The following is a 107,107-nucleotide window of genomic DNA, read 5'->3' as shown; positions in this document are numbered from 1 at the left end:
GAGGCACCGATCTTCAGTGTGGCCGACTATGGGCTGGAAGCGGATCTGTTCACGGCTGTGCCTGAACTGGTCAAGGCCCTGTAAGAACGCCCCTGTGCACACAAAGGCATCGCTCGCGATGCCTTTTTTTTGACGAAATTTTGCTTTCCCGGAGACACCCATGAGCTACACCGCCCCCGTCAAGGACATGCTGTTCGCCATCGAGCACCTGGCCAACATTGAACAGATCGCGCAGATTCCCGGTTTTGAAGACGCCGGACTGGACACGGCCTCTGCCGTGCTGGAAGAGTGCGCCAAGTTCAATGAGGGCGTGCTGGCTCCGCTCAACTGGGAAGGCGACAAGAACCCATCGAGCTGGAAAGACGGCGTGGTCACCACCACCCCGGGCTTCAAGGAAGCCTTCCGCCAGTACGCCGACGGCGGCTGGCAAGGCCTGCAGCACCCAGCCGACTTCGGCGGCCAGGGCCTGCCCAAGACGATTGGCGCCGCCTGCATCGAGATGACCAACAGCGCCAACATGAGCTTCGCGCTGTGCCCGCTGCTGACCGATGGCGCCATCGAGGCCCTGCTGACAGCAGGCAGCGATGAGCTCAAGGCCACCTATCTGGAGAAGCTGGTGACCGGCCAATGGACCGGCACCATGAACCTGACCGAACCCCAGGCGGGCTCGGACCTGGCCTTGGTGCGCACCCGCGCCGAGCCGCAGCCCGATGGCACCTACAAGATCTTCGGCACCAAGATCTTCATCACCTACGGTGAGCACGACATGGCCGAAAACATCGTGCACCTGGTGCTGGCCCGCGTGCAAGGAGCGCCCGAGGGCGTGAAGGGCATCAGCTTGTTCGTAGTGCCCAAGTTCATGGTCAACAAGGATGGCACGCTGGGTGCACGCAACGACGCGCACTGCGTGAGCATCGAGCACAAGCTGGGTATCAAGGCATCGCCCACGGCCGTGCTGCAGTTTGGCGACCACGGCGGTGCCGTGGGCTACCTGGTGGGCGAAGAAAACCGTGGCCTCGAATACATGTTCATCATGATGAACGCGGCTCGCTACGCCGTGGGCATGCAGGGCATTGCGATCTCCGAGCGCGCCTACCAAAAGGCCGTGCAGTACGCCAAAGACCGTGTGCAAAGCCGCCCCGTGGACGGCAGCATTGCCGCCAGCGCGCCCATCATTCACCACCCCGATGTGAAGCGCATGCTGATGACGATGCGCGCCACCGTCGAAGGTTGCCGCGCCATGGCCACGGTGGCGGCTGCGGCGTTTGATGCTGCGCACCACCACCCCGATGCCGACACGCGCAAGCAGAACCAGGCGTTCTATGAATTCATGGTGCCGCTGGTCAAGGGCTACAGCACCGAGACCAGCCTGGAGGTGACCAGCCTGGGCGTGCAGGTGCACGGCGGCATGGGTTTCATTGAAGAAACTGGCGCGGCCCAGTACTACCGCGACGCCAAGATCCTGACCATCTACGAAGGCACTACCGCCATTCAGGCCAACGACCTCGTGGGCCGCAAAACAGCCCGCGATGGCGGCCAAGTGGCCAAGGGCATTGCTGCGCAGATCGAGAAGACCGAGGCCGATCTGCTGGCCAGCGGCACCCCTGCCGCGCTGGCCGTGGCCAAACGCCTCACAGCCGCGCGCAAGGCGCTGCTCGACGTGATCGACTTCGTGGCCGGTGGCACCAAGGCCCAGCCCAACGCCGTGTTTGCAGGTAGCGTGCCTTACCTGATGCTGGCAGGCAATGTGGTGGCGGGCTGGCAACTGGCCCGCAGCCTGCTGGTGGCGCAAGACCTGTTGCAAAAGGGACAGGACGAAGCGTTCATGCGCGCAAAAATCACCACGGCCCAGTTCTATGCCGACCACATTCTGGTGAAGGCCCCAGGCCTGCGCGACAGCATTGTGGAAGGCGCAGCCAGCGTGACCGAGCTGGCGCTGGAAGCCTTCTGAAGGACTGGCGTGCTGTGAGGAGACAGGCCACCTGCAGGGCAGGGGCCTTGATATAAAAATGATAGCTACGGGCGCATGATTCACCAGCGCGTCCGGTCTATTTCATCCCTATTCTTGTTCTGGAAGTTGTAGCCATGTCCAAACTGCCTCCCGTGTTGCAAAACCTGTCGCTGCCCGTCATCGGGTCGCCGCTGTTCATCATCAGCAACCCCAAGCTCGTGATCGAGCAGTGCAAGGCCGGTGTGGTGGGCTCCATGCCTGCCCTGAACGCCCGCCCCGCAGAGCTGCTGGACGAATGGTTGGCCGAGATCACCGAAACCTTGGCGGCCTACAACAAGGCCAACCCCGACAAGCCCGCCGCACCCTTCGCCATCAACCAGATCGTGCACAAGAGCAACGACCGCCTGGAGCACGACATGCAGGTCTGCGCCAAGTACAAGGTGCCGATCATCATCACGTCCTTGGGCGCGCGCGAGGATGTGAACCAGGCCGTACATGCATGGGGCGGCGTGGTGCTGCACGACATCATCAACAACAAGTTTGCGCACAAGGCCATTGAGAAGGGCGCTGACGGCCTGATCGCCGTGGCGGCCGGTGCGGGTGGCCATGCGGGTACCAAGAGCCCGTTTGCGCTGATCCAGGAAATCCGCCAGTGGTTCGACGGCCCGCTGGCGCTCAGCGGCTCTATCGCCAGTGGCGGCGCGGTGCTGGCTGCACAGGCCATGGGGGCGGACTTTGGCTACATCGGCTCGGCCTTCATCGCCACGCATGAGGCACGTGCCAGCGAGGCCTACAAGCAGGCCATCGTGGACGGCAACTCGGACGACATCGTCTACAGCAACTTGTTCACGGGTGTGCACGGCAACTACCTGGCACCCTCGATCCGTGCGGCAGGCATGGACCCGGACAACCTGCCCGAGTCCGACCCCAGCAAGATGAACTTTGGTGGTGACGCCAAGAAGGCCTGGAAGGACATCTGGGGCTGCGGCCAGGGCATCGGTGCCATCAACGCCGTGACCAGCACTGCCGAGCTGGTCGCCAAGCTGCGAAGCGAATACGAGGCAGCCCGCGCCCGCCTCAAGCTCTGACGCTCTGCGCTCTGCGCTCTGCGCTCTGCGTGAGGGGCGCGGGGGCTTCTTGCCTCCGGCGCCCTGCGGTCATTTCCGTACCTCACTCTGACACCCGTTTCGCCCGCCATGTGTGCCGACACGTGGCGGGCGATTGTCTTTGTGGGGTGGGACTTCTGCCCCTGTTTCCGCGGCGATGTACCCAAGGGGAAACCCGGATGGGGAGGATCAGGTCTCTACTGATAATGGTGATGAAAAATAATCAATCAAGGTCGGTGCAGTGTTTACCGGCCTTGTCACCATGTTGCGAGGGAGATGCCCGATGTTCCGTGCTTTTGTGTGCCTGCTGGCCGTGTGCGCCACCGCCCTGGTTCATGCCCGCAATGAAGGTGTGACGGCCGATGAAATTCGGCTGGGTGCGTCGGTGGTGCTGTCGGGGCCGCTGGGGCCGCAGACGGCACAGTACGGGGAGGGCTCGCGACTGCTGTTCGACGCGGTGAACGCGCAGGGCGGGGTGCATGGCCGCATGATCCGTTACACCACGCTCGACGATGCTTTCAACCCGCAAAAGGCCGTCGAGAACACCCGTCAGCTGCTGGAAAACGACAAGGTGTTCATGATCTTCCACAGCACCGGCACGGCGCAGACGGCGGCCATCCTGCCGCTGATCAAGGAGCAGCGCACCCTGTTGTTTGGCCCCGTCACGGGCGCCTCGGTGTTCCGTGAGGCGTTCAATCCCTATGTGTTCCATGTGCGCGCGGGTTATGCGAACGAGGCCAGCAAGATCGTGTCGCAACTGCGCCAGCAAGGCATCACCCGTGTAGCCGTGTTCTTTCAGGACGACGGCCTGGGCAAGACACTGGCGGGCGAGCTCAAGAAAGCATCGGAAGAGGAGAAGCTGCCCTTCCTGGCCGAGATCAAGGTGGACCCCAAGCAGCCCGACTTTGCCGCTGCCGCGCAAGCCACCGAGAAAGCCCAGCCCCAGGCGGTGATCGTGGCCTCGGGCGGCACCACCTTCACCAGCTACATCAAGGCCGTGCAGGCCACGGCAGCGCGGCCTGCCTACTACGGGTTCTCGGTGGCCAGCATGGACGTGATCCAGCGCGAACTCAAGGACAAGGCGCGGGGCATCATCCTGGCGCAAATCATGCCGTCGCTGCGCAACACCACCATCCCTGTGGTGGCCGAATATCTGAACCTGTTGCGCGCCAAGTCGCCTGGCGCCCAACCGTCGGCCTCCCAGTTCGAGGGCTTTGTCCACGCACGCTTGCTGGTGGAGGGGCTGCGCCGCACGGGGCGTAACCTGACCACCGAGTCGTTCTCCAAAACGATGGAAGACGCGGGGGAAATTGCCTTTGGCCGCTTCAACGTGAAGTATTCGCCGCGCAACCACAATGGCTCGACCTACGTCGAGCTGGCCATAGTGGATGCCGAGGGCAGCCTGCGCTATTGACGGCTGTTCGCGCCGATCAGAGGGTTGGATTTGCGGTCGGGTGACCCACGCTGTGTAGGGGCGACCCCGGCGCGACAGCAGGTTGGTGCAAAAAATCCTCTAACCGAGGACAATAGAGGGTTTTGTTGCTCCGCCCCTTGTTCCGTTCGTCTCGCTGCCTGGCAGGGTAGATAACGCGGTAGGGGTGGCTACGGATGTCTGGCGGTGTTCTGTCCGCTGGAGTTCACGAACACCCCCTATGTCCTCGTCCACATCCCGAACGCCGTTGATCGACATGATCAAGGGCATGGCTTGCGCCACCATCGTGTGGCACCACCTGGCCTTCTATGGCCCGATGTCCGACATCGCCCACCCTTTGGCTCCAGCCCTCATGGCCTGGCTGTACGACTACGGACGCATGGCGGTGCAGGTGTTTCTGGTGCTGGGCGGGTATCTGGCTGCTGCGAGTCTTGCACCCCAGGGCGTGGCCCGTTTTGAACACGCTGGCACCGCCATTGCCAAGCGGTTTGTGCGTCTGGTAGTGCCTTACGCCGTGGCGCTGGTGCTGGCGGTGCTGGTGTCTGCCCTGGTTCGGCCTTGGATGGACCACCACTCCGTGCCCGACCAGCCCACTTTCTCGCAGCTGCTGGCGAACGCATTGCTGCTGCAGGACATCGTGGGCGCAGGCGCTCTATCGGCTGGCGTCTGGTACGTGGCCATCGACTTCCAGCTCTTTGCCCTGACCGTGCTCATGCTCGCCGGGGTGCGTGCGCTGCCAATGCGCCAGTTACGGCGCCAAGCGGCGGCCGTGTCGCAAGGATTGGTGTTGCTGATGGCGGGCGCCTCATTGTGGCTGTTCAACCGCATGGCGGGGCTGGACATGTGGGCGCTGTACTTTTTTGGTGCTTACGGCCTTGGCATGCTGGCCTATTGGGCGACCCGTGCCCCCCAGGCGCAGGGGTGGATGACGATGATGGCGTTGTTGGCAGGCGTGGCACTGGCCGTGGACTTCCGCGCGCGCATTGCCGTGGCTGCGGTCACGGCGCTGTGCCTGGTGGTGGCCATGCGCTCCGATCGCGTCCGCAGCTTTTCCGGCGTATCTCCGCTCATAAAGCTCGGTCAGATGTCGTATTCGGTCTTCCTGGTGCACTTTGCTGTGTGCTTGCTGGTCAACGCGGTGGTCAGCCACCTTTGGCCCACTTCGCCCGTGTTGAACGCCTTGGGTATGCTGCTGGCCTTCGCACTGTCGCTAGTCGCCGGCCGCCTCCTGTATCTGCGGGTGGAGCGCCACGTACCTTCGTGGTCCACGGCGCTGCGCTGGCAGCTGGGCCTGGTAGGGGCGGGCATGCTGGTGGTCATTACCAGCAACTGGGCGTAGCCTCTGGGCTAAAACCGTATGGGCGAGCTGGCGGGGCCGCCTTTTTGAGCACTACCTGCCCTTTCGCCGCGTGCAGTGCTATCGCAAAAGCTTGCGCTCCCGCCGCTTGCGCTGTTTGTCCAGAAACCAGGCCATGAAGGGCAGCAACAGCATCGAGCCCGGGATCACCCAGATGAAAAGATACGGGCTGACCGATGAAGCGGACCGCATCACATCTCGCAGGTGGGCCCGCTCCTCTGCACTCCAGGTGCCCTGTCGGCGTTGCTGGACCAGCCAGACCACCGAGCCTTTCATCGTGGCCATCTCTCTGCGTAAACGGCTCTTTTCCCGGCTGTTGCCAGCCAAAAAGGAACAGAACCATTCTGGGGCACGCTCCATGCGTCGCTGGAATGCCGAAGTCGAATCGGGGTCAAACGCGTCGTCGGAGCCAGAGGTTTGGGAAGGATTGCGAGTGTCCATGATAAACGCCATTTTGTTTGAGATACAAAGAATGCCAAACAGGTTCTGCGTTAGGTGGATACCAAAAATCGTAGGGCGCAGGGCTTGACGGCGCAGGGGACCTGCCCTTGCTTGTCGATAGATGACTTGGCAAAAGCGAACACCCTATTCCTGCAAGTCGCGGTGGGCATCTGTGCCGCGATTGAGCACGAATGGTGACAAGGCGTAGTGTCCGTCCTCTAGGCCCAATTCAGGCAAAAAAAAGCGCTCGGAATCCAAGCGCTTGGTAAAGAAGTGATTGCAGAAGCCGTTTAAGGTTCGTGCGGATTTAGTAGTGGCAGCGTCTATTTGTTCCAGCACTCCTCGGCTGTTGTACCACTTGAATAATTCAGCGCACCACGCACTCCAGTGTTTGTAAGCGTGAAATCGCCGCATTTATCCTTGGCTTGGCCTCCTCCTACCTTACGAGTAGCAACTAATGTAAAAGCCGAGTTGGTGTTGCCTGCAGCAAACCCAATGGTGTACCGCTTTGTGCTATCTGCAGCCCAAGTTAAATTGGCAGGAAGTGCTGTTGGATATACGCCGGTAGCTGTCGCTGCACGCTCTAGCCACTGTTGAGCCTGTAACAGTCCAGCGCGCGCATCTGCCCGATGGCCGCGTGCAACGTATTCTGCGTAGCTAGGATATGCAATGGCCGAAAGAATGCCCACTATGACCACCACAATCATCACTTCGATGAGTGTGAAGCCGCGTTGTGCTCGCTGTGATTGTCCAATCATGGTTTGTCTTTCACTTCAGTTGGCGCCAGCTGGGACGCATGGATTGCTCGGGCATGCGGTTCAACGTGTCACGTGCGCCGCCACCACCTGTCAAATCCTGAATGCGGTCACGCTTAGTGATCAGAACTGGTGTGCCTGTTTTCACAGCAACCCGGGCCACTTTTTTGTCAGCGGTCGCGTTGTAAATGCCGTTGTTGTCGGTGTCCACCAGCTGGACCGTCGGAATTTTGCCATCCATGATGTTGACAAAGGTACGGAACTGGCTGCCTGCGCTGGTATCAACTTTCACAGGCACACAGCTTTCGTTGATGTTGTCGCTCTCGCTGTTCTTGGTGCCTGAGGGTGATTCGCTGTAAACCGCAAGAATATTGCTGCCATCAAAGAATTGCATGGGCTTGAGCAGACGCTCACCGCTGAACGGCAAGTCCAAGTACCAGCCTTTGTAATCCTTCCAGGTTTCCTTTTTCAGTTCTTGGGTTGCGGTCACGGTAGCGTCATCACCAGATACGGTCGTGATAGATTGTTTGGCCAGGGGGGCCCCACTATTCGCAATGGTGCCGACCTGCTCGGGAGCTGGCACGCAGGTTGTGGGTGCCGCCACACAGTCGCCTGCGCCCGGGTGTACTTCGAGTGAACTCTTGTCTGACTTCATGCGGTAGCGCGTGTTATCCAACACCGAATACAGCGTTTGTACGGGTTGTGTGATGTCAGTTCGGCGGTCGTTGGCCGTAAGGTTACGTCCTGTGCCAAAGGCGACCATCATTCCTCCAATAGGCACTGTTTTTGCGCTCGGACCCGAGCCTACCGTCATGCTGCGATCATTTGGGCGCACGATAGGTGGAGCGGTGATCGGTTGGACTTGGTCGCGCGTGGTACTGGATAGTGTGACCGGACCGCGCGCAGTGAACAGCGGCTTGTTGTCGCCGAAGGCCACCTTCCAATCGCTATCGGTGGCGCTAGTAAGGTCGAACTTCCAGAGATTACCCAAGTTGTCACCGGCATAGACAATATCGGTCTTGCCATCACCATCCAGGTCCACCAGTGTGGGCGATGCTAAGCCGTTGTCGTTGGCGTTCCCTGTGCCTGTGGCAACTGTCGCTGGGACGGCCTGAATACGTTTGAGCGCTCTATCACCATCCAGGTACTGCACGAGCAGAACTGGGCGCTGGTTGGTACTGTTGTAACCGTTGCCCATCACTACAGCCCACCGCCCGTTGTTTAGGCGCGTGATTTGCGTAGCTTCCTGCTTGTTGGCTGGGTTACGCCCTGGCACAGCGGTAATGTTGCCAATATCCCTCATATCGGCTACGCCCTTTTCGCAATCGCTTTTTGCCGACCCTGAAAGTGCGCTGCAGTTAGGCTCGGCCTCGTTTTGGGCACGGGTTTTATCCAGCATCACTAGGTCAGCTGCGTTGGCCGTGCCAAAGCTGCCAGGGTTGGTGACATCCAGCACAAAGTAGCCTTTGCCACCTGCACCCAGTGCACCCACCAGCAGGGTCTTCCAGTTGCTACCGTCCTTGATGTCGCCGGTCATGGGTGAGCCGTCAACATAATAACGGTGCTGATAATCCTTGTCGGTTAGGTCTTTCAGCCCGCCGACCACTCCACGGGGCACATAGGCAATCAGTTCTTTGCCGTCGGTTGCCGAAAATCCATGCAGCATGCCGTCGTTGCCACCCACGTAGAGAACAGGCGTCCGGTTTTTCTGAGCGGCGACAAAGGTCGAGTAACCCATTGAGTAGTTGCTGATCGGGCGCCCGGTATACCAGATTTCAGAATTGACCACATCACCCTGACGGCTGAAACGTTCACGCAATGGTTTGGCGGTGGTTGTGCCCTCCAGTCTACGGTCGCCTCGGATGTAATTAACGATATTGATTCCGTTGGTCTTCAACGGGTCGATCGTGGTGTCACCGGACGTAACGCCCAGCAATGCCCACTTCTGCTCTGTGCTGTAGCCAATAGGAGTGCCAGAAGACCATTTGAATGGAATACCACCACTGGTTGAGTCACTCCAGCTTAAAACAAGACGGCTATCCACGGCACCATCCACAGGCCATGCTTCGTCAAGCCGGTCCGCCGTGGATTTGCCTTGCCAACCAGAAACCGTGTCTGGAAAGCGAATGCATTTCAGGCCGGGATCTGCCTCAGTGGGGCACGCATATTCTTCAGGTTCAATGGCGCGCGTAGCAGTAATAGATCCACTCCAGCCTCTTTTCGGGCTGTAGGTAGACGCAAAAATTCCCGCGTTGCTTTGAGAAACATTATATCCGCTCGTACTGCCGCCGCCGGCGATTTCATCAGGCAGTGGTGCACTCTCTTCGTTGATCTTGCCGATAATTTCGGTAAATGCTTTGGCGAGGTCTTGAGCTTCTGATACAGAATAATAGCGGCCACGCCCATTGATAGCGGCGTGCCATAAATCCAGTGCACGCTTGTCTTCACTATCCATCGCCGGCCAGGTTTGGAACCCCGTTACGATATCGATGAAACTGTTATCGTAACCAAAAGGAACCTTGTCTGTTGGTCCAATAATATTGCTTGCACCAGGCCACGTAGTTGCATCATCGCTGAAGCCGATGGTATACGTGACCATATGTGGCCACGTCGCTGGGTTGTATTTTGGATTCCAGTATTTTTGTAAATCAACCGATTTGGTTTCGGTTCCATCGGGCACTCGACAGTTATTACTTGTTCCAGTTAGATAAACGCCAGAGAGGGCTTCGCATGCCGCTCTTCGTTGTGAACCGGTGCTCCCAGAGACGGTTATAATTTTGGTTTTAGTGATTGTTCGAGTAAAAAACTCCGTGGCGGGGGCTTCGTCATAAATTTTCGAGGGTTTAAGCTTGTCAGAGTCTTTCAAAAGAGAAGCCGTCTGCAAAGGCTCCATCCAGCTTTTGAATGCCCAGTCGGAGATCGTATCCGAATAGTTATCGTAATAAACCTTGGTCTGATCTGAGGTGGTACTGTACGCCTTGCGGTCACCTAAGGAGGCCCAATCCACACCGTCCTGCGTGCCTCCAGAAACCGCGCCATTCCAGCGACCGTCTGTCATCAAGATGTGGTAGTTGCGACGGCACCCCAAATACTCAGTGGCCTTGCTGCCGGTGCCACCAGGATCGGTCGCCCACGGACTACTGCTGTTCAGCGTGCGCCGCATGTAGGCATCTGCTTGGCTCGGGAGCCGGTGCAACGGGGTCGTACTGCCAGGCGATATCCCATTGACAAAGGAAAGGAAGTTGTCGCGATGTACCTTTCCGCTCCCCACGGAAGCATCAATCGGGCGCATCGAGTTGACTACCATGCCAGCGGCGTTGACGTTCTTTTGGGTGCCGTTATTCATGGACTGCCAAGCGATCCGCAGTTTGTTTTCTGGTATTAGGTCCTTATCATTAAAGACCTTTTTCAATGCATATTGCAGAACCTTTACACGGCGTGCGTCATCCTTCCACTTGCCACTGCTATCCGGTTCCGTGTAGCCTGGGCCTGTAGCTGTTGAGCCATCGCTGCTTGTTTTGACGCCATAATTCATACTCCCCGAATCATCGATGGAGATAATTACATTTGGGGCGACGAAAGCCGATTTGGAGGTGGGAAGAGGCGGTTCCTGTACCAGATTCAGCGCCCAGGCAGGTGTCAACACTGCACCAATCGCAATGGCCAGTAAGTTTTTCCGAAAGGGTATGTGGTTGGTTCGGGGCATGGCGTGCTCCTTCAGGTATATGGGTCGGCAAAAGAAATAGTACAGGCGTGCAGCGCTTGCTACATGGTGTTGACTGCTGTTGGATTTGTAGTTGTTGAGTCCATGGCTTCAATCTTTTGTCCGTTGTCGTGCATATGTTTCCTGCAACACAACAGCAGTCTCGGGCTTGCGCCCTTTTGCGAGAGCGGTAATCCGGAAGACTACATAAACGTCGAGGTTCAGCGGCAATTGGCTGGTACTGGTATCGACAATTAGATTGGCACTTTTGGCAGCATCGCTGTATCGCATGATTTCGATCCAGTACCAGCCTCCCAAGCCTGCTGCAGTTTCTGTCAGTATCGGGTTGAGTTGACCTGCAGTTGTTTTGTTAATGGCGCCGGTAAATTGGCCGTAGCGGGCGCCGACGGCAGTAAGGTCCGACAGCGGTACCTCTCCCAAGGTTGTGTCGGCGGCGGGTGTGATCGGGGTCGTGGCTGTAGCGTAATTCCAGAAGTCTTGACGTCCTACGCGGCGCGCACACAGTCCATCTTTGCAGCGCTTGCTTTCTCCCTCCAATGACGTGATGAGAGGGTTGATTTCATTGGTATCACCCGGGAATTGCATCGCGCCACTTGTGTAGCCGCGGCAAGGAGGTCCTGCACATAGGCTGCCATCGGCCATTTCGCCACGAATGTCCAGCTCCGCGTCTTGCAGTAGCGCTTGCGCCGCTTCTAGCGCTCGTTGGTAATCTGCGTCATTCCCGACTACCATTTCATTAAAGAGCGAGGTGCGAGAGGCCCACAGCGCCAGCAGCATGGATAGCATGACGAAAACGATGACCACGAATAGCGCCACGCCACGCTGGCGACTGGCAATAACTTTGCCGGGCTGCCTATGGCTATTTTGAGCAACTGGATGGCAGGAGGCGACAGGGTGCAGTGGGCTTGACATGATGGCTGATTTGCGATGTTCTATAGGGGCGCGTCAGATCAGCCCTTGGCTGCGCAGCTGGAAGGTGTTGCGGAACACTAGGTGCATGCGATTCTTGCGATTACCTGTCAGCGTGGTTATGTCAACACTGTTGCCTGAGCAGTCGGTGTAAGTGCTGCCTGCGGGCATATCAATGGACTCACTGCCGTAGAGCACTAAGCAGATTTGTATGCCTTGCACGCGTCTCCACGTTGGGTCGGTTGCGGCCGTTGGCATGTCGCTTCCTTTGGTGTACTGCACTTTGGACCCAGCGGCATCGGTAGTCTGGACCGCGTAGAGGGCCTGGAATTGCGCAACATTTTGCACAATGGGCTGGGGCGTAATCACACTGTTGCCTCGGCATTGCAATTCGTTTTTGGCGCTGTCAAAAGTAAAAATACTCTCGATCAACTGATCGGTACTGCTATTGCCCGGGGCGCCAACGCAGTTGCGAGCCAGATAATCGGTGCCAAATATCGCAGCGGACGCACCGCTGGCTGGTGTCCCGGCGACCATGAACACATTGTCCGCGTAACGCCGGAAGCCGGTGGTCACCGTATCGCTCGCGCCTGCAAGGGTGCTTTCTTGTGCAAAGCTGTTCCCGCCGCTAACTGCATCTGCTTTGATCTCAAAAGCCACAGGGCTCAACACATCTGTGTTGCTGCCCCCGGTGGGGTTTGGGTTCAGGTAAAGGGAGCCGGTTTGGCGCAGCTGCTGACCGATAACCCGCATCACGTATGCCCCTTGCTGTTGTATGCCGCTGGCGTCGCTCACTGAGCCGGAGATTCCTCGTGACACCATCAATGCTCCCATGGCTACCGCTACGACGAGCAGCCCGATGACTATGCCGACCATCAACTCAATCAGTGTCACGCCGCGCTGGTGAAGGGGGATTTGAAAGGTTTTCATGGGTTAGGGCTTGTCAGGTAAGCGCCAGAAGCTATGGTTTTTATAGAATGCGAGGCTTGCTTTACGAGCAATAAAGCGTCTTGGTGCCGCTGCCGTCGTCATAAGGGGCGCAGCGCGCCGCGACAGTGATGTATTGCAAGTGACAGGTTTTATCGGCGGGACAGGCATTGGCCGCATCGGTTCCAGAACTCAGCGCGCCTGCGGTGCCGTCATTTGTTGTGGCTCGGAATTTGGTCGCATCGATATCGTCCTTGTAAGCGGCAGCAGTGTCACGCTCGTTCTCACGCCACGCAATCATGATTCCCAGTTGACGACGGTTGGCTTCGACGGTTTCTCCAGGGGCCAAAAAAATACTGGCTTGCCCTCCTGGAAGCGACTGCTCCACGGTCGTTTTCCATTGTTTCAAGTCATAAGCTGCTTGCTCCACGGGGGTGCAAGTCGCACTACCGCAGTCGGACGCAGTCAGATCGCCAGCCTTTTTGCTGTAACCCGATTCATAGCTTTTGATAGTCAGCAATGCATTGGGGCTGACCTTCATTCGCTCACTCAGGTCCTCAATCAATCGGATGGCTTGGGCGCGTCGCACCGTAGTGGATGTGTCTGTCAAAGTCCGCATCTGAACGCCCAGTATCCCCAAGATTCCGAGTGCCATTACTACGATGGCAACCATAGACTCGATCAGACTGATGCCGCGCTGGCTGAATCGGTATGCGACAGGATTGATAGATGTCAATTGGTACATGGAATGGCCTCTGGGGGAATGGTGCGCACGCGTCCACCCGAACTCATGCAAACGCCTCGAGCGCCAGGGTGGGTGGTGGATTTATCTAGGGGAACCAAACTAAAGCCAAGCCACGTTCCATCCACCAGGCCCCAGCGGTTTAGCTTGATGGCGGCGCCACCGCCCGTTCGGGTGACTTGCACCCTGGAAGGCGTGTCCACACGTTGAAGCACAGGTTCGCTGGCGTTACAGGTTCCGTTGCCATTGGTGTCGTAGCAGATGATCCATCCGCAGTCCCAGTCGCGAGCGCTTGTAGCTGTCGTGCATCCGTTGGTGTTGTTTGGCAGCTTTTGTATCGCCACAAGCCCGCCGCGCTTGATAGCTTCAGAGCGAGCCATCTGGAGTGATGAGCGGAGCGCCTCAGTAGCGTTACGCACCCGCCAGCTTTCAATCATTAGGGCGAAAGAGGGACTAACGAGACCTGCCAGTACTGCCAGAATGCTAATTACCACCATCAACTCAATGGCAGTAAATCCCTCGGCATGGTGGCTGGGTCTTTGTAATTGTGAACAGCTATCAAACTTCATGGCTGGATCCACGAGTTATGTCGGACAGGCAGCACCGTGCTGCATTTGGACGATACGACCACCCATGCTGGCGCAAAGCCGTATGGCTGCGTTATCGGTTTGAGATTTGCCTGCAGGGTAGAGCAAAAAACTCATCGCAGTGGCTGCACCTCCGCTGCTTTCTGTCAGCATGCCCCAGCGGTCTACGTAGAGCGCTGTTTTGCCGCTACTGTGGGAGATAGAAACTCTTGAAGGAGCGGCATTGACTTTGATGTCTGTGCTGACTCCATTTTGGGTATGGGTCAATTTCCAACCAGTATTCCAGCCGCCCGTGGCATCGATGGTCACACCGCCACCACGTTTGATGGCTTCTGAGCGGGCTAAATACAAGCTGGAGGTCAGGGCTTCGGCCGTGTCGCGCACACGCCACCGCTCGATCAAGAGGGTGAAACTGGGACCAGCCAGCGCTGCAAGAACAGCAATAATTGCCACGACGACAAGCAGCTCAATGGCGGTAAAGCCATTAGGCTCCGCAAGTAGGAGCGGCGACGATGAATTATTGTTCGCGTGGCTGGAGGTCGATGCATGCATAGTGGAATCCTACAAAAGGCAACATTGTCTTGCCAAGAAGCCCGCGACAGATGGTTTGAGCGCCGCGACAAGCGGTGGCAATCTGCGGCCAGATCTCAAAAGGAAACCAACTTTTACCGGTATTTCCGCTTCTGTCCGTAGAGTAGCGGCGGTTTGCCCGTATTGTTTCTGGGGCGGGTTTTTACTATGGGGCACTCCGCAGTATGCTGGCGGAAGCAAGCTTAAAACCGCTTTGGCATTCTTGGAAACCTTTGGGTCTTTGGGAATGTAGCTGCTCGACCTCTATAGCTGATACTCCCGCCGTCGATGAATGACGGCGCTTTGAGTTGTATAGTATTTCGGTGTAGTTGAAGGCATCAGCTCGCGCATCATCATGGGTGAATCGCCTGTGGTTTGAGGAGGCTCAACACTCTGAGAGGATTGAGTCATGAGCAAGTCGAACAAGTTCTCACCCGAGGTGCGTGAGCGGGTGGTGAGGATGGTGCAGGAGCGCCTTGGGGGGGCGCCCGTCGTTGTGTGCCGCCATCGAGTCCATCGCTCCCAAGATTGGCTGTGTGTCGCAGAGCTTGAGCGAATGGGTCAAGCGCGGAGGTTGATTCCGGCGTGCGTGAACGCGTCGCGACCGGCGAGGCCCAGCGGGTCAAGGCCTTGGAGCGCGAGGTCAAGGAGCTGCGTCGGGTCAACGAGATATTGAAGCTCGCCAGCGCGTTTTTCGCCCAGGCGGAGCTCGACCGCAGGCTCAAGTCCTGAAGAACTTCATTGACAAGCGTCGCGATATTTTCGGGGTCGAGCCGCTCTGCAAGGTCTTGCAGATTGCCCCGTCGGCTTGTCGAAGGCATGCTGCGCTGCTGCGCGAGCCCCGCAGGTGCTGTGAGTGGGCTCTGTGTGATCAGAAGTTGATGCCGCAGATTCAACGCGTTTGGAGGGCCAATATGCGAGTCTACGGCGCTGACAAGGTGTGGCGCTGGGGCGCGAAGGCGTGAGCGTGGCTCGCTGTACGGTCGAGCGCTTGGTGTGCAAGCTGGGGCTGTGCGGCGTGATGTGTGGCAAGGTCGTGCGCACGACTGTCGGTGACGCCAAGGCGCCATGCCCGCTGGACCCGGTCAGCCGGCAGCTCCGCGCTGAGCGGCCGAACCAGCTACGGGTCAGCGAATTCACCTATGCCTCGACTTGGTAGGGCTGGCTGTACGTGGCCTTGGTTGTTGACGTGTTTTCCCGTCGCATCGTCGGTTGGCGCGTGAGCAGCTCAATGCGCACTGACTTCGTGCTCGATGTCCTGGAGCAGGCCCTGTACGCCAGATAGCCCAAACGCGACGGCAGTCTAATTTGTCGCTCCGACAGGGTGCCCAGTACGTCAGTATTCGCTGCACGGAACGGCTGGCTGAGGTCGGCATCAAGCCGTCCATGGGCGTCAGGGGCGACTGCTACGACAACGCTTTGGCCGAGACTGTTGATTTCCGCGCAGAAGTGACCCACTAACCTCCGGGATTTCCATCCAAACCTGACGCGCGTACTAACCTAAGCTTGCTGCTTTGCTGAGCAGCAGGAGACCAAGAGTGATAGACGTGGCAACACCGAGTGTCATCAGGCGCTGGGCCCCGCGAGAGCGGGTGTCCATCAGGGAGATGCCCGCCGCATAGACCTTAATCCACTTGTACAGGCTTTGCTGGCTTGCGCCTATTCCAGTGGACACATCGGCCACTTGGTGGCCTCGGTCCGTCATGTGCTTGTCTGCTTCGATCTTGAATTTTCCAGGATATGGCCATTTTTTCATGACAATTCCTGGTATGTTTTGGTATCTGTTTGCATTTTGATTTATCTACTTGCATATACTTTTATCTCCTGTTGTGGCATCAGGCTTGAGACTAAATGGAGTCAAATTCAGCCTGGGGCGATTCAGCAGATATGGAATTTCGATTCAACTGAGGTGCTTTATTGAGGGATGTCAATTTGTCCCCTTTGCACTGCCTTGAAATCAGGCACCCTTACCTCATGTTCAGTGCAATTCGGAGGACTTAGACCATGCGTCTCGACAAATTCACCACCAAGTTTCAAGAAGCTCTGAGCGACGCCCAGAGCATTGCGCTGGGTAACGACCACGCCTACATCGAGCCCGTGCATGTGCTGCAGGCCATGCTGCAGCAGGATGACGGCCCCAAGGCATTGCTGCAACGTGCAGGCGCCAATGTGCCCGGGCTGCTGGCAGCGGCTGAGGTCGCCGTCAAACGGCTGCCTCAGGTGCAAGGCAACGACCAAGTACAGGGCGGGCCCGAGTTGGGCCGTGTGCTGCAAGCCACTGAAAAAGAAGCCATCAAGCGCGGTGACCAGTTCATCGCCAGTGAGCTGTTTCTGCTGGCTGTGATCGACAGCAAGGGCGAGGCTGCCAAGATTGCCAAGGACAACGGCCTCACGCGCAAGAGCCTGGAGGCTGCGATTGAAGCCGTGCGCGGCGGCCAGAAGATGGACAGCGCCGAGGCGGAGGGGCAGCGTGGCGCCTTGGCCAAGTACTGCCTGGACCTCACCGAACGCGCTCGCCTGGGCAAACTCGACCCGGTGATTGGCCGTGACGACGAGATCCGTCGCGCCATTCAGGTGCTGCAGCGGCGTACCAAGAACAACCCCGTGCTGATCGGTGAGCCCGGTGTGGGCAAGACCGCTATCGTTGAGGGCTTGGCCCAGCGCATCGTGGCGGGCGAGGTGCCCGAGAGCCTGAAGAACAAGCGCGTGCTCAGTCTCGACATGGCGGCGCTCCTCGCCGGTGCCAAGTACCGTGGCGAGTTTGAAGAGCGCCTGAAAAGTGTCCTCAACGAGCTGGCCAAGGATGAAGGCCAGACCATTGTCTTTATCGATGAGTTGCACACCATGGTGGGCGCCGGCAAGGGCGAGGGCGCGATGGATGCGGGCAACATGCTCAAGCCCGCGCTGGCGCGTGGCGAGCTGCACTGCGTGGGGGCCACCACCCTCGACGAATATCGCAAGTACATCGAAAAGGACGCGGCGCTGGAGCGTCGCTTCCAGAAAATCCTCGTGGGCGAACCCACCGTCGAGGCGACCATTGCCATCCTGCGCGGCCTGCAGGAGAAGTACGAGGTGCACCATGGCGTGGACATCACCGACCCGGCAATCGTCGCAGCGGCCGAGCTGAGCAATCGCTACATCACGGATCGCTTCTTGCCGGACAAGGCGATCGATTTGATCGACGAGGCTGCCTCCAAGATCAAGATCGAGATGGACTCCAAGCCTGAGGTGATGGACAAGCTCGACCGCCGCCTGATCCAATTGCAGATCGAGCGCGAAGCCGTCCGCAAGGAAAAAGACGAGTCCTCTCAAAAGCGCTTTGCGCTGATCGAGGAAGAGATCACCCGGCTGCAAAAGGAAATCGCCGATTACGACGAGATCTGGCAGTCCGAAAAAGCCCAGGCACAGGGCAGTGCGCATGTGCGCGAGGCGATCGACAAGCTCAAGTTCCAGATCGAAGAGTTCACCCGCAAGGGCGACTTCAACAAGGTGGCAGAGCTGCAATACGGCAAGCTGCCCGAGTTGGAAAATCAGCTCAACGAAGCCCAGGCGCAAGAGGCCGGCAAGGACGGTGCGCCCGCCGCGCGCCGCCTGTTGCGCACGCAGGTGGGCGCCGAAGAAATCGCTGAGGTGGTGAGCCGTGCCACGGGCATTCCGGTCGCCAAGATGATGCAGGGCGAGAAGGACAAGCTCTTGCAGATGGAAGCCAAGCTGCACGAACGTGTGGTGGGGCAAAACGAGGCGATTGCTGCGGTGGCCAACGCCATCCGTCGTTCGCGCTCGGGCCTGAGCGATCCCAACCGTCCCACAGGCTCGTTCCTGTTTCTGGGCCCCACGGGCGTGGGTAAGACCGAGCTGTGCAAGGCATTGGCCGGCTTCTTGTTCGACAGCGAGGATCACCTGATCCGCATCGACATGAGCGAGTTCATGGAGAAGCATTCGGTGGCCCGCCTGATCGGCGCACCACCCGGCTACGTGGGTTACGAGGAGGGCGGCTATCTGACCGAAGCGGTGCGTCGCAAGCCCTACAGCGTGCTGCTGCTCGACGAGGTGGAAAAGGCCCACCCCGATGTGTTCAACGTGCTGCTGCAGGTGCTGGACGACGGCCGCCTGACGGATGGCCAGGGCCGCACCGTGGACTTCAAGAACACGGTGATCGTGATGACCAGCAACATCGGCTCGCACCTGATCCAGGCCATGGTGGGACAGGACTCGGACGACATCAAAGAAGCAGTGTGGGGCGAACTCAAAAACCACTTCCGGCCGGAGTTCCTGAACCGCATTGATGAGACGGTGGTGTTCCACGCGCTGGATGCACAGCACATTGCGTCCATCGCCAAGATCCAGCTGCAGTTGCTGCAATCCCGGTTGGCCAAGATGGATTTGGAATTGCAGGTGTCCGACGCTGCCTTGGCAGAATTGGCCAAGGTGGGTTTTGACCCGGTGTTTGGTGCGCGGCCGCTCAAGCGGGCGATTCAGCAGCGCATCGAGAACCCGCTGTCCAAGCTGTTGCTAGAAGGGCGATTCGCGCCCAAGAGTGTGATTCCGGTCACCGTGAACCCTGTGCTGGAGCCTGGTGTGTTCCAGTTCGGAGTGGCTCCGCAAGAGTGATGCGGTGTCGGTATGCGATTGCGGTGTGATTCGGCACCGCAATCGCATCCCAAGTTGTGAAGGAGAGGTGTCGTTTGAATGATTTTGTTGCGGGTGTCGTCAGCCTGCTGCTGCGTGTGATCGTGATTGCCATGGGGCTGGTCTTGTTTGCCAGCCTTCTGGTCGCGGCCATGTTGCTGGCGCTGGTGTGGGTGCTGCGTGCAGGTTGGGCCCGCCTGACCGGTCGGCCAGTGACGCCGTGGGTGATGGGTGTGGACCCGCGCACAGGCTTCAGCAAAGTCTTTCGGTCCACGGAGCGGTGGTCTGCGGGCCGCCGTGGCAGCAGGGCGCCGGAAGCTACCGGTGAGGACGCTGCAGCGTCGCGCCGGGGTGGCATCCTGCCAGGGTCGGCGCAGGTCACAGACGTGGAAGCGCGCGAAGTGCGTTGATAGGGTGGTGGCGGCCGCTGCACTACGGTGGCAACCAGCTTCCTTTCGTCAGGGCCCATGGCACGGGCGCAAGCCAACGGGCATCAACCCTAACGCGCATGCCTTTTTGTGACGTGCCCATCTGGGTGTCTCCTATCATCCGACCATGACACCCACCGATATCCGCGCCCATTTCGATCTTCAGTTCCAGGCCAGCCGTGCGCATGTGGATGTGCCGCTGCTCGTGCGCCGGGAGCGATTGCTGCGCCTTCGCAAACTGCTCGATGAGAATGGGCCTGTGCTGGCGGCGGCCGTGCAGGCCGACTTTGGCATGCGGTCCCCCCGCCTCACGGAGGTGGCCGACTTCTTTGTGTTGCGCACCCTGCTGTCGCACACGCTGCGCCACTTGGCCAAGTGGGTCAAGCCTCGCAAGGTACACACGCCGATTTACCTGCAGCCGGCCCACGCCTTCATCCAGCGCCAGCCCATGGGGGTGGTGGGCGTGATTGCGCCGTGGAACTACCCGGTGCAACTGGCCTTGGCGCCCGCCATCACGGCACTGGCGGCAGGCAACCGCGTGATGCTCAAGCCCAGTGAGCTGACACCCCACACATCGGCCCAGCTAGCGCTGCTGGTGGCGCAGTTTTTCGCTCCCGACGAATTCTGTGTGGTCCAGGGTGATGCCAACCTGTCCGCCTTGTTCGCCTCGTTGCCTTTCGATCACTTGGTGTTCACGGGCTCCACGGCGGTGGGCCGCAAGGTGGCGCAGGCAGCGGCGCAGAACCTGACGCCCACCACGCTGGAACTGGGGGGCAAGTCGCCCTGCATCATCGACGGCCATTGCGACATGCAGGACGCAGCACTCAAGATTGCACACGGCAAGCTGCTCAACGCAGGGCAGACCTGCATCGCTCCCGACTACGTGCTGTTGCCGCGGGGCCGTGAGGGCGAATTTGCACAGGCTTACCGGGCTGCGGTGGTGCGCCTGTTTCCCACCATCGAGGGCAACGCCGACTACGCCTCCATCATCACGCCACGCCACCATGCCCGCCTGCGCACGATGCTGCAGCAGGCGCAAACACAAGGGGCAGAGGTGCACACCATTGACCCTACCGATGGCAAGCAGGTGGCTCCCACGGTAGGTACGCTGGGTGACGGTGCCAGCCGCCAGATGCTGCCCACACTGGTGTTTGGCGCCACGTCGCAGATGCAGCTCATGCAGGAAGAGATATTCGGCCCCATCCTGCCGGTGATCTCGTACGAGCGGCTGGACGACGCCATCGCCCACATCAATAGCGGGCCCCGCCCGCTGGCGCTGTACTGGTTTGGCCAGAGCGAGGCCGTGCGCGACGATGTGCTGCGCCGTACCGTCAGCGGCGGTGTGACGGTGAACGACACGCTGATGCACATTGCGCACGACAACCTGCCGTTTGGCGGCGTGGGCGACAGTGGCTGGGGCGCCTACCACGGCGAGCAGGGATTCCTGCGCTTTTGCCACCAGAAGTCGGTGCTGGTGCAGTCGCGCTGGGCCATGGGCTCGCTGTTCTATCCGCCCTATGGCGCCAAGTTCGATCAGGTCATGGGGCTGCTGCGCCGCTGGTTGTAGTGGCTTGTGTGAGTTGTCCGGGTGTTGTCTGACTGTCTTCCGGTTCGTCGTCCACCATGGCCGCAGGGAGCGGCGGCTGGGTGATGAGCTGCACCATCGCATCGCGCAGCTGGCCGGTGGAAACCGGCTTGTGCAGCAGCAACGCGGAGGTGGACTGAGCGTCCCGCAGGCGCTGGGGCGAGGTGTCACCCGTCATGATGATCGCGGGCACGTTGGTTCCCAGGTAGGCACGCAGCGCCTGCAGCACCTGTTTGCCGGTTTCTTCATGGCGCAGGCGGAAGTCGGTGATGATGATGTCAGGCGTCACGTCCTCCAGGACTTCCAGGGCATCCGCGCTGGATTCTGCGGTCATGCACTGACAGCCCCAGCTTTGCAGCAATGACTGCATGCCCAGGCGCACGGCCTCGTCATCGTCTATGGCCAGCACCTTCAGGCCCATCAGGCTGCGGCCGTCCTGGGGTGTGGTGGCATCGTCTTCCAGCGCACCCTGCCAGCGGTCCAGCCACAGCCTGAAGACCGATCCTTTGCCAGGCTGCGAGCGCAACTCCACAGACGTGCGCATTTCACGCGCCAGGCGCTGCACGATGGCAAGTCCCAGGCCCAGCCCCTTGCGGCGGTCGCGCTCTGGGTTGCCGAGCTGGTGGAACTCCTTGAAGATGTTTTCCCACTGGTGCTCGGGGATGCCGGCTCCGGTGTCCCACACCTCCAGCGCCAGCCGTTTGCCGCGCGTGCGGCAGGCGATCAGCACACCGCCGTGGGCGGTATAGCGCAGGGCGTTGGAGATGAAGTTGTGCATCACCAGGCCGACCAGAGAGCGGTCGGCAAACGCAGCGGCTGAGGTCTCCCGGGTGCGATACACCAGCCCGGCCGTGTCGGCCTGCACGCCAAACTCCTGCTCCAGCGCGGTGAGCAGGGGCTGCACCGCAAAAGCGGCCGGCCGTACCTTGACCACGCCCGCTTCCAGCCGGGAGTAGTCGAGCAAAGTGGTGAGCATCTCAGCGGCAGCGCCTGACGCGGCATGGGCGTGCTTGAGCACGGTGCGCTGGTGGTCGTTGAGCGGGCTGCGGTGCAGTGATTCCAGAAACAGGCCCATGGCATGCAAGGGCTGACGCAGGTCATGGCTGGCCGCTGCCAGAAAGCGGGATTTGTCGCGATCGGCCTGTTCGGCGGCCTCTTGCGCCGCCAGGGCCCGCTGCGACTCGGCCCGCAGCTGGTTGACCAGGCGCTCGTTTTCCAGCTTGAGCGCAATGCTGCGCCGCGTGGCCCGGTCGGCCGTGCGTGCCTGCAGGCAGGTCAGCGCGTAGTACACCCCCGTGAGGAACAGCGCAGGCCACATCACGGGCCCCCCGGCCAGTGCCACCGACATCATCACACCGCCGATGGCGCTGGTGAGGTAGGTGACGTAGGCGCGGTACAGCGGTGCGCCCAGCCCTAGCGCCCCTGAAGAGACCGTGCTGATGATGCCGATGGCGTAGATGACGCTGTCGGAGTTGCCCCAGTACAGCACCACGTAGCCCAGGCTGCCCCAGCTCAGGCCCATGGCCGCCATGCAGGCGATGAGCTTGCGCGCAGCCTGCGGCGCCGGGTCTACAAAGGGTGCAATGCTGCGCAGCGTGAGGTACACCCCAGCCACCACCAGCGTGTGCGAGACCAGCCACACCGTGATGGCCTGTGTGTCTGCCACCCGGGCCATGACCCAGAGCGTGCCCAGGGCCGTAGCCAGCGACGCCAGAAGCGTCATCGGAAAGTTCTGCCGCAGCAGGGCCACCTGTTCGCGCAGCACCTCGTCGCGCTCCCACACCGGCCAGCCCCAGCGCGTGGGCGGAATCACCGGTTCGAGGGTCTGCGGACTGGTCTCAGAGGGGGTCATGGAGCTGCGGGGTGGACAGACCCAGGCGCTGGGCCGCCAGCAGCGCAGCGCTGCGGCTGTTGACGCCCAGTTGCGCAAAGATGGCCGCCACATGCACACGCACCGTGTTCTCGCTCAGCCCCAGGTCGCGGGCGATCACCTTGTTGGGCCGGCCGGTGCACAGCAGCGACAGCACATCCAGCTGCCGCGCCGTGAGCGACGGCGTGTCGGGTCCGCGCACCGTGGCGCTGTTGCCGCTGTTGATCGGAAAACACGGCTGGCCAGACAGCGCACAGCTGATGGCCTCCAGGATGTCCTCGGCGCTTGCAGACTTGGGCAGAAAGCCATCTGCACCACGCGCACGCGCTTCGTGAATCGCATCGGGCGCCACGCTGGCGGACACCAGCACGATGCGCGCCTTGGGGCAGGCCTGCCGCAGCAGCCGCAGCCCGTCCAGTCCGCTCATGCCTGGCAACTGGATGTCCAGCAGCACCAGATCCGTGTCGGCCTGCTGCAGTGCGCAAGCATCGGCGATCGAGCCGGCCTCGGCAATGCTGCCCACGCTGGGATGGTCTTGCACGATCAGGCGCAGCCCCGTGCGGAACAAGGTGTGGTCATCCACGAGCAAAAGACGGGCAGTCATACAGGCAAGTATTGCGCACAACCGGGTGTTGCGGGCTAGTCCATTTGTGCGATGGACGCCTCTATGTGCACTTTCTAGACTTTCCGTCAAGCATTGAAAAGCACTTTGGGTGCGCACCAATGCGCAAACCTTCGTAACCACATTCCGTTTTCAAAGGGTTCCCATGACGATCAATGCACACACCCATGGCGCCGGCACCTCCGAAGCAGGCCTGCACCGCAGCGAACGACGACCGGCCGCCGACGCTGGCACAGGCCTGGGGGGCAACAGCGTGGCCCACATCGTGCAGGAGCATTGCCCCGACATGCTGGCCGCCGCAGGTGTGGTGATCGAGCACCTCGACGCCCAGGCGGGCACGTGGCAATTCTCGGCCGATGCGGGGCAGACCTGGCGCGCCATCCGCACCGACCTCATCAATCGCCCCGGCAATCTGGGCTTGGCGCTGGACCGCGATGCACGCCTGCGGGTGCTGCCCTTCGGCGGGCACCGTGTGACGGGCGCCCGGGTGGCATTCCACACGGTGCAGCGCAGCCACGGCCAGGGCAACGGCAGCTACCGTGCCTATGCCAGCGAGGACCGCGACGGTGGCTCGCGCACCGTCACCCTGGTGCTCAGCCTGGCGGCCATCAATGGGGCCCCGCCCGCCGTGCATGTGCCCCGCCCACGCAACAAACGCGCGATGGTGCAACGCGCGGCTGCGGCTGCGGCCACTGCCGCCGCGGGCAGCGCCCTGTCGGGCGCCCTGGCCATGGCCTGAGGGCGTTGCCAGGGCCCTCGTTGGGAGGGGCTGAATGGGGCGAAAAGCGGGGTGGGAAAGCATGGCCTTCAGCGCCGTACTAACCGCCTGTCAGGGTGGAAAAACCGTTTGCGGCGACAATGCCGGTCCTTTTGTTTTTTCATTCCCCGTTTTCGTTCGGTTTTTTCATGTCAAGTATCCAGGTTCGTCCCGCTACGCTTCGCGATGCCAAAGCCATTGCCCAGATCCACACTGTCTCTGCCCAAGAGGCTTACAAAGGACTGGTGCCAGACGAGCAGTTGAAATCCATGTCTTCGGTCGAAAAGCGCCAGGCCTACTGGCGCGAGGCCATTGAATATTGCGAGCCCCAGGTCCAGGTGGCGGTCGACGGCGAGAAGATCGTCGGCTTTGTCGGCTACGACCGCTCGCGCGATGAAAAGTCCCGCCCCACCACCGGTGAGATCTGGGCCATCTACGCCGCCCCCACGCATTGGAACCAGGGCGTAGGCCTGGCCCTGTGGGACGCCGCCCGCGACGGCCTGCAAGAAGAAGGCTGCACCAACGTCACCGCCTGGGTGCCGTTGCGCAACGAGCGCGCCCTGCGCTTTCACGAGCTGGCCGGCTTCAAGCGCGAGCTTTCCACAGCCAAGACGGCCGTGATCGGTGGCGTAAAGATTGAAGAAGTCCGCCTGAAGCGCCCGATCAACGCATAAGGTGCCACGACACCCCGCCGCGTCGCCGCGCCCCTTTCCAACCCTTCGGACTGTGCGCGGCACTGTCAGACGCTGATGCCCACAACTCCTTCCACCATCCACTGGACCCACCAGGGCCAGCCCGAGCAAGCCCTGTGGCGCTCCGAGAGTGGCGCTGCGGCGCCGCGCAGGGTGGAGACGGCCGACGACACGTTGGCCGCCGATACCGCTTACCGCATGGCCTGCGAGGGCACGGGGTTGTTGTGGCAGGGCGATTTTCAGAACGCGCGGCACCTGCTGCAGGCGCTGATGCGCCGGGCTGACAAGAAGCCGCGCAAGGCGGCGGCAAAAGCGTCCCAGAAGCTCGCGGCGGCGACCCCGGCCGAGGCGTTTCACCTGCACCGCCAGGCGCAGGCGCAGCGCGCGCGGGTGCTGGCGTCGGTGCTGATCCCGCTCGAAGGCGACTACAGCATTGCGCTGCGCCGCGCCCCGGACTGGCGCCAGGCCTGCACCGAGGCCTGGGGGCCAGCGACCGGCGAGCGCTCGGTAGCCACGCTGCGTGAGCTGCTGGGGCTGGTGGGCGCGCACGAGTGGCGCAAGAAAGGGGTCGAAATCCCTGCGCTGGGTGCCCCGCCGCTCAACCGCATCCACCCGCACTATGGGGTGTTCTCGCCGGTGCGGGGCGAATACGTGGGCTTGGTGGCCGCAGCCCCACTGCCTAGCAAAGTGCTGGCGTTCGACATTGGCGTGGGCACGGGGGTGTTGTCTGCCGTATTGGCACGCCGGGGTGTGCAGCGTGTGGTCGCAACCGACCAGGACCCGCGCGCGCTGGCCTGTGCGTGCGACAACCTGCAACGGCTGCAGCTGCTGGACCGTGTGGAGCTGCAGCAAGTAGACCTGTTTCCACCGGGCCGTGCGCCGCTCGTGGTGTGTAACCCTCCCTGGGTGCCAGCGCGCGCCAACTCCCCCATCGAACACGCCGTGTACGACGAAGGCAGCCGCATGCTCAAGGGCTTTCTGGCAGGTTTGTCGGCCCACCTGGAGCCCGGCGGCGAGGGCTGGTTGATCCTGTCGGACCTGGCAGAACACCTGGGCCTGCGCCCGCGCGAGCAACTGCTGGCGTGGATTGCCGAGGCGGGCCTGGTGGTGCGTGGTCGCCACGATGTCAAGCCGGTGCACGCCAAGGCCGCCGACGCGCAGGATGCGCTGCACGCTGCGCGTGCGGCCGAGGTCACGTCCCTGTGGCGGCTGGCTGCGGCCTGAATCCGCACTGAACGGCTCAATCCAGCAGCGCAGGCTGCGTAGCGGCAAAGCTTTCAGCCACCGGGCTGGCGGGCAGCAACTGGTCCAGCCGCTCGCGCAGGCTGGCGGCGCGTTCGGCACCTGCTGCGAGTGCGACTTCCTCGAACATGGCCTCGCCCACATCCAGCATGCTGGTGCGGTCCTTGGCGGCGCGCAGCGCCTCGCGAAAGTGCTGCGCCAGCACCGGGTCGCGGCGCGCAAACAGGCGCTCGCAGGTGTCAAACAGGTACATGCGGGCCCCGGCCAGTGATCGCAATGATTCTCCGGGTGCGGGGCGCTCGATGGACGGTGTGGATGTGGGTGTGGTGGGCTCTGGGGGGGGCGGCAGGTCTGCCGGCCCGGTCAGGTAGCCCTGGCGCATCAGGTTCTCGACGATCTGCGCGCCGATGCCGTTGTACATGGCTTGCAGGTCTGACAGCGGCTTGCCGTCGGCCAGCAACAGCAAAGAGCGTTCGCGCAGGCTGAGGGTGCGCACACCGGGCGAGAGTTCCAGGCGGGCTTTCTCGGTTTTTTGCAGCAGCATGGGTGGCTCCGTGGCAGTCTGAGGCGGGCATTGCACCAGCCGGGCGTGACGCCGTGATGACCCCTTGGGTGTCCTGCATCACAATCACGGGCGGACCGGCGCTGCGTTGGGCGCCACGTGTCCGTACATTTGCTCCTTATTTGATAGCTGCCAGCGCATATTGCACTAGCGCTTGGAGCTGTTTTTGTTTGATTTTTGCTGCTGAGTGCCTGTGGAGGCCCTCTTTCCGAGAGGGCCCATCGAGCCAGCAGCCCCCTGAGATGACCTTGCTGCTCGCCCCGATGGAGGGGCTTCTGGATTTTGTGCTGCGTGATGTGCTGACCCGCGTGGGGGGCGTGGACCGCTGCGTGTCCGAGTTCATCCGCATCACCGGCACCCTGCTGCCCGACAAGGTGTTCCTGCGCTACGTGCCTGAGCTGCGCAATGGCAGCCGCACCCTGGCCGGTGTGCCCGTGCGGGCGCAGTTGCTGGGCTCCGACCCGGTCAGCATGGCCGAGAACGCGGCGCGCCTGGCAGCACTGGGCCCGGAGGGTATCGACCTGAACTTTGGCTGCCCGGCCAAGGTGGTCAACCGCCATGGTGGTGGCGCTGCGCTGTTGCAGGAGCCCGAGCGCATCGCGGCTGTGGTGGGGGCCGTGCGCCGTGCCGTGCCCGCGCATCTGCCGGTGTCGGCCAAGATGCGCCTGGGCTTTAACGATACGGGGTTGATGCGCGAATGTGCCCAGGCCATGCAGGCGGGCGGCGCGGCTGAGTTGGTGGTGCACGCGCGCACCAAGGCCGACGGCTACCGCCCGCCGGCGTATTGGGAACACATCCCCACCATCCGCGCGGCGGTCTCCATTCCGGTGGTGGCCAATGGCGAGATCTGGACGGTGGCCGACGCGCAGCGCTGCCGCGAGGTGTCAGGCTGCGACGCGCTGATGCTCGGGCGCGGCATTGTGGCGGACCCCGGCCTGGCACGCGCCATTCGGGCGGCCGATGCAGGGCGTCCGGACTCGGACACCGTGGTGTGGGCCGATCTGGTGCCACACCTGGCCGCCTTTTGGCAGCTGGTGTGTGACGACCTGGAGCCGCGCCAGCGCGCAGGGCGTCTCAAGCAATGGCTCAACCTGCTGCGCCGCCGGTTTGCCGAGGCAGAGGTGGCCTACCAGCATGTGCGCACCATGACGGACCAGCGGGCCATCACCGTGTGGGTGGCAGAGCTGCAGGCCCGAGCGGGCTGCGCCCAAGGGGCTTAAACCGGCTACAGCAAGTGGTCCGGGGCCAGCGGTCCCAGCAGCTGCAGCATCAGCCGCAGGGGGGCGCTGGCGTCGGGCTCGGTGGTGGCGTCGGGCAGCCCGCTGCCCTCGGGGGCGCGCCAGCGCAGGCCCTGGTCGGTGGTCTGCACCTGCCAGGCGGATTCTTTCAGTGCCGTGTCAATCTGCGTGGTGGCCCGGCGGGACAGCTCCGTGCTGCGAATCAGCAGCGCCACCTCGGTGTTCTGCCGCTGTGAACGCATGTCCAGATTCATTGACCCCACCGCCAGCAAGCGGCCGTCCACGATCAGCAGCTTGGAGTGCAGCATGGCGCGCGATCCGCCTTGCGAACCCACGACGCCCGCGCTGTGGTTGCCCATGCTGCCCGACACGCCCAGCGCCCCCCGCAGCACGCCGGGCAACTCGCTGTGCATCTCGTACAGCTCCACCCCCATGGCCAGCAGCTGCGGCCGGTGGCGAGCGTAGCCGGCGTGTGCAATGGGCGCGTCGTTGGAGGCCAGCGAGTTGGTCAGCACCCGCACCCGCACGCCGCGTGCGCGCGCAGCGGCGAAGGCGGCCTCCATGTCCGGCCCGGGCACGAAGTAGGGCGAGATGATGAGCAGGTCGCGCCGCGCCTGGGCCATGAGCTGCAGAAGGCCATCCACCACCGTATCGGTCTGAGCCTCGTTGGTCTCCGTGCCGGCGCGGGGCAGGGGGCTCGGTGGACTGTCTGCCGCCGCTACTTTGCGAGAGCCCGACACCAGCGCGGCGGCAGCGGCCTTAGGACTGCTGGGGCTGCTCAGGTTGCCGGGTACCCCTGCCGGGGTGCTCGCGGCAGGACTGGGTGGCGCTGGGGACACTGCAGGGGCGGCCCCATTGGGCACGCTGCCCGCCGCTGCGCTGTCGGCCGGAATCTTGGCGGGCTGGTCTACCAGGACCGCTGCTGCTGCCCAGACAAAGGGCGTGCGCTCCAGGTCCATGGGCTCGTAGTTCCAGATGCGCGCCCGCTGCGCAGCGGTGGTGCCGGGCCCCATGTCGGGCGGTGAGCGGTCGGGCGCCGTGGTGCCACCCTGGCCTGCGACACGGCGCCTCCGCCCTTCGTCGGCCACTCGGATGCTGTCGCGCAAGTGGTCGAGTTCGCTCTGGGTGATAAGCGACTGCACGGGGTAGGCGCGTTCGTTGTTCCAGTAGCTGTCAAAGCTGCGCGAGAGGTCCTGCACGATGGGGCCTGCGGCCAGGACATCCAGGTCGACAAAGTTGCCCGAATCGGCGTTGCCGAAGTAGGCATCGCCCAGGTTGCGTCCCCCGGTGACGGCCATGGCGTTGTCGGCAATGAACAGCTTGTTGTGCATGCGCTGCTGCACGCGCGAGAAGTCGCCCAGCAGGCTCAGCATGCGGCCGATGGGCGACCCCCGGGCACCCGTCACGGGGTTGAACATGCGCATCTCGATGTTGGGCACGAACGCCAGCCGCATCACCTGCGCGTCGCGCCCGGTGCTGTGAAAGTCGTCCAGCAACACGCGCACCCGCACACCACGCTGGGCTGCGGCCATCACGCTGAGCAGCAGGCGCTCGCTGCTCGCGTCTGCGTGGATGGCGTAGTACTGCAGGTCCAGGGTTTTCTGGGCGGAGTCGACCAGGGCCAGGCGGCTGCTGTAGGCAGCCTGTGGGCCGCTGAGCAGTGCAAACCCTGAGGCATGCCGTGCCCCCTCGGCGGCCCTGCGTGCTGCGACGAGCTGCCCCAGCGGGGTATCGCCGGGGGCAGCCAGAGCAACCGACACCGGGCGGTCCACCTCCTTGGGCAGGCCCGCGCAGCCCGCGAGGGCCATGGCGACCAGCAGCACGACCCAGCGCGGCCAGCCGGGGCGGGTTGACTGGGGCGGGGTGAGGGACAAGGGGGGCGAAGACAGCATGGCGCGATTGTGACCGTGGAGCCGCTGGGGCGCAGGGCTCAGGTATAGCTGCGCGCCGGTCCATCCGCTGTCAGACAGCGCGCCAAGGCGAAGGCTTGGGCCCGCATCTGGCCCTGCACCGGGTCCCTCGCCGGTCCGAGGCCGTCGCCAGGTGTTGGGTTACCAGCTCACTTCGCGGTCGGGTGTGGCGCTGATCTTGTGGATGCTCAGGTCGGCGCCGTCGAACTCTTCTTCCTGCGTCAGCCGGATGCCCACCGTCTGCTTGAGGATGCCGTATACCACCACGCCGCCGATCAGGGCCCACACCACGCCCAGGCCCGTGCCGATGAGCTGGGCCGACAGGCTCACCCCGCCCAGACCGCCCAATGCCTTGCTGCCAAAGAGGCCCGCAGCCAGCCCGCCCCAGGTGCCGCACAAGCCGTGCAGCGGCCACACGCCCAGCACGTCGTCGATCTTCCATTTGTTCTGGGTCAGGGTGAACATCAGCACAAAGATGGCCCCGGCCACTGCGCCCACCACCAGCGCACCCAGCGGGTGCATGAGGTCCGAGCCCGCACACACGGCCACCAGACCTGCGAGCGGGCCGTTGTGCACAAAGCCGGGGTCGTTCTTGCCCAGCACCAGGGCGGCGAGCGTACCGCCCACCATCGCCATCAGCGAGTTCACGGCGACCAGTCCCGAGAGCTTGTCCACGGACTGCGCGCTCATTACATTGAAGCCGAACCAGCCCACCACCAAGATCCAGGCGCCCAGCGCCAGGAAGGGAATGTTCGATGGCGGGTGGGCCGAGATCGCGCCGTCCTTGCGGTAGCGGTTGGCGCGGGAGCCCAGCAGGATCACCGCTGGCAGGGCAATCCAGCCGCCCATGGCGTGCACCACCACTGAGCCGGCAAAGTCGTGAAACTCCTCCCCCGTCACGGCCTTGATCCAGCCCTGCACACCAAAATGCTGGTTCCAGGCGATGCCCTCAAAAAACGGGTACACAAAACCGACGATGACTGCCGTTGCCATCAGTTGCGGCCAGAACTTGGCGCGTTCTGCAATGCCGCCCGACACGATGGCCGGAATCGCGGCTGCGAACGTGAGCAGGAAGAAGAACTTGACCAGCGCATACCCGCTGAGCTGCACCAGCGACTCTGCGCCGACGAAAAAATGCGTGCCGTAGGCCACGGTGTAGCCGACCACGAAATAGACCACCGTGGACACCGAAAAGTCCACCAGGATCTTGACCAGCGCATTCACCTGGTTCTTTTTGCGGACCGTGCCCAGCTCCAGAAACGCAAACCCGGCGTGCATTGCCAACACCATGATCGCCCCGAGCAAGATGAACAAGGCATCTGTGCCCTGTTTGAGTGCTTCCATAACGTCCTCGCGATAGTGATTGATCGACTCTGGTGCGTTTTCGGGATACGCCACAGATTTGCACCAAGTTGAAGCAAGAAGCGCGCCAAGAGTTGGTGCAAGGTTTTGCACTCATTTGGGGCTTGATGGCGTGAGGAAAAAATGGGTGTTCAAAATACTGTATAAACGAACAGTTTTTTGACGCCAAATCCATCCCTGCTCGCTATGGGCCTACTACCCACTCCTGAAGACGACCTGCCCGAAGAGCCGCAGGAAATCCCCGTTCCGCCGCAAGCCATTCGCGGTCGAGGGGCGGCGACGGCCATGGCGCACCGGTTTGCCAAAGACCAGCGCGAGCCCGCAGATGACGGGTGGAGCCCTGTTCGGGCACCTGGCAATGCGGAGGGCTTGGCCCCGGGCCATGGATGCCAGGAGGGCGAAGATGAATGGGACACAGGGGCGCCGGGCGGGCTTGCTGCGTGCGATGAAGGGGAGGGCGACATCCGTCCTTCGCCCGCCACCCGCGTGCATTTCGAGACTGCGCGCAGTGCCCTGTGCGCCAACGACTCGCCCGACATCTTCTTTGAGCTATCGGTCAATCCCTATCGGGGCTGCGAGCATGGCTGCATCTACTGCTACGCGCGGCCCACGCACAGCTACCTCAATTTTTCCCCCGGGCTCGACTTTGAGACGCAGATCGTGGCCAAGCACAACATTGCGCAGGTGTTGCGCCAGGAGCTTGCACAGCCACGCTATGTGCCGCGCCTGCTCAATATTGGCTCGGCCACCGACTGCTACCAGCCTGTAGAGCGCGACCTGAAGCTCACGCGCAGCGTGATCGAAGTGATGCGCGAGGCGCACCACCCGTTTTCGCTGATCACCAAATCCAGCGGAGTGGAGCGCGACCTGGACCTGCTAGCACCGTTGGCCGCACAGCGCCTGGCGGCGGTGTACGTCACCATCACCACGCTAGACGCCACACTGGCCCGCCGCATGGAGCCCCGTGCTGCCGCGCCCCACCGGCGGCTGCGCACCATACGTGCCTTGGCCGAGGCGGGAGTGCCGGTGGGCGTGAGTGTGGCGCCGCAGATTCCCTTCATTACCGAAGACATGGAGCAGGTACTGGAGGCCGCGCGCGACGCCGGTGCGCGCACCGCCTTCTACACCGTGCTGCGCCTGCCCTGGGAGCTGGATGCGCTGTTTCGGGAATGGCTCACGGTGCACTACCCGCAGCGCGCGGCGCGCGTCATGGCGCGGGTGCAAGACCTGCACCACCTCACCGATGCGCAGCGCGCTGCCGGTAAGACCTATGACAGCGACTTCGCCACCCGCATGAAGGGCTGTGGGCTGTGGGCCGATTTGCTGCGCCAGCGCTTTGCCAACACCTGCCGTCACCTGGGGCTCAACCGCGAGCGTGAGGGCCTGGACCTGGGCCAGTTCAGGCCTGGGTTGTTGCGCGGGCAGGGCAGCTTGTTCTGAAGGGCGCGTCGAGTGCGCTGTGGCTGCATACACTGCCCGGTCTGTCTGCACGCCTCTCTTTCGTTGCCGGTCGCTGCAAGCGGATGCCTGCTGAAGCGTGCTGCGACAGTGGTCCCCTCCTGACTGACTTGTGTGCAGCGATGGGCGCGGCATGGGGGCGTCGTGAGGCGGCGGCCCAAGGTATCCGGCGGTTGGGCAGGCAAGCTTCATGGAAAAATGCGCTGACAAAAATATGATGAGCGTAATAATTGTTTGCTACAATGCGCTTGTGCGAAATTCCACCCCTTCCCGCAAAGAGCTGAGCCATGAGCGCATCGTTGCAGCGGCAGCGCGTGCGATTCGCCGCAATGGCTTTGGCGGAGCGGGGGTTGCAGAGATCATGAAAGACGCCGGTCTCACGCATGGCGGCTTTTACGCACACTTTCCGTCCCGGGAGGCGATGCTCGCAGAAGCCGCTGACAGGGCCGGCGCAGAAACAGTGGACCTGGCCGAGTCTGCGGCCGCGTCGGCCCCCGCCGAGCAAGCGCTGGAAGCCATGCTGGGCGCCTATTTGTCCGAGCAGCACATCAAGAACCCGGAAGCTGGCTGCCCCCTGGCGGCCCTGAGTTCGGAGCTCTCCCGCCAAGCGCCTGAGGTCCGGCATGCAGCCACCCGGCGCATGAAGGAAATGATCGACGTGGTCGCGCGGCAACTGCCGGGCTGGGGTACCCCGGATGCCCACGAGCGCGCGCTTTTTCTAGTTGCCACCATGGTGGGGGCGGTTTCGCTGGCTCGCGCGGTGGACGATCCTTCGCTGGCCGAGAGACTTTGCAAGGCGGCTTTCAAGTACGCCCGTACCGGCGGCGACGAGCCTTCCAAATAGCTTTTTTTGGGTATTTTTATGATGAATGTCATATTTTTGATGAGCGCAGCAAGCACCGATCATTCGAATCCCCGCCGAGGGCCACAGGGGACTCGTGCATCAGATTTTTGTGTGGGGTTTGAATATGATGATCATCATTTTTCGGTGGCGAATCAGGCGGCAGAAGTTTCTTTTGAAGGCAATGACCACCAGGTCTTCTGCCTTCGATCCTCGCTGAGTGTTTCGCCCCAAGGCGTGACATCCGGCATTTTTCGAGGCGCTTGAGCCTCATTTCTTTGGAGATATTCACCATGACCACTTTCACACGCCTTTTTTCTGCAGCTGCCCTGGTCACAGTGGCGGCGACTGGTGCCCACGCCGCCGACCTGGATCCGGCGCAATTTGCGACCAAGTTCGAAGGCAATCGCACCTGCGCCGAAGTGGCCGCAGAAGCCGCGCAAGTGCCCATGACCCGAAGCCAGATTCCGTCCGGCTCCAAGCCAGAGGCGTACAAGTCTGTGGCTGACCGTGCGCTGATCCGCTCCCAGGCCGCCGACGCGGTACGCATGGGCCAGATCTCCTCGGGCGAGACCGGCACGCGCTGAGGTGGATTTTCAGGAAGCGGCTGCCGGTTTGATTGGAAATATGACAAAAATCATATATCCAAAGAAAGTTGGCGGACCTGCGGTGCTCTTAGGCCCGCCGGGCCTCCCAACGGCCTCCACGGATGCCCTATGGCCCGGCGCTCCCAGCGCAAAGGCAAGGTCCATCACCACCCCTTCCACCACTGGGCAGGTGGCAAGGGTGCTCGCGTTCGGCGCGCGGGGTGCATCGGCGTGCCCGCGCGGCACCGTGTGCAGACCCTGGAAACCCCAGGAATAAGGAAAGAAGCATGAAGGCATTTGTTCTGGATCGATACGGGAAGAAAGCGCCTCTGCGGATGGCGGAGTTGCCAACCCCGGAGCTGCGCGATGACGAGGTGCTGGTCCAGGTCCACGCTGCAGGCGTGAACCTGCTGGACGCCAAGGTGCGGGACGGTGAGTTCAAGCTCATCCTGCCCTATCGCTTGCCCCTGGTCCTCGGCCACGATGTGGCGGGCGTGGTCACCCAGGTCGGCCCTCGCGTGCGGCAGTTCCAGGTGGGCGATGAGGTCTACGCGCGGCCCGACGACTTCCGCATTGGTACGTTCGCCGAATTCGTTCCGGTGAAGGAAGCCTCCTTGGCACACAAGCCGAAGAACATCACTATGGAAGAGGCAGCGTCCCTGCCCCTGGTGGCGCTGACCGCCTGGCAGGCATTGGTCGAGAAAGCCCAGCTCAGAAAAGGCCAGAAGCTTTTTGTTCAGGCCGGCTCTGGCGGCGTGGGGACCTTTGCCATCCAGCTGGCCAAACACCTGGGTGCGACCGTGGCAACCACCACCAGCGCCACCAACACGGCGCTGGTGAAGGGCCTCGGGGCGGACGTGGTGGTTGACTACAGGACACAGGCTTTTGAAGACGTCTTGCGCGACTACGACGTGGTGCTGCACAGCCAGGACAGCAAGGCCCTCGAAAAATCGCTGCAGGTGCTCAAAGCTGGCGGAAAGCTCGTGTCCATCTCTGGCCCGCCCGCTCCGGACTTCGCCAGGCAGATCAACGCACCGTGGTTCCTGCATGCGGTGATGCGGCTGCTGAGTGCGGGTGTCCGGCGCCGGGCACGTGCCCTGCAGGTCGGCTTCTCGTTCCTCTTCATGCGGGCCAGCGGGAGCCAGCTCCGCGAGGTCACCCGGCTGGTAGAGGCCGGCGCGATCCGCCCGGTGGTGGACCGGGTGTTCTCCTTCGAGTCCACCAATGACGCACTCGCCTATGTCGAGTCCGGGCGTGCCAAAGGCAAGGTCGTCATCAAGGTGCGATAGCCCCCTGACAACGCGAATCCCAACGAACCACCGCAGGGCACAACACGAGGCGAGTGGCGTGGCCGCAAACCAGCCGAAGCCCGCCCTTCGCAGCCCTGCACAGACACCCCTTTTTTACTGGAGCCCTTATGAAAATCGAAAACTCTGTAGCCCTTGTCACGGGCGCCAACCGTGGCATTGGCCTTGCCTTTGCGCGTGAACTCTTGAACCGCGGCGCGCGCAAGGTCTATACCGCAGCCAGAGACCCTGCGTCGATCACCCTGCCGGGGGTCCATGCGCTGCGTCTGGACGTGAATCGGCCTGAGGAGGTCGCGAGCGCCGTGGCGCAGGCCGGGGATGTGACCCTGCTCATCAACAACGCCGGAATTGCCCAGCCCGGCGGATTTCTGGCAGACGACAGCGAAGAGGTGGCGCGCCGCATTTTCGAGACCAACTTCTTCTCGATGCTGCGCATGAGCAAGGCGTTTGCGCCGGTTCTGAAGGGCAACGGCGGTGGTGCGCTACTGAATGTTCTGTCGGTCGCGTCGTGGGTGAACGGCGGAGAGTTGGCGGCCTATTCCGCCAGCAAATCTGCCGCATGGTCGCTCACCAATTCGCTGCGCAATGAGTTGCTGGCCCAGCAGACTCAGGTTCTGGGCCTGCACATGGCGTATGTGGATACCGACCTCACCCGGGGATTCGACGTGCCCAAGACCAGCCCGGAAAAGATCGTTCAGCGTGCGCTCGATGGCCTGGAAGCGGGCCATGACGAAGTGCTTGCGGACGAGCTCACCGTGATGGTCAAAAACGGCATGACGGCAGCCCGGCCCAGCTACCTGCAGCCCCTGGGCTGAGCGCGGCGGCCCCCATGTGTTTGGCTATGGGAGAGTTCGCATGAATCCAAGACTGAAAAAAGTGACCACTACAGCGCTCGCGCTGCTGGGTCTTGGGGTGGGCCCCATCGCCCATGCCCAGCCGACCGTGCCCGACGTTGCGCCAAGCACCACTGCTGCCGCACGTGCGGAGCGATCAACATGGGCCAACGCGCCCACGCAGACCCTGTCGGCGGGTGGGGTGGAGTTTGCCTATCGCGAGCTGGGCCAACACCACGGCGGGCCGCCGCTGGTGCTGCTGACCCACCTGGCGGCGGTTCTGGACAACTGGGACCCTCGCGTGGTGGACGGCTTGGCGGCGCAGCGCCACGTGATCGCATTCGACAACCGGGGTGTGGGGGCTTCCAGCGGATCACCCGCTAAAACCATCGAACAGATGGCCGACGACGCGATCATGTTCCTCCGCGCCCAGGGGCACGCGCAGGTGGACCTGTTTGGCTTCTCGATGGGTGGAATGATCGCCCAGGAGATGGCGTTGAAGGAGACAGAACCTGTTCAAAGTCTTTTTGGAGATTGCATTGGAGTGCAATCGGGATGAGTGGATGCTTCGGATGCGCCGCATGGGCTCGTGCCCATGCAAGCGGCAGGGGCGTCCTATCGCCCGATTTCACTCCAACCCTTCGGGCAAGTGCCTTGCCGGGCGGTCTGCGGCGTTGCGGCGCTTGTGGATAGCCGAGCTATCCACTGCGCACCGCGCCTTGCATCCCATCCCGGCAAGGGACTTGTGCAACGCCAAAAAGGACTTTGAACAGGTTCTCGGCCCTGGTCCGCAAGCTCATCCTTGCCGGTACGGGGCCGGCCGGTGGCGAGGGCATCAGCGCCGTGGCAGGGGTAGCGAATGTGGACCTTCTGCACGGTTTCTTCACGGGCCAGAATCCCAAGCAGTTCCTGTTCTTCACCCGCACGCCCAACGGCATCGAGGCCGGTAAAGCGTTCCTGCAGCGGCTGTCAGAGCGTTCGGGGCACCGGGACAAGGACATCACCCTGAGGGCCTACGTGGCCCAGCTGCAGGCCTTGAATGCCTGGGGCAAAAAGGCGCCTGCAGACCTCTCCTACATCCACCAGCCTGTGCTCGTGGTCAACGGCGACAGCGACAGGATGGTCCCCACCTGCAACTCCCTGGACCTGGCGCACAGGCTCCCGAACAGCACGCTGGTCATTTACCCCGATGCGGGCCATGGGGGCGTGTTCCAGTTCCACACCCGCTTCGTCTCCCAGGCGCTGGAATTTCTCGCGCGGTGAGCAGGGCGTAGAGTGCTGGCGGGGAGTGCTGCCCACCGGCCCGTCAGGCCAGCACGTCGCGGATAGACGCGTCCTTGCCGAACTGTGCCTTGGCAAACGGGCACAGCGGGACCACCTTGGTGCGTGTTGTCCGTGCCCACTCCACCAGCGCCCCGAGCAGCGCGCGCCCCACACCCTGGCCGCTGAGCGACGGGTCCACCTCGGTGTGGTCCACGATGATCATCGTGGCGTTGGTGCGGCTGTAGGTCATCTCGGCCAGGCGCTGGCCGTCGTGCGTGATGTAGAACGCGCCTTTGGCGTCCTGCTCCTGGTGGTGAATGGTGTGTGACATGGTGCGTTGCAGTGGCAAAGATGTGCGCCAGAGTATGGGGCACAGGATGCTGGAGCCGCACTGGGCGCCGCCCGCAGCCCAGCGCGCGAAGGGCTGTCTCCATCGGTGAGGGATCTACCCAATCTGGAACGCCTCGGACAGAAACTCTGCGGTGGCGCGCACCCGGGCGGTGCGTTGCAGGTCGGGGTGCATCACCTGCCAGACCTCGTAGTTGTTCGCCTGGCGGCGCTCGGGCCAGATACGCACCAGGCCTTCGCGCTCGCCCATCCACACCGGCATCTCGCCCAGCCCAATGCCCGCCGCCACGCCCTTGCGCACCAGCAGACTGGAGCGCACCGCCAGCGCGATCCGGGCCTGGCGCGCGGGCACACCCGCCATGGTGAGAAACGCGTTGTGCTCCAGGTAGGGCGCGTAGGCCACCAGGTGGTGGCCGCGCAGTTCGTCCTCGGGCACGGGCATGCCAAAACGCTCGACATAGCCCGCGCTGGCGAACAGGCCCACGGGCCACGACGCCACGCGGCGTACCACCAGGTCGGGGGCCTCGGGCCGCACGTTGCGGAACGCGATGTCCACCTGTCGGCGGGTGAGGCTGAGCAACTGGGTGGAGACCTCCAAGTCCACGCGGATGTGGGGCCAGTGCTGTTGCAGGCGTTCGATGGCGGGCATCAGCAGGTCGATGGCGATGGAGTCGGTGCTGGTCACGCGCACCAGACCGCCCGGGCTGGTGTCCTGGCCCTCGATGCGGGTGCGCAGGTCCAGGGCTGCGCTTTCCATGCGGCGGGCGGCGGCCAGCGCTGTTTCGCCCGCAGCGGTGAGCAGGTAGCCGTCCTTGGCGCGCAGAAAGAGCTTGGCGCCCAGCTCGGCCTCCAGCGCATTCAGCCGCCGCCCCACGGTGGCCTGGTCCACGCCCAGGCTGCGTGCTGCGGCGCGCAAGGAGGGCGCTCGCGTCAGGGCGAGAAAGATGCGGGTGTCGTCCCAGTTCATGGTCGTGCCGAGGTTGCGGATGAAAGCCGAGTGTGATGCAAATTTGCATCGCTGTAGAGCGAAATTGCTGCGTTTAAAACACCGCTTGCAGCCCTATCCTTGAAGGCATTGAAAGCCATGCCTGAGGAGCAACCCTATGTCCACACCCACGACCGCACTGCCTGTGACCGAACAGCCCGCAACCACCCCACGCACCATGCAGGCCGTCGTGTTCGATGACTTCGGCGGCCCCGAAGTGCTGGTGGCGCGCGAGATCCCCGTCCCCGAGGTGCGCCCGCACGACCTGCTGGTGCGCAACGCCGCCATCGGCGTCAACCGGGCCGACCTGCTGCACCGCAAAGGGGCCTATGGTCGCGCCTACTTTGGCGATGCCGACACCATGGGGCTGGAGATTGCGGGCACGGTGGTCGCCATGGGGCCCGAGGTGCAAGGCTTTGCCGTGGGCGACCGCGTGATGGGCATCGTGGGCGGGGGTGCCTACGCCGAGCTGTCACGCATTGACCACCGCATGGCCATGCCGGTGCCTGCGGGCATGGACTTGGTAGCCGCTGGCGCCGTGGCCGAGGTGTTCGTGACCGCGCACGAGGCGTTGTTCCACCTGGCGCGCTTGCACGCGGGCGAGTCCGTGCTGATCCATGCGGCGGCGGGCGGCGTGGGGTCGGCCGCCGTGCAGCTGGCCCATGCGGCGGGTGCGCGCGTGTTTGCCACGGCGGGGGGCGACAAGCGCGGCGCTGTGCTGGGCTGCGGGGCTGATGTGTTCATCGACTACCGCAGCGAAGACTTTCAGGCGGTGGTGGACCGGGCCACGCAGGGCCGGGGCGTGGATGTGGTGATCGACTTCATCGGGGCTCCGTACTTGCAGCGCAACGTGCGGTCGTTGGCCGACGGCGGACGCCTGGTGTCGGTGGGGCTGCTGGGCGGTGCGCAGGGTGCGGAGCTGCCCATGGATGTGCTGCTGTACCGCCACCTGCAGATTTTTGGCACCGTGATGAAGTCCCGCCCGCCCGAGGTCAAGCAGGCCATGGTGCAGCGGTTTGCCCAGCAGTGGCTGCCAGCCTTGGCCGCTGGAGTGATCCGGCCGGTGATCGACAGCACGTTTGCACTGGCCGATGCTGCACAGGCCCATCGGCGCATGGAGTCTGGCGCCAGCATCGGCAAGATTCTGTTGTTGCCCCAAGGGAGCTGAGCTGGCTGCGCCCTGAGTCACACCTTGTGGCACAGGGCTGCCGGGGCCGTCCGCCTGGCCCCGCTTCGGTCCGCCTCAGCCTGCCGCGGCGGGCTTGCGGCACGCGGCAAACATGTCCAGCTCGGTGTTGTACGCCTCGGTCTTCACATCCATCAGGCCCAGTACCGAGTGGAAGTAGTGGTCGTGCGTGATGCGTCGCTCGCCCAGGTCTTGCTGCAGGCAGCCCGTGGCGAGGTGGGTGCGCGCCTGCATGGTGGGTGACAGCCAGGTGATCCAGGGCACGTGTTTTTGCACGTCGGGGGCAATGGAGTAGGGCAGGCCGTGCAGGTAGATGTTGTTCTCACCCAGCGACTCGCCATGGTCTGCTACGTAAATCATAGCTGTCTGGGCATGTTTTTCCTGCGCTCCCAGCCACTGGAGCACTGAATCGAGGAAATGGTCGGTCTCGACAATGCTGTTGTCGTAGGCGTTGACCACCTGCTCGCGCTGGCATTCCTGCAAGGCAGTGGAGGTGCATTCGGGGCCAAACTTCTTGTTCTCGGGCGCAGAGCGCTTGTAGTACGCGGGGCCGTGGCTGCCCATCTGGTGCATCACCACCACGGTGCCACGCTGGCGCTGCTCGGCAGGCAGGGCGGCGATCTGGGCGTCCAGGTCCTTGAGCATCACGCGGTCCAGGCACTCGCCGCCGGCGCACAGCGCCGGGTCTTTCTGGGTGCTGGTAATGGTCTCGCCAACGCGGTCGCACACGCCCTTGCAGCCCGACTGGTTGTCCACCCACAGCACCGCCAGGCCGGCGTGGTGCAGCACGTCGATCAGGCTTTCGTAGTTGGCCGAGCGGCCTTCGTAGCCTGTGCGGCCCAGGTGCGAATACATACAGGGCACCGACGCGGCGGTGCTGGTGCCGCAGGACCAGGCGTTGCGGGCACTCACCAGGTCCTTGCGGGCCGACAGGCGGGGGGTGGTGTCGCGCTCATAGCCGTTCAGGCCAAAGTTGCCGCTACGGCCCGTCTCGCCCAGCACCAGCACCAGCAGCGGGGGCTTGGCCTGGCTGGCGTAGCTGGCGCCCAGCTGGGCGTCACGGCCCAGGGGCAGGATCTTGCTGGTGTCCATGCGCAGGGGCTTGGTGGCAATGTTGCCCAGCGCGTACACGCTGTTGAGCGGGTTGATCAGGTAGCGCAGCTTGGTGTGGTTGCGCATGGTCGATGCAAAGTCCTGGAACACCAGCAGCAGGCACACCACGATGACGGCGATGGAGCCTGCCAGCAGCAGGCCGTTGTGCGCCACATGGCGCAGCGCGGTCAGGCGCTGCACGGGGCGGCGGTACAGCCACAACAGCGGCGGCACGGCCAGGACGAGCACGGTGCCGAGCATGCGCAGGTTGAGCAGGTCGCCTGCTTCCTTCACGTCGGTCTGCATCACGTTGACCAGCATGCTGGCGTCGATGGCGATGCCGTAGGCCAGCATGAAGTACGCGCCAAACGCGGCCATTAGCACCAGCACCAGCACGGCGGGCTTGAGCGTCCAGCGCCAGGCCAGCAGGCTCAGCAGCGCGGCGTTGCCCGCCGCGACGATGAGCGCAAATGCCAGCGCAAAGCCCCAGCCACGCAGGCTGCCCTGGCCGGGCAGCTGGGCCACCTCTTGCCACAGCGGGACGTTGCAGGCCGTGGCCAGCCAGGTGCTGACCAGCACCACCACCCATGCGGGGTGCAGGGGGCGGGGTGCAGGGGAGGCGGTGGGGGGCTCCGAGCGTGAAGCCGAGGCAAAGGGCAGCAGGCGCCGCAGGGACAAAAGCATAGCCCGCTAGTGTGCTGCCAGTTGCTTAAGCGCGCATTAATGTCCGGCGCCAAGACCCCGCGCATGGTGGGCCAAATGGTCGCCCACAAAGCTCTGCACAAAGTAGTAGCCGTGGTCGTAACCCGCATGCCGACGCAGTGTGAGCGGCTGGCCGATGGCCTGGCACGCGGCCTCGAACAAGTGGGGGTGCAGCTGGTCGGCCAGGAATTTGTCGTCCAGCCCCTGGTCGATGAGGATGCCTGCCGGGTAGGGCGCGATGGGCTGGTGTTGCATCAGCACCGTGGCATCGTGCTCCAGCCAGGTGGTGCGGTCGGGGCCCAGGTAGCCGGTGAAGGCCTTTTCGCCCCAGGGGCACTGGGTGGGCGCGCAGATGGGCGCAAAGGCCGACACCGTCTTGAAGCGGCCGGGGTGGCGCAGGGCCAGCGTGAGAGCGCCATGGCCGCCCATGCTGTGGCCGAAGATGCCCAGGCGCTGCCCGTCGATGGGCAGGTGCTGGCCCACCAAGGGCAACAGCTCTTGCAGCAGGTAGCTCTCCATGCGCCAGTGCGTGTTCCAGGGGCTCTGCGTAGCGTCGAGGTAGAAGCCCGCGCCCACGCCAAAGTCCCAGCTGGCCGTGGCGCCGGGCAGGGCCAACACGGCCTCGCCGCGCGGGCTGGTGTCGGGCGCGATCAGGGCCAGGCCCAGTTCGGCGGCCAGGCGCTGGGCTCCGGCCTTGATGGCAAAGGTCTCCTCGGTGCAGGTCAGCCCGGCCAGGTACAACACGGCGGGCACAGGGCCCTGTTGTGCCTGGGGGGGCAGGTACACCGAGAACTTCATCGGCAGGCCGATGGTGGTGGAGGTGTGTTGGTAAAAGCGCTGCTCGCCGCCAAAACAGGCGTGCTGGCTGAGCAGGTCCAGGGGAGTGGTCATGGTGTTTGCTCTTGAATTGATAGCTGCTCAGGCAATATTTCGTAGCGCTTGAGGCAGTTTTCGCTGGTAGGGAGCCTAAAAACCGGCTCCAGGCCGTTTGTCATGGCCCGCCAGGGCCAGCACCCAGAGTGCCCTGTGGTCGAAGGGGCTGTGGGCGCTGGCGCTGTGCAGGGTTAAGCAGCGTACTTGACGACCGAGCGGATCGACTTGCCTTCGTGCATCAGGTCAAACGCTTCGTTGATGTCCTTCAGGCCCATGGTATGGGTGACAAAGGGCGCGAGCTGGATCTTGCCGGCCATTGCGTCTTCGACCATGCCGGGCAGCTCGCTGCGGCCCTTGACGCCGCCAAACGCCGTGCCCAGCCACTTGCGGCCGGTGACGAGCTGGAAGGGGCGGGTGCTGATCTCTTGCCCGGCACCGGCCACGCCGATGATCACGCTCTGGCCCCAGCCACGGTGCGCGCACTCCAGCGCAGCACGCATCACGTTCACGTTGCCGATGCACTCAAAGCTGTGGTCCACGCCCCAGGTCGTCATCTCCACGATGACCTGCTGGATCGGCTTGTCGAAGTCCTTGGGATTCACGCAGTCGGTGGCGCCAAAGGTGCGGGCCAGGTCGAACTTGGAGGGATTGGTATCGATGGCGATGATGCGCCCGGCCTTGGCCAGCTTGGCGCCCTGAATCACGGCCAGGCCAATGCCGCCCAGGCCAAACACGGCCACGGTGTCGCCCTCTTGCACCTTGGCGGTGTTCTTGACGGCGCCCAGGCCCGTGGTCACGCCGCAGCCCAGCAGGCAGACCTGCTCGGGGTTGGCGTTGGGGTTGACCTTGGCGAGCGACACCTCGGCCACCACGGTGTATTCGCTGAACGTGCTGCAGCCCATGTAGTGGTAGATGGGCTGGCCGTTGTAGCTGAAGCGCGTGGTGCCATCGGGCATCACACCCTTGCCCTGCGTGGCGCGCACGCTCACGCACAGGTTGGTCTTGCCGCTCTTGCAGAACAGGCACTCGCCGCATTCGGCGGTGTAGAGCGGGATGACGTGGTCGCCGGGCTTCACGCTGGTCACGCCTTCGCCCACTTCCACCACGATGCCCGCGCCTTCATGGCCCAGCACCACGGGGAACAGGCCTTCGGGGTCGTCACCGCTGAGGGTGAAGGCGTCGGTGTGGCACACGCCGGTGTCAGTGATCTTGATGAGTACCTCGCCCTTCTTGGGCGGGGCGACGTCGATCTCGACGATCTGCAGGGGTTCTCCGGCTTTGAAGGCAACGGCGGCGCGGGATTTCATGGGGTGGCTCCTTGGGTGGGCGGTGGGGAAGAGGGGCGAAGGCTACTTCAGGTACGAGCGAAGCAGCGTGAGTGTCTCGTCCAGCGCCTGCGGTGCGGCGGAGGGCTGGGCCATCAGCGTTTCGCGCACATGGCTGTCCAGCAGGTCGGTCATCAACCCGTGCACGGCGCCGCGCATCGCCGCCAGCTGCTGCAGGATGGGCGCACAGTCGCTGCCCGCCTCGACGGCGCGCTCCAGCGCTTCCGCCTGGCCACGGATGCGGCGCAGGCGGGTGATGGCGCGTTGCTTGTCTTCGGCGGAATGGGGCATGGGGGCGGCGCCCGTCACGGCCAGGGGTGGCGGGAGGGGCGTATGGAACGAGATACTAGGCGGTAGTATAAATCTGAAGCGCTTGATAGATAAGCGCTACGAGTGCAAAAGATGCTTTTACTAGGGGGTAGTATGTGCTGGCGTTCGCCTTTGCCCCTCGCCCCCGGGGTTTACGCCGCGCTGCTGCTGTGCAGTGCCGCAGCCTGGGCTTCCGCGTCGGCGCCCGCAGGCAGCCGGATCGGGCACGACGGATCGGTGGCGGCGCGCCACACGGCCTGCGCCACGTCGGCAGCATGGGTGACCAGCGCATGGGATTGCGCCCACCCCGCGAAGACACGCTGGGCCACGGCGTCGTAACTCTCGGGAACCGAGCCCATCCGTGGGCGGGCGTTCTCCCCGAAGCGGGTTTGCGGTGCGCGCCCCGGGAGGACCAGACGTGCCTGCACGTTGAAGGACTCCAGCTCCAGCGCCAGCGATTCGGTGAACGCGTTGACTGCCGCCTTGCTCGCCCTGTACACAGACAGCAGCGGCAACGGCTCCAGCGTCACGCTCGACGTCACATTCACGATCACCCCGGAGCGCCGCTGTCGGAGCTGCGGCAGCACCGCCTGCGTCATCGCGATGGTGCCGAGCGTGTTGGTCTCGAACACGTCCCGCACGGTCGCCATCGATGTACCCTCCAGCGCATTCAGCAGCCCGATCCCGGCGTTGTTGACCAGCACGTCGAGTGGGCCGGCCGCAGCGACGGCGTCACGGATGCTGTCCTCGCGGGTCACGTCCAGCGCCACGATGCGCAGGCGCTCGCTGGTCGGAAGCAGTTGTGGCTGCGGCGTGCGCATCGTAGCGACCACGTTCCAGCCTTGGTCCAGGAAATGGCGGGCGGTTTCGAGGCCGAAACCGGAGGAGCAGCCGGTGATGAGGACTGTTTTCATGGGGATTCCAATCAGTGGTTGAGGTGCCCTAACGATAGGCCGGAGTGGCAGGACTTGATACACTGAGAAGTCGCAAAATATGTTCTGAAAGTCCAGATGTCCGACCCCTTTGCCGATGTGGTGGCCCTGCTGCAGCCGGGCGCGCCTTTCTCCAAGGTCGTCACCGCCGCAGGGCGATGGCGTGTGCGCCGCAGCGAGCCCGGGCGTACGTTCTACTGCGCCGTCCTTGACGGTGCATGCCAGCTGGAAGCGCAAGGGCATGAGCCCGTGGTGCTGCAAGCGGGGGATTTCGTCCTCATCCCTTCCACCCAAGGCTTTTCCATGTCCAGCCTGCCGCCCCCAGGGCAGGACCAGCCAGAGGCGGTGCCGGTGGTCTTGCCGGGCGGCGAATTCCGCCTGGGCAGTACCACGGCAGCACCGGAGGTGCGGTACCTGGTCGGCTACTGCGTGTTTGGCGCACCCGACGCGGACCTGCTGGTGACGCTGCTGCCCCAGCTGATGCACGTGCGCGGAGACAGCCGCTTGGAAACCCTGGTGCAGCTGGTGGCCGAGGAATGCCGGGCAAACCGCCCCGCCCGCGATGTGGTGCTCGCCCGCCTGCTCGAAGTGCTGCTGGTGGAGGCGCTGCGCTCGACGGCCGGGACGGCGGCCTCGGCGGGCCTTGCGCGCGGGCTGGCGGACGAACGGCTGGCGGCGGCATTGCGGAGCATGCACGCCAGCCCTGCGCAGCCCTGGACGGTTGCGCAGCTGGCCAGGGAGGCTGCGTTGTCACGCTCTGCCTTCTTTGAGCGCTTCAGCCGCGTGCTGGGTGTGGCGCCCATGGAATACCTGCTGACCTGGCGCATGGCGTTGGCGAAAGACCTGCTTCGGCGCGACGATTGCGGCATGGCAGAGATTGCCGAGCGCACGGGCTACAGCTCGGTCAACACCTTTGGCGTGGCGTTCACCCGCCACGTGGGCATGCCGCCTGGGCGCTACGCTCGGGCGCAGGTTCGGGATCATGCCCACGACTCCGCGGTGGTCGCTGAGGCGCATGCGTGAGGCAACAAAAAAGCCCGCAGGCATTGCCTGCGGGCTTTTTTGTTGGGAGCGGTCGGCGCAGTGCGCCGCACCGATCAGCGGCTGGCCAGGGGAGGCACGTCGCGGCGCACGGAGCCGGTGAACAGCTGGCGGGGGCGGCCGATCTTGTACTCGGGGTCGCCGATCATTTCGTTCAGCTGGGCGATCCAGCCCACGGTGCGGGCCAGGCTGAAGATGCCGGTGAACAGGTTCACCGGGATGCCGATGGCACGCTGCACGATCCCGGAGTAGAAGTCCACGTTCGGGTAGAGTTTGCGCTGCACGAAGTAGTCGTCTTCCAGGGCGATCTTTTCCAGTTCCTTGGCCAGCTTGAACAGCGGGTCGTTTTCCAGGCCCAGCTCGGCCAGCACTTCATTGCAAGTCTCTTGCATGAGCTTGGCGCGGGGGTCGTAGTTCTTGTACACGCGGTGGCCAAAGCCCATGAGCTTGACGCCGGAGTTCTTGTCCTTGACCTGCTTGATGAAGTCGCCGATCTTTTCCACGCCGCCTTGGGCCTGGATGTCGTACAGCATGTTGAGGGCTGCTTCGTTGGCGCCGCCGTGGGCAGGGCCCCACAGGCAGGCCACGCCAGCGGCGATGGCAGCGAACGGGTTCGTGCCCGACGAGCCGCATAGACGCACGGTGGAGGTCGAGGCGTTCTGCTCGTGGTCAGCGTGTAGGATGAAGATGCGGTCCAGCGCGCGTTCCAGCACGGGGTTGACCTTGTACTCTTCGCAGGGCGTACCGAACATCATGCGCAGGAAGTTGCCTGCATAGCTCAGGTGGTTCTGCGGGTACATGTAGGGCTGGCCCATGCCGTACTTGTAGGCCATGGCGACCAGGGTAGGCATCTTGGCGATCAGGCGGATAGCGGCGATCTCGCGGTGCTGCGGATTGTTGATGTCCGTGCTGTCGTGGTAGAAGGCCGACAGAGCGCCCACCAGACCGGTCAGCACAGCCATGGGGTGCGCGTCGCGGCGGAAGCCACGCAGGAAGAACTGCATCTGCTCGTTGACCATGGTGTGGTTGGTCACGCGGCTGGTGAAGTCGGCCTTCTGAGCTGCGTTGGGCAGATCGCCGTACAGCAGCAGGTGGCAGGTTTCCAGGAAGTCGCAGTTTTCGGCCAGCTGCTCAATGGGGTAGCCGCGGTACAGCAACTCGCCCTTGTCGCCATCGATGTAGGTGATGGCCGACTGGGTGGCTGCTGTGGACAGGAAGCCCGGGTCATAGGTGAACATGCCCGTCTGCGCATACAGCTTGCGGATGTCGATGACGTCCGGGCCGATGCTGCCCTGATAGACCGGCAGGTCCACGCTGGGGCTGCCGTTACTGAACGACAGGGTGGCTTTGTTGTCAGCTAGCTTCATTGTTACTTTCCTTGGGTAGGTTGCCGATACGAATCCGGTCTTGGTGCGAGGGCCGGGTGTCAGGCATGCACTGCCGTGGCGCCACCGCTTTGTCTCAGCATGCCGAGCACTTCACGCGCTTCTTGTGTGTCTTGGTCGCCCGAGGGCTCTCGCCGCCGCAGCAGCAGGTCCAGCAGGTCGTTGTCCGCCAGATCCATCAACGCGTTGAGGCCTTGCGCATGGCGCTGCGTCAGCGTCGATTCGAAGCGGTGGAAGAACTTCTCGATGAACAAGTCGTTCTCCAGCAGGCCGCGCCGGCAGCGCCAGTGCAGCTTGCTCAGCTCGCGTTCGTCCAGCAGCGGCGAAGCCGCTTCTGGCGCGATGGATGGGGTGGACGTCGTTTGCATGGACCGGGGTGTAGGACGATGAACGGGTCGCGCTCAGATGGCGCGGCGCACCATCAGTTCCTTGATCTTGCCGATGGCCCGGGTGGGGTTCAGGCCCTTGGGGCACACGTCCACGCAGTTCATGATGGTGTGGCAGCGGAACAGGCGGTACGGGTCTTCCAGGTTGTCCAGGCGCTCCGTGGTGGCTTCGTCGCGGCTGTCGGCGATGAAGCGGTAGGCCTGCAGCAGACCCGCAGGACCCACGAACTTGTCGGGGTTCCACCAGAAGCTGGGGCAGCTGGTCGAGCAGCTGGCGCACAGAATGCACTCGTACAGGCCGTTCAGCTCTTCGCGCTCTTCAGGCGACTGCAGGCGCTCGGTTTCGGGCGGCACGTTGTCGTTGACGAGGTAGGGCTTGATGGAGTTGTACTGCTTGAAGAACTGCGTCATGTCCACGATCAGATCGCGGATGACGGGCAGGCCGGGCAGGGGCTTCAGGACCACGGTGCCGGGCAGCGTGTTCATGTTGGTCAGGCAGGCCAGGCCGTTCTTGCCGTTGATGTTCATGGCGTCCGAGCCACAAACACCTTCGCGGCAGGAGCGGCGGAACGACAGCGTGGGGTCTTGCGCCTTGAGCTTCATCAGGGCGTCCAGCAGCATGCGTTCGCTGCCGTCGAGTTCGACTTCGACGGTCTGCATGTAGGGCTTGGCGTCCTTGTCAGGATCGTAGCGGTAGATTTGGAAGGTGCGTTTTGCCATGGTGGGGTGCTCCTGTATCCGTTTAGAACGTGCGAACCTTGGGCGGAACTGAGTCCACGGTCAGGGGTTTGAGTTTGACGGGCTTGTAGGTCAGGCTGTTGCTCTCGCTGTGCCACAGGGTGTGCTTCATCCAGTTGGCATCGTCGCGGCCCAGCGGTGCCACTGGGTCGTCTGCGGGGCGCTCGTAGTCGCTCACCGTGTGGGCGCCACGGCATTCCTTGCGGGCAGCTGCAGACACCATGGTGGCTTGCGCAGCTTCGATCAGGTTCTCGACTTCCAGCGCTTCGATGCGGGCGGTGTTGAACACCTTGGAGTGGTCCTTCAGGCCCACGCTGTTCACGCGGTTGCGCAGCTCGGCAATCTTCTTGACGCCTTCGTCCATGCTCGCTTGCGTGCGGAACACGCCGGCGTGCAGCTGCATGCTGGCGCGGATGTCGTTGGCCACGTCCTGGGCGTATTCGCCGCTGCTCGCGCCTTGCAGGCGGTTGAGGCGCTCCAGGGTGCGGTCGGCCGCGTCCTTGGGCAGGGGCTTGTGGTTCTTGTTCTTGTCGTTGAACTCGACGATGTGGTTGCCAGCTGCGCGGCCGAAGACCAGCAGGTCCAGCAGCGAGTTGGTGCCCAGACGGTTGGCGCCGTGCACCGATACGCAGGAGCATTCGCCCACTGCGTACAGGCCGTTGACCACCAGGTTGTCGTTGCCGCCTTGCTGCACCACGACCTGGCCGTTGATGTTGGTGGGGATGCCACCCATCTGGTAGTGGATGGTGGGCACCACAGGAATCGGTTCCTTGGTGATGTCCACGTTGGCGAAGTTGACGCCGATTTCGTACACCGAAGGCAGGCGCTTGTGGATGGTGTCTGCGCCCAGGTGGTCGAGCTTGAGCAGCACGTAGTCCTTGTTGGGACCGCAGCCACGGCCTTCCTTGATTTCCTGGTCCATCGAGCGGGACACAAAGTCGCGCGGTGCCAGGTCCTTCAGGGTGGGCGCATAGCGCTCCATGAAGCGCTCGCCATTGCTGTTGAGCAAGATGGCGCCTTCGCCGCGGCAGCCTTCGGTCAGCAGCACCCCCGCGCCGGCCACGCCGGTGGGGTGGAACTGCCAGAACTCCATGTCTTCCAGCGGAATGCCGGCGCGCGCGGCCATGCCCAAGCCGTCACCGGTGTTGATGAAGGCGTTGGTCGAGGCTGCAAAGATACGGCCTGCGCCACCGGTGGCCAGCAGAGTGGTCTTGGCTTCAAGAATGTGCAGGTCGCCGGTTTCCATTTCCAGCGCCGTCACGCCCACCACGTCGCCGTCGGCGTCGCGGATCAGGTCCAGGGCCATCCACTCCACGAAGAAATTGGTGCGGGCCTTGACGTTTTGCTGGTACAGCGTGTGCAGCATGGCGTGGCCGGTGCGGTCGGCCGCAGCGCAAGCGCGTTGCACGGGCTTTTCGCCGTAGTTGGCGGTGTGACCACCGAAGGGGCGCTGGTAGATCGTGCCGTCGGTGTTTCGGTCAAACGGCATGCCCATGTGTTCCAGGTCGTACACGACCTTGGGGGCTTCGCGGCACATGAACTCGATGGCATCCTGGTCGCCGAGCCAGTCGGAACCCTTGATGGTGTCGTAGAAGTGGTAGTGCCAGTTGTCCTCGGACATGTTGCCCAGCGACGCGCCGATGCCGCCCTGGGCCGCCACGGTGTGCGAACGGGTGGGGAAGACCTTGGAGAGAACCGCAACGTTCAGGCCCGCGCGGGCCAGTTGCAGGGATGCCCGCATGCCGGAGCCGCCGGCCCCGATGATGATGACGTCAAACTTGCGCTTGGTGATGTTGGCTTGTGTGTAGCTCATTGTGTACCTTCAATCGCGGGAATCAGAGACGCCACAGAACCTGGATGCCCCAGCCGGCGCAGCTGACCAGCCAGACGATGCTGAACACTTGCAGTGCCAGGCGCAGGCCCACGGGCTTGATGTAGTCCATCAGGACTTCGCGCAGGCCGACCCACGCATGCCAGGCGATCGCGACGATCACGGAGAAGGTCAGTACCTTCATCCATTGGGCCGAGAAGATGCCTGCCCATTTGTCGTAGCCGATGGGGCCTTTGGAAAAGATGACCTGGGCCAGCAGGGCCAGGGTGAACAGCGCCATCAGGACTGCCGTGACGCGCTGGCTGAGCCAGTCGCGCAGACCATAGTGGGCGCCGACGACGACGCGCTTGGAACCGTAATTGACGGACATGGAAATTTCCTCTCGTTCTTCAACAGGCGCTGACTTACAGCGACCGCCGTTTTTGTGGGTTGATCAGTACAGGCCGAACAGCTTGGCGCCCAGCACCAGGGCCAGCCCGATGCTGATGACCAGAACGGTCAGGGCAGAGCTCTTGCCAAATTGCTTGTTCACGGCGCTGTGGCTCACGTCCATCCACAGGTGGCGCAGGCCGGCCGTGAAGTGGTGCAGGTAGGCCCAGATCAGCGCCAGAGCGACCAGCTTGATGAACCAGCCGGGCACAAAGCCGATGCCGATGTTGAAGGCTGCCGAGAATTTGGCGAACGAGATTTCGGAAGACACGGAGGTGTCGAACATCCAGATGATGAAGGGCAGCAGCAGGAACATGATCAGTCCGCTGGCGCGGTGCAAGATCGAAACCCACGCGGCAGGCGTCATGCGGTAGGTCGTCAAGTCCTTGAAGGCATTGATGTTGCGGAATTCAGGCCGTTTTTTGGCTAGTTCTGTCATTTCTGGTGCTTTCGTGGATGTAACTGCTTTGTAATTTGAAGATGCAAAGAACGCAAAATTCTATTGCAACGCAACACAAGGGTTTAGCCGGGCTTGAAATTTTCGACGTTAATGCTCGGGTGCCAGCCTGCTGTCAGCTCAATTCATTACGGTAGTGGTGGGTATCGGTGCGATACAGGCCCCGGCGTAACTCCATGGGAACATCGTTGTAGGTGTAAGCGATGCGCTCGACGCTCAGCAGCGGCGTGACGGGTGTGATTTGCAGTAGCTGGGCCTGTTCTTCGTCGGGCAGCACGGCGCGGATTTTTTCTTCGGCCCGCACCATGCGCACGCCAAAGTCGAGTTCAAACATGGCGTAAGTCGGCCCTTGGTAATTGGCCAGCTGTTCGGCTGTGAGGCCCTTGAAGGCCTGGCCGGGCAGCCAGATGTCTTCCAGAATGGTGGGCACTCCCGCAAAAGACAGAATGCGCCGGGCCTGCATGACAGCATCGCCACTGCGCAACGCCAGGGCACGGGCCACATCGGCATTGGCGCGCACGCGGCGGCAATCGATCACGCGGCGCTGCGCAGGGCCCTCCACGCGGGCGTCTCCGGTGTCGGGCAGCAGCTTCAGAAATCGGTACTGCACATGCTGTTCGGCGTGGGTGGCCACAAAGGTGCCTTTGCCCTGCCGGCGCATCACCAGGTTCTCGGCGGCCAGTTCGTCAATGGCCTTGCGCACCGTGCCCTGGCTGACGCGAAAGCGCGCAGCCAGCTCCATTTCGCTTGGGATGGCCTCGCCAGGCTTCCATTCACCCTGTTGCAGGCTCTGCAGGATCAGCCCCTTGATCTGCTGGTACAGCGGGCTGAACGCTGGCGTGGCGACGCCCGCAGCGCCTTGCTGAGCGGCTGGGTTGTCGGCTGCGAACGGAAGCGATGACATGGTGTGGGTGTGTAGGTTGTGCGTGTGCTGTGGTGCGGCAGTGCGGTTGCCCCATGACAATCGGACGACAAACGGGTTGCAATCATATCTTATATAAGACATAAGACAAATTGACCGAGGTGTCCAATCGGGGGTAAACTCCAATGCTGTTTTGCGGGGCACGGGCTACTGGTGACAGGCGCTGGTGCTTGCGTTGCACTCACACCTGTTTTCCTCACTTCCTGGAGTTTTCACCATGAGCAAGAAGCCCGTTCGCGTCGCTGTCACCGGCGCCGCCGGTCAAATCGGTTACGCCCTGCTGTTCCGTATCGCCTCCGGCGAAATGCTGGGCAAGGACCAGCCGGTCATCCTGCAATTGCTCGAAGTGCCTGTCGAAGGTCCTCAAAAAGCGCTCAAGGGCGTGATGATGGAACTGGACGACTGCGCCTTCCCGCTGCTTGTCGAAATGACCGCCCACAGCGACCCCATGACTGCCTTCAAGGACGCTGACTACGCACTGCTGGTCGGTTCGCGCCCCCGTGGCCCCGGCATGGAGCGTGCCGAGCTGCTGGCTGTCAACGGCGCCATCTTCACGGCACAGGGCAAGGCCCTGAACGCAGTGGCATCGCGTGACGTGAAGGTGCTGGTGGTGGGCAACCCCGCCAACACCAATGCCTACATCGCCATGAAGTCGGCCCCTGACCTGCCACGCAAGAACTTCACCGCCATGCTGCGCCTGGACCACAACCGTGCTGCCAGCCAGATCGCTGCCAAGACCGGCAAGGCCGTGGCTGACATCGAGAAGCTGACCGTGTGGGGCAACCACTCGCCCACGATGTACGCCGACTACCGCTTTGCCACCATCAAGGGCGAAAGCGTGGCCAAGATGATCAACGACCAGGAGTGGAACGCCAACACGTTCCTGCCCACAGTGGGCAAGCGTGGCGCAGCCATCATCGAAGCCCGTGGCCTGTCGTCGGCAGCGTCTGCAGCCAACGCCGCCATCGACCACATGCGCGACTGGGCCCTGGGCACCAACGGCAAGTGGGTCACCATGGGTGTTCCATCCAATGGCGAATATGGCATTCCCAAGGACGTGATGTTTGGCTTCCCTGTGACTTGCGAAAACGGCGAGTACAAGATCGTCGAAGGTTTGGACATCGATGCGTTCTCGCAAGAGCGCATCAACATCACGCTGGCCGAACTGCAAGGCGAGCAAGACGGCGTCAAGCACCTGCTGTAAACAAGCTGGTGAACGACGCAATGCAGCCGACGCCTGTGGCATCGGGCCTTCGGGTCGCCCAAGCCCCCGCACCGGGGCAGGGCGCTGTGTCTGTCCATCCGCGCGATGTGTTGCTCGGCGCCCAGGCGCAGACCGGGTTTCTGCCGGTTTGCGACCACTACAGCGGCGTCGAAGTGCGCATGCGCAAGAGCCTGCAATTGCAGGCCGAGATGACGCAGGAGTTTGGCACCTGCGTCTTTGATGTCACCCTCGATTGCGAAGACGGAGCCCCTGTCGGGCTGGAGTCCGCGCATGCAGCGTTGGTGGCAAGCCTGGCACTGAATGCAGCCCCGGGCGCACGGGTTGCGGCCCGCGTTCACGCAGTGGACCACCCTGCATTTGCCAACGACGTCGCCACCATTGCAGGCGAGGCGGGGCACAGGCTGTGCCACATCATGATTCCCAAGGTCGAGTCGGTAGACGATGTTCTGCTGGCTGAGCGTGCGCTGGAGCGCGCGTCGGCGGCCCATGTGCCTTTGCACGTGTTGATCGAGTCTCCCGCCGCCGTGCAGCGGGCGTTTGAAATCGCGGCCCACCCCCGCGTGCAGAGCCTGAGTTTCGGGCTCATGGATTTTGTGTCGGCCCATGGCGGCGCCATTCCCGCGCAGGCCATGACCTCTGCCGGGCAGTTCACGCACCCGCTGGTGGTGCGAGCCAAGCTCGAAATCGCCTCGGCCTGCCATGCGCATGGCAAGGTACCGTCCCATTGCGTGGTCACCGAGTTTTCGGACATGGCGGCCCTGCAAGGTGCTGTCGGCCGCGCATCGCGCGAGCTGGGCTACACCCGGATGTGGAGCATCCATCCGGCGCAGATCCGCACCATCCTGCAGGCCTTTGCCCCCCAGCAGGACGATATCGACACCGCATCCCGGATCATTGCGGCGGCAGCGTTGGCTGACTGGGCCCCTATCAGTGTGGATGGGGTATTGCACGACCGGGCCAGCTACCGCTTCTATTGGCAAATTTTGGAGCGCGCCCACCGTACCGGGCGCGCGCTACCCTTGGCGGTGCGTCAATGGTTTGACACATCCGCTTTCGTTCCATCGTGAACACCCCTGGACATTTCCACGCAGGACATCCTATGAAATTCGTCATTGCCTCCGCCCTCATGCTGCTGGCCCCGGCCTTCGCCCTGGCGCAAACAACTGCCCAGCCAGCGGCCAAGTCCGACACCAAGGCTGCCGCCAAACCCGCAGCCAAGCCAGCCGCCAAGACGGCTGCCAAGCCTGCAGAGGGCAAGACCGCGGCCAAGGGTCCTGCCAAGAGCCATGCCAAGGCCGAACCCACCAGCAGCCGCACCCAGCTGAAGAGCGCCACCAACCAGGTGGCGGCCGGCATCATTGCTGCCGAAGCAGCCCTGTCGCCCGCCGAACTGGCGATTGCCGAGCGCGTCCATGTGGGGCGCATGCCCTGCGAACTGGGCGCTTTTGTCACGGTGACCGCAGACCCCGCAACCCCCGGCCACTTCCACGTGGAAGGCAAGGGTTTCAAGTACTACATGTCGCCGGTGGCCACGACCACAGGCACGGTGCGTCTGGAGGACGCCAAGGGCGGCGCCGTGTGGCTGCAGATCGCCAACAAGTCCATGCTGATGAACCAGCGCGCGGGTCAGCGCTTGGCTGACGAGTGCATGAGTCCCGAGCAGGTCGTAGTGGCTGAAGCCATCAAGAAGAACCCACCCGTGAGCGTGCTGGACCCGCTGCCCGCTGCCAAATAAAAAGATCGCGCGCACCTCTCAACGACCGGTGTGTGCCGAGCCCGCCGCCACACCCTACGCCCCACTTTAGAACGCAACTGGAGAAAACAATGTTGAAAGCCTACCGAGACCATGCTGCCGAACGCGCTGCACTGGGTATCCCGCCCCTGCCCCTGGACGCCAAGCAGGTGGCTGAACTGATCGAACTGATCAAGAACCCACCCGCTGGTGAAGAGGCCTTCCTGCTGGACCTGCTGACCCATCGCGTGCCACCGGGTGTGGACGACGCTGCCAAAGTCAAGGCCAGCTTTCTGGCGGCCGTGGCGCATGGCGACATCAAGGTGGGCCTGATCTCCAAGGCCAAGGCCACGGAACTGCTGGGCACCATGGTGGGCGGCTACAACGTGCACCCGCTGATCGAATTGCTCGACGATGCCGAAGTGGCCGGCGTGGCCGCAGAAGGCCTGAAGAAGACCCTGTTGATGTTCGACTTCTTCAATGACGTCGCCGCCAAGGCCAAGGCCGGCAACGCCAAGGCGCAGGAAGTCATCAAGAGCTGGGCCGATGCCGAGTGGTTCACCACCCGTCCTGAAGTCGAAAAGAAGATCACGGTCACCGTGTTCAAGGTGCCTGGCGAGACCAACACCGACGACCTGTCGCCCGCGCCGGATGCCTGGAGCCGCCCCGACATTCCGCTGCACTACCTCGCCATGCTGAAGAACACCCGCCCCGATGCAGCGTTCAAGCCCGAGGAGGATGGCAAGCGCGGTCCGATGCAATTCATCGAAGACCTCAAGAAGAAGGGCAACCTCGTGGCCTACGTGGGCGACGTGGTGGGCACCGGCTCCAGCCGCAAGTCGGCCACCAACAGCGTGATCTGGGCCACCGGCCAGGACATCCCGTTCGTGCCGAACAAGCGTTTTGGCGGTGTGACCCTGGGCGGCAAGATTGCTCCCATCTTTTTCAACACGCAAGAAGACTCGGGCTCGCTGCCGATCGAAGTCGATGTGTCCAAGCTCGAAATGGGCGACGTGGTCGACATCCTGCCCTACGACGGCAAGATCGTGAAGAACGGCGCCACCGTGGCCGAGTTCAAGCTCAAGAGCGATGTGTTGTTTGACGAAGTGCGTGCGGGCGGCCGTATCAACCTCATCATCGGCCGTTCGCTGACGGCCAAGGCGCGCGAGTTCCTGGGCCTGTCAGCCTCCACGCTGTTCCGCCTACCCCAGGCACCTGCCGCTTCGAAGGCTGGCTTCACCCTCGCTCAGAAGATGGTTGGCCGCGCCGTGGGTCTGCCAGAAGGCCAGGGCGTGCGCCCCGGTACCTACTGCGAACCCAAGATGACGACCGTGGGCTCGCAAGACACCACCGGTCCGATGACCCGCGACGAGCTGAAAGACCTGGCCTGCCTGGGCTTCTCGGCCGATCTGGTCATGCAGTCGTTCTGCCACACGGCGGCCTACCCCAAGCCCGTGGACGTGAAGACCCACCGCGAACTGCCTGCGTTCATCAGCAACCGTGGTGGCGTGGCTCTGCGTCCTGGCGACGGCGTGATCCACAGCTGGCTCAACCGCCTGCTGCTGCCTGACACCGTGGGTACAGGCGGCGACTCGCACACGCGTTTCCCCATCGGTATTTCTTTCCCCGCAGGCTCTGGCCTGGTGGCTTTCGGCGCTGCTACGGGCGTGATGCCTCTGGACATGCCCGAGTCGGTGCTGGTGCGTTTCAAGGGCGAAATGCAGCCGGGCGTGACGCTGCGCGACCTGGTGCATGCGATTCCGCTGTACGCGATCAAGGCGGGTCTGTTGACGGTGGCCAAGGCGGGCAAGAAGAATATCTTCTCGGGCCGCATTCTGGAAATCGAGGGCCTGCCCAACCTGAAAGTTGAACAAGCGTTTGAATTGTCCGACGCCTCTGCAGAACGCTCTGCCGCTGGTTGCACCATCAAGCTCAACCCCGAGCCGGTCAAGGAATACCTGACCAGCAACGTGGTGCTGATGAAGAACATGATCGCCGATGGCTATGCAGACGCCCGCACGCTGCAGCGCCGCATCGAGAAGGTCGAAGCCTGGCTGGCCAACCCCAACCTGCTCGAAGCCGACAAGGACGCGGAATACGCCGCCGTCATCGAGATCGATCTGGCCGACATCAAGGAACCCATCCTGTGCTGCCCCAACGATCCGGACGACGCCAAGACCCTGTCGGAAGTGGCTGGCACCAAGATCGATGAAGCCTTCATCGGCTCTTGCATGACCAACATCGGCCACTTCCGCGCAGCCGCCAAGCTGCTCGGCGGTAGCCGTGACATTCCCGTCAAGCTGTGGGTGGCACCGCCCACCAAGATGGACGAGAGCGAACTGATCAAGGAAGGCCATTACGCCAACTTTGGTGCCGCCGGTGCTCGCACTGAAATGCCCGGCTGCTCGCTGTGCATGGGCAACCAGGCACAGGTGCGCGAAGGCGCCACGGTGGTGTCCACCTCCACCCGCAACTTCCCCAACCGCCTGGGTAAGAACACCAACGTGTTCCTGGCCTCCGCCGAGCTGGCCGCCATCGCGTCCAAGCTGGGCAAGATCCCCACGGTGGCCGAATACCACGAAGCCATGGGCATCGTGAACAAGGATGGCGCGTCGATCTACAAGTACCTGAACTTCGACCAGATCGAAGAGTACGCAGAAACCGCCAAGGGCGTCACCGCCTGATCCTCGCGTTCTTTGCGCAACAGAAGCGGCCCTCAGGGGCCGCTTTTTTTTGGCCCACCTTGGTTGTCACACAAATGTCATCTATTCGTCACTATGCTGGAGCCCATAACAAGACATCCATAACAACAACAAAAGGAGGGAGCCATGGGCAACACAATGGGACGAGGGGTTTTGCTGGTTTTCTGCGCCATCTTTGCGGTGGTGTTCGGTGCCGGCGGGTATTGGGCAGGTTTGCGCCCCTTGGCTGAAACGGCGCAGGCAGCCTGGACGGTGCGCTCATGGCAGCCTGTACCGGCCCAGGTGCTGGATGTGCAACTGAAGCAGCACGCGGGCAGCGAGGGGGGCACCACCTACCAGGTGCTGGCCCGGTACCGCTACACCGTGGGGGGCCAAACGTACGAAGCGCAGCGCGTGGGGCTGGACCGGAACTCCAGTGCCGACAACGTGGGCGACTGGCAGGCGCAATGGCACCGCACCCTGCGCCAGGCGCAGGAGCGGGGCGAATCCATCACCGCCTGGGTCAACCCCCAGGCCCCAGCCCAGGCCCTGCTGGACCGCAGCATCCGCTGGCGGCTGCAGATTTTCCGACTGCCGTTTGCCCTGGTGTTCACCGGCGTCGGGGTGACTGCTGCATGGATGTTTCTGCGCATCTTGAGGCGCCCCCAGGACGATGTGCCAGACCTGGAGCCAAGGCATTCCCTGGCCAAGGGGCAGGGGGCGCTGTGGTTCTTCGCGGTGTTCTGGTGTGGCATCGCTTTCCCCATGGCCGCCTTGTTCTGGTCGGACGCCAAAGGGCCCTGGTGGGCCAAGGGCTTCATGGGCGTCTTTGTGGTGATCGGCGTGGGCTTGGTAGCTGCCGCCTGGCAGAACAGCCGCAAGGCCTGGCGCTACCAGGGGGTTGGTATGACGGCCCTGCCTTCGCGACCCACGGCGGGGCGATCGGTCGAAATCACGCTGGTGCTGCCTGCGCGGGCTGTGCAGCAAGCTGCGGCTGAAAACCTGCGCCTGCAAGTGGCGCAATACCGTGTGGACGAATCCAGCTCCGGCTCGCCCGAGCGCCAGGTGGAGGTGCTGAAGGCCACGGCGCGGCGCCATCCGACGGGCGAGGGCGGCATGCGACTGGTAGCGCGTTTTGACCTGCCTGATGACGCCTCCACCCACGGTGCGCGGCGCGGTGGCGAGCGGGTGGACTGGCGGCTGGAACTGGTGCGTGCCGATGGTGCGCTGGAGCTGGCGTATGACTTGGCGGTCGAGGCCTCCACCCCGTCCTGGGCGGAGGCTGCTTCGGTGCCAGACCGCTTTGATCGGCGGGCACAGTGGGTGCAGGAAGTCCCCATCGAGCCACCCGGCTTAGGGCGCGATGCCGCCTCCCCGCCGTTGGATTCTCCGGGCATAGGTAAGTCCGCTGAATCCCCAGGCTTTATTCCCCCTGGCGTGCGTTTGACCGAGACACCAGACGCCTGGTCCCTCGCGTTCGAGCAGACCGCTTGGCGCTGGTCCGCGGCGGTGGCCGTGGCTTTGCTGGCGTTGGAGTGGTGGGTGAACGACCGCATCCAGCCCGGCGTCCTGGTACTGCCGAGCGGCTTTTGGGGTTGGTTGGCTTTGTTGGTGCTGCCCGCCTGGGCCTTGCATGCCGCCACCCGGCGGTGGACGCTACGGGTGCAAGACGACGGCCTGGTTGTGCGTCGCGGCTCGTGGGTTTGGTCTCACATGGCAACGTTGCCAGGCGAATCCAGCCAGTCGCTGGTGCACAAGCTGCAGTACACGGCGGGGGGGCAGGCCTACCACGCGGTGCTGGGCAAGGATGTGTCAGGGCATTCGCAAATGCTGACGCCAGGGCTGAGCGGCACGGCTGCCGCGCAGGCCGTGGGCCAGGCGGTGGCACGTGCGTGGCTGGATCGGCGAGGGCGCTTCACGCCAGGGGCGCAGCGGCCCCAGGTGGCGGCCCATTCACGTGCAGCCTGGGGTTGCTGGGCATGGCTTTTGGCTTTTGGCTTGCTCGTTTGGTGGGCACATGGCGGGCGTGCGGTGTGGTGGGCAGGTCGCAGCGCGGTGCTGCAAGCCCCTGCGGCAGTGGCCTCATCGCGCATTTGGGCGCCTGCAGATGCCCGCCTCATGGACGCCCAGAATGCGGGCGATGCCAGCGCATTGGCGCAGGCCCTGCGCGATGGCGCCAACCCCAACCTGCTGGCGGACTCCGGCTCCTCCGTGCTGATGCTGGCCGCCCACCGGGGGCAGCTGGCGCATGTGGAGGCGCTGTTACAGGCTGGGGCCCAGCCCGATTTGCGGCAGACGGCCAAAGACAGTGAGCGTGGTGACACGGCCCTGCTGCGGGCTTTTTATGGCGGCCATCTGGTGGTGGCGCAACGCCTGGTGCAGGCTGGTGCCAGCCTGCAAGCCCGCAACCGCTGGGACTGGGGGCCCGTGCACATGGCCGCGCAAAGCGGCTGTGTGCCGTGCCTGGATTGGCTCAAAGAGCAAGGGCAATCGCTGACCGAACCCGCCCCCGCCAGCCGGGGCGAGACCCCCGCCATGCTGGCTGCGGCCAAAGGGCAGGTGGCCGTGCTGCGTTGGCTGGATGAGCAGGGGGTGGATCTTTCGCAGAAAGACCCGCACGGAAAGAGCGCGTTGGATTGGGCTCGCTGGGGTGGGCAGCAGGCGGCTCAGGAATGGCTGGAGCAAAGGGCCCGGCCGCGCTAGCCAGAGGCTGGCGCCGGGTCTGCGCTCGGTGCGAAGGCTGATTGGCCGGTGTCTGCACTTTAGGCGGATGGCCGGCGGCGTTGTTTGCCGCGGAACGATCATTGCGTGTGGCACTCTGAATTCGCAGAACCATTCCAACACGGCACCACGATGTTCAAGTCCTTCTTTTTCGCCCGCCGCTGGTGGGCCTGGTCACTCCTCGGTTCTGTCGTCATTCTTCTGGCCACCGCTTACCGTGTGCAGCTGGACGTGCAGATCAACGACTGGTTCGGCAGCTTTTATGACCTGATCCAAGAGGCTCTGGGCAAGCCCGGCAGCATTACCGCAGAGCAGTTCTGGGGGCAGCTGTCGACCTTTGCACGCATCGCCATGATCTATGTGACGACGGCAGTGCTGGTGGATTTTTTCAGCAAACACTACATCTTCCGCTGGCGTCAGGCGATGAATGAGCACTACATGGCGGCCTGGCCACGCCTGCGGCACATCGAGGGCGCGGCACAGCGTGTGCAGGAGGACACCATGCGTTTCGCCCGCACCATGGAGGACCTGGGCCTGAGCTTCATGCGCAGCCTCATGACGTTAGGCGCCTTTTTGCCGGTGCTCTGGACGCTGTCCGACAAAGTCACTGCGCTGCCCCTCATCGGTGCCGTTCCGCATTCCCTGGTCTGGGTGGCACTGGCCTGGTCCTTGGGGGGCACGCTGCTGCTCGCCTGCGTGGGCGTGAAGCTGCCAGGGCTGGAGTTTCACAATCAGCGGGTCGAGGCGGCGTACCGCAAGGAGCTGGTACTGGGCGAGGATGACCCGAACCGGGCTTCTCCCCCCACGGCGGCCGAGCTGTTCGCAGGCGTGCGCCGCAACTACTTCCGGCTGTTTTTCCATTACCTGTACTTCGATGTGGTGAAGTGGTCTTACCTGCAGGTGAGTGTGCTCGTGCCCTTGGTGGCCTTGGGCCCCACGCTGATCGCGGGGGTGATCACCCTGGGGGTGATGCAGCAGATTGCCCGGGCCTTTGACAAGGTGCTGGAGTCGTTCCAGTTTCTGGTGCTGAACTGGAGCACGGTGGTGGAGCAGATCTCGATCTACAAGCGCTTGCGCGCTTTCGAGCAGCAGATGCTCAAGGCAGGGCCTGAGGCCGCCTGAGTGCGGTTCAGATGCCTGCGGGGGCGCGTGATGGCCGCACAGACTGTGCCCCCCAGGATGGCTGAGTACCGACGCAGGAGAGGGTAGCCCCAAGGCCCCTGGCGCTAGCGCACCTGTTTCTTTTCGAGCTTGCGCGTGAGGGTGCGGCGGTGCATGCCCAGGCGCCGCGCGGCCTCCGACAGGTTGAAGCCTGTCTCTGCCAGCACCTCGTTGATGCGTTCCCATTCGAGCGTCTTGATGGAACTGGAGCGGTTGGTCAGTTCCACCTCGGCATTGCCTTCCCGGAGGCCAAATGCCGCTTCGATGTCGTCGGTGTTGGAGGGCTTGGCGAGATAGTGGCAGGCGCCCAGCTTCACGGCTTCCACTGCGGTGGCAATGCTCGCAAAACCCGTGAGTACCACGATCAACATCTCTTCGTCCGCAGCGTGCAACGTCTGCACGCAGGCCAGACCGGAGGCCTCTCCCTTGAGCTTCAGGTCCACCACTGCATAGCCGGGCCGGTACTGCTCCAGCAACACCTCCACGTCGGCCAGGCTGGCTGCCTGCAACACGCTGTAGCCGCGCCGTTCAAACGAGCGGGCCAGCGTGCGCGCAAAGGCTTCGTCGTCTTCGACGATCAGCAGCTGTCGTTGCGCTTCTTCAGTGTCCACAGTGGGTTCTTTCGTTCATTCATACCTTCTGGGGCAGCGCAATCGAGGCCAGGGGCAATTCGATGGTCACCTGTGCGCCGCCTTCGGGCCGGTTGCGCGCCTCCACGCTGCCACCCAGGGTGCGGGCGACATTCAGCACCAGATACAGCCCCAACCCTCCGCCAGGGCGGTTCTTGGAGGACTGGTACGGCGTGCCCAGCTTGGACAGCATGTCGGGCGCAAAGCCGGGGCCGGCATCGGTCACGGTCATGCACAAGGCGTCTGCATTGCGCGTAACCGCCAATCTCACCCAGCCTGGCGAGGCGTCACGTGCATTGTCCAGTACATTGAAAACCATTTGCTTGAGGGTGGTGTCCGACACCATGGGCGTGTCGGTGCCGAAGTCGTTGTCGTAGTCAAACTGGGGGATCGTGCGGGTGCTGCGCCATTCCTCGGCCAGCGCATCTACGAACTTGCGCACGGTGGTCTGCACCGATGCCTCGCCGCGCGTCTCACCCGCCGACAGCAGGATCCCACTCACGATGCTCTTGCACCGCTGTACCTGCGTCTGCATCTCGGCAATGTCTTCCTTGAGTGCGGCATTGCTGGTCAGCCGCTTGTCGTGCTGCCAGTCGCCCAGGATCACCGCCAGGGTGGACAGGGGCGTGCCCAGCTCGTGTGCTGCCCCCGACGCCAGCAGGCCCATGCGCACGATGTGCTCTTCTTCCACACGGCGCCGGCGTGCGGCCGCCAGGCGGGCATCGCGCTCGCGCAGGTTGCGGTGGATGCGGGTGATGAACACCATCACCAGCGTGGCGTTGAGCACAAAGCACACCAGCAGCCCGAGCACATACAGGCTCGACAGGCCCTGGTGCAGGTCCTGCGGCAGGGCCAGCGGCAGGTGGTGGTCTGCCAGTGCCGCAAAGCACAGCACGGTGATGATCACGATAGACCAGATGTAGGCTCCCCGCAGCAGCACGGCGCCCAGCGTGATCTGCAGCAGGTACAGAAAAACGAAGGGGTTGCTGGTGCCGCCACTCAGGTACAGCTGCACCGTGAGCACCGCCACATCAATCAGCAGTGCCAGAAACAGCTCCACGTTGCGCACCGCGCGGCCCGTGCGCAGACGCAGCAGGCTCACCACGTTGAAGACTGCCAGGCAGCCGACGACGAGCAGCATCTCCTGCAGCGGCAGCTTCAAGCCCAGGCTGTAGTGCGCCATCTCGATGGTGAACACCTGGCCCACCACCGCAATCCAGCGCAGCTCAATCAGTTGCTGCAGGTTCTTGATACCGGCGGCTGCGTCAGCGGAGCGTGCGTTGCGCGGCGCAGTGGCCAGCGCAGGGTCAGGGCGTGGTGGGTGGGTGTTCATCGTGGGTCGGGAGGCGGCTGGCGGCCCGTGCGCCCATGCGGCGCTCATAGCGTGCCACATACCAGCCGGCAACGACAACCATGAGCGCAAGACCATACCAGGTCAGGGCGTACACCAGGTGGCTGTTGTGAAACCGGATGACGGTCAGGCCAGCGCGGGGCCAGCCAGAGACGGCTGAAGGAGCCGCTGCGGTACCGGGTAGCCCGGCATCCACAAAAAACGGAGCCGCCCGGGGCAGACCCAACGCGCTGCTGATGGCGGCCACATCACGCGAGTACCAGCGCTGCTGTGCCGGATCGTTGGTGCGCAGAAAGCCACCGCCGGGCTCGGTCATCCGCAACAGCCCTTGGACGGTAGCCGGGCCATCGGCGGGGGGCGGGGCCTCCAGCCATTGGGCGCGTTGCTCCTGGGGTACAAAGCCCCGGTTCACCAGCACCTGGGTGCCGTCGTCCTGTTGCAGGGTCGTCATTACCCAGAACCCCGCGCCCAGCTCGGTGACGGCCTGGGTCAGCACCGTCTTGCCGGGCAGCCAGCGGCCCTGAAAGACCACTGGCAGGTACTCGTGCTGTGCGGCACTGATGCCCGGCCATTGGTCTACCGGGGGCAGAGCGACCGGTGCGGCGTGTACCCGTTGGTCCACCCTTTCGATGAGGTCCAGCTTCCAGGTGCGGCGTTGGACCTGCCAGGTGCCCAGCGACACAAAGCCCAGGAACAAAGCCATGCCCAGCACCAGCAGGACTGCGCGGCGCAAGCCCCGGCGCGGCAGTGCCATGGTGATGGGGGCTGCGTCCATCAGGGCGTGGAGTGTCCGGGCGCCTCGTGCGTGGGCGGCGTGGGCGTGGGGTGCTCCGGCATCATGTTGGCATTCATGTGGAACATCACCCACAAGGTGCCCGCAATGGCGATGGCCACGAACACCACCGTGAAGATGGTGGACAGCAACGTCCAGCCGCCTTCGATCTTGCCGTTCATGTGCAGGAAGAACACCATGTGCACCAGGATCTGGATCACGGCAAAGCCGCCCAGCACCAGCACGGCCGTGTTGCGGTCCGCAATCACCTTGGCCATCACCAGCCAGAAGGGAATGGCTGTGAGGATGACGGACAGCACAAACCCCGCCATGTAGCCCGAAAAGGTGCTGTGGGGGCCTGCGTCGTGGTGGTGATCGTCATGCCCATGCGCATCGTGCGCGTGTGTTGCGTGTTGTGCGCTCATTTACAGCACCCCCATCAGGTACACAAAGGTGAAAACGCCGATCCAGACCACGTCCAAGAAGTGCCAGAACATGGACAGACACATCAGGCGGCGGTTGTTTTCGGGGATCAGGCCATGCTTGCCGATCTGGACCATCAGCACCACCAGCCAGATCAGGCCGAAGGTGACGTGCAGGCCGTGGGTGCCCACCAGCGTGAAGAACGCCGACAGGAAGGCACTGCGCTGTGGGCCTGCGCCCTCGTGCAGCAGGTGCGAGAACTCATACAGTTCCAGGCCCAGGAAGCACAGGCCAAACACGCCCGTGACGGCCAGCCACAACAGTGTGCCCTTCACATCGCCCAGCTGCTTGCGCAGCATGGCAAAACCGAAGGTGATGGACGACAGCAGCAGGAACGCGGTGTTGATGGCCACCAGGGTCAGGTCGAACAGCTGCGCGCCGGTGGGGCCTGCGGCATAGCTGCGGCCGAGCACGCCGTAGGTGGCGAACAGCGCTGCAAAGATGAGGCAGTCGCTCATCAGGTACAGCCAGAAACCCAGGGCCGTGCCGTTTTCAGGGTGGGGCTCGTGCGCGAGGTGGTACTCGCGCGGGGCCAGGGCGCCTGCTGCGGCGCCAGCGTGGATGCGGATATCAGACATGGCGGGCCAGTTGGAGTGTGCGGGCTTCTTCGGTGGAGATCACTTCGGATGCCGGGATGTAGAAGTCACGCTTGTAGTTGAACGTGTGGATGATGGCGGCCAGAACGACAGCCGCAAACGAGACGGCCGCCAGCAGCCACATGTGCCAGATCAGCGCAAAGCCGAACACCAGCGACAGCCCCGAGATCACCACGCCAGCGCCGGTGTTGGCCGGCATGTGGATGGGCTGAAAGCCCGCCAGAGGACGCTTGTAGCCGTGCTTCTTCATGTCCCACCAGGCATCGATCTCGTGCACCACAGGGGTGAAGGCGAAGTTGTAGTTGGGCGGGGGCGACGAGGTGGCCCACTCCAGCGTACGGCCGTCCCAGGGGTCGCCCGTCCAGTCGCGCAGCTGTTCGCGCTTGAGGAAGCTGACCACCAGCTGGATCAGGAAGCACCCAATGCCGGCGGCAATCATGGCCGCGCCGATGGCAGCGATCACGAACCAGATCTGCAGCGACTGGTCTTCAAAGTGGTTGGCACGGCGGGTGACACCCATCAGGCCCAGCACATACAGCGGCGTGAACGCCACCCAGAAGCCCACCAGCCACAGCCAGAAGGAGCGCACGCCCCAGGTGCGGTCCAGCTTGTAGCCAAACGCCTTGGGGAACCAGTAGTTGATGCCGGCAAACATGGCAAACACCACGCCGCCGATGATCACGTTGTGGAAGTGGGCGATCAGGAACAGGCTGTTGTGCAGCACGAAGTCGGCCGGGGGCACGGCCAGCAGCACGCCGGTCATGCCGCCGATGGCAAACGTCACCATGAACGCCACAGTCCACATCATGGGCAACTCGAAGCGGATGCGGCCTTTGTACATGGTGAACAGCCAGTTGAAGATCTTCGCGCCCGTGGGGATCGAGATGATCATCGTCGTGATACCGAAGAAGGTGTTCACGCTCGCGCCCGAGCCCATGGTGAAGAAGTGGTGCAGCCACACCAGGTACGACAGGATGGTGATACACACGGTGGCGTACACCATGGAGGTGTAGCCAAACAGGCGCTTCTTGCTGAAGGTGGCGACCACTTCGGAGAACACGCCGAAGGCCGGCAGCACCAGGATGTACACCTCAGGGTGGCCCCAGATCCAGATCAGGTTCACATAGAGCATGGGGTTGCCGCCCAGCTCGTTGGTGAAGAAGTTGGTGCCCACGTAGCGGTCCAGCGACATCAGCACCAGCGCAGCTGTCAGCACGGGGAAGGACGCCACGATCAGTGCGTTGGTGCACAGGGCCGTCCAGGTGAACACGGGCATCTTCATCAGGCTCATGCCCGGCGCGCGCATCTTGATGATGGTCACGATCAGGTTGATACCCGAGAGCGTGGTACCCACCCCGGCAATCTGCAGCGCCCAGATGTAGTAATCCAGGCCGGTGCTCGGGCTCTGTGCCCCCAGGTTGGACAGCGCCAGCCAGCCAGAGGTGGAGAACTCGCCCAGGAACAGCGACACCATCACCAGCACGGCACCGGCCGTGGTCATCCAGAAGCTGAAGTTGTTCAGGAACGGGAAGGACACGTCGCGCGCGCCGATCTGCAGCGGCACCAGGTAGTTCATCAGCCCGGTGACCAGCGGCATCGCCACGAAGAAGATCATGATCACGCCGTGGGCGGTGAAGATCTGGTCGTAGTGGTGCGGCGGCAGGTAGCCCATGTTGTCGCCGAAGGCCATGGCCTGCTGCAGGCGCATCATCACAGCGTCGGCAAAGCCGCGCAGCAGCATCACCAGGCCCAGGATCATGTACATGATGCCGATGCGCTTGTGGTCAATGCTGCAGATCCAGTCGCGCCACAGCGGGCCCCACAGGCGGAACTTGGTGATACCCGCCATGACGACGAGGCCGCCCAGGACCACGGCAATGAAGGTCCACAACACAATGGGCTCGTGCGCCATGGGCACGGCGTCCCAGCTCAGGCGGCCCAGCGCCCAGTGGGATGGAGAAAGGGTTTCGGAGGTCATAGGGAAGCTCATTGACGGATGCTGGCGCCGGAGGTGGAGGCCGGTGCGTTGCGGGATTCGAGTGCGGCCACCACCTGGGCGGCGTTTTGCACGGTGCAGACGTCCTGGGGCAGGTTCAGCCCCATGGCGCGCACATAGGCGTCGCCGCCCTGGGCATCAATCGCCATCATGTGGTGCATGCACATCTTTCCGTCTTCGACGCAGCGGTTGAGCACCTTGTCGTACAGGCCTTCTTCCACCGAGGCGAAGCGCTGCACCGGGTCGCGTTCGCTGGGCTTGACCAGGTTCAGGTAGGTGCCCTTGTCGAGCGGCTTGCCTTCGGTCTTGGCTTTTTGCACCCACTGGGCAAAGTCTTCATTGCTCAGTCCGTGGAACTTGAACGTCATGCCCGAGAAGCCTGCGCCGCTGTAGTGCGACGACATGCCCTTGAACACGCCAGGCTTGTTGATCACCGCGTTCAGCTCGGTCTGCATGCCGGGCATGGCGTAGATCATGCCGGCCAGGTCGGGCACGTAAAACGCGTTCATGGTGGACGTGGCCGTCAGCTTGAACAGGATGGGGCGGTCCACCGGGGCGGCCACTTCATTGACGGTGGCGATGCCTTGCTCGGGGTAGAAGAACAGCCATTTCCAGTCCATGGCCACCACCTGCACTTCGAGCGGCTTCACATCGGCAGGCACGGCGCGCTGCGCGTCGATGCGGTCCAGAGGCCGGTAGGGGTCCAGCTTGTGGGTGCCGATCCAGGTGATAGCGCCCAGCGCGATGATGATCAGCAGCGGCACCGTCCAGATCACCAGCTCCAGCGTGGTGGAGTGGTGCCATTCCGGGTCGTACTCGGCCTCGGTGTTCCCTTGGCGGTATTTCCAGGCAAACAGCAGGGTGAGTGCGATCACGGGCACGATGATGATCAGCATCAGCAGCGTGGCGGTGATGACCATCTGGCCTTGCTGGGCCGCGACGTCACCGGCCGGGTTGAGCACGACAGCCTTGCTGCAGCCTGCCAGGCTGCCCAGCGCTGTCAGGGCGAGCAGCCAGGTGGGCCCACGAAGTTGGGGAAGTTTGAGCATGTGAAGAGCGCGATCAATGCGTTTCAGGGTAAACGCGGATAACGGGATGTGTGCGAATGTACTAGCGCTAGCTTTTTTGTCGATTGGACATTTTGTCCAAGGTCAAACGCGCAGGCTGTTTTTGCACCAATGTGGTGCATTCGAGGGCTTTGAAGGACATTTCCTGCAGCCGGCATAGTGAAACCGCACTTGTGGCTCACAGAAGTTGCGTGTAGAACGGAACGGTCTGAGTTAGCTACACAACGTCAAGGAGCCATGTTCATGAGCAGCCCCGCCACTGCCACTTACCCTGCGGCCGGTTTTCACGAAAGCGCCGCCTCTCTCTCGCGGGCTGATACGCATGAGGACGTCACCCCCAGCGAAATCGCTGTGGGCGTGATCATCGGACGCTCGTCCGAGTATTTCGACTTCTTCGTTTTCGGGATCGCCTGCGTTCTTGTCTTCCCATCCTTCTTGTTTCCCTTTATGTCTCGCCTGGACGGTACGCTGATGGCCTTTGCGCTGCTGGCCGTTGCGTTCGTGGTGCGCCCGGTGGGTACCGCCATCTCCATGGCCATCCAGCGGCGCTGGGGGCGGGGCACCAAGCTGACCATTGCGCTGTTCATGCTGGGCGTCTGCACCGTGGGCATGGCGTTTTTGCCGGGCTACAAGGATGCGGGCACCGCCGCCATCGTGGCCTTGCTGATCCTGCGTGTGGGCCAAGGGCTCGCACTGGGCGGGTCGTGGGACGGCCTGCCGTCGCTGCTGGCCATGTCGGCCCCCAAGGAGCGCCGGGGCTGGTACGCCATGATCGGCCAGTTGGGCGCACCGCTGGGCTTTGTGCTGGCTGCTGGCCTGTTTGCCTACCTGTACAGCAGCCTCACGGTGCAGGAGTTTCTGGCCTGGGGCTGGCGCTATCCGTTTTTTGTGGCCTTTGCGGTGAACGTGGTGGCCCTGTTTGCGCGTCTGCGCCTGGTGGTGGGGCAGTCGTACTCTGAACTGCTCAAGGAGCGTGAGTTGCAGCCGGTGCCGGTGAGCCGCGTCATGCGCGACGAAGGCAGCAACGTGCTGCTGGGGGCTTTTGCTGCACTGGCCAGCTTTGCGCTGTTCCATCTGGTCACTGTGTTCCCGCTGTCGTGGATCACCCTGTACTCCGAGCAGCCCGTGACCCAGATCCTGGGCGTGCAGATCGTCGGCGCGTTCCTCGCGGCGGGCGCCATCATGGTGTCCGGCTGGCTGTCAGACCACCTGGGCCGCCGCAAGCTGCTGGGCGGCATGGCCGTGTTGATCGGGGTATTCAGCTTCATGGCGCCGGTGTTGCTCAACACTGGTGAAGTGGGCAGCACCATGTTCCTGCTGCTGGGCTTTGTGCTGCTGGGCCTGTCGTACGGCCAGGCATCGGGCACCGTCACAGCCAATTTCTCGCCCCAGTACCGCTACACCGGTGCGGCCCTGTCGGCCGACCTTGCGTGGATCATCGGCGCAGCGTTTGCACCGCTGGTGGCTCTGTATCTGTCGTCGCAGTTCGGTTTGCTGGCGGTGACGGTGTACCTGCTGTCGGGCGTGGCCTGCACGCTGGGTGCACTGAACCTGAACCGCCGCATGGAGCGACGCGACCGCTGATGCACAACGGTGGTTTGCTATTGAATGTATAGCGTGCGGAGCATGTTCCACTAGCGCTACAGGCGTAAAAAGCAAAAAAATGCGCCCGGTTCTGCCGGGCGCTTTGCTTTGGGGCCTCACGGGTCACGGCTCAGTCCACAGCGTGCCAGTGCCAACTGCTACGGGGTTTCAGTCGCAGGCGGTGAGCGCGTAGCGCGTGGGCCTGGGCAGCGCATCGGCAGGGCCGGGGATCCGCTACGGAAGGGCAAGCCCGTTCAGGGCTCGGAGCTCCGCTCAGTCCTGGGGCCTGAAGCCAATGGTCAGAGAGGGAGGTACCCGCCCATCCACATCGCGCGGCAATGTTTCGGTCTTGTCCAGGGCCCGCAGCACCGCGTCGTCCCAGGCTTTGTTGCCGCTGGACTGCACCAGGCGCTTGCCCACAATGGTGCCGTCGGGTGACAGCCGCACTTCCACCTCGGCACGCGGGTTGCCCGAGATCGCGTCGGGGTACACGATGTTGGGCTTGACCTTCGCCGCCACCTTGCCGCCGTAGCTGCCCGAGGGGCCCGCGCTGCGCTGGGCCGTGCCGGTGGCGTTTTCGGCCCCTGTGGCACCGGCCAGGCCCTGCATGCGGCGCATGTTGTCTTCGCGCATCTTGGCCAGCTGCTTTTCTTCCGCCTCGGCCTTGCGCTTGGCGGCCTCGTCAGCCTTGCGCTTGTCTTCGGCCAGCTTCTTCTGCTTTTCCTGCTCGGCCTTCTTCTGCTCGGCCAGCTGCTTTTCGCGCTGTTCCTTTTCTTTTTCGCGTTCCTTCTGTTGGCGCTCTTTCTTCTCCTGCTCCAGGCGTTCGCGGCGCTCTTCTTCCTTGCGCTCGCGCTCCCGCTTCTCGCGCAGCTCTTGCTGCTCGCGGGCCTTCTTTTCCTGTTCCAGGCGCTTCTTCTCGCGCTCGATGGCAATGTCTGCCTCGCGCGTGTCCGGCGGCTCTGTGGCCCGTACCGGCGGTGGCGGCGGGGCGGGCGGGGTGGCCGGCTGCACGGGAGGGGGGGGAGGAGGTGGCGGGGGCTCCACGGCGCGTGGAGCTGCTTGCGTGGGCACAGCGGCCCACAACTCAGCCTCTACGGCGGGCTGGTCGGCCGTGTTCTTCCAGTTCACGCCCCAGGTCAGCGCGCCGATCAGCACTGCGTGCACCAGCACCGCCAGCGTGATGGCGCGCAGGCGCGCCGGTGGGCGGGGCGGGGCAAACTGATCGCGGTCGGTGTGGGCGTGCATGGGCGTCTGAGCGGTGCCGGGCTGGTTCGGTTCAACCGCCTTGCTTGACCGACAGGCCGACGCGTTGCACGCCTGCCTTTTGAAGGGCGTCCATCGCCTTCACCACGGTTTCGTACTGCACGCCCTTGTCGGCGCTGATGACCACGGCGCTCTCACCGCTTTGCCCCTTTTGCCAGCGACTTGCAGCATCGCCAATTTCGCGCTGATTCAGGGTGCGGGTCGCTTCGGGCGTCTTGAATTGCATGGCGCCGTCTTTGTTGATGACTACCGTCGCAAAAACCTTGGGTGGCTTGTTGCTCTTGCCCACGCTAGGCACGTCCATCATGCCCGGTGTAAGCATGGGCGCCGTCACCATGAAGATGATGAGCAGCACCAGCATGACGTCAATGAACGGGACCATGTTGATCTCGTTGATGGTGCGGCGGCCTCGGCCGCGGGATGCCATGGCGGGCATGGGGCGCCTCCCGGATCAGTGGCCCGAGGCCGTGTGGCCTGTGGACGCGGGCTGTGCGCCCAGGTTGCGCTGCAGGATGTTGGAGAACTCTTCGATGAAGGTCTCCTGGTGAGTGGCTACGCGGTCGATGTCGCGCGCAAAGCGGTTGTAGGCGATTACGGCCGGGATGGCCGAGAACAGGCCGATGGCGGTAGCGACCAGCGCCTCGGCAATGCCGGGGGCCACGGTGGCAAGCGTCACTTGCTCCATGCCGGCAAAGCCGGTGAAGGCGTGCATGATGCCCCACACGGTGCCGAACAGGCCAACATACGGCGACACGGAGCCGACCGAGGCCAGGAAGGACAGGCTGGACTCGACCACATCCATCTCGCGCTGGAAGCTCGCGCGCATGGCGCGCCGAGCGCCGTCCAGCAAGGTACCGGGGTCGGTGATGCGGCGTTCACGCAGCTTTTGGTATTCGCGCATGCCGCTGGCGAAGATGCGTTCCATGGGGCCGGCCTGCTTGGCGTTTTGGGCGGCCGCGGCGTACAGGTCGTTCAGGCTGGTGCCCGACCAGAACTCGCGCTCGAAGTCCTCGTTCAGTGTCTTCACGCGCTTCAGGGCAAACAGCTTGCGGAAGATGGCGGCCCAGCTGGCCACCGACACGCCCAGCAGCAGCAGCATCACGAGTTGCACCACCCAGCTGGCGTGCAGCACCAGGGAGATGATGGACATGTTTTGGGAATTCATGGTGTGAGTTGTTCCAGGAGGGTGCTGGGAATTCTGGCGGGGCGCATCGTCGCTGCGTCCACCCATCCGATGCGGATGGTGCCTTCGGTCAACAAGGTCGGGGGCTGGTCGGTCATCTGCTCTGGTTTCAGGAGCGCCTGCTGCACTATTGTCAACGATGCGCGGCCACTGCTTTGCAGGGCGGCAGTAACAATCAGTTCATCGTCCAGCCGCGCGGGGCGGTGGTAGCGCAGCTGCGCGTCGGTTACGACAAACATGCCGCCGGTTTGTTCCCGGAGCCGCTGTTGGCCCACGCCCAATGAGCGCAGCCATTCGGTGCGTGCGCGCTCAAAGAACTTGAGGTAGTTGGCGTAGAACACGATGCCACCGGCATCGGTGTCCTCCCAGTAGATCCGGATCGGAAATTCAAACGCCATCGTGGGGTTGCTCGCCTTGGTCATCCGAGCAGCTTGCGCAGCCGCTCCACTGACTCCTGCAATTGCGCCATCGAGTTGGCTGTCGAGAAGCGGATGAACCGCTCGGGCTCGGCCGTGCCAAAGTCGCGCCCTGGCGTGACGGCAATGTGCGCGCGGCGCATCAGCTCAAACGCAAAGTCCCAGCTGCCGGTCACGCCCAGGCGCTGCGCGGCCTGCGTGCAGTCGGCCCACGCGTAGAAGGCGCCATCGGGCATCACCGGCACATTCAGGCCCAGCGACTGCAGCGCGGGGATGAAGAAGTCGCGCCGGGCCTTGAACTCGGCACGGCGGCGTTCGTATTCGGCAATGCTCTCGGCCTCGAAGCAGGCCAGCGCTGCATGCTGCGACACGGTGCTGGCGCAGATGAACAGATTCTGCGCCAGGCGCTCGACCACGGGCACCATCGCGTCGGGCACCACCATCCAGCCCAGGCGCCAGCCGGTCATGTTGAAGTATTTGCTGAAGCTATTGATGCTGATGATGTTGTCGTCGATGGCGAGTGCGGTGTGGCCAAACTCTTCCTCGTACGACAGACCCAGGTAGATCTCATCGATCATCGTGATGCCGTCGTGCGACCGCACCACGTCGTAGATGCGGCGCAGCTCGTCGGGTGCAATCGAGGTGCCGGTGGGGTTGGACGGCGAGGCCAGCAGCACGCCGCGCGTTTTTTCATTCCACGCCGCACGCACCTTGTCGGCACTCAGCTGGTAGCGCTCTTCGGCCGTGGTGGGCAGCAGCACGGCCTTGCCCTCGGCAGCACTCACAAAGTGGCGGTTACAGGGGTAGCTGGGGTCGGGCATCAAAATTTCGTCGCCCGACTCGATGAGCGCCAGGCACGCCAGCTGCAGCGCGGCCGATGCGCCTGCTGTGACCACGATGCGGCGCGCAGGCACGTTGACGCCGAAGCGGCTCTGGTACCAGCCGCTGATGCACTCGCGCAGCGCATCGAGGCCCAGCGCATTGGTGTACTGCGTGGCGCCGTTGTGCACGGCGCGGGCGGCGGCTTCCTGCACCAGGGGCGGTGCGGTGAAGTCAGGCTCGCCGATGTTCAAAAAGATCATCGGTTCGCGCGTGCCAGCCACCTCGCGGGCCAGGGCCTGCGCGGCCTTGGCGACCTCCATCACATAAAACGGTTCAATGCGCTCGGCGCGCGTGGAAAACTTCATGGAATGGCATCCTGCCCCGACCGGGCGCCTTGTGGACGTGGTGGCGTGAGGGCGTAGAAAGAAAAGAAACCAAGCCGCCCCGGTTCAATGGGCAGGGCGGCAGCGGGGCAGGGCAGGTTCAGACAGCGCCCGCGCCTGCGGCCTTGTCGGCGGCCACTTCCACCGCGCGCAGCTTCGGGGCCAGGCCGTTGAGCACGGCGTTCACGTACTTGTGGCCGTCCGTGCCGCCGAACTCCTTGGCCAGTTCGATGCACTCGTTGAGCACCACGCGCCAGGGCACATCCAGGCAGTTCTGGAACTCATAAACACCAATCCACATGGTGGCGTGTTCGATGGGCGAGATCTCGGCCATCTTGCGGTCCAGCAGCGGGGTGATCAGTGCGTCCATGCTGGCTGCGTGCTCGATGCAGCCGTGCAGCAGCGCGTCGTAGTGCGCCGAGTCGGCCTTGTGAAAGCCTGCCAGGTCGCGCGTGAACGCGTCGATGGCCGTGGCGTCGTTGCCGCCCACCAGGTGCTGGTACAGCGCCTGCAACGCAAATTCGCGCGCACGGCTGCGGTTGGATTTGGAGGCAGCCTTGCGTGTGCCGGTGCTCTTGAGGCCTGTGCGGCTCTGCTTGGGCGGGCGTGCCGACGATGGCGTGGGGGTGTTTTCGCTCATGACAGTTCGTCCAGCAGGTTGGCCATTTCCACTGCCACGCGGGCCGCGTCCACACCCTTTTCGGTCTGGCGGGCGATGGCCTGTTCCATGTTTTCGGTGGTGATGATGGCGTTGGCAATCGGGATCTGGTAGTCGAGCGACAGGCGCGTGACGCCCGCGCCGGATTCGTTGGCCACCAGCTCGAAGTGGTAGGTCTCGCCGCGGATGATGCAGCCCAGCGCGATCAGCGCGTCGTACTCGTCGCTCTCGGCCATGGCCTGCAGGGCCACGGGCACTTCGAGTGCGCCGGGCACCAGCACATGCTTGATGTGCTTTTCTTGCACGCCCAGGGCCAGCAGCTCTGCGCGGCAGGCGGCGGCCAGGGTGTTGGTGATGCTCTCGTTGAAACGGGCCTGCACGATGCCGATGTGCAGCTTCTTGCCGTCCAGTTTGTCTGCGGTGCCTTTGTCTGCGCCAAACATAGTGATCCTGTTCCTGTCTTTATTCTTTGGGGATGAAGCCGGTGATTTCGAGGCCGTAGCCCGTCATGCTGGGCATGCGGCGCGGCTGGCCCATCAGCGCCATCTTGTGCACGCCGCATTCACGCAGGATCTGCGCGCCCACGCCGTAGGTGCGCAGGTCCATGCGGCCGCGCTCGGGCGCCTGGGCAGAGCGGGCGGTGCCTTCAAACTGCGCCAGCAGTTGCGCGGCGCTTTCGCCGCAGTTCAGCAGCACGGCCACGCCCTTGCCCTGTTTGGCCAGGTATTGCAGGCTGGTGTCCAGGCCCCAGGAGTGCATGGAGCGGTTGACTTCGAGCGCATCGAACACCGACAGCGGCTCGTGCACCCGCACGGGCACCACGTCGTCGGCGCTCCACTGGCCCTTGACCAGCGCCAGGTGCACGGCCTGGCTGGGTTGGTCGCGGAAGGCGTGGGCAGTGAACTCGCCGTAGGCCGTTTGCAGCGTGCGTGTACCGACCTTTTCGACCAGCGACTCGTTGCGGCTGCGGTATTCGATGAGGTCGGCAATGGTGCCGATCTTGAGGCCGTGTTCGGCCGCAAACAGCTGCAGATCGGGCAGACGGGCCATGGTGCCGTCGTCTTTCATGATCTCGCAGATCACCGAAGCGGGGCTGCAGCCCGCCATGGCGGCCAGGTCGCAACCGGCTTCGGTATGGCCGGCGCGCATCAGCACGCCGCCGTCCACCGCTTGCAGCGGGAAGATGTGGCCGGGCTGCACCAGGTCGCTGGGCTGGCTGTTGCGGTCCACGGCCACCTGCACGGTGCGGGCACGGTCGGCGGCCGAGATGCCGGTGGTCACACCCTCTGCCGCCTCGATGGAGACGGTGAACGCCGTGCTGTACACCGTGCCATTGCGCGCGGCCATGGGCGGCAGCTTGAGGAACTCGCAGCGCTCGCGCGTGAGCGTCAGGCAGATCAGGCCCCGGCCGAAGCGGGCCATGAAGTTGATGGCCTCGGGCGTCACGTGGTCGGCGGCCAGGACGAGGTCGCCTTCGTTTTCGCGATCTTCTTCATCCACCAGGATGACGATGCGCCCGGCGCGCATCTCGGCCACGATGTCCTCGACGGGCGAGATCGGCACGGGGGTGAGGGGGGTGTTCATGGAAGGTTGGGGCTTTCTGTGGGAGCCTCTGGCGGCTTGCCAGCTGGCGGTGTGCTGCAGCACAGGTTCCCGTGGCCGGTGGCAACGGCTGTGCCCCCAAGAAACCGCCCCAAAGAACATGCGATGCGGCGCTGCCGCACGTCAAAGGGGCATCGTGCCCCAAAACCTCGGATTTTAGTGCACTGGGGCTGCTTGCGTGCCTGAAAAGCGCGGCCCCTGACGCAGATCAGATGGCGCTGCCCTGCAGCAACACGTCCGACGTGGGGTAGGCCACGCAGGGCAGCACGCAGCCTTCTTCCTTTTCTTCGGCCGTGAGGCCCGGCCATTCGATGGCGTAGCGCACGGTGCCTTCGACCAGCTGGCCCAGGCAGGTGCGGCAGGTGCCATTGCGGCAGGAGCTGGGCCAGTCGATGCCGCCTTGCTCCATAGACAGCAGCAGCGGCTGCTCGGGCCAGGCGTCGCACTGGGTGCCGTCGGGCTCGACCTTGGCGATGAAGAAGGGGGCGGCGGTGGGTGTCGTCATGGGCGTGTCACTTCAGGGTTGGTGGGCGGCGTGGGTCCACACCAGCAGCAGGTTGTTGGCGGGCATGGCGTGCCGCGCGGCCAGATGCAAGCCGGCGTGGGCGGCCACGGCCATTACGTTTTCGATGCGGCGAATGCCCCAGGCGGCGTCTTGCGCGCGCAGGCTGGCGTCAAAGGCCAGGTTGCCCGGTGCGGTGGGCACGCCGTCTTCGAGGTAGGGGCCATACGTGACCAGGCGACCGCCCTGTGCCAGGTGCCGCGCCGCGCCCTGCATCAGCCCGGTGCAGCAGGCCCAGGGGGCGATGTGCAGCATGTTGGCGCAGTAGACCAGGTCAAACGATGCGGCGCCGAATGCCGGGCCCTCGCTGGGCCAGCGGTCGTGCAGCACGTCCAGCCGCCGTGGCGCCTGCACGTTGCGGGCACCAGACTGCGTGGCCCAGCCGGTGATGGAGCCAAAGTGCGTGTCGTGCAGGTCGGTGGGCTGCCAGGTCCAGTCGGGCAGGGCGGCTGCAAAGTGGGCCGCATGCTGGCCGGTGCCGCTGGCGATCTCCAGCGCAGTGCCGGTGGGGGGCAACAACGCCAGCAACTGGGCCAAGATGGGCCCCTGGTTGCGCTCTGCGGCGGGGCTGTGCTGAAGGGGCGGGGTGGACACGAGGATATGGAGTGTTTTGGGCCGCTAGCGCTAGTGGATCATGCGCGGGAAGCTATGAAATATAGAGCGGTCAACAAAGAACCGCCGTGGACTGTACCTCAGACGCCTTACCCACCGTAGCTGCCTGTTTTTTCAGCGGCACAAGAAGTTTCCTTGTAAATCAATGACTTAAAACTGTCATACAAGGCTTGTTCACAGTTATCCACAAGATTGTCCAGTGCAGACAGGGATAACCAGGGGTTTTGGAGCCTTCTGTGGAGCAGTGGGATAGGCCTGCCCACAGCGGGTTGTGAGTGCCTGTTTTTTGAGCGACACAAGGATATCCTTTGTAAATCAAGCACTTAAACCTGTCATACAAGGCTTATCCAAGGTTATCCACACCATTGTCCAGTGCCTGTTGGGATAACACGCGCCATGATTTTGTGAATTGCCTAAAAATGAGGCAATGCAGTGCATTCCCTTGCAAATCAAGCACTTGGCGTTGTCATACAGGACTTGCCAAAACTTATCCACATGATTGTCCAGCGCGCGCAGGGATAACCTGCTGAGCGTGCTGGCAGGCCATCTCAGGCCGTCACTTTCACGCCCTTCCAGAACGCCACGCGGCCCTTGATCTCGGCGGCCTCGGGCTTGGGGTCGGCATAGAACCAGGCGGCGTCGGTGTTCATCTCGCCGTTGACCAGCAGCGAAAGGTAGCTGGCCTGGCCCTTCCAGGCGCAGGTGGTCTTGTGGTTGCTGAAGGTGAAGTACTCGCGGTGCAGTGCGCTTTCAGGGAAGTAGTGGTTGCCTTCCACCACCACCGTGTCATCGCTTTCGGCAAGCACTACGCCGTTCCAGATGGCTTTCATGGGAGATCCTTGGGTCAAAGTGGCCGGTAGCGCTAGTACTGCATGCGCTAGCAGCTATCAAAAAATGAGTGAGGGAGGGATGCGCAGCCACTCTTGGAAGCCTGCGCAGCTGCCCATTATTCCCAATGTGTCGCGTTACCGCGCGCCATGTTCTGGCTCTGGAATGGGTTGGTGCGGTATCCAGTCGCCTGCGCAACGCGCACGGGCCCCGCAGTGGCTTACAGTGCAGCGCGCGGCATCTACACCTGCGGTGGGGTGCCAGGGGTTTTTGCGTTCCACACATTCATCGACCAAGACAACAGGAGAACCTTCACCATGGGTATTGATTTCCAAGGCCGCGTGGCCATCGTGACGGGCGCAGGCGGCGGCCTGGGCCGCCAGCATGCATTGGCGCTGGCCAAGCGCGGCGCCAAGGTGCTGGTCAATGACCTGGGCGGCGCGGTGGACGGCAGCGGCGGCACGGTGACGGCCGCGCAGGCCGTGGTCGACGAGATCCGCGCTGCAGGCGGCGAGGCGCTGGCCAACGGTGCATCGGTCACCGACTTTGCGGCCGTCGAGGCCATGGTGCAACAGGCTATCGACGCCTGGGGCCGGGTGGACATCTTGGTCAACAACGCAGGCATCCTGCGCGACAAGTCGTTCGCCAAGATGGACATGGCCGACTTCCGCCTGGTGGTGGACGTGCACCTGATGGGCGCCGCCAACTGTTGCAAGGCCGTGTGGCCGCACATGGTGGCCCAGCAGTATGGGCGCATCGTCATGACCACGTCGTCCACGGGCCTGTACGGCAACTTCGGCCAGGCCAACTACGGCGCGGCCAAGCTGGCCCAGGTGGGGCTGATGCAGACGCTGGCCATCGAAGGCGCCAAGTACAACATCCACGTGAACGCCCTGGCCCCCACCGCTGCCACGCGCATGACCGAGGGCCTGATGCCCCAGGAAGTGCTGGATGCCCTGAAGCCCGAGGCCGTGGTGCCCGCCATGCTGGTGCTGGCGCACGAAAGCGCGCCTTCGCGCACCATTTTGTGTGCCGGTGCGGGCACGTTTGAAGCGGCCCATATCACCCTCACACAGGGCATCCACTTGGGTATTGGCGCCGATGTGCCCGAGCAACTGGCGGCCCGCCTGGCCGAGGTGACCGAGCGCGCGGGCGAGCAAGTACCACAAAGTGGCGCAGCGCAAGGAACCAACGAGGTTGGACGCGCTTTGGCCGCAAGGGCTTGACACCCCCGTGGGCGCGCCAGCGCTCAACGTGCTAAGTTCCGGGCCGACAGAAGTTGGATCGGTATAAACATATGAGCAAACTGCACGAGAGACTGGCCGCCTACCCGGCGGACGCCCTGGGGGGGATTCGCCGCGGCATTGAAAAGGAAGGGCTGCGCGTGCTGCCCACCGGCGGCCTGGCCCTCACGCCCCACCCGCTGGCGCTGGGCTCGGCCCTCACACACCCCCTGATCACCACGGACTACAGCGAGTCGCAGCTGGAGCTGATCACCGGCGCCCACAAGGGCGTGCAGCAGTGCCTGGACGAGCTCACCGAGGTGCACCAGTTCGTGCACCACACCCTGAAGGACAGCGGCGGCGAGCTGCTCTGGGCCTCCAGCATGCCCTGCGGCCTGCCCACAGACGAGACGATTCCGATTGGCCGCTACGGCAGCTCCAACGTGGGCCGCGCCAAGAGCGTGTATCGCATGGGCCTGGGCCACCGTTATGGCCGCCGCATGCAGACCATCTCGGGCATTCACTACAACTGGTCACTGCCGGGTGTGGACAGCGAGCAGTATTTCGCGCTCATCCGCAACTTCCGCCGTCACGCGTTTGTGCTGCTGTACCTGTTTGGCGCATCGCCCGCGCTGTGCCCCTGTTTTGTGGAAGGGCGCGAACACCGCCTGCAGCCCATGGAGGGCGGCAGCGCGCTGTACCTGCCCCACGCCACTTCGCTGCGCATGGGCCGCCTGGGCTACCAGAGTGACGCACAGGCCACGCTGGCCGTGAGCTACAACGGCCTGACGGGCTATGCCAACTCGCTGCACGAGGCGCTGACCAAGCCGTACCCGGCCTATGAAGCCGTGGGCATCCGCAACCCGGGCGGCGACTACAACCAGCTGGGCACCAGCCTGCTGCAGATCGAAAACGAGTTCTACGGCACCATTCGCCCCAAGCGCACGGTGCGCACGGGCGAGCGCCCACTGCACGCGCTGCGCGAACGCGGGGTCGAATACGTCGAAGTGCGCCTGATGGACCTGGACCCGTTCGTGCCCGTGGGCATCACCGCACCCACCATGCGCCTGCTGGACGTGTTCTTGCTGCACTGCCTGCTGTCCGACAGCCCGCCCGACACGCCCGCCGAGATTGCCGAACTCAAGCAGAACCAGCACCTCACCGCAGAGCGCGGCCGCGAGCCCGGTCTGCGCCTATCCCGCAACGGCCAGAGCGTGCTGCTCACCGAATGGGGTGCCGAGGTGCTGGCGGCGTGCGAGCCGTTGGCCGCCGCGCTTGATGCCACCCATGGCACAGATGACTACAGCGCCGCGCTGCGCGATGCCCGCACCTTGATGGCGGCGCCTGAGTGCACACCGTCAGCCCGCGTGCTGGACAGCATCGTGCAAAGCCACCAGCACAGCTTTGAAGCCTTTGCGCGCCAGCAGTCCATGGCCGCCCGCGACGCGCTGCTGTCGCTGCCCTGGACGGCCGAGCAGCAGGCGCGCTACGTGGCGATGGCCGATGAGTCGATCGCTGCACAAAAGGCCATCGAGGCTGCCGACACGCTGCCGTTTGAGGAATGGCGCGAGCAGTACATGGCGGTGGAGCAGCTGGGCTGAAGGCGCGATCAGGGGCAGGTCAAATTGATCTGCTATTGAATTAGTAGCTGCTCAGGCATATTGCACTAGCGCTACCAGCCCAAAACCCTTCAAAGTCAGTCCTGCAGCTGCAGCAAGGCCTCTTGCCGCCAGTATTCGGCGGCGCTCAGAAACCCCTCCCACACGCAGCCGTTGCAGCCCCGCCCGCAGCAGGTCGTGGGCTCGGGCGGCGGGTTGCGCAGTGTGATGCCAAGAGCGGCCGCGCGCTGCTGCAGTACCGCGAACATGGCTTGCGCCGTGGCGCCGTCCACCGCCGGGGCCGGGGTTGTCTCCTCAGGCAAGGTCACGGCTGGCGGCGCCCCGCCTTGGCGCGGCGCAGGCCGTACTGCACGCCAAACGCAATGCCCAGCACCAGCGCAAACCAGCCCACCAGCGCCACCTGGCCCATGAGGTCGCGCACGCTGGTGGAGCGGGCCACATAGGGCGCCAGCAAGATGACCAGGCCGATGAGGGCCAAGGTCACGCCCTTGAACAGCAGCTCTTTGTCGGCCTTGGTGGCCTTGGGCTTGCGCGAGGTGTCGAGAGGGGCTGGCATGCAGATAAAAACGCCGTGGCGTGGGCAGAAGGAAGACCGCGATTATCCTTGCCACCCTCGGACACCTCAGAACAACGTAGAAAGTACACCGCATGGCCATCCAGTGGTTCCCCGGTCACATGCACCTGACCCGCAAAGCCATCACCGAACGCATCAAGGACATTGACGTGGTGATCGAGGTGCTGGACGCGCGCCTGCCCGGCTCCAGCGCCAACCCGCTGCTGGCCGAGATCACGGGCCACAAGCCCACGCTCAAGGTGCTCAACAAGCAGGACGTGGCCGACCCCGAGCGCACGGCGCTGTGGGTGGACTGGTACAACGCCCAGAGCGACACGCGTGCGTTGCCGCTGGATGCATCCGACCCCGCCCCGACGCGCAAGCTGATCGACGCCTGCCACCTGCTGGCGCCCAGCCGGGGCGGCATGGCCAAGCCCATGCGCGTGCTGATCTGCGGTGTGCCCAACGTGGGCAAGTCCACGCTGATCAACACGCTGAGCAACAAGCGCCAGGCCAAGACCGGTGACGAGGCGGGCATCACCAAGCTGGAGCAGCGCATCACGCTGGCTGACGACTTCTACCTGTGGGACACGCCGGGCATGCTGTGGCCGCGCATCGTGGTGCCCGAGACCGGCTACAACCTGGCCGCCAGCGGCGCCGTAGGCCGCAATGCGTATGACGAAGAACTGGTCGCGCTGGAGCTGCTGCGCCGCCTGCAGAAGCATTACGCCCCCTTGCTGGAGGCGCGCTACAAGCTGGGCCTGCCTGCGGGTGCGGTGGCCGAGATGCACGACGAAGAACTGCTCGAAGCCATTGGCCGCAAACGCGGGGCCATGCTGGGTGGCGGCAAGGTCAACTTGCAAAAGGCGGCCGAGATCGTGATGACCGATTTCCGCAGCGCCATCCTGGGCCGCATCACGCTGGAGACCCCGGCCGAGTTCGAGGCCTGGCGCGCTGCTGGCCTGGCCGAGGACGCCAAGCGCCAGGCCAAGAAGGCTGCGCGCGCCAAGGCCAAGGGCAAAGGCTCTGGCGTGCGTGAGCCCGCGCCGGACAGCGACGCGGACTGAGTGAGCCGGCCTGCGTCTGTGGGCCAGCAGGCGCTGTAGGCCATCCCGTGCCGACGCTGGCGACGGTACCGGGGGCGCAACGTACAGATGCCGACGGGATGCCGACGGGCGGGCGCTGCAGCCTCGCCAGCGGCATTTTGTTCATAGGCGTTTTCTATGCCTGCGGTTACGATGGTTTCCTCCCCCGCACTTCCCGTCGCCATGGCCGAAGCTCCCGCTGTTCCGCTGCCAGACCACGAAGACGCCACAACGCGCCACCTGGTGCGGGTGGCGGGCTGGTCCGTGATGTTGCTGGGTTTTGTCATCGGCCTGCTGCTGCTCTGGGACCAGCCCGTGCAGCCGATGCGCGTAGCGCTCAACTTTGTCGCGGGCTGCATTGGCGGCACCGCGCTGCTGCTGGCGCGCTGGCGGCGGTGGACGCTGGCGACCCACCTGCTGGTGTGGGGCGTGTGGGTGTCGGTGTCGCTGGTGGCGGCGCGCAATGGCGGCGTCAATGGCCCCAATCTGCTGAACTACCCCGTGATCGTCGTGCTGGCCGGATGGCTGCTGGGCGTGCGTGCCACGCTGACGCTGGTGGTACTCACGGCCCTGCTGTTCCTGGGCTTCATCTGGGCGGACATGCAGGGCCTGCTCAAGCCGGTGCAGGTGGCCAACCGCGTGGCGGGTGCGGTGTACCTTGCGGGCATTCTGGTGCTGACCGCCGCCGCCACGCTGCTGTCGCGCCGCAACTACATGAGCCGGGTGCGCGAGGCCCAACAGACCGCAGCCAATCTGGCAGCCAGCGAGGCGTCGCTGCGCAAGCTGCTGCGGGCCGTGGAGCAAAGCCCCGAGGCCATCGTCATCACCGATCTGCGCGAGGACATCGAGTACGTGAACGAGGCCTTTGTGCGCCGCACCGGCTACGCGCGCGACGAGGTGGTGGGCCAGGCCTCGGCCCACTACTCCAGCAACGGCCTGGCGCCCGCGCAGCGCGAGGGCCTGCGCACCACGCTGGCACGCGGGGACAGCTGGGCAGGGGAGCAGGTCAACTACCGCAAGGACGGGCAACCACTGATCGAGTCCGTGGTGGTGGCACCCATCCGCCAGACCGATGGCCGCGTGAGCCACTTTGTGGAACTCAAGCAGGACATTACCGAGCGCAAGCGCGCCGCCGACGAGATCCACCGCCTGGCCCATTTCGACAGCCTCACCAGCCTGCCCAACCGGTCCACGCTGATGGAGCGCCTGCATGCGCTGCGTGGGCGCCCCGGCCGTGTGTTGTCCACCCAGCACGCCCTGCTGCTGCTGGACCTGGACCGGTTCACCACCTTCAACGATGCGCGTGGCAGCGAAATGGGCGACCGCCTGCTGTGCGCCGTGGCGCTGCGCCTGTCCGAGATCCTGCCCCCGCAGGACCTGTTGGTGCGGGTGGCGGGCGACGAATTTGCCGTGGTGCTGCATGGCCTGGGGGCCGACGCCTCGCTGGCCGGCCGCCACGCGCTGGCCTTTGCCGAAAAGCTGCAGACCGCCTTGTTGCGCCCCCTGCGGCTGGAGGGCGACGCGCAGGACGCCCAACTGGGCGCCAGCATCGGCATCACCCTGTACCCCCAAACCTCGGACGATGGGGCGCACGACGCACTGCGGCGCGCGGGCACCGCCTTGCACCGGGCCAAGCAGGCCGGCGGCGGCCAGGCGGCCTTTTTTGAACAGGGCATGGGCGAGGCGGCCGAGCAGCGCTTTCGGGTGGAGCGCGAGCTGCGCCACGCCATTGGCGCGGGCGAGTTGCGGCTGCACCTGCAGTCGCAGGTCGATGTGTCGGGGCAGGTCACAGGGGCCGAAGTGCTGGTGCGCTGGCAACACCCGCGCGACGGGCTGGTGGCGCCGGGCGTGTTCATCCCGGTGGCCGAAGAGTCTGACCTCATCGTCAGCCTGGGCGAGTGGGTGCTGGCCCATGCTTGCGCGCTGCTGGCGCAGCCGGTGTTTCGCGAGCGGCGTTTGCGGCTGTCGGTCAACCTCAGCGCGCGGCAGTTCCGGCAGGCGGGCTTTGTGGGGCAACTGCGGGCCGTGCTGGCCGCCACGGGGGCCGACCCCCGGCTGCTCACGCTGGAGGTGACCGAAGGCCTAGTGATCGACGACTTTGACGATGCGGTGGCCAAGATGCGCGCCCTGGCGGCACTGGGCGTGGACATGTCGCTGGACGACTTCGGCACCGGCTATTCATCGCTGGCCTACCTCAAGCGCCTGCCGATCCAGGAGATCAAGATCGACCGGTCGTTTGTGCACGAGGCCCCCACCAATGCCGACGACGGCGTGCTGGTCGAGGGCATCCTGTCGGTGGCCCGGCACTTTGGCCTGCGCGTGGTGGCCGAGGGGGTGGAGACCCAGGCCCAGGCCGACTTCCTGCGCCAGCGTGCGCCGGACATCGTGTACCAGGGCTACCTGTTTGGCCGGCCCGAGCCCGATGTGCAGTGGCTGGAGCGGCTGACCCAGCCTGCATGAGCGAGGTGGCGTTGCGCGCCGGGTGCAGCGCTGTTGATACGTGGTTATAAGAAAAAATAGCTGCAGGGGCTTGTTGAATATGCGCCTGCAGCTATTGATTTGGTAGCGCTTCGCCTTTTGGGGCGGCAGCGCACTGTGGTGGATTACCTGTTTTTTTCTTTGCCCTTGGGCATGACAGTGGTCACGGGCGGCATGGGCCGGTCTGATGCGCTGTGTTCCTTGGGTGGCGAGGTGTCCTTTTTGGGTTTCTTCGCCATCTTGTTGCTGCGCTGTTCGCCTTTGGCCATGGGGCCTCCTTGAAAGGTCTCGGGATGGGACCGTACAAGCATGGTACGTCACAACGTGCGTCGTTGGCGGTCGCCACGCGGCTACATCCCCGCGCCTTGGAGCGCCTGCGGCGCCGCCGCGCCGCTGCGCGCCCGCCGGGCCAGCCGCTGGTCATGTGCCAGTGCCAGTGCGTTCAGCACGGCAAGACCCAGCCCCAGCGCGCAGGTGGCGCCCCAGCCGCCCCACAGCCAGGCCACCGACCCCATGGCCGAGCCGGTCGCTGCACCCACAAAGTAGCTGGTCATGTACACCGCGTTCAGCCGCGCGCGGGCCGTGGGGTCCAGGCGGTAGATCACGTTCTGGTTGCTGATGTGCACGCCCTGCAGCGCCAGGTCGGCCACCAGCATGCCCACCACAAACCACGCCAGGCTGCTCGCGCCCAGCCACAACGCCACCCAGCCCAGCAGCAACAAGCCCACCGACAGGGCCGTGGCCACCTGTGCCTGCCCCCGGTCTGCCATGCGCCCGGCCACACTGGCCATCAGCGCACCCGCCACGCCCGCCAGCCCCACCAGCCCGATGCCTGCATCACCCAGGCGGTGCGCAGGTCCCGCCAGCAGCAGCGCCATGGTGGAGAACAACACACTCACCGACGCAAACGACAGCGCACCCAGCAAGGCCCGGCTGCGCAACCTGGGGTGTCGCAGCGCCAGCGTGCCCAGCGACCGCAAGACCTGGCCATAGCTCTGCGTCTGTGCCGATGCTGCATTGCGCGACACCGGCATCACCCACCACAGCGCCAGCGCTACGGCCACCATGGCAACGCCCGCCACGCGGTACACCAGCGTCCAGCCACCCACCTCCGACAGCAGCCCCGCCACGCTGCGCGCCGCCAGAATGCCGGTGAGCAGCCCGCTCATCACCAGCCCCACCGCCCGGCCGCTGCGCCCTGGTGCCGCCAGGGTGGCCGCCAGCGGCACGAGCACCTGCGCCGCCACCGAGAACAGACCGGTGAGCAGCGTGCCCAGCGCCAGCAGGGCATAGCTGTGAGCGAAACCGCTGGTGAACAGCCCGAGTGCCGCCAGCAGCATCAGCGTGACGATGAGCCGCCGCCGCTCCAGCAGGTCGCCCAGCGGCACCAACAGCAGCAGCCCCGCCGCATACGCCACCTGCGCCAGCGTCACTATGAGCGCTGCCGATGCATCGCGCACCTGCAGCTGCGTGGCAATGGAATGCAGCAGCGGCTGGTTGAAGTAGTTGCTGCCCGCACACAGGCCGCAGGCCACGGCCATGAGCAAGAGCACGGAGGTGCTGAGGCCGGGGGCGATGGGGGGCTGCGCGTCTGGGGATGGGGCGGTAGTGGCGGAGGAGGACGAGGTCATGGAGCGTGCGAGTGCGGTTTGCGGGTGCATGCAACGCCCATGCCATGAACCGCAGGGGCCGCTCTGCGATTTTGACTGGCTTGTCGTTCTTCGCACTGCAACAGGCTTTCTCTGCAGGCGGGGTGCTCGCCCAGCAACGGGGCAGAACCCTGATGTACTTCGCACAAGCAGCACTCTGCGTCATGGGTACGCGTACGCCGCGCCGATACCGTGGCTACCGTGCTGGCCCAGGCTAATGCATTGCTGATAACCGCCAGGTAGGCAATGGTGTGGCTTTGGCGTCGCAGCAAGGGTGGTTGAGGGGTGTACCGCTGGGTCGCAGCTGGCTGGGGGCGTTGAAATGGAGATTGGTGCTATCCGCTGGTGGGGCTTGTAGCGGCGGCAGTACTTGGCGACTCAACCTTCATCACGAGATCGTCGCCTCCGTCTTGCGGCGCGGGTCTTCCCGAGGGCTGTTCCCGAGGGGGGCTGGGCGTCATCGGTCGAAGTTCTCCGATACGCATTGCGACAGGCCTTTGTCTCTGACGGCGGGTACGACCAGAAAGTTGACGACCACCCGGTAGCGGTTGCCATTGGCACGAACCTCATAGACGACCTGGTCTTTTCCTTGGTAGCCGAGATCGGGCATTAAGGTGTAGTGGTAGGGCGTGGTTCCGGGTGGAAAGGAGAGTGTCTTTCCCTCCGGGAGGTGGCTGTCATACCGCTGGTCAGGGGGCACCAAGTCCTTCACTTTTCCGTGGCTTGGAGGCTTCAGCACCGATACCGTCAGCGCCATCTTTTCGGCAGTCTCTGGGGTGATCACATTCCCTTTGACTTTGAGCCGCCGCAACAAGGCGTCCGGCAGTGGCGAAAAGCTGTTGCTTGCCGAAATTTCTTGTGGAGCCTGGGGTTGCTTCCATTCCGGCGGGGTGACCAAGTACCCGTCTATGTCACGGCAATAGGCATAGGTCTGATCGAATGCGGGATTCCTGGAGTCGGTGGCGTGGGATGCTCCCGCACCTGAGAGCATGAACAGGAGCAATACCGAGACCCCAGAGCTGATACGCACTCTGTGGATGCCAGATGCCGTGCCGGAGGCCACCACATCCAACGAAGGATCGCGCCTCATTTGCCACCCCAGGTGCATCGGTGAAAGCCGCTGACCTTCGTGATTCGTGCCTGCCGAGCGTACGTACCGGCGGCAGAAGTGTCTCCGATCAGCACGGAGAAATCAGACAGTTCAACGGTCGCATGGGCTTGCCAGCAGTCGGCCTGGGCCAGGCTCTGGGGTGGTGTGACTTTCACCGACGGTTGGGCCTCGTTCAGCTTGATGCGTGCGAAGTTCGTCTTGAAGAAATGCCCACCGGCTTGGAGGCTTGTTTTGTCCGGACGGAAATCCAGGTCACCTCCGTCGTTGGGCTCGAACCGGAGGAGGCCTTGCGCGTGGAGCTTGCCCGCCACACGCACCGCACCGTAGATGCTGGCTTGGTCTGCAGACCACACGGTCCCAAGGCTACTCGCAGGGCGGCATTCCAAGAGCGCCGCCTCGCCTCTGCTGGCAATCTTGGTGTTGCCTCGGATCGACCGGATGTCAAAGCCCGGTGGAAGCTTTGCCGTCAGCCGAGAAGGAGCGACCTCACAATTGTCAGCAGGAGCGCATGCGAGTCTGATGCAGTCTTGGGCCAGCGCTACCTGCACCGACGCGAGAAGAACGGTGGACACAAGAAGGTGCGGAACCATGATGCTTCGCGCACGGTAGCCCGCAGCACCCGCACGACAAGCATGAACGAGGCGAGAAATTCTGGACACGGATGGCTCCTGCAGTGGGGCGGTAGCCTGGGGTTGCAGCCCCAGTGCTGCCCAAACATTCTGGCGTGGAAACTTCATGAAACCTCGCTGTGCTGTATGGAACGGACTATAGCGAGCGAGCCCGCAGGGTGATGGCTTCCGCCGCTCGGCGCGGGGCTACGCGCAGCTCGATGCTTGCTACCACCGCACCGGCCCTGCCTCGTCCGTCCAGAATATCCACCGCCGCGTCTCCACGTACGGTGACGTGCCAATCGAATACGGGTCCATGCCCGTCTCGCGGCGCTCCAGCCGCACCACGTAGCCGCCGTAGCTGGCCGCCCACAGCGTTGCGCCATCGGGCGATACGTCGATGGCGCTGATCGTGCTGCCGATATGGTGGCGCCACAAGGCTTGCCCTTCGTCGCTGTAGGCGTGGAGGTAGCCGTCGGCGTCGCCCAGGATCACCAGGCCGGGCAAGGTGGCGGACGCGTACACGCGGCAATGTTCGTCCAGTGGCGGGGTGTCCTCATCCGCATCTGCCGCCTCTTGCGATGCAGTGCTGATCTGGATCGAGCGCGTGCTGCCCCAGTACAGGTGGCACGAATTGGCAAACAGGCGTGTGCCGTCGTGCGAGAACACGGCGTGGTGGGGGTAGGACGACAGGGGCTCATGTTCAACCACCAAAGCGCCGTGCGTATCCAGCACGACGTGTTGGCTGTCCTGGTCGCCGACTGCGATATGGCGCTCGTCGGGCGACAGGGCTATGTGCAGCATGTCCAGCGCCAGCACCGTGACCGTCTCTCCTTCGACCTCTTCGTCCATCTGGTTCTTGGGCCAGGTGTAGGGGCCGTCTTCGTCAAAAGTCTGTGGGTGCAGGCGTTGAATGGTGCTCTCAGCGCCTGGCGCTGTGCAGGTCAGCAAATAGACCCCCGTGGGGTTGCGCAGTAGCACGCGCAGGCCATCGTTGAACGGGATGATGTCATCGCAGCGCTGACCCAGCGGGCCGGCCGACACCTGCACCTGCGGCGGCAGGCCTTCGTTGCCGCGCGGCAGTGTGAACCGCGCAATCACCGGGCCATTCCAGCCCCGGTGGGTGGTGATGTGCCGGCCGTCGCTTTGGGCAAAACACTGGCGATCGGGCGAGCGGCCCACGCCACGGATGCCGGGCAGCAGTGCGTGCTCGGTGCCTTGCAGTACCGCCCAGTGAGCGCCGTCGTCATGGGCCGCGCCGATGCGCGCGATCACGCGGTCATCCTCCAGCACCCATACGGGGCCGATGAATTGCCCGGCTTTGGCAGCGCGATTCACGTACGCGTCCGGGGCAAAGGCAAAGCGTTGGCGAAAGCGCGTGGCAAGCTCTTCGTCGGCCCAGCGGCTCACCACGCGTGCCAGTTGCAGCACGGTGGGTGCGTTGGCCTTGCGCGGGTCTTCGGGCAGAGCGTCATCGTCCTCTGCTTGTTCTTCGTCTCCACCAAGGGCTGCGGAGGCGTCGGCAGGATCGGCAGGGTCAGCAGTATTGGCATCGCGGGCTAGCTGGCTCGCGCGGATGGCCGCCACGTAGGCTTGCCCATCGGCCTGCCACTGCTCCGACAGGGTCATGAATTCGACGGGAAACACTGCCGCATCGGGCAGGTCGGGCGGCAAGGGTGGGGTGGCCAGCAGTTGCACGGCAGCTTCGATGCGGCGGGCCTCGGCCTGCTGGGCCTGCGCCTCTTCGTGCCGTGCGCGGATACGGGCCTGCACCCGGCCGTGAAAGCGCAGCAGCCGGGCAAGGTGGTCGGCGGCGCAGCGGGGCAGGGGGGCGCGGCTGTCGCTCTGGCGCTGGGTGTAGCTGAACTCGACCGCGGCAGGCCCTCCGCGCGCCTCGTCCACATCGATCTGGTAGGCACTGTGGGCGTTGTCTTCGTCGTCGCCCGGTGCATCGTCTCCATTGCGCCAGCTGTACTTGAGCGCGCGGCCCCAGGGTTCGCCATCGTGCATGCAGGGCTGGCGCGCGCCCACCCAGACCTCGCCCTCCCAGTAGCCGTTGCGGTCGCTGTCCCACCAGTCGTTGTACTGCTCGGTGAACACGGGCAGGCTGGTGAAGGCCTCGATGTGCTCAGCCGTCATCGTGGCTTGCAGGCGCTGGTAGAGGGGGTACCGCGCGCGGTGCTGGCCCACGGCCTTGCACACATAGTCCAGCACCCCGCGCCACGCGTGTTCGCAGGCCTGCCAGGCGTCGGGGGCGTGGCCGGGCTCGGTGGGGGGCGCCAGCACCTGCCAGTCGCCAGGCTCGCCCTGCGTGTAGCGGCGGTACAGCAGCGTGCGCTGGGCGACCGTGGGGGCCGCGTGGCGCCACAGCTTGGTGGCCACGCGCTCCAGCCAGTTGCGGGGCGCGGGCACCTGCTCCACCGACAGGTAGAAGTCCCAGGTCTTCCAGACGGTGATGAACACGTTGTCGTCGCGCGCGTCGCCCTCGTCGTCCACATGCCGCTGGCAGAGCGAAAAATCGGTCTGCTGAAACCAGCCGTAGGCCTTGTGCTCCTTGTGCGCAATCACCGGCGTGCGCACCACGGCCAGGATGTTGTCGATGCTGATGGCATCGCTGGCGCACAGGTCGTGGGCCACGGGCTGGTCGGCGTGGATGTCGGCGCTACTGCGCACCGCGCTGTGGCCTGCCCGCACAGCGGCAAGCACCTGGCGGCGGTTGATCATGGCGGCCAGGCCGTCTTCGCCAGCATCCACGCCCTCGTGGAACTCGGGGGCGAACACGGCGCCCACGATCTCTGCCGAGAACTCTGCACGGTTGGGCACACCGCGCACTTCGTCCAGCAAAAACTCCACCTGTTCGGGGCCTGCGATGTCCACGTGGTACCCGTCGGTGAACAGCGCCACCCGGGCCTGCAGCCCCCCGCGCACACGCAGCTCGCCATGGTTGTAGTGGCCCCACAGCAGCTCGTTCACCTGCAGCGCGCCCTGCACGTACACCAGCTGCCCGCCCACAACGGCGTTGTGCAGATGCGCGTTGCCGGTGACGATGAGGTGGGTGGTGCCGTCGGTGTCCGCGCTGATCAAAGCGCCGTCGATGCGCAGGTCTCCGTCCACCAGGATCAAAAACGGTGCACGGGGCACCGAGGCATCACCAGGGCCGTCTGGAACGTCATGCAGCCACTGGCGCAGCGGGCTACCTGGGGCCAGGGGGGCGTCGAGGTGCAGCGCAGGCCAGTGCACAGCGCCCGTGATCCACAAGGTGGCTTCGTCCGCCAGAGCGTCGGGTTCTTCCGCCAGGCGCTGGGCGATCCAGCAGTCGGCAGGAAGGCGGTGGGCCACGTCGGCCAGCGGGCAAAGTCGGACAGTGGTCATGGGGCGGGGCGCGGAAGGGGCCGGAGAAGGGCACGTGAGGGGCTCAACCGGCGGGCATCGTACACCGCACCCTGCAACGATCCGGCTTTGCGCCGACAATGATGTGTCATCTTATTAATTCACCGCCATGACGCAGAACCCCCCCGTTTTTGAAGTCCTCCCCCGCGACCTCTCGGCCTACCGCCAGGGCAATGTGGGCATTGACTATGTGCACCGCTTCGAGTCGGGCAAGCCTGGCCCGCATGTGCTCATCAACGCCCTCACGCACGGCAACGAAATCTGCGGCATGGTGGCCGCCACGCACCTGCTGGACACGGGCGTGCGTCCCCTCATCGGCACGCTGACCATCAGCTTTGCGAATGTGGCCGCCTATGAGTCGTTTGACGAGAGCCGTCCGTTCGAGAGCCGACAGCTGGTGCACAACCTCAACCGCATCTGGTCGGCGGCCGAGTTGGATGGCACGGCGGACAGCCCCGAGCTGCAGCGCGCCCGCGTCCTGCGCCCGGTGGTGGCTGCGGCTGATCACATCCTCGACATCCACTCCACCAGCCAGGACGTGCAACCTTTCTGGGTGTACCCGGCCTACCCGCGCAACGCGGAGGCGGCGCTGGCCATCGGCCGCCCGCCGGTGCACCTGGTGATGCCCAGCGGCCTGGGCTCGGGCACGCCGCTCATCCAGCACGGCCGTCACGGGCAGGCCGAAGGGGGCGGTGTGGCGGTGGTGGTGGAATGCGGCCAGCACTTCCGCCAGTCGGCGGCTGACTTGGCCACGGCCGTGGCGCTGGACTTCCTGGCGCACTTCGGCCTTATCGCGCCGGTGGCCGACCGGCCCGCACCCGCCGAGCAGCGCCGCTATGAACTGCTGGAGACGTGCATGGTGCGCACTACCGACTTCCGCTTCACGCGGCCGGTGCAAGGGTTCGAAGTGTTTGCCAAAGGGGACCTCATCGCCACCGACGGCCCGCACGAGATCCGCGCGCTGTGCGACGACTGCACCATCCTCATGCCCACCCGCGAACCCATCGTGGGCCGCGAGGCGGTTTACCTCACACGGCCGATCTGACCCGGCTGGTACGGCGCCAGACCTGCGGGCGCGTCGTCCGACGGTCTGGCTGCAACCGCCTGACGTTGTTCAGGGCGGAACCACCGCCTGTGTGCGCTCCTGGCGCACGAGGTACAGGCCGCTGCCGATGATGATGGCGCCGCCCAGCAGCGTGCTGTAGCCAGGCACCGTCTGCCACAGCACCCAGTCCAGCCCCATGCCCCAGGCCAGGGCCGTGTACTCGAAAGGGGCTACCACCGAGGCCTGCCCGTGGCGAAACGCCTCGGTGATCGCCAGCTGGCCCGCAAACCCGGTCACCGCCAGCCCTGCCACCAGCGGCCAGTGGGCCTGCGCCACGCCCACCCACTGGGGCCACGCCAGCGCGCCGGCGCCCAGCGCCAGCAGCGTAGTGGTCCAGAACACCAGGCTGGCGCTGGAATCGGTACGGGTGAGCATGCGCCCCGTGATGGCCGATACCGCATAGCAGGTGGCTGCTGCCAGCACCGCCAGTGCGCCCAGGGTAAAGAACGCCTCCTGGTTGGGCCGCAGCGCCACCAGCACCCCCACCATGCCCAGCACAATGGCCACCCAGTGAGCGGGACGCACCTTTTCGCGCAGCACCACGGTGGACAGCGCGGTGATGAGCAGCGGAGCAATGAAGAACAGCGTATAGGCCTCGGCCAGCGCCAGTTCACGGATGGCAAACGCAAACAGCGCCAGCATGGCCACGTTGAGCCCGCCGCGCAGCAGGTGCAGTGGCCAACGCACCTTCAGCAGCCGGGGCACTTCGCCACGCCACAGCGCGTACAGCGCCACCAGCGGCAGCGCAGCCCAGCCCCGCAGCGCCGCAACCTGCATGGCGGGGTAGTGCGCGGTCAGCGTTTTGAGCAGCGCATCCATCAGCGAGAAGAAGCCCACGGCCGCCACCATGGCGAGGATGCCGCGCAGATTGCCCGCGGGCATCGCCAAGCCTGCAGAAGTGCTCGGCCGCGCCTCAGACATTGTGTGGCCCTGTGGCTGCGTGCGCGCCAGCGAGGCCTCGCTGGCGGTCATGGGGGGCAGGAGCCTGCGCAGAGAAGAAAAGGCGCGGGAAAAAGCGCGGCAATGGCGGGCTGGGCAAAGGCATGAGAAGGTGGGCTCCGCAGGACTGGCGCTTGGAGAGGCCAGACCATGGCGGGGCATGTGCGGCAAGGCCAAAAAGTGTAGCGCAGGCACGCCGCGCCGCTTCGCTGAGTTTTGTCAGCCGCGCTTACCCTAATGATGGGGTGGGCGCGGGCGTGTTGGCCGGGGCGGTATCGCTGCTGCCTCCGCCGTCCGCTGTGGCGAGGATGGCGTCGAGCAGTGCCAGCGCCTGCACAAAGTCGAAACCATCGATGGCCTGGGCCAGCGCCTGGGCGCGGTCCGGGTAATGCTGCAGCATGGCGGGGTGCAGCCCGGCGTAGGCTGCGCTGGCATCGAGGTCGTCGCTGGCCAGCAAGGGCCGCAGTGCCCGCAAGCCTGCTCGCAGATGGTCGGCATCGGCTGCAGGGGCCGCGCTGGTCGTCTCTGCGGCAGCATCCAATACAAAGTGCAGGGACTGCACCAGTTGTTGCAGTCGTGCATCCAGGTCTTGCAGCGCGTGTTGGGTGTCGGCATCCACCCCCCCTTGCGGTGTGGCTTGCACCCTGGCCTCGGCTTGCTGCGCGGCCACCTGCAAGCCGGTAAGGCCGGCAGTGCCCGCCAGGCCCTTGAGCGTGTGCAGGATGCGCTGCGTTTCAGCCAGGTCACCGCTTTGCCAGGCCTGCAACGCCTTTTGCGCGTCGTGGGGGTGTTCCACCACCATGCGTTGCAGCAGACGCACCAGCGCCGCAAAGTTGTTGCCCAGCGACCGCAGTCCCTGCTCCAGCTGAAAGCCTGCCACGCCCTGGAGTTGGGCCCGCATCTGTGCTTCGTTCTGCAGCGTGGGGGTCGATGTTGCAACGCTGGGCGTTGGGGTTGCGCCCGTGGCGTCCACGGCATGGGGCAGCAGGCGCGCCAGCACGCGCGCCAGTTGTGCCGGGTCCACAGGCTTGGGCAGGTGGTCGTTCATGCCAGCGGCCAGCGCGGCGGCGCGGTCTTCGGCGAAGGCGTTGGCCGTCATGGCCACGATAGGCGTCTGCGCATAGCCTGGCAGCGCGCGGATCTGGCGCGTGGCCTGCAGGCCGTCCAGGTGGGGCATCTGGATGTCCATCAGGATCAGGTCGTAGTGACGTTCGCGCGCGCGCTCCACCGCAATCGCCCCGTCGCCCGCCATATCCACGGCAAAGCCCAGTTGGCGCAACAGCTCACCCGCCACCTCCTGGTTCAGCGTGTTGTCTTCGGCCAGCAGCAATTGCAGCCCCGGGGTGAAACGGACGGGCGCATCGGCGGCCAACGCGGGTGCAGCGGCCTCTGGCAGTTGCGCATGGTTCCACACGCGCACCAGCACGTCTTCGAGTGCGGTGGGCAGTACGGGTTTGGGCAGGAAGGCCGCAAACGGACCGACATCCACCTCGTCGGCAGGGCAGCTCAGGCTGCCGCTGACCAGAATGCAGGCGGGGCGGTGTTGGAGCGGCAAGGCGCAGATCTGTTGCCAGGTCTGGGTGCCATTCAGGCCCGGCATCAGCCAGTCGGTGAGCACCAGCTCGTAGGGGTCGCAGAGTTCGTCAGCCTGTGCCACCGCTTGCACGGCCTGCGCGCCGGACGACACCGCGTCGGCCCGCGCTCCCAGGTGGGTGAGCATGTCGGCCAGCAGCTCACGGGCTTCTTCCATGTCGTCCACCACCAGGACGCGGGTGCTGGGGGGCAGGGCCTGCACATGCTGCGGTGCGGCAGCCTGGGAGCTGATGCCAAAGGGCGCCTCAAACCAGAAGGTGCTGCCCTTACCGGGCTCGCTGCGCACACCCACTTGCCCGTCCATCAGGTCGGCCAGGCGGCGCGAGATGGCCAGCCCCAGGCCGGTACCGCCGTGGGTGCGAGTGGTGGAAACATCGGCCTGCTGAAACGCCAGGAACAGCTTGCCCTGTTGCTCGGGGCTCAGCCCGATGCCGGTGTCGCGCACCTCAAAGCGCAGGCGCACCTGGTTGGCTTCGCGGTGGGTGACAAACGCGTGCAAAGACACGCTGCCGCGTTCGGTGAACTTGACTGCGTTACCCATGAAGTTGGTCAGGATCTGACCCAGCCGCATGCCGTCCCCATGCAGGATGGGGGGCACACCTGCAAGTTCGGCCATCACCTCCAGGCCCTTGGCCTCGGCCTTGTCGCCGGTAATGGTGAACACGTTGCTCACCACCTTCTCCAGCTCGAAATCGGTCGGGTCCAGGGCCATCTTGCCCGCCTCGATCTTGGAGAAATCCAGGATGTCGTTGATGACGGCCAGCAGGTGCATGGCAGCGCCCGACACCTTGTCGAGTTGCTGGCGCTGGTGCGGGTTGGTGGTGTCGCGGCGGATCAGGTGGGTCAGCCCGATGATCGCGTTCATGGGCGTGCGGATCTCGTGGCTCATGTTGGCCAGGAAGGCGCTCTTGGCCTGGTTGGCCTCGTCGGCCATGGCCTTGGCGCTGCGCAGCTGGGCATTGGTGTGCTGCAGTTCCAGCGTCTGCTGTGCGAGGGCTTGGCTGGTCTTTTCGAGATCGAGCGTGCGCTCGGCCACCAGTTGTTCCAGCTCGTCGCGGTAGCGGGCCAGTTCCCGCTCGGACTGCTTGCGGCTGGTGATGTCCACCCAGATGCCGGTCATACAGTCGCGGTCATGCAGGTGAAGGGGGCGCATCGAAACCCAGAAGTCGCGGACGCTGCCGGCCTTGTCACGCCGCTGGGTCTCGAAGTCCAGGCCGCCCTGGGCCTGAATGCGCTGGAGCTTTTCATCGACCTTGCTTCTGTCCGGGTCCAGTTGCAGGTCGTAGAGGTTCATCAACGAAAACTCTTCGCGCGTGTAGCCCAGCGATTCGTAGGTGGCATCGTTGAAGCTCACGAACTGCAGGGTCTGCATGTCCAGCACCACGATGCCGATGGGCGCCTGGCTGATGATGTTGGCGTGCAGTTCCTCCCGGTCGTGCAGCTCTGCCAGGGCCAGACGGCGTTCGTCCTGTGTTTTCTGAAAGGCCAGCACCGCATTGGCCATGTCCCCAATGAGCGTGCCTTCGCGTGCGGCCATGGCCTTGATGCGGGAAAAGGTCTTGTAGTCGCTCAAGCCGCTTTCGCCGCGCGACAGCTTTTGCAGGATGGTGTTGAGCCGGTCCAGCTGGCGGGATGTGGACCGCGACAGCACAAACCACAGGGCCAGAAACACCAGCGCGGCCAGCGTGCTGTAGAGGCGCATGCGGCGATCGAAATCCTGCAGCTGGTTGCGCGTGCTGGCAGCGTTCTCTATGGCGTGGTCCATGAAGGTTTTGGCAATGTCGCCCATGCGCAGTGCGAACACACCGTAGTACGCCGTGGCGCTGATCAGGTGCTCGCCTGCCGCTGACTGGTCGATGGCCATCTGGTCCGAACTCATCAGCGCAAACTGGCGAAACTCTTGAAAGGCTCTGAGCGCAGCGGGGTAGTGGGTGCTGACATGCGAGAAGTCGTGGGCTGTGGTCAGCCCCGTCAGGTCCTTTTCGAGCGCGGCCATTTCGTCCACGATGAGCCCGTGGAGCTGGTAGGCCTTGGCTTCGTCCACCTCGCGGTATTTGGAGACAGTCAGGGTCTGTGTCAGTCGCAGCTTGATCTCCAGCAGTTTTCGGCTGATGGCCTCCGCCTTGGCGGCCACCTGGATGTCTTCCTCCTGGCTTTGCAGTGCTTTGCGCTGCACGGTTTGGGTGTGCTGCTGCACTGCGTAGTCAAACCCCATGCCCACCAGAACGGCCAGCACCACTGGCAGAAAGAAACGCAGAAAAAACCGTTGGCGTTTGAGCAGGAGGAGCATGGGCGAGGGGTGGCGCGAGATGGGTCAGCGCTTGGAGGAGGCGGGCAGCAGGGCGGCCCAGTGAGACGGCGGAATGCTGCCCAGGTATTCAAACCGCGACTGCCCCAGCGGACGCAGCACCATCATCGTTCCCTCGGGCTTGACGAAATAACCCATCAGGTCCGCCATGTTGGGCGCGTGGGCCACGATGACGCGGTTGGTGCCGGCAGGAACCGGGGTGGATACCAGGGCCCGCGTGGCGGCGATCACCGGCTTTTTCTGCTCGCTCGTCAGGTTGGCGGTGTAGGCCAGAAGGGGCTCTGCGCGCAGCAACTGGGGCTGCGTGGCAAAGGTGAGCTGTGCGCTTTCGCGCGCCCTGCACAGCGGGCTGTGGATGACCTCGCCCACTGGAATGCGGGCACGCTGCAGCGTCACACCCAGTTCGCGCGCCTGCTGCCGCCCGGCATCACTGAGGACCCGCTGGGTATTGCAGTCGTTCAGGTCCACCTGCGGGGCCTGGTCCACCCGGCTGCTGTCGGTGGCGCCATGGCGCAGGTACAGCACAAAACCGCCCCGGCGCATTTGCGCCAGCAGGGCGGGGCTGACGAGAGTTTCCTGAAAGTCCTGGTCCTGTGCGCTGCATCCCCCAGGCCACCCTGCCGCCGCCGCAACGGCCAGCACACAAGCACCCACCGTGGCCCGGCAGACGGGCGGGCTGCCGCGCAGTGCGATGGCCGGGGACAAGGCAAGCATGCTTCACGGCTCCAGCGCGGGCACCGGGTGGTCTGCAAACTGCTCGGCGATGGCTGCAAACTGCGGCACCAGCTGTACGAACGCATCACAGATGTCGGGGTCGAAATGCTGGCCACGGCCGTTGCGGATGATGTCCACCGCGTCGTCGAGCGTGAACGCGCGTTTGTAGTGGCGGCGCGAGATCAGCGCATCAAACACATCGGCGATGGCCATCAGCCGTGCGGGCAACGGGATGGCGTCGCCCTCTAGTCCGTCGGGGTAGCCCGAGCCATCCCACTTTTCATGGTGGCCTGCCGCGATCTGGCGTGCGGTCTCCAGGAACTCCAGCGCCGAGTTTCTGGGGGCGCTGGCCGGATGGGCCGGCTGCTGGCGCCCCATCTGCAGCACGCTGCGGATGGCCTCGTCGATGGCGTCGGCACCAATGCGGGCATGGGTCTTCATGATCTCGAACTCATCAGGGGTGAGCTTCCCCGGCTTGAGCAGGATCGCGTCGGGGATGCCCACCTTGCCGATGTCGTGCAGGGGCGCGGCCTTGGCGATTTGCTGGCGCTGGTGGGGACTGCCCAGCAGGTGCTGAAAGCGCGGGTGGTCCTGCAGGTGCAGCATCAGTGCCTCGATGTAGGCCTGCGTGCGGTGCAGGTGGTTGCCGGTTTCGTTGTCGCGCTTCTCGGCCAGCGTGGCCATCGCGTGCAGGCTGAAGTCCTTGATGAGCTCGTTTTCGGCCATGCGCCGCTGCACCTCGGCGTCCAGGTAGCTGTTCTGGTCGGCCAGCCAGTCGCGCGCGGCCTTCAGCTCCAGATGGGTGCGCACCCGCGCCAGCAGCACGGCGGGCTTGATGGGCTTGGCCACATAGTCCACCGCGCCCGCTTGCAGGCCGCGTTCTTCGTCCGCGATGGCGTCGAGGGCGGTCACGAAGATCACCGGGATCTCACGGGTCTCCGGCGCGGCACGCAGGGCGGCCAGCACCTCGTAGCCGTCCATCTCCGGCATCATCACGTCGAGCAGGATGATGTCGGGCACCGGCTGGGTGTGGGCGACCTGCAAGGCCCGCTGTCCCGAGTTGGCCACGCGCACGTGGTAGTACGGGCGCAGCAGCTGGCCGATGACGGTCAGGTTTTCGCGGGTGTCGTCGACGACCAGAACCGTTCTGAGCAGGGCTTTGTCATCGGTCGGCAAAAACATGGTCGGGGTGCTTTCGGGCTACCACGCAGAGAATTTGCTCTGGTGTAAGTGCATGTTACTGCCCTTACAGAAGCTGACAAGCTTTCCGTGGTGCGGTGGTCGGGTAGCACATCGCATCCATGCGTTGCCGCCGCAGCACTTGTCGGGCCGGGACGCCCCTTTTAGCCAAACGACCGCGCCGCAGCCAGGGCGCCCATGCGCCGGCTGATGGCAAAAAACTCCGCCACGGTGTCGTCAATGATCTGCTGCGCGGTCTTGACGGAGTCAATCAATCCCACGGTCTGCCCAGCCAATGCAGGGGCCGCCTCCATGTCACCGTCAAAGTACACGCGCTGGATGCCTGCAAAGCTGTCGGCGGGCATCAGGCCCGCCTCGTGGATGGCTTGCGTGCGCTGCGACTTGAGCGCGCGGATGCAGGGGCTGGCCTTGGTGTTGAGCATCCAGGTGCCGGTGACGCCCGCATCGACGATGGCGTTCTTGTAGTTGGCATGCACGGGGCTTTCGGCGCAGCTCACAAAACGCGTGCCCATCTGCACGGCCTCGGCACCCAGCGCAAAGGCTGCGGCCATGCCGCGCCCGTCGCAGATGCCACCGGCTGCGACCAGCGGCACGTCCACCTGCGCGCGAATGGCCTGCAGCAGCACCAGGGTGGAGACCTCTTCGGGGTTCTTGAAGCCGCCGCCTTCACCGCCTTCGACCACCAAGCCGTCAATGCCTGCATCCACACATTTCAGCGCTGCGTCCACCGTGGGTACCGCGTGATACACGGTGATCCCCGCGTCCTTCAGCGGCGCAATGAACTTGGCCGGGCTACCCGCCGAGGTGGTCACAAACCTCACGCCCGACGCGCACACAAAGCGCAGCATGGCGTCGTCCTTCAAAAAGCGGATGGGCAGGTTCACGCCAAACGGCAGGCCCAGCGCGCTCATCTTGGTGATCTCTGCCTGGCAGTTGGCGGTTTCGCCGGACGATGTTTCGATGATGCCCAGCCCACCCGCGCGCGACACCGCCGAGGCCAGCTGCGTGCGCGCAATCCAGCCCATGGGCGCCTGGATGATGGGGTAGCGCGCACCCGTGTGGGCAAGGACGCGGTTGGTGGCGGGTGCGGTCATGGGTGGTGTCTCCTGTTTTTTGGGAGCGCCCATTATTTCGACGGGTGTGCCGTCGCCGTGTCGCCCGCGTTACGGGGGCGGGGCGGGTGTCTCTTGCCAGGGCAGCTGCGCAAACAGCCGCTGCCAGTCAACGCAGGGCGGCACAGCGGAATCGTCGGCGGGGAGGTATCCGCAGCCCCAGCCTGCAGGTCCCGGCCAGCGCAGCCCGCTGTCAAAAGTCATCGCCGCCCCCGTTACGGGGTGGGGCACCCTGAGCTGCCAGGCATGTAGCCACAGCCGCTGCTGGCCCAGTCGCTCGGCCCACCAGCGGTTGAGCGGGCCCTTGCCATGCGTGGCATCGCCAATGATGGGGTGGGCCACGTGCTTGAGGTGGCGGCGGATCTGGTGGCGCCGCCCGGTGGTGGGAAGTGCCTCGACCAGCGACGCGCGCGTGGTGGCAAAACGCGCATCGCTGGCCTCGGGCAGCGTGAGCTGCGCCAGCCGCCGAAAGCGTGTGTGGGCGTCCTGCACGGCGGCATCGGTCGGGGCGTCATCGGGCTTGAGCGCATGGTCCACCTCGATGGCCTCAGGCGCCCAGCCACGCACCATCGCCAGGTAGCGCTTGTGCGTGGCGCCCTGCTCAAACGCTTGCGACAGTGCCCGCGCCGCATCGCTGTGCAGCGCCATCACCAGCACGCCGCAGGTGCCCTTGTCCAGCCGATGCACCGGAAACACATGCTGGCCCAGCTGGTCGCGCAAGGTCTGCATCACAAACCGCGTCTCGCCCGCGTCCAGCCCCGTGCGGTGCACCAGCCAGCCTGCGGGCTTGTACACGGCCACCAGGTGCTCGTCGCGCCAAAGGATGTGCAGGGGAGGGGGCATGGAGGAATGTGTGTGTGCCATCGCGGGCTAGGGATCCTCTGCACGAATCAAGCGGCAAGTGAGCGCAGCGGATCGGGAGGGGTTGCAAGGCGCAAAACGCAGCAATAGCCGTAGCTATTGCGAGTATTTGCAACGCAGCAGACCGCCCGAGGCCGCTGATGCGCACGGCGCGCTGATTCGTGCAGAGGATCCCTAGGGGAAGGCGCGGATTGTGCCGTACGCGCCGCTGCCTACACTGGTCCCGTTCAACGCTTACAAAGGATGCCCGTCTATGTCCGCAGGAGACTGGAAAGACATGTACGCCGCCGCCGTGGCCGGCGACCTGGCGCTGGTGCGCCACCACATCAGCGCGGGCGTGAACCCCAACTACCAGCATCCCGAGATCCTTTGCACACCGCTTGTGGCCAGCCTCATCCACGGCCACGATGCCATTGCGCATTACCTGTTGGCCCATGGGGCGGACCCGATGCTGCGGTCCGACTTTGACGACATGACCCCGCTGGAGGCTGCGCGCCGTTATCGGCGCACCGAGTTCATTGGCATGCTGCAGGCGCAGGGTGCGAAGGAGGAGCGCAAGCCGTTCTGGTGGCGCTGGTTGCCGGTGTGAAGGCGAAGTGTGGGCACATCGGTACAGCCCGCGCAGCCCGGACTAGCGGCCGCCGTGTAAGGCCTCTGCCGCACCAGCGGCGTATCCCTTGGAGGAAAACCGCGAAGCGAATCAATGGGGGCTTGTTTCCTTCGCACGCATCTTGGCGCCGATGTACTCGCCGTGCGTCACATGCAGCAGGCCCGCCACCTTGCTGATGGTGTGCATCTCGTTCTCATCCGGCCGTGCGTCCGCATAGGCCACCTGCCACATGGCTTCGACCAGCCGGATCTTCTCGGCCTGCGTGAAGTGTTCGTTCAACTGGCTGGTGAAGTGCTGGTAGTCGTAGGCCGTTCGGGAGGTGGTGGTGGCCTGGTCCAGCAGTGCCTGCAGTTCCTCGTCCGACAGCGCAAACTGCTGGCGCAGTGCGCTCTCCATCACGCTGCGCTCCGCTTCGCCCAGGGTCGCCTTGGTGCGCACCACCTCCACCAGCAACACGGCGGCTGCCAGTTGCAGTGCCCGTGCACGCTCGGCGGGCGATGGCGTGGGGTGCAGGGGAGCAATGCTTTCCAGAAGGTCTTTGAGGGCTTGGAACATCGTTGGCTTGCGAGGCTGCGTAAATAGGATGGATGCGTCGGGGGCGGCGTTGGTTCCGCTGCGTTAACGGGAGGAGGACTCCCTGGCTGCGCAGATTGCGCTCGGTGCCTTGCCATGCCCCGGCGACAATCGGGGGCCATGACGAAGAAAACCATACTCCCCCTGCAACTGCTGGTTGCCCCCGACAAGAACGACCCCGCGCCGCTGATCCTCTACCACGGGCGCAATTGCCCCGATGGCTTTGGCGCGGCGCTGGCCGCATGGCTGTACTACGGCGACCAGGCTGAATACGTGGGGCTGGACCACGGCGATGTCAAGACCGTGGACGACCTGCCGCCCCTGCAAGGCCGCGCGGTGTACATCCTCGACTTCTCGTTTGCCAACGAGGTGATGGCGGCCATCGACGAGCGCGCCGCCAAGCTGGTCATGCTGGACCACCACAAGAGCGCCGCCGAAAAGCTCACCGGCTTTGCCTGCCGCTGCGGCGTGGTGCACTTTGACATGAACAAGTCGGGCGCGCGGCTGGCGTGGGAGTTCTTTCACCCCCATGCACCCATCCCCGCGCTGCTGCAATACGTGGAAGACCGCGACATCTGGAAGTGGGAGTTTGCCGAGAGCGCGGCCTTCCTGTCGGCCCTGGACATGGAGGAGCAAGGCTTTGCGCGCTGGCGGGAGATTGCAGACTTCACGCCCGAGCAGCTCCAGCAGTTCATGGTGCGCGGCGAGGCCATGGACCAGAAGTACCGCAAGCTCTGCGCCGACATTGCCGAAGGCGCGCAGCCGCTGGTATTCAACGGCATCACGGGCCTGATGGTCAATGCCCCGGGCATGTTCCACAGCCTGGTGGGCGACATCCTCTCGGCCAAGACCGGCACCTTTGCGCTGATGTGGAGCGCGGGCGAAAAGGGCGTGAAGGTGGGGCTGCGCTCGCAGCGCAACTTTGACTGCATCGCGTTGGCCGAAAGCATGGGCGGCGGCGGCCACGCACAGGCCTGTGGCTTCAAGATGAAGGTGGAGCGCCTGCCCGAACTGTTGACAGGCACCTTCAACGCGTAGTGCTGGGGTGATTTGGAGAGAAAGTCGCCTGAAGCGCTACAACTGCATGCCTCAGAAGCTATCAAAATATAGTGAACGGCGTGGAGCGCGAGCGCGGCTAGACCAGTCGCAGGTCCGCGCCTTGGGTTCCTGGAAACACCCGCCCCAGGGCCGCCGCGTTCAGCCCGTACATCCGCGCGAACAACCCGCCCAGCACACTGCGGTAGTCGTTGAGCACGGGGTAGTCGCGGTTCTGGAACAGCGTGGTGGCGGTCAGCGCCTGCTGCTCGCCCACGATGCGGCCGCCATTCACCCCGCCACCCAGCACCCAGAACACCGTGCCGTGGCCGTGGTCTGTGCCCCGGTTGCCGTTCTCGCGGAAGGTGCGGCCAAACTCGCTGATGACCACCACCACGGTGGACTTCCACGCGGGGCCCATCTCGTCGGCAAAGCCTGCGAGGCCCCGGCCCAGTTCCTCCAGGCGGTTGGCCAGCGCGCCGGTGGCGGCACCCTGGCCCACATGCGTGTCCCAGCCGCCCACGTCCACAAAGCCGATCTGGTAGCGCGACTGCATCAGCCGCGCCATGCGCCGGGCCGTGCCCTCAAAGCCCTTGGTGCTCAGCGCATTGCGGCTGGCGGCCTCCATCTCGCCCTGCATGGTGCGGGCCACTTCGTCGCGGGTGGCAAAACCTTCGTTCACCGGCGTGGCCAGCGCTGTGCCCCGGTACATGGAGGCGATGAGTTCGGCCTGCCGCGCATCCACACCGCCCCGCCCGGCGCCTGCGCTCAGCGCGGTGTTAGGTACATCCACCGCCCCGCGCAGCACCAGGGGCAGGGTGCTGGTAAATGCCATGGGTTGCAGCGCCGCTGCAGTGCTATCGCCGCGCGGGTTCAGCTCGGTCACCAGCCGGTTCAGAAAGCCCGATCGGTAGTCACGCCGCCCGCCCAGGGGCTGGCCCAGCTCGATGCTGTCCTGCGTGTCGAAGTGGCTGCGCGAGAGGTCGTCCGTGCCCGCAAACGGCACAAACGCGAGCTGACGCTGCTGGTACAGCGGCAGCATCGATTCCGCCAGTGCCGGGTTCAGGCCCCAGTCGGCTGTGAGCGGCAGGGCGCCGCCCTCCTGCCCCGGCCGGGCGATGGCGATGGTGGGCCGCGTCTCGTAGTAGTAGCTGCTGGCCGTAGGCACGAGCAGGCTGGCGCAGTCGTAGCCACCGCGCAAGAACACGAGCAGAAAGTGCGTGTCCTGCGCGCGGGGTGCGGCGAGCACGCTGGCGCTGTGCACGCCCAGGCCCGCACCGAGTGCGCTGGCGCCCAGGGCCTGGAGAAGATGTCGTCTGTGCAGCATGAAGTTTTCTTTCATCCGTGCATGAACTCGGGGGATGCGAGGAACAGCAGGTTCCATTCGCGCGGTGAGGTGGCCTGCGCCAGTGCGTTGCTTGTGGCAGGGGACCAGGTGGGCTCCATGGCGCGCACGTAAGCCGTCTGCGCCAGGGTGGGCGGCATGCGCGGCGCGGCTCGGGGGGCTGCGTCATCGCTTGCTGGCGGGGTTGCCAGAGCGCCTGCACCCAGGGCCCGCGCCATCTCAAAGCGCGTGCTCATCTGCCCCGAGCCCGACCACGACGCGGAGTCCAGCGGGTAGCCATCGGGCGTGACGCGGCCATACAAAGGCTCGGCCAGCCGTTGCAGCCACGCCAGTGCCGGGTCGGTGCTGGGCAGCACAGCGTCGCCATGGGCCAGGCGCAGGCCCGCCAGCGCATAGTGCACCGGGTCCCGAAACCGCTGGCCGAGAGATGCGCGGAATTCTGGCGTGTTGAACAGCGTTTCCAGCACCGCTGCGATGTCGCCGTCGGTGCGCTCAAAGCTGCGGGCCAGGGTCTGCAGCAGCGCGGGGGGCGGGTTGTCTCCCACCAAAAAAAGCGCGATCTTGCGCGTGATGAAGCGCGCGGTGGCAGGCGCGCGGGCCAGGCGGACCAGCGCTTCGTCCACTTCGGCCAGGCCTTCGGCGCGCAGCGGCTGGCCGAGCAACGTCTTGGGCTCCCAGTCATGCCGCTGGGGGTTGAACTCGAACAGGCCGTCGCGCAGGTAGTGGCGGCGCAGCGCGGGCTTCATGCGCGGTGGCTCGTCGCCCTGCGGCCGCTGCGACACGCCCACGCCGGTCAGCACGCGGGCCAGCTCCTGCACGTCCTGCTGGCTGTAGCCGCCGTCCACGCCCAGCGTGTGCAGCTCCATCAGCTCGCGCGCGTAGTTCTCGTTGATGCGGCCTGCGGCGTTTTGTGCGTTGTCCAGGTAGCGCAGCATGGCCGGGTGGCGCGCGGTGGCGCCCAGCAGGTCGCGAAAGCGGCCCAGTGCATGGGGGCGAATCGCACGTTCCTCGTAGTCACCCACCAAGGCGCGCAGGTTGCCC

At 64.2% G+C, this 107,107-nt stretch carries 94 protein-coding genes, 3 pseudogenes and 1 other annotated feature (1 of these 98 only partly in view); of the genes and pseudogenes, 35 read left to right on the top strand and 62 right to left on the bottom strand.

The annotated features are described in order from the left end of the window. The first annotated feature begins 160 nt into the window (after positions 1-160). The 4 genes from ACT531_RS13550 (at position 161) to ACT531_RS13535 (ending at position 5,828) form a co-directional block, all read left to right on the top strand. Positions 161-1,951: an acyl-CoA dehydrogenase gene (locus ACT531_RS13550; protein WP_060987256.1), complete on the top strand. Its 1,791-nt coding sequence runs from the start codon at positions 161-163 to the stop codon at positions 1,949-1,951. A gap of 134 nt (positions 1,952-2,085) precedes the next feature. Further along, positions 2,086-3,039: an NAD(P)H-dependent flavin oxidoreductase gene (locus ACT531_RS13545; protein WP_015015116.1), complete on the top strand. Its 954-nt coding sequence runs from the start codon at positions 2,086-2,088 to the stop codon at positions 3,037-3,039. A 301-nt stretch (positions 3,040-3,340) separates the two neighbouring features. Further along, positions 3,341-4,471 (top strand): ABC transporter substrate-binding protein, encoded by a 1,131-nt coding sequence (locus tag ACT531_RS13540; protein WP_476017741.1) that lies wholly within the window; start codon positions 3,341-3,343, stop codon positions 4,469-4,471. A gap of 238 nt (positions 4,472-4,709) precedes the next feature. Beyond that, positions 4,710-5,828, top strand: coding sequence for an acyltransferase family protein (locus ACT531_RS13535; RefSeq protein ID WP_209820659.1), 1,119 nt, complete (start codon positions 4,710-4,712; stop codon positions 5,826-5,828). A gap of 78 nt (positions 5,829-5,906) precedes the next feature. On the opposite strand, the gene ACT531_RS13530 is transcribed toward ACT531_RS13535, so the two are convergent. The 8 genes from ACT531_RS13530 to ACT531_RS13495 all read right to left on the bottom strand — a co-directional run bounded on the left by ACT531_RS13530 (position 5,907) and on the right by ACT531_RS13495 (position 14,483). Beyond that, on the bottom strand, positions 5,907-6,287 hold the full coding sequence (locus tag ACT531_RS13530) for a hypothetical protein (RefSeq protein WP_476017740.1): 381 nt from the start codon (positions 6,285-6,287) through the stop codon (positions 5,907-5,909). A 323-nt stretch (positions 6,288-6,610) separates the two neighbouring features. After that, a complete protein-coding gene (locus ACT531_RS13525; protein ID WP_476017739.1) occupies positions 6,611-7,045 on the bottom strand; it encodes a type IV pilin protein in 435 nt (144 codons plus the stop codon). Positions 7,046-7,055: 10 nt separating this feature from the next. After that, complete coding sequence (locus ACT531_RS13520; RefSeq protein ID WP_476017738.1) at positions 7,056-10,748, bottom strand: pilus assembly protein; 3,693 nt, start codon at positions 10,746-10,748, stop codon at positions 7,056-7,058. A gap of 108 nt (positions 10,749-10,856) precedes the next feature. Next, a complete protein-coding gene (locus tag ACT531_RS13515) occupies positions 10,857-11,678 on the bottom strand; it encodes a pilus assembly PilX family protein (RefSeq protein ID WP_476017737.1) in 822 nt (273 codons plus the stop codon). Between the two features lie 33 nt (positions 11,679-11,711). After that, positions 11,712-12,605 (bottom strand): PilW family protein, encoded by an 894-nt coding sequence (locus ACT531_RS13510; protein ID WP_476017736.1) that lies wholly within the window; start codon positions 12,603-12,605, stop codon positions 11,712-11,714. A 61-nt stretch (positions 12,606-12,666) separates the two neighbouring features. Beyond that, positions 12,667-13,347 carry a type IV pilus modification protein PilV gene (gene pilV / locus ACT531_RS13505; RefSeq protein WP_476017735.1) on the bottom strand — a complete coding sequence of 227 codons (681 nt, stop codon included), beginning with the start codon at positions 13,345-13,347 and terminating at the stop codon, positions 12,667-12,669. Continuing rightward, positions 13,335-13,913, bottom strand: coding sequence for a GspH/FimT family pseudopilin (locus ACT531_RS13500; RefSeq protein ID WP_476017734.1), 579 nt, complete (start codon positions 13,911-13,913; stop codon positions 13,335-13,337). Before ACT531_RS13500 ends, pilV begins: the two co-directional genes overlap by 13 nt. Positions 13,914-13,928: 15 nt before the next feature. Continuing rightward, on the bottom strand, positions 13,929-14,483 hold the full coding sequence (locus ACT531_RS13495) for a GspH/FimT family pseudopilin (protein WP_476017733.1): 555 nt from the start codon (positions 14,481-14,483) through the stop codon (positions 13,929-13,931). A 427-nt stretch (positions 14,484-14,910) separates the two neighbouring features. Between ACT531_RS13495 and ACT531_RS13490 the strand changes: the two are divergent. Further along, positions 14,911-15,959 (top strand): annotated as a pseudogene (locus tag ACT531_RS13490) (IS3 family transposase); the annotation flags it as partial. Continuing rightward, positions 15,188-15,304, top strand: a sequence feature (AL1L pseudoknot). Its footprint overlaps the pseudogene before it by 117 nt. A gap of 37 nt (positions 15,960-15,996) precedes the next feature. Here the strand turns inward: ACT531_RS13490 and ACT531_RS13485 are convergent. Continuing rightward, on the bottom strand, positions 15,997-16,257 hold the full coding sequence (locus ACT531_RS13485; RefSeq protein ID WP_476017732.1) for a transposase: 261 nt from the start codon (positions 16,255-16,257) through the stop codon (positions 15,997-15,999). Between the two features lie 248 nt (positions 16,258-16,505). On the opposite strand from ACT531_RS13485, the gene clpB reads away from it, so the two are divergent. The 3 genes from clpB (at position 16,506) to ACT531_RS13470 (ending at position 21,125) form a co-directional block, all read left to right on the top strand. Next, positions 16,506-19,112: an ATP-dependent chaperone ClpB gene (gene clpB / locus ACT531_RS13480; RefSeq protein WP_476017731.1), complete on the top strand. Its 2,607-nt coding sequence runs from the start codon at positions 16,506-16,508 to the stop codon at positions 19,110-19,112. A 74-nt stretch (positions 19,113-19,186) separates the two neighbouring features. Continuing rightward, positions 19,187-19,540, top strand: coding sequence for a hypothetical protein (locus tag ACT531_RS13475; RefSeq protein ID WP_295941063.1), 354 nt, complete (start codon positions 19,187-19,189; stop codon positions 19,538-19,540). Positions 19,541-19,685: 145 nt separating this feature from the next. Further along, the gene (locus ACT531_RS13470; RefSeq protein ID WP_476017730.1) at positions 19,686-21,125 is read left to right on the top strand and encodes a coniferyl aldehyde dehydrogenase; all 1,440 of its coding nucleotides are present in this window, start codon (positions 19,686-19,688) and stop codon (positions 21,123-21,125) included. Here ACT531_RS13470 and ACT531_RS13465 read toward each other — a convergent pair. After that, positions 21,097-22,995 (bottom strand): ATP-binding response regulator, encoded by a 1,899-nt coding sequence (locus ACT531_RS13465; RefSeq protein ID WP_476017729.1) that lies wholly within the window; start codon positions 22,993-22,995, stop codon positions 21,097-21,099. The genes ACT531_RS13470 and ACT531_RS13465 overlap by 29 nt on opposite strands. Next, the gene (locus ACT531_RS13460) at positions 22,982-23,617 is read right to left on the bottom strand and encodes a response regulator (RefSeq protein ID WP_060986041.1); all 636 of its coding nucleotides are present in this window, start codon (positions 23,615-23,617) and stop codon (positions 22,982-22,984) included. The genes ACT531_RS13465 and ACT531_RS13460 overlap by 14 nt, the downstream gene beginning before the upstream one ends. 163 nt (positions 23,618-23,780) lie before the next feature. On the opposite strand from ACT531_RS13460, the gene ACT531_RS13455 reads away from it, so the two are divergent. The 3 genes from ACT531_RS13455 (at position 23,781) to ACT531_RS13445 (ending at position 26,308) form a co-directional block, all read left to right on the top strand. Then, the gene (locus ACT531_RS13455; protein WP_476017728.1) at positions 23,781-24,374 is read left to right on the top strand and encodes a hypothetical protein; all 594 of its coding nucleotides are present in this window, start codon (positions 23,781-23,783) and stop codon (positions 24,372-24,374) included. Between the two features lie 167 nt (positions 24,375-24,541). Next, positions 24,542-25,066 (top strand): GNAT family N-acetyltransferase, encoded by a 525-nt coding sequence (locus ACT531_RS13450; protein ID WP_015015097.1) that lies wholly within the window; start codon positions 24,542-24,544, stop codon positions 25,064-25,066. Positions 25,067-25,141: 75 nt separating this feature from the next. After that, positions 25,142-26,308: a methyltransferase gene (locus tag ACT531_RS13445; protein WP_476017727.1), complete on the top strand. Its 1,167-nt coding sequence runs from the start codon at positions 25,142-25,144 to the stop codon at positions 26,306-26,308. A gap of 16 nt (positions 26,309-26,324) precedes the next feature. Here the strand turns inward: ACT531_RS13445 and ACT531_RS13440 are convergent, their stop codons facing one another. Next, entirely contained in the window at positions 26,325-26,870 is a 546-nt protein-coding gene (locus ACT531_RS13440; protein ID WP_476017726.1) for a hypothetical protein, read from the bottom strand. Between the two features lie 260 nt (positions 26,871-27,130). Between ACT531_RS13440 and ACT531_RS13435 the strand changes: the two genes are divergently transcribed. Then, positions 27,131-28,108: a tRNA dihydrouridine synthase gene (locus ACT531_RS13435; protein WP_291446831.1), complete on the top strand. Its 978-nt coding sequence runs from the start codon at positions 27,131-27,133 to the stop codon at positions 28,106-28,108. Between the two features lie 5 nt (positions 28,109-28,113). On the opposite strand, the gene ACT531_RS13430 is transcribed toward ACT531_RS13435, so the two are convergent. Further along, positions 28,114-30,018 (bottom strand): phospholipase D family protein, encoded by a 1,905-nt coding sequence (locus ACT531_RS13430; RefSeq protein WP_476017725.1) that lies wholly within the window; start codon positions 30,016-30,018, stop codon positions 28,114-28,116. 159 nt (positions 30,019-30,177) lie between these two features. Further along, a complete protein-coding gene (locus ACT531_RS13425; protein ID WP_291446835.1) occupies positions 30,178-31,380 on the bottom strand; it encodes an ammonium transporter in 1,203 nt (400 codons plus the stop codon). A gap of 204 nt (positions 31,381-31,584) precedes the next feature. Between ACT531_RS13425 and ACT531_RS13420 the strand changes: the two genes are divergently transcribed. From ACT531_RS13420 to ACT531_RS13390, 7 genes and pseudogenes are all read left to right on the top strand, one after another. Then, entirely contained in the window at positions 31,585-32,838 is a 1,254-nt protein-coding gene (locus tag ACT531_RS13420) for a PA0069 family radical SAM protein (protein WP_476017724.1), read from the top strand. 208 nt (positions 32,839-33,046) lie between these two features. Next, on the top strand, positions 33,047-33,700 hold the full coding sequence (locus tag ACT531_RS13415) for a TetR/AcrR family transcriptional regulator (protein ID WP_476017723.1): 654 nt from the start codon (positions 33,047-33,049) through the stop codon (positions 33,698-33,700). Between the two features lie 290 nt (positions 33,701-33,990). Further along, positions 33,991-34,284 (top strand): hypothetical protein, encoded by a 294-nt coding sequence (locus ACT531_RS13410; RefSeq protein WP_476017722.1) that lies wholly within the window; start codon positions 33,991-33,993, stop codon positions 34,282-34,284. Between the two features lie 287 nt (positions 34,285-34,571). Further along, positions 34,572-35,573 carry an NADP-dependent oxidoreductase gene (locus tag ACT531_RS13405; protein ID WP_476017721.1) on the top strand — a complete coding sequence of 334 codons (1,002 nt, stop codon included), beginning with the start codon at positions 34,572-34,574 and terminating at the stop codon, positions 35,571-35,573. 128 nt (positions 35,574-35,701) lie between these two features. Then, positions 35,702-36,406: an SDR family oxidoreductase gene (locus tag ACT531_RS13400; RefSeq protein ID WP_110960981.1), complete on the top strand. Its 705-nt coding sequence runs from the start codon at positions 35,702-35,704 to the stop codon at positions 36,404-36,406. A 301-nt stretch (positions 36,407-36,707) separates the two neighbouring features. Beyond that, a pseudogene (locus ACT531_RS13395) lies at positions 36,708-36,933 on the top strand (alpha/beta fold hydrolase); the annotation flags it as partial. Between the two features lie 274 nt (positions 36,934-37,207). Further along, positions 37,208-37,687, top strand: a pseudogene (locus tag ACT531_RS13390) (alpha/beta fold hydrolase); the annotation flags it as partial. Positions 37,688-37,730: 43 nt separating this feature from the next. Here the strand turns inward: ACT531_RS13390 and ACT531_RS13385 are convergent. Together ACT531_RS13385 and ACT531_RS13380 are read right to left on the bottom strand one after the other, a co-directional pair. After that, positions 37,731-38,018, bottom strand: a complete 288-nt coding sequence (locus ACT531_RS13385; protein ID WP_476017720.1) for a GNAT family N-acetyltransferase — start codon at positions 38,016-38,018, stop codon at positions 37,731-37,733. Positions 38,019-38,132: 114 nt separating this feature from the next. Continuing rightward, positions 38,133-39,002, bottom strand: coding sequence for a LysR family transcriptional regulator (locus ACT531_RS13380; protein WP_476017719.1), 870 nt, complete (start codon positions 39,000-39,002; stop codon positions 38,133-38,135). A gap of 136 nt (positions 39,003-39,138) precedes the next feature. Here ACT531_RS13380 and ACT531_RS13375 point away from each other — a divergent pair, with 136 nt between their 5' ends. Next, complete coding sequence (locus ACT531_RS13375) at positions 39,139-40,188, top strand: NAD(P)H-quinone oxidoreductase (RefSeq protein WP_476017718.1); 1,050 nt, start codon at positions 39,139-39,141, stop codon at positions 40,186-40,188. A gap of 75 nt (positions 40,189-40,263) precedes the next feature. Here ACT531_RS13375 and ACT531_RS13370 read toward each other — a convergent pair whose 3' ends face one another. The 5 genes from ACT531_RS13370 to ACT531_RS13350 form a co-directional block, all read right to left on the bottom strand. Next, complete coding sequence (locus ACT531_RS13370) at positions 40,264-41,982, bottom strand: phosphoethanolamine transferase (RefSeq protein WP_476017717.1); 1,719 nt, start codon at positions 41,980-41,982, stop codon at positions 40,264-40,266. A gap of 36 nt (positions 41,983-42,018) precedes the next feature. After that, complete coding sequence (gene fghA, locus ACT531_RS13365) at positions 42,019-42,891, bottom strand: S-formylglutathione hydrolase (RefSeq protein WP_121942395.1); 873 nt, start codon at positions 42,889-42,891, stop codon at positions 42,019-42,021. A 173-nt stretch (positions 42,892-43,064) separates the two neighbouring features. Then, the gene (locus tag ACT531_RS13360) at positions 43,065-44,180 is read right to left on the bottom strand and encodes an S-(hydroxymethyl)glutathione dehydrogenase/class III alcohol dehydrogenase (RefSeq protein WP_015015063.1); all 1,116 of its coding nucleotides are present in this window, start codon (positions 44,178-44,180) and stop codon (positions 43,065-43,067) included. A 42-nt stretch (positions 44,181-44,222) separates the two neighbouring features. Beyond that, complete coding sequence (locus ACT531_RS13355) at positions 44,223-44,489, bottom strand: metal/formaldehyde-sensitive transcriptional repressor (protein ID WP_015015062.1); 267 nt, start codon at positions 44,487-44,489, stop codon at positions 44,223-44,225. 170 nt (positions 44,490-44,659) lie between these two features. Next, positions 44,660-45,421: an SDR family oxidoreductase gene (locus ACT531_RS13350; protein WP_476017716.1), complete on the bottom strand. Its 762-nt coding sequence runs from the start codon at positions 45,419-45,421 to the stop codon at positions 44,660-44,662. Between the two features lie 96 nt (positions 45,422-45,517). Between ACT531_RS13350 and ACT531_RS13345 the strand changes: the two genes are divergently transcribed. Then, the gene (locus ACT531_RS13345; protein ID WP_476017715.1) at positions 45,518-46,462 is read left to right on the top strand and encodes an AraC family transcriptional regulator; all 945 of its coding nucleotides are present in this window, start codon (positions 45,518-45,520) and stop codon (positions 46,460-46,462) included. Positions 46,463-46,536: 74 nt separating this feature from the next. Here the strand turns inward: ACT531_RS13345 and ACT531_RS13340 are convergent, their stop codons facing one another. The 7 genes from ACT531_RS13340 to ACT531_RS13310 form a co-directional block, all read right to left on the bottom strand. After that, positions 46,537-47,847 (bottom strand): citrate synthase, encoded by a 1,311-nt coding sequence (locus ACT531_RS13340; protein ID WP_015015059.1) that lies wholly within the window; start codon positions 47,845-47,847, stop codon positions 46,537-46,539. A gap of 59 nt (positions 47,848-47,906) precedes the next feature. Beyond that, positions 47,907-48,233, bottom strand: coding sequence for an FAD assembly factor SdhE (locus ACT531_RS13335; protein WP_015015058.1), 327 nt, complete (start codon positions 48,231-48,233; stop codon positions 47,907-47,909). A 33-nt stretch (positions 48,234-48,266) separates the two neighbouring features. Then, positions 48,267-48,971, bottom strand: coding sequence for a succinate dehydrogenase iron-sulfur subunit (locus ACT531_RS13330; protein WP_015015057.1), 705 nt, complete (start codon positions 48,969-48,971; stop codon positions 48,267-48,269). 22 nt (positions 48,972-48,993) lie between these two features. Beyond that, complete coding sequence (gene sdhA, locus ACT531_RS13325) at positions 48,994-50,802, bottom strand: succinate dehydrogenase flavoprotein subunit (protein WP_015015056.1); 1,809 nt, start codon at positions 50,800-50,802, stop codon at positions 48,994-48,996. Positions 50,803-50,824: 22 nt separating this feature from the next. Continuing rightward, positions 50,825-51,190 carry a succinate dehydrogenase, hydrophobic membrane anchor protein gene (gene sdhD / locus ACT531_RS13320; protein ID WP_015015055.1) on the bottom strand — a complete coding sequence of 122 codons (366 nt, stop codon included), beginning with the start codon at positions 51,188-51,190 and terminating at the stop codon, positions 50,825-50,827. Between the two features lie 63 nt (positions 51,191-51,253). Then, positions 51,254-51,688, bottom strand: a complete 435-nt coding sequence (gene sdhC, locus ACT531_RS13315) for a succinate dehydrogenase, cytochrome b556 subunit (protein ID WP_056064896.1) — start codon at positions 51,686-51,688, stop codon at positions 51,254-51,256. A gap of 133 nt (positions 51,689-51,821) precedes the next feature. Further along, positions 51,822-52,610, bottom strand: coding sequence for a GntR family transcriptional regulator (locus tag ACT531_RS13310; protein ID WP_295944751.1), 789 nt, complete (start codon positions 52,608-52,610; stop codon positions 51,822-51,824). Between the two features lie 235 nt (positions 52,611-52,845). Between ACT531_RS13310 and ACT531_RS13305 the strand changes: the two genes are divergently transcribed. The 6 genes from ACT531_RS13305 to sbmA all read left to right on the top strand — a co-directional run bounded on the left by ACT531_RS13305 (position 52,846) and on the right by sbmA (position 62,109). Then, complete coding sequence (locus ACT531_RS13305; protein ID WP_015015052.1) at positions 52,846-53,832, top strand: malate dehydrogenase; 987 nt, start codon at positions 52,846-52,848, stop codon at positions 53,830-53,832. Between the two features lie 20 nt (positions 53,833-53,852). After that, positions 53,853-54,920 carry an HpcH/HpaI aldolase/citrate lyase family protein gene (locus ACT531_RS13300; RefSeq protein WP_476017714.1) on the top strand — a complete coding sequence of 356 codons (1,068 nt, stop codon included), beginning with the start codon at positions 53,853-53,855 and terminating at the stop codon, positions 54,918-54,920. Positions 54,921-54,952: 32 nt separating this feature from the next. Next, a complete protein-coding gene (locus ACT531_RS13295; protein WP_476017713.1) occupies positions 54,953-55,588 on the top strand; it encodes a hypothetical protein in 636 nt (211 codons plus the stop codon). 89 nt (positions 55,589-55,677) lie between these two features. After that, the gene (gene acnB / locus ACT531_RS13290; RefSeq protein ID WP_476017712.1) at positions 55,678-58,269 is read left to right on the top strand and encodes a bifunctional aconitate hydratase 2/2-methylisocitrate dehydratase; all 2,592 of its coding nucleotides are present in this window, start codon (positions 55,678-55,680) and stop codon (positions 58,267-58,269) included. A gap of 144 nt (positions 58,270-58,413) precedes the next feature. Further along, complete coding sequence (locus tag ACT531_RS13285; RefSeq protein ID WP_476017711.1) at positions 58,414-60,969, top strand: ankyrin repeat domain-containing protein; 2,556 nt, start codon at positions 58,414-58,416, stop codon at positions 60,967-60,969. 150 nt (positions 60,970-61,119) lie between these two features. Next, positions 61,120-62,109: a peptide antibiotic transporter SbmA gene (sbmA, locus tag ACT531_RS13280; protein WP_209819890.1), complete on the top strand. Its 990-nt coding sequence runs from the start codon at positions 61,120-61,122 to the stop codon at positions 62,107-62,109. 104 nt (positions 62,110-62,213) lie between these two features. Here sbmA and ACT531_RS13275 read toward each other — a convergent pair whose 3' ends face one another. Genes ACT531_RS13275 through cyoA form a run of 7 tightly spaced genes read right to left on the bottom strand, consistent with a single transcriptional unit; the run spans position 62,214 to position 69,024 of the window. Continuing rightward, positions 62,214-62,759, bottom strand: a complete 546-nt coding sequence (locus ACT531_RS13275; protein WP_209819891.1) for a response regulator transcription factor — start codon at positions 62,757-62,759, stop codon at positions 62,214-62,216. A gap of 19 nt (positions 62,760-62,778) precedes the next feature. Continuing rightward, on the bottom strand, positions 62,779-64,110 hold the full coding sequence (locus tag ACT531_RS13270) for an ATP-binding protein (protein ID WP_060984686.1): 1,332 nt from the start codon (positions 64,108-64,110) through the stop codon (positions 62,779-62,781). After that, positions 64,085-64,903: an SURF1 family protein gene (locus tag ACT531_RS13265; protein WP_476017710.1), complete on the bottom strand. Its 819-nt coding sequence runs from the start codon at positions 64,901-64,903 to the stop codon at positions 64,085-64,087. Before ACT531_RS13265 ends, ACT531_RS13270 begins: the two co-directional genes overlap by 26 nt. Then, complete coding sequence (gene cyoD / locus ACT531_RS13260) at positions 64,903-65,325, bottom strand: cytochrome o ubiquinol oxidase subunit IV (RefSeq protein WP_476017709.1); 423 nt, start codon at positions 65,323-65,325, stop codon at positions 64,903-64,905. The genes ACT531_RS13265 and cyoD overlap by 1 nt, the downstream gene beginning before the upstream one ends. Further along, the gene (gene cyoC, locus ACT531_RS13255; RefSeq protein WP_015015041.1) at positions 65,326-65,961 is read right to left on the bottom strand and encodes a cytochrome o ubiquinol oxidase subunit III; all 636 of its coding nucleotides are present in this window, start codon (positions 65,959-65,961) and stop codon (positions 65,326-65,328) included. Beyond that, on the bottom strand, positions 65,954-67,957 hold the full coding sequence (cyoB, locus tag ACT531_RS13250) for a cytochrome o ubiquinol oxidase subunit I (RefSeq protein ID WP_291446878.1): 2,004 nt from the start codon (positions 67,955-67,957) through the stop codon (positions 65,954-65,956). Before cyoB ends, cyoC begins: the two co-directional genes overlap by 8 nt. 8 nt (positions 67,958-67,965) lie before the next feature. Next, the gene (gene cyoA / locus ACT531_RS13245; protein WP_108498854.1) at positions 67,966-69,024 is read right to left on the bottom strand and encodes a ubiquinol oxidase subunit II; all 1,059 of its coding nucleotides are present in this window, start codon (positions 69,022-69,024) and stop codon (positions 67,966-67,968) included. Between the two features lie 261 nt (positions 69,025-69,285). On the opposite strand from cyoA, the gene ACT531_RS13240 reads away from it, so the two are divergent. Continuing rightward, positions 69,286-70,626: an MFS transporter gene (locus ACT531_RS13240; protein WP_110961307.1), complete on the top strand. Its 1,341-nt coding sequence runs from the start codon at positions 69,286-69,288 to the stop codon at positions 70,624-70,626. A 273-nt stretch (positions 70,627-70,899) separates the two neighbouring features. On the opposite strand, the gene tolA is transcribed toward ACT531_RS13240, so the two are convergent. The 11 genes from tolA to ACT531_RS13185 all read right to left on the bottom strand — a co-directional run bounded on the left by tolA (position 70,900) and on the right by ACT531_RS13185 (position 78,957). Further along, positions 70,900-71,871 (bottom strand): cell envelope integrity protein TolA, encoded by a 972-nt coding sequence (gene tolA, locus ACT531_RS13235; protein WP_110960999.1) that lies wholly within the window; start codon positions 71,869-71,871, stop codon positions 70,900-70,902. 31 nt (positions 71,872-71,902) lie between these two features. Next, positions 71,903-72,325, bottom strand: a complete 423-nt coding sequence (locus ACT531_RS13230; RefSeq protein ID WP_110961000.1) for a biopolymer transporter ExbD — start codon at positions 72,323-72,325, stop codon at positions 71,903-71,905. Between the two features lie 15 nt (positions 72,326-72,340). Next, complete coding sequence (gene tolQ / locus ACT531_RS13225) at positions 72,341-73,054, bottom strand: protein TolQ (RefSeq protein ID WP_015015035.1); 714 nt, start codon at positions 73,052-73,054, stop codon at positions 72,341-72,343. After that, positions 73,051-73,470: a tol-pal system-associated acyl-CoA thioesterase gene (gene ybgC, locus ACT531_RS13220; RefSeq protein WP_110961308.1), complete on the bottom strand. Its 420-nt coding sequence runs from the start codon at positions 73,468-73,470 to the stop codon at positions 73,051-73,053. The genes tolQ and ybgC overlap by 4 nt, the downstream gene beginning before the upstream one ends. Positions 73,471-73,490: 20 nt before the next feature. Then, positions 73,491-74,675: a pyridoxal phosphate-dependent aminotransferase gene (locus tag ACT531_RS13215; RefSeq protein ID WP_476017708.1), complete on the bottom strand. Its 1,185-nt coding sequence runs from the start codon at positions 74,673-74,675 to the stop codon at positions 73,491-73,493. A 118-nt stretch (positions 74,676-74,793) separates the two neighbouring features. Then, entirely contained in the window at positions 74,794-75,333 is a 540-nt protein-coding gene (nusB, locus tag ACT531_RS13210; protein ID WP_476017707.1) for a transcription antitermination factor NusB, read from the bottom strand. After that, positions 75,330-75,794, bottom strand: a complete 465-nt coding sequence (gene ribH, locus ACT531_RS13205; RefSeq protein ID WP_015015031.1) for a 6,7-dimethyl-8-ribityllumazine synthase — start codon at positions 75,792-75,794, stop codon at positions 75,330-75,332. The genes nusB and ribH overlap by 4 nt, the downstream gene beginning before the upstream one ends. A gap of 19 nt (positions 75,795-75,813) precedes the next feature. Then, positions 75,814-76,935, bottom strand: a complete 1,122-nt coding sequence (gene ribBA / locus ACT531_RS13200) for a bifunctional 3,4-dihydroxy-2-butanone-4-phosphate synthase/GTP cyclohydrolase II (RefSeq protein ID WP_110961003.1) — start codon at positions 76,933-76,935, stop codon at positions 75,814-75,816. 226 nt (positions 76,936-77,161) lie between these two features. Continuing rightward, the gene (locus tag ACT531_RS13195; RefSeq protein WP_476017706.1) at positions 77,162-77,458 is read right to left on the bottom strand and encodes a 2Fe-2S iron-sulfur cluster-binding protein; all 297 of its coding nucleotides are present in this window, start codon (positions 77,456-77,458) and stop codon (positions 77,162-77,164) included. A 12-nt stretch (positions 77,459-77,470) separates the two neighbouring features. Then, positions 77,471-78,109, bottom strand: coding sequence for a DUF938 domain-containing protein (locus tag ACT531_RS13190; protein WP_110961004.1), 639 nt, complete (start codon positions 78,107-78,109; stop codon positions 77,471-77,473). Positions 78,110-78,675: 566 nt separating this feature from the next. Beyond that, complete coding sequence (locus ACT531_RS13185; RefSeq protein WP_015015027.1) at positions 78,676-78,957, bottom strand: DUF427 domain-containing protein; 282 nt, start codon at positions 78,955-78,957, stop codon at positions 78,676-78,678. Positions 78,958-79,272: 315 nt separating this feature from the next. Here ACT531_RS13185 and ACT531_RS13180 point away from each other — a divergent pair, with 315 nt between their 5' ends. Then, positions 79,273-80,181 (top strand): SDR family oxidoreductase, encoded by a 909-nt coding sequence (locus ACT531_RS13180; protein ID WP_060983969.1) that lies wholly within the window; start codon positions 79,273-79,275, stop codon positions 80,179-80,181. A 71-nt stretch (positions 80,182-80,252) separates the two neighbouring features. Then, positions 80,253-81,779 (top strand): glutamate--cysteine ligase, encoded by a 1,527-nt coding sequence (gshA, locus tag ACT531_RS13175; RefSeq protein WP_476017705.1) that lies wholly within the window; start codon positions 80,253-80,255, stop codon positions 81,777-81,779. A 95-nt stretch (positions 81,780-81,874) separates the two neighbouring features. Here the strand turns inward: gshA and ACT531_RS13170 are convergent, their stop codons facing one another. Further along, the gene (locus ACT531_RS13170; RefSeq protein WP_051022734.1) at positions 81,875-82,045 is read right to left on the bottom strand and encodes an oxidoreductase-like domain-containing protein; all 171 of its coding nucleotides are present in this window, start codon (positions 82,043-82,045) and stop codon (positions 81,875-81,877) included. Between the two features lie 56 nt (positions 82,046-82,101). After that, on the bottom strand, positions 82,102-82,353 hold the full coding sequence (locus ACT531_RS13165) for a hypothetical protein (RefSeq protein WP_116747548.1): 252 nt from the start codon (positions 82,351-82,353) through the stop codon (positions 82,102-82,104). Positions 82,354-82,445: 92 nt separating this feature from the next. On the opposite strand from ACT531_RS13165, the gene ylqF reads away from it, so the two are divergent. Next, on the top strand, positions 82,446-83,417 hold the full coding sequence (gene ylqF, locus ACT531_RS13160) for a ribosome biogenesis GTPase YlqF (protein WP_476017704.1): 972 nt from the start codon (positions 82,446-82,448) through the stop codon (positions 83,415-83,417). Positions 83,418-83,618: 201 nt separating this feature from the next. Then, positions 83,619-85,895, top strand: coding sequence for a putative bifunctional diguanylate cyclase/phosphodiesterase (locus ACT531_RS13155; RefSeq protein WP_209819902.1), 2,277 nt, complete (start codon positions 83,619-83,621; stop codon positions 85,893-85,895). Positions 85,896-86,038: 143 nt separating this feature from the next. Here the strand turns inward: ACT531_RS13155 and ACT531_RS13150 are convergent, their stop codons facing one another. The 5 genes from ACT531_RS13150 to ACT531_RS13130 form a co-directional block, all read right to left on the bottom strand. Then, positions 86,039-86,182 carry a hypothetical protein gene (locus ACT531_RS13150; RefSeq protein ID WP_015015020.1) on the bottom strand — a complete coding sequence of 48 codons (144 nt, stop codon included), beginning with the start codon at positions 86,180-86,182 and terminating at the stop codon, positions 86,039-86,041. A gap of 81 nt (positions 86,183-86,263) precedes the next feature. Continuing rightward, positions 86,264-87,544, bottom strand: a complete 1,281-nt coding sequence (locus ACT531_RS13145; protein ID WP_476017703.1) for an MFS transporter — start codon at positions 87,542-87,544, stop codon at positions 86,264-86,266. A gap of 475 nt (positions 87,545-88,019) precedes the next feature. Beyond that, positions 88,020-88,652 (bottom strand): hypothetical protein, encoded by a 633-nt coding sequence (locus ACT531_RS13140; RefSeq protein WP_476017702.1) that lies wholly within the window; start codon positions 88,650-88,652, stop codon positions 88,020-88,022. Further along, positions 88,649-89,026 carry a hypothetical protein gene (locus ACT531_RS13135; protein ID WP_476017701.1) on the bottom strand — a complete coding sequence of 126 codons (378 nt, stop codon included), beginning with the start codon at positions 89,024-89,026 and terminating at the stop codon, positions 88,649-88,651. The genes ACT531_RS13140 and ACT531_RS13135 overlap by 4 nt, the downstream gene beginning before the upstream one ends. A 483-nt stretch (positions 89,027-89,509) precedes the next feature. After that, positions 89,510-92,653 carry a WD40 repeat domain-containing protein gene (locus tag ACT531_RS13130; RefSeq protein WP_476017700.1) on the bottom strand — a complete coding sequence of 1,048 codons (3,144 nt, stop codon included), beginning with the start codon at positions 92,651-92,653 and terminating at the stop codon, positions 89,510-89,512. A 127-nt stretch (positions 92,654-92,780) separates the two neighbouring features. Here ACT531_RS13130 and ACT531_RS13125 point away from each other — a divergent pair, with 127 nt between their 5' ends. After that, complete coding sequence (locus ACT531_RS13125) at positions 92,781-93,716, top strand: M14 family metallopeptidase (RefSeq protein WP_209819905.1); 936 nt, start codon at positions 92,781-92,783, stop codon at positions 93,714-93,716. Between the two features lie 69 nt (positions 93,717-93,785). Here the strand turns inward: ACT531_RS13125 and ACT531_RS13120 are convergent, their stop codons facing one another. From ACT531_RS13120 to ACT531_RS13095, 6 genes are all read right to left on the bottom strand, one after another. Further along, the gene (locus tag ACT531_RS13120) at positions 93,786-94,658 is read right to left on the bottom strand and encodes a DMT family transporter (protein ID WP_343734466.1); all 873 of its coding nucleotides are present in this window, start codon (positions 94,656-94,658) and stop codon (positions 93,786-93,788) included. A gap of 286 nt (positions 94,659-94,944) precedes the next feature. Continuing rightward, positions 94,945-98,598 carry a response regulator gene (locus tag ACT531_RS13115; protein ID WP_476017699.1) on the bottom strand — a complete coding sequence of 1,218 codons (3,654 nt, stop codon included), beginning with the start codon at positions 98,596-98,598 and terminating at the stop codon, positions 94,945-94,947. A 24-nt stretch (positions 98,599-98,622) separates the two neighbouring features. Next, positions 98,623-99,330, bottom strand: a complete 708-nt coding sequence (locus ACT531_RS13110) for a histidine phosphatase family protein (RefSeq protein ID WP_476017698.1) — start codon at positions 99,328-99,330, stop codon at positions 98,623-98,625. Between the two features lie 3 nt (positions 99,331-99,333). Further along, positions 99,334-100,512 (bottom strand): response regulator, encoded by a 1,179-nt coding sequence (locus tag ACT531_RS13105; protein ID WP_476017697.1) that lies wholly within the window; start codon positions 100,510-100,512, stop codon positions 99,334-99,336. A 161-nt stretch (positions 100,513-100,673) separates the two neighbouring features. Next, positions 100,674-101,624, bottom strand: coding sequence for an NAD(P)H-dependent flavin oxidoreductase (locus ACT531_RS13100; protein WP_060986119.1), 951 nt, complete (start codon positions 101,622-101,624; stop codon positions 100,674-100,676). Between the two features lie 69 nt (positions 101,625-101,693). Beyond that, positions 101,694-102,485 carry a pseudouridine synthase gene (locus ACT531_RS13095; protein WP_110961017.1) on the bottom strand — a complete coding sequence of 264 codons (792 nt, stop codon included), beginning with the start codon at positions 102,483-102,485 and terminating at the stop codon, positions 101,694-101,696. A gap of 271 nt (positions 102,486-102,756) precedes the next feature. Between ACT531_RS13095 and ACT531_RS13090 the strand changes: the two genes are divergently transcribed. Next, positions 102,757-103,092, top strand: coding sequence for an ankyrin repeat domain-containing protein (locus ACT531_RS13090; protein ID WP_015015009.1), 336 nt, complete (start codon positions 102,757-102,759; stop codon positions 103,090-103,092). A 111-nt stretch (positions 103,093-103,203) separates the two neighbouring features. On the opposite strand, the gene ACT531_RS13085 is transcribed toward ACT531_RS13090, so the two are convergent. After that, positions 103,204-103,668: a tellurite resistance TerB family protein gene (locus ACT531_RS13085; RefSeq protein ID WP_060986117.1), complete on the bottom strand. Its 465-nt coding sequence runs from the start codon at positions 103,666-103,668 to the stop codon at positions 103,204-103,206. A 138-nt stretch (positions 103,669-103,806) separates the two neighbouring features. Between ACT531_RS13085 and ACT531_RS13080 the strand changes: the two genes are divergently transcribed. Beyond that, complete coding sequence (locus tag ACT531_RS13080; RefSeq protein WP_476017696.1) at positions 103,807-104,724, top strand: DHH family phosphoesterase; 918 nt, start codon at positions 103,807-103,809, stop codon at positions 104,722-104,724. A gap of 97 nt (positions 104,725-104,821) precedes the next feature. On the opposite strand, the gene ACT531_RS13075 is transcribed toward ACT531_RS13080, so the two are convergent. After that, positions 104,822-106,048, bottom strand: coding sequence for a DUF1501 domain-containing protein (locus ACT531_RS13075; protein WP_476017695.1), 1,227 nt, complete (start codon positions 106,046-106,048; stop codon positions 104,822-104,824). Positions 106,049-106,059: 11 nt separating this feature from the next. Further along, positions 106,060-107,107, bottom strand: the 3' portion of a protein-coding gene (locus tag ACT531_RS13070) for a DUF1800 domain-containing protein (RefSeq protein ID WP_476017694.1). 557 nt of this gene lie beyond the right edge of the window; the window shows 1,048 of its 1,605 coding nt (coding positions 558-1,605); the start codon falls outside the window, past its right edge; the stop codon is at positions 106,060-106,062.

Source organism: Acidovorax sp. DMC1 (genome assembly GCF_056314325.1).
The sequence above is the reverse complement of the archived record's forward strand: the minus strand, read 5'-3'. Positions and strand labels throughout refer to the sequence as shown.

Coding starts and splice junctions, on each gene's coding strand:
- ACT531_RS13550 (WP_060987256.1), top strand. CDS start 161: ATGAGCTACACCGCCCCCGTCAAGGACATGCTGTTCGCCATCGAGCAC.
- ACT531_RS13545 (WP_015015116.1), top strand. CDS start 2,086: ATGTCCAAACTGCCTCCCGTGTTGCAAAACCTGTCGCTGCCCGTCATC.
- ACT531_RS13540 (WP_476017741.1), top strand. CDS start 3,341: ATGTTCCGTGCTTTTGTGTGCCTGCTGGCCGTGTGCGCCACCGCCCTG.
- ACT531_RS13535 (WP_209820659.1), top strand. CDS start 4,710: ATGTCCTCGTCCACATCCCGAACGCCGTTGATCGACATGATCAAGGGC.
- ACT531_RS13530 (WP_476017740.1), bottom strand. CDS start 6,287: ATGGACACTCGCAATCCTTCCCAAACCTCTGGCTCCGACGACGCGTTT.
- ACT531_RS13525 (WP_476017739.1), bottom strand. CDS start 7,045: ATGATTGGACAATCACAGCGAGCACAACGCGGCTTCACACTCATCGAA.
- ACT531_RS13520 (WP_476017738.1), bottom strand. CDS start 10,748: ATGCCCCGAACCAACCACATACCCTTTCGGAAAAACTTACTGGCCATT.
- ACT531_RS13515 (WP_476017737.1), bottom strand. CDS start 11,678: ATGTCAAGCCCACTGCACCCTGTCGCCTCCTGCCATCCAGTTGCTCAA.
- ACT531_RS13510 (WP_476017736.1), bottom strand. CDS start 12,605: ATGAAAACCTTTCAAATCCCCCTTCACCAGCGCGGCGTGACACTGATT.
- pilV (WP_476017735.1), bottom strand. CDS start 13,347: ATGTACCAATTGACATCTATCAATCCTGTCGCATACCGATTCAGCCAG.
- ACT531_RS13500 (WP_476017734.1), bottom strand. CDS start 13,913: ATGAAGTTTGATAGCTGTTCACAATTACAAAGACCCAGCCACCATGCC.
- ACT531_RS13495 (WP_476017733.1), bottom strand. CDS start 14,483: ATGCATGCATCGACCTCCAGCCACGCGAACAATAATTCATCGTCGCCG.
- ACT531_RS13485 (WP_476017732.1), bottom strand. CDS start 16,257: ATGAAAAAATGGCCATATCCTGGAAAATTCAAGATCGAAGCAGACAAG.
- clpB (WP_476017731.1), top strand. CDS start 16,506: ATGCGTCTCGACAAATTCACCACCAAGTTTCAAGAAGCTCTGAGCGAC.
- ACT531_RS13470 (WP_476017730.1), top strand. CDS start 19,686: ATGACACCCACCGATATCCGCGCCCATTTCGATCTTCAGTTCCAGGCC.
- ACT531_RS13465 (WP_476017729.1), bottom strand. CDS start 22,995: ATGACCCCCTCTGAGACCAGTCCGCAGACCCTCGAACCGGTGATTCCG.
- ACT531_RS13460 (WP_060986041.1), bottom strand. CDS start 23,617: ATGACTGCCCGTCTTTTGCTCGTGGATGACCACACCTTGTTCCGCACG.
- ACT531_RS13455 (WP_476017728.1), top strand. CDS start 23,781: ATGACGATCAATGCACACACCCATGGCGCCGGCACCTCCGAAGCAGGC.
- ACT531_RS13450 (WP_015015097.1), top strand. CDS start 24,542: ATGTCAAGTATCCAGGTTCGTCCCGCTACGCTTCGCGATGCCAAAGCC.
- ACT531_RS13445 (WP_476017727.1), top strand. CDS start 25,142: ATGCCCACAACTCCTTCCACCATCCACTGGACCCACCAGGGCCAGCCC.
- ACT531_RS13440 (WP_476017726.1), bottom strand. CDS start 26,870: ATGCTGCTGCAAAAAACCGAGAAAGCCCGCCTGGAACTCTCGCCCGGT.
- ACT531_RS13435 (WP_291446831.1), top strand. CDS start 27,131: ATGACCTTGCTGCTCGCCCCGATGGAGGGGCTTCTGGATTTTGTGCTG.
- ACT531_RS13430 (WP_476017725.1), bottom strand. CDS start 30,018: ATGCTGTCTTCGCCCCCCTTGTCCCTCACCCCGCCCCAGTCAACCCGC.
- ACT531_RS13425 (WP_291446835.1), bottom strand. CDS start 31,380: ATGGAAGCACTCAAACAGGGCACAGATGCCTTGTTCATCTTGCTCGGG.
- ACT531_RS13420 (WP_476017724.1), top strand. CDS start 31,585: ATGGGCCTACTACCCACTCCTGAAGACGACCTGCCCGAAGAGCCGCAG.
- ACT531_RS13415 (WP_476017723.1), top strand. CDS start 33,047: ATGGAAAAATGCGCTGACAAAAATATGATGAGCGTAATAATTGTTTGC.
- ACT531_RS13410 (WP_476017722.1), top strand. CDS start 33,991: ATGACCACTTTCACACGCCTTTTTTCTGCAGCTGCCCTGGTCACAGTG.
- ACT531_RS13405 (WP_476017721.1), top strand. CDS start 34,572: ATGAAGGCATTTGTTCTGGATCGATACGGGAAGAAAGCGCCTCTGCGG.
- ACT531_RS13400 (WP_110960981.1), top strand. CDS start 35,702: ATGAAAATCGAAAACTCTGTAGCCCTTGTCACGGGCGCCAACCGTGGC.
- ACT531_RS13385 (WP_476017720.1), bottom strand. CDS start 38,018: ATGTCACACACCATTCACCACCAGGAGCAGGACGCCAAAGGCGCGTTC.
- ACT531_RS13380 (WP_476017719.1), bottom strand. CDS start 39,002: ATGAACTGGGACGACACCCGCATCTTTCTCGCCCTGACGCGAGCGCCC.
- ACT531_RS13375 (WP_476017718.1), top strand. CDS start 39,139: ATGTCCACACCCACGACCGCACTGCCTGTGACCGAACAGCCCGCAACC.
- ACT531_RS13370 (WP_476017717.1), bottom strand. CDS start 41,982: ATGCTTTTGTCCCTGCGGCGCCTGCTGCCCTTTGCCTCGGCTTCACGC.
- fghA (WP_121942395.1), bottom strand. CDS start 42,891: ATGACCACTCCCCTGGACCTGCTCAGCCAGCACGCCTGTTTTGGCGGC.
- ACT531_RS13360 (WP_015015063.1), bottom strand. CDS start 44,180: ATGAAATCCCGCGCCGCCGTTGCCTTCAAAGCCGGAGAACCCCTGCAG.
- ACT531_RS13355 (WP_015015062.1), bottom strand. CDS start 44,489: ATGCCCCATTCCGCCGAAGACAAGCAACGCGCCATCACCCGCCTGCGC.
- ACT531_RS13350 (WP_476017716.1), bottom strand. CDS start 45,421: ATGAAAACAGTCCTCATCACCGGCTGCTCCTCCGGTTTCGGCCTCGAA.
- ACT531_RS13345 (WP_476017715.1), top strand. CDS start 45,518: ATGTCCGACCCCTTTGCCGATGTGGTGGCCCTGCTGCAGCCGGGCGCG.
- ACT531_RS13340 (WP_015015059.1), bottom strand. CDS start 47,847: ATGAAGCTAGCTGACAACAAAGCCACCCTGTCGTTCAGTAACGGCAGC.
- ACT531_RS13335 (WP_015015058.1), bottom strand. CDS start 48,233: ATGCAAACGACGTCCACCCCATCCATCGCGCCAGAAGCGGCTTCGCCG.
- ACT531_RS13330 (WP_015015057.1), bottom strand. CDS start 48,971: ATGGCAAAACGCACCTTCCAAATCTACCGCTACGATCCTGACAAGGAC.
- sdhA (WP_015015056.1), bottom strand. CDS start 50,802: ATGAGCTACACACAAGCCAACATCACCAAGCGCAAGTTTGACGTCATC.
- sdhD (WP_015015055.1), bottom strand. CDS start 51,190: ATGTCCGTCAATTACGGTTCCAAGCGCGTCGTCGTCGGCGCCCACTAT.
- sdhC (WP_056064896.1), bottom strand. CDS start 51,688: ATGACAGAACTAGCCAAAAAACGGCCTGAATTCCGCAACATCAATGCC.
- ACT531_RS13310 (WP_295944751.1), bottom strand. CDS start 52,610: ATGTCATCGCTTCCGTTCGCAGCCGACAACCCAGCCGCTCAGCAAGGC.
- ACT531_RS13305 (WP_015015052.1), top strand. CDS start 52,846: ATGAGCAAGAAGCCCGTTCGCGTCGCTGTCACCGGCGCCGCCGGTCAA.
- ACT531_RS13300 (WP_476017714.1), top strand. CDS start 53,853: ATGCAGCCGACGCCTGTGGCATCGGGCCTTCGGGTCGCCCAAGCCCCC.
- ACT531_RS13295 (WP_476017713.1), top strand. CDS start 54,953: ATGAAATTCGTCATTGCCTCCGCCCTCATGCTGCTGGCCCCGGCCTTC.
- acnB (WP_476017712.1), top strand. CDS start 55,678: ATGTTGAAAGCCTACCGAGACCATGCTGCCGAACGCGCTGCACTGGGT.
- ACT531_RS13285 (WP_476017711.1), top strand. CDS start 58,414: ATGGGCAACACAATGGGACGAGGGGTTTTGCTGGTTTTCTGCGCCATC.
- sbmA (WP_209819890.1), top strand. CDS start 61,120: ATGTTCAAGTCCTTCTTTTTCGCCCGCCGCTGGTGGGCCTGGTCACTC.
- ACT531_RS13270 (WP_060984686.1), bottom strand. CDS start 64,110: ATGAACACCCACCCACCACGCCCTGACCCTGCGCTGGCCACTGCGCCG.
- ACT531_RS13265 (WP_476017710.1), bottom strand. CDS start 64,903: ATGGACGCAGCCCCCATCACCATGGCACTGCCGCGCCGGGGCTTGCGC.
- cyoD (WP_476017709.1), bottom strand. CDS start 65,325: ATGAGCGCACAACACGCAACACACGCGCACGATGCGCATGGGCATGAC.
- cyoC (WP_015015041.1), bottom strand. CDS start 65,961: ATGTCTGATATCCGCATCCACGCTGGCGCCGCAGCAGGCGCCCTGGCC.
- cyoB (WP_291446878.1), bottom strand. CDS start 67,957: ATGACCTCCGAAACCCTTTCTCCATCCCACTGGGCGCTGGGCCGCCTG.
- cyoA (WP_108498854.1), bottom strand. CDS start 69,024: ATGCTCAAACTTCCCCAACTTCGTGGGCCCACCTGGCTGCTCGCCCTG.
- ACT531_RS13240 (WP_110961307.1), top strand. CDS start 69,286: ATGAGCAGCCCCGCCACTGCCACTTACCCTGCGGCCGGTTTTCACGAA.
- tolA (WP_110960999.1), bottom strand. CDS start 71,871: ATGCACGCCCACACCGACCGCGATCAGTTTGCCCCGCCCCGCCCACCG.
- ACT531_RS13230 (WP_110961000.1), bottom strand. CDS start 72,325: ATGCCCGCCATGGCATCCCGCGGCCGAGGCCGCCGCACCATCAACGAG.
- tolQ (WP_015015035.1), bottom strand. CDS start 73,054: ATGAATTCCCAAAACATGTCCATCATCTCCCTGGTGCTGCACGCCAGC.
- ybgC (WP_110961308.1), bottom strand. CDS start 73,470: ATGGCGTTTGAATTTCCGATCCGGATCTACTGGGAGGACACCGATGCC.
- ACT531_RS13215 (WP_476017708.1), bottom strand. CDS start 74,675: ATGAAGTTTTCCACGCGCGCCGAGCGCATTGAACCGTTTTATGTGATG.
- nusB (WP_476017707.1), bottom strand. CDS start 75,333: ATGAGCGAAAACACCCCCACGCCATCGTCGGCACGCCCGCCCAAGCAG.
- ribH (WP_015015031.1), bottom strand. CDS start 75,794: ATGTTTGGCGCAGACAAAGGCACCGCAGACAAACTGGACGGCAAGAAG.
- ribBA (WP_110961003.1), bottom strand. CDS start 76,935: ATGAACACCCCCCTCACCCCCGTGCCGATCTCGCCCGTCGAGGACATC.
- ACT531_RS13195 (WP_476017706.1), bottom strand. CDS start 77,458: ATGACGACACCCACCGCCGCCCCCTTCTTCATCGCCAAGGTCGAGCCC.
- ACT531_RS13185 (WP_015015027.1), bottom strand. CDS start 78,957: ATGAAAGCCATCTGGAACGGCGTAGTGCTTGCCGAAAGCGATGACACG.
- ACT531_RS13180 (WP_060983969.1), top strand. CDS start 79,273: ATGGGTATTGATTTCCAAGGCCGCGTGGCCATCGTGACGGGCGCAGGC.
- gshA (WP_476017705.1), top strand. CDS start 80,253: ATGAGCAAACTGCACGAGAGACTGGCCGCCTACCCGGCGGACGCCCTG.
- ACT531_RS13170 (WP_051022734.1), bottom strand. CDS start 82,045: ATGTTCGCGGTACTGCAGCAGCGCGCGGCCGCTCTTGGCATCACACTG.
- ACT531_RS13165 (WP_116747548.1), bottom strand. CDS start 82,353: ATGCCAGCCCCTCTCGACACCTCGCGCAAGCCCAAGGCCACCAAGGCC.
- ylqF (WP_476017704.1), top strand. CDS start 82,446: ATGGCCATCCAGTGGTTCCCCGGTCACATGCACCTGACCCGCAAAGCC.
- ACT531_RS13155 (WP_209819902.1), top strand. CDS start 83,619: ATGGCCGAAGCTCCCGCTGTTCCGCTGCCAGACCACGAAGACGCCACA.
- ACT531_RS13150 (WP_015015020.1), bottom strand. CDS start 86,182: ATGGCCAAAGGCGAACAGCGCAGCAACAAGATGGCGAAGAAACCCAAA.
- ACT531_RS13145 (WP_476017703.1), bottom strand. CDS start 87,544: ATGACCTCGTCCTCCTCCGCCACTACCGCCCCATCCCCAGACGCGCAG.
- ACT531_RS13140 (WP_476017702.1), bottom strand. CDS start 88,652: ATGAGGCGCGATCCTTCGTTGGATGTGGTGGCCTCCGGCACGGCATCT.
- ACT531_RS13130 (WP_476017700.1), bottom strand. CDS start 92,653: ATGACCACTGTCCGACTTTGCCCGCTGGCCGACGTGGCCCACCGCCTT.
- ACT531_RS13125 (WP_209819905.1), top strand. CDS start 92,781: ATGACGCAGAACCCCCCCGTTTTTGAAGTCCTCCCCCGCGACCTCTCG.
- ACT531_RS13120 (WP_343734466.1), bottom strand. CDS start 94,658: ATGCCCGCGGGCAATCTGCGCGGCATCCTCGCCATGGTGGCGGCCGTG.
- ACT531_RS13115 (WP_476017699.1), bottom strand. CDS start 98,598: ATGCTCCTCCTGCTCAAACGCCAACGGTTTTTTCTGCGTTTCTTTCTG.
- ACT531_RS13110 (WP_476017698.1), bottom strand. CDS start 99,330: ATGCTTGCCTTGTCCCCGGCCATCGCACTGCGCGGCAGCCCGCCCGTC.
- ACT531_RS13105 (WP_476017697.1), bottom strand. CDS start 100,512: ATGTTTTTGCCGACCGATGACAAAGCCCTGCTCAGAACGGTTCTGGTC.
- ACT531_RS13100 (WP_060986119.1), bottom strand. CDS start 101,624: ATGACCGCACCCGCCACCAACCGCGTCCTTGCCCACACGGGTGCGCGC.
- ACT531_RS13095 (WP_110961017.1), bottom strand. CDS start 102,485: ATGCCCCCTCCCCTGCACATCCTTTGGCGCGACGAGCACCTGGTGGCC.
- ACT531_RS13090 (WP_015015009.1), top strand. CDS start 102,757: ATGTCCGCAGGAGACTGGAAAGACATGTACGCCGCCGCCGTGGCCGGC.
- ACT531_RS13085 (WP_060986117.1), bottom strand. CDS start 103,668: ATGTTCCAAGCCCTCAAAGACCTTCTGGAAAGCATTGCTCCCCTGCAC.
- ACT531_RS13080 (WP_476017696.1), top strand. CDS start 103,807: ATGACGAAGAAAACCATACTCCCCCTGCAACTGCTGGTTGCCCCCGAC.
- ACT531_RS13075 (WP_476017695.1), bottom strand. CDS start 106,048: ATGCTGCACAGACGACATCTTCTCCAGGCCCTGGGCGCCAGCGCACTC.